Here is a 115,343-nt window from a genome sequence, read left to right on the forward strand (position 1 = left end):
GGGATTTCGGGGTGTAGCCGTTGACGTTGGGAAGACGTTGCTCACGATTGGTGGCGTGGGCGGCCAGTGGCAATAATAGGCAGATGGTCAGCCATGTCTTGAAAAATGGACGCATTAGGCAAGGCTCATAAAGGTTAGCGCGCAACTTTATAACAGCTTTTTTCGCCGTTTCGAGGCCGTTTGTCGATCCGGAACCCAGCCTGAACCCTGCACAATTGCGACAATTGATCCAATTGTCCGACAAGACCCCCATAGCACGGGCGTTTCACAGGTCCGAGTCGCTCAGGACCGCTTGTCGGCGAGACACAAAAAAGTCACAAAAAGTCCGAACAAATTTTTCTATCGAGGCAAAAGAGGCCATTCATGAACAGCTATCAGCAGGACGCAACCCGTGACACCCATAGCAAAGTGATCGGGTATCTGCTCTGGATTTTCGGCTTCACCGGTGCGCACCGTTTCTATTACGGCAAGCCGGTGACTGGCACGATCTGGTTCTTCACCTTCGGCCTGCTGGGCATCGGTTGGTTGATCGACCTGTTCCTGATCCCGGCCATGGACCGCGAAGCGGATCTGCGTTTCACCCCGGGACCTATCGAATACACCGTGGCGTGGATTCTGCTGACCTTCCTCGGCGTCTTGGGCGTGCATCGCATGTATCAGGGGAAGTGGCTCAGCGGGATTATCTATCTGCTGACCGGCGGGGTGTTTTTCCTGGGTGTGCTGTATGACTTCTGGACGCTGAACGACCAGGTGTCGATTCGTAATGCGCAGAAGCGTGGGGCTTTTCACTAAGACCGAGTTGCCTGCATCGCGAGCAAGCTCGCTCCCACACTGGATCGGAGGTGTTCACATATCCTGTGTTCACCGAGATCCCTGTGGGAGCGAGCTTGCTCGCGATAGGAGCGACGCGGTTTTTCAGGCCTGGTGGGTAATCCGCCCATCCATCAGCGTATAGCGCACCACCCCCGGCAGGCTGTGACCGAGGAACGGGCAGTTGTCGCCCTTGGAGCGCCAGGCTTCGCCAGCCACGGTGGACGCGGCGGGGTCGAACAGCACCAGGTCCGCCGCCGCACCCACGGCCAGTTTCCCGACCGGCAATTGCAGGGCCTGGGCCGGGCCGGCGCTCAGGCGCGCCAGCAAGGTTGGCAAGTCCAGCAAGCCGTCCTCCACCAGCGTCATGGCCAGCGGCAACAGCAGTTCAACGCTGCTGATGCCCGGTTCGGTGGCGCCGAAGGGTGCCAGCTTGGCGTCGCGCTCGTGGGGCTGGTGATGGCTGGAAATGGCCGAGATCACCCCGGACTTCACCGCCTCGCGCAAGCCTTCGCGGTCGGCGCGGGTGCGCAGCGGCGGCTGGACGTGATAGACGCTGTTGAAATCGATCAGCGCCTCATCGGTCAGGATCAACTGATACAGCGCCACGTCGGCGGTCACCGGCAAGCCGCGGGCCTGGGCCTGGGCGATCAGCGCCGCGCCACGGGCGCTGGTCAGTTGGCTGAAGTGGGCGCGCACGCCGCTTTGTTCCACCAGCAGCAGGTCCCGGGCCAGGGCCACGGTCTCGGCCGTTTCCGGAATGCCCGGCAGGCCGAGGAAGCTGGCGGTCGGGCCTTCATGGGCGAGACCGCCTTCGGCCAGGTCGTGATCCTGGGAATTGAAGATGACGGTCAGGCCGAAAGTCGCCGCATATTCCAGTGCGCGACACAGCGTACGGGTGTTGCGGAAGCTGTTCAGGCCATTGCCGAACGCCACGCACCCGGCATCACGCAGGGCGATCAGCTCGGCCAATTGCTCGCCATCGAGGCCTTTGCTCAGTGCGCCAATCGGGAAAACCTTGGTGTTGCCGGCTTCGCGGGCGCGGTCGAGGATCAGTTCGGCCACGGCCGATGTGTCCAGCACCGGTTTGGTCTGCGGTGGGCAGCACAGGCTGGTCACGCCACCGGCGGCGGCGGCGCGGGTTTCGCTGACGATGCTGCCTTTGCGGCTGTAGCCCGGCTCGCGCAGGGCGACGTTGAGGTCCACCAGGCCAGGGGCGGCGACCAGGCCTTGGGCGTCGAGGGTCTCGACCGCCGCGAAGCCTGCCGGCGCCGCGCCAAGGGCGACGACCTTGCAGGCATCGATATGAATGTCGGTCACTTGATCCAGGCCGCTGGCCGGATCGATCACGCGTGCGCCGAGAATGCTGAGCTTCACTGGGCGTTCTCCTGGTCAAATTGGCGCTGGGCCGTTTGCCCGCTCATGGCCATGGACAGCACGGCCATGCGGATGGCGATGCCGTAGGTCACTTGGTTGAGGATCACCGAATGCGGCCCGTCGGCCACCGCCGACTCGATCTCCACGCCGCGGTTGATCGGCCCCGGGTGCATGACGATGGCATCCGGCTTGGCCCCGGCCAGGCGCGCGGTGGTCAAGCCGAACAAGCGGTAGAACTCGCCTTCGCTGGGCAGCAGGCCGCCGGTCATGCGTTCGCGTTGCAGGCGCAGCATGATCACCACGTCCACATCCTTCAGGCCTTCGGTCATGTCGGTGTAGACCTTCACACCGTATTGCTCGACGCCGATGGGCAGCAGGGTTTTCGGCGCGATCACGCGGATGTCCGGGCAGCCGAGGGTCTTGAGGGCCAGCATGTTCGAGCGGGCCACCCGCGAGTGCAGGATGTCGCCGACGATGGCCACCGACAGGTTCTCGAAGCTGCCCTTGTGCCGGCGGATGGTCAGCATGTCCAGCATACCCTGGGTCGGGTGGGCGTGACGGCCGTCGCCGCCGTTGATGATCGCCACTTGCGGGCACACGTGTTCGGCAATGAAGTGCGCTGCACCGGAATCACCGTGGCGCACGACGAACATGTCGGCGGCCATAGCTTCGAGGTTACGCAGGGTGTCGAGCAGGGTTTCACCCTTGCTCGCCGAGGACGTGGAGACGTTGAGGGTGATCACGTCCGCCGACAGCCGCTGGGCCGCCAGTTCGAAGGTGGTACGGGTGCGGGTGGAGTTTTCGAAGAACACGTTGCACACGGTCTTGCCGCGCAGCAACGGGACTTTCTTCACCGCACGGGCGCCAACTTCGAGGAACGAGTCGGCGGTGTCGAGGATTTCTGTCAGCAGCTCGCGGCGCAGGCCGTCGAGGGACAGGAAGTGCCGCAGCTGGCCCTGATCGTTGAGCTGCAGCGGGCGCTTGGTTTCGAGAGGCGTCATCGCGATGGACTCTTACAAGGGCAGTTAAAGGGCAAGGTCTTGCAGTTCGAGTTGCAGCGGCGACGGCCCGGAGAGCTTGACCCGCTCATGGGCGGCCAGCGTCAGTGTCGCGCCGACCACGTTCGGCCGGATCGGCAGCTCGGCGGCGTCCAGGTCCAGCAGGCACACCAGCGTCACGCTGGCCGGGCGGCCGTAATCGAACAGTTCGTTCATGGCGGCGCGGATGGTCCGGCCGCTCATCAGGACGTCGTCGATCAGCACCAGGTGCTGGCCTTCGATCTCGAATGGCAGGGCCGAGGGGCGCACTTGCGGGTGCAGGCCGTTCTGGCTGAAGTCGTCGCGGTAGAAGGACACGTCCAGGGTGCCCAGCGGCGAATCGCTGCCCAGCTCATCGAGCAAGGCCTGGGCAACCCAGACGCCGCCAGTGCGGATGCCGATGTAGCGCGGTTCGCTGATGCCGCGTTGTTCCAGGTGCGCCGTAAGACGGATCGCCATCTGGCTGATCAGCTCGGCGGGATTGGGCAGGCTCATGCTGGCTCCTTCAGGTTTCCGGGTCGGTGCTCGTGACTCGGTTTATCGCTAAAAGAAAGCGCCTTGGCGGCGCTTTCAAAAAATCAGGTTTCGAACAGGGCGGTATTGGCATCGAGCCAGCCCTGCAACAGCAGGGCGGCGGCGATGGCGTCCACCGGGTTGTCGCGGTAACTGCCTTTCTGCCCGCCGCGCACCAGGCGTTCGCCCTTGGCCTCGAAGGTCGTCAGGCGCTCATCATGGGTATAGAAGGGCAGGTTGAAGCGGCCGTTGAGCCGGCGGGCGAACTTTTCGGCGCGCAGGCACATGTCGCTGGGCGTGCCGTCCATGTTCAGCGGCAGGCCGACCACCACGGCGTCGGGTTTCCATTCCTTGATCAGCGCTTCGACCTGGTTCCAGTCCGGAACGCCATTCTGCGCCTTCAAGGTGCACAGCTCACGGGCCTGGCCGGTAATGACCTGGCCGACCGCAACGCCGATCTGTTTGGTGCCGTAATCGAAGCCCAGCAGCAAGCGCAAGGCCATCAGGCGTGTCCCGCCTGGCTGGTGAGCAGGCTGAGGTTGACACCCAACCGGCTGGCCGCCGCTTCCAGGCGCAGTTCGCTGCTGGTATTGAAGAGGATGTCGGCGTCGAACGGGCAGGTCAGCCAGGCGTTATCCGCCAGCTCGGCTTCCAGTTGCCCGGGTTCCCAACCGGCATAGCCGAGGGCAATCAGGCTTTTTTGCGGGCCGACGCCGTCGGCGATGGCGAACAGCACGTCCTGGGAGGTGGACAGCGACACACCGTCCAGGTCCACCGTGGCCTGGAATTTGGGGCCCGACGGATGGAGCACGAAACCGCGATCGGTCTGCACCGGGCCACCCATAAAAATCGGCACATGCTGGCACAGCAGTGGCGGTTCGACCTCGGGGCGCAATTGCTCAAGGATGTCCGCCAGGTTCAGCTCCTGCGGGCGGTTGACCACCAATCCCATGGCCCCGTTCGCCGTGTGCTCGACGATGTAGGTCAAGGTGTGGGCAAAGTTCGGATCGGCCATGTGCGGCATGGCGATCAGGAAATGATGCTTGAGGTAGGTGGGGCTGACGTTTTTCATAGGCGCTAGTGTGGCGGGGCAGGGCCGAACTGACAAGCCAGGAAATGCCTGAGACTGTCACCGATCCCCTGTGGGAGCGAGCTTGCTCGCGATAGCAATTGATCATTCAACACAGAGGTCGACTGACCGTCCGCTATCGCGAGCAAGCTCGCTCCCACAAGGGAATTGGGTGGTTATCAGTTACTGGACAGCCGATCACCGCGGGCAAACTTCCAGGTGCGGATGATTTCCAGGCGGTCGATGTCCGACAGGTCCCCGGTGAACGGCGCGAACGGCGCGGCCAGGCGTACGATCCGCTGGGCGGCCTGGTCCAGCAGGGGTTGGCCGGAGGATTCGAGCACCAGCACCTCGTACAGCGAGCCGTCGCGGTTGATCGAGACCATTAGCCGCAGGTTGCCGTAGATCTGTTTGCGCCGGGCTTCCTCGGGGTAATTGAGGTTGCCGATGCGCTCGACCTTCTTGCGCCACTCATCCTTGTACCAGGCACCCTTGTCGCGCATGGTCGAAGCGGCACTGAGGCGGTGAATGCGCGGACGCTTGGCGTACAGCTGTTGCTCCTGGGCCAGCTCGGCTTCCAGGCTGGCGATGTCGCTGGAAAGCTGCGAGCTGTCGAAGGTCGGCTCCGGTGCCTTGGGCTTCGGATCGGGCTTGACCTCTTCCTTGACCGGGGCCTTTTTCGGCTTCGGCGCCACGGTGGTCACGGCAGCCTTGGGCGCCGTCTCCTGGACCTCCGGCTTGGCGGCCGGCGGTGGGGTTATCTTCTGGACTTTGTTGTCCTGGAACGGCGCGATCTCGGTGGTCTTGGGCGTTGCTTTCTTTTCCAGGGTGCCGCTGCCTTGCTGGTTTTCCTGGGCGAGAAAGTCGGCCTTCCTGGGCTTGGTCTCGCTCTTGAACGTCGCCAGGGTAATTTCCAGGGTCTGGCTGATCTGCTTGGGTTCGACCGTGGCAAACCCGACGCCCAGCAGCACGGCCAGGTGGACCAGCGCCGCCAGGAACAGGGTAAAACCGAGACGATCAGCCGCGCGCACGCCACGATGGGCGAGCTCTAGGGGCAGATCGGACGGGAGTGTCATGGCAAAAAAACCAACATCGCGGGTTTCACAGGCCGGGCATGATAACGCAATGTTGGTTTTTAGCTTCAAGCCTCAAGCTGCAAGCGACAAGCTGCATCAAACTTGTCGCTTGTGACTTGCCGCTTGCAGCTGCTTCTCGATGGCATCCATCAGCATCCCGCCAATGTCGGTGCCGAAGGCATTGTCGATCTCGCGGATGCAGGTCGGGCTGGTGACGTTGATTTCCGTCAGGTGCTCGCCGATCACGTCCAGGCCGACGAACAGCAGGCCTTTTTCCCGCAGCGTCGGGCCGACCTGGGCGGCGATCCAGCGGTCCTTGTCGGTCAGCGGACGGGCTTCGCCACGACCACCGGCCGCCAGGTTGCCACGGGTTTCGCCGGCCGCCGGGATGCGTGCCAGGCAATAATCCACGGGCTCGCCGTCGATCATCAGGATGCGTTTGTCGCCGTCGATGATGGCCGGCAGGTAGCCCTGGATCATGATTTGCTGCTTGCCATGCAAGGTCAGGGTTTCCAGGATCACCGACAGGTTCGGGTGGCCGGCGGTGTGGCGGAAGATCGAAGAACCGCCCATGCCGTCCAGCGGCTTGAGGATCACGTCACCGTGATGATCGGCGAATTCACGCAACACGTCCGGACGACGGCTGACGATGGTCGGCGGCGTGCATTGCGGGAACAGCGTGGCGAACAGCTTTTCGTTGCAGTCGCGCAGGCTCTGCGGCTTGTTGACCACCAGCACGCCGGCGCTTTCTGCCTGTTCAAGGAGATAGGTGGAATACACGAATTCCATGTCGAACGGCGGATCCTTGCGCATCAGGATCACGTCCAGGTCGCTCAGCAGTGCATCGCTTTCCTCGCCCAGTTCGAACCATTTCTCCGGGTTGGCGAAGACTTTCAGCGGTTTCATCCGCGCCCGGGCCTGGCCTTCGGCCTGGTAGAGGTCGCGCTGCTCCATGTAGAACAGTTCCCAGCCGCGCTTCTGAGCGGCCAGCAGCATGGCCAGCGAGCTATCCTTCTTGTAGGAAATGCTGGCGATTGGGTCCATGACAATGCCGACGCGTACGCTCATGGCTTGGTTCCTCATAATTTCGATGGGCACAAATGGCGTGAAAAAGTGGCGTCAGAGTGGCGCCCGGAAGATTGGCGGTCAAGGAAAAACCACCGTGCCGAGCGGCTGATAGATCGGCGATGGAGACTGTGCTAAAAAGGCTGCCATGTGACGTGCGGGCCTTGAACATCAAGGGTTTGCGCTGTCGTTCACACTTATGCGTTAAAAACCGGTTCGCAGTGGCAATGGCAGAGCAATCTACGCAGCAGCAACCCAGCGCCTTGAAGGTCATGGTCATCGACGACTCGAAGACTATCCGCCGCACCGCCGAAACCCTGCTGCGCAACGTCGGTTGCGAGGTAATCACGGCGGTCGACGGCTTCGATGCGCTGGCCAAGATCGTCGACCATCATCCAGGCATTATCTTTGTCGACATCATGATGCCGCGCCTGGACGGTTACCAGACCTGCGCCCTGATCAAGAACAACGGGGCCTTCAAGGCGACGCCAGTGATCATGCTGTCGTCCCGCGATGGCCTGTTCGACAAGGCCAAGGGGCGCATCGTCGGCTCCGATCAGTTTCTGACCAAGCCTTTCAGCAAGGAAGAATTGCTGGGCGCGATACAGGCCCATGTCCCGGGCTTTTCCGCTGTCCAGCCGCACCAGGCAAACTCATGACGCTCGGCCTGCGGGCCCGAGGTCTACAGAAAATGGGGAACACCATGGCACGAGTTCTGATCGTCGATGATTCGCCGACTGAAATGTACAAACTGACCGGCATGCTGGAAAAGCACGGTCATCAGGTTCTCAAGGCTGAGAACGGCGCCGATGGCGTGGCACTGGCCCGCCAGGAAAAACCCGACGCGGTATTGATGGACATCGTCATGCCCGGCCTCAACGGGTTCCAGGCCACTCGCCAACTGACCAAGGACCCGGACACCGGGCACATTCCGGTGATCATCATCACCACCAAGGACCAGGAAACCGACAAGGTCTGGGGCACCCGCCAGGGCGCGAGGGATTACCTGACCAAACCGGTGGATGAAGACACCCTGATCGCAACCCTGAACAAAGTACTGGGTTGAACGCACGGCCATGAGCCAATCCCTGACCGCTTTCGAGCTGTTGCTGCGGATCGATCGGCGCTGTCGGTTGCTGGGCGCGGACCTGCCGTCCCAACCGGTCCACCGCGACACCTGGAGCGGTATCGGCTTTCGCCTGGGCGAACACTGGTTCGTGGCGCCCATTGGTGAAGTCAGCGAAGTGCTGCACGAGCCGCGTCACACGCCGTTGCCCGGGGTCAAGCCATGGGTTCGCGGAGTGGCTAACCTGCGCGGGCGTTTGCTGCCGTTGATGGATCTGTGCGGCTTCTTCGGCCATGAACTGTCCAGCGTGCGCAAGCAGCGGCGGGTGCTGGTGGTGGACCATGACGAGGTGTTCGCCGGTTTGCTGGTGGACGAAGTGCTCGGCCTGCAGCATTTTGCCCGGGACGGCCTGGAGTCGGCCCCGGCGAACGACCTCGATGGCCCGGAGACGGCCTTCGTCCAGGGCCGGTTCGAGGGCGAGCGGCAGTGGCAGGTGTTCAGTCCGTTTGCCCTGGCGCGGTCGTCGGGATTCATGGATGTGGCGGTTTAACAGGCCGCAGCGCGGCCCCTGTGGGAGCGAGCTTGCTCGCGATAGCGCCAGTGCAGTCAACATTGATGCAAGCTGTACCGCCGCTATCGCGAGCAAGCTCGCTCCCACATTTGAATGGCGGTGGTTTGGGGTTTTGGGGACAGGCGAGAACCGATGATCAAAGCAAAAACAGGCAAGCCACTGGAAGCGTCGCGCAGTCGTTCGCAGATCATCGTGCTGTTCGTCGCGTTGATTGTCTTCATCATGCTGTTGTTCGCCAACTTCGCGTACCTCAACATCCAGTCCACCTATGACAAGCAATACATCGGGCACGCCGGTGAGCTGCGGGTGTTGTCCCAGCGCATTGCCAAGAACGCCACCGAGGCCGCCGCCGGCAAGGCCGCCGCGTTCAAATTGCTGAGCGATGCGCGCAATGATTTCGCCCAGCGCTGGGGTTACCTGAAGCAGGGCGACCCGGTCACCGGCCTGCCGCCTGCGCCTGCCACCCTGCGTCCGCAGATGCGCGCCGTGCAGCTGGACTGGGAGCGCCTGCTCAAGAACACCGATGCCATTCTTTCCAGCGAACAAACCGTCTTGTCGCTGCATCAGGTCGCGGCGACGCTGGCCGAAACCGTGCCGCAACTGCAAGTCGAATACGAGAAAGTCGTCGAAATCCTCCTGCAAAGGGGCGCACCGGCCCCCCAGGTGGCCATGGCCCAGCGCCAATCGCTGCTGGCCGAGCGGATTCTCGGCGCGGTGAATACCGTGTTGGCGGGGGACGAAAACGCCAGCCAGGCCGCCGATACGTTCGGTCGTGATGCCGCGCGTTTCGGCCAGGTGCTCAACGGCATGCTGCAAGGCGACCCGACCTTGAAGATTTCCCAGGTGCAGGACCGCGATGCCCGGGCGCGCCTGAGCGAAATCAGTGAGCTGTTCGAGTTCGTCTCGGGCTCGGTGGATGAAATCCTCGAGACCTCCCCGGAACTGTTCAAGGTTCGCGAATCGGCGGGCAACATCTTCAACCTGTCGCAAACCCTGCTGGATGAAGCCTCGCACCTGGCTTCGGCGTTCGAAAACCTGGCGGGCGGGCGCTCCGTCAACACCATTGGCGGTTATGTGCTGGGTCTGCTGGCGCTGATGTCGATCATCCTCATCGGCCTGGTGATGGTTCGCGAAACCAACCGCCAGTTGCGCGAAACGGCGGAAAAGAACGAACGCAACCAGAACGCGATCATGCGCTTGCTGGACGAGATCGAAGACCTGGCCGACGGCGACCTGACCGTCACCGCCTCGGTCACCGAGGATTTCACCGGGACCATCGCCGATTCCATCAATTATTCGGTGGACCAGCTGCGCGATCTGGTGGCGACGATCAACCTCACTGCCGGCCAGGTGGCCGCCGCGGTGCAGGAGACCCAGGCCACGGCGATGCACCTGGCCCAGGCGTCCGAACACCAGGCCCAGCAAATTTCCGAAGCTTCGACTTCAATCAATGAAATGGCCCAATCCATCGACCAGGTGTCGGCCAATGCCGCCGAATCGTCGGCGGTGGCCGAGCGCTCCGTGGAGATCGCCAACAAGGGCAACGAGGTGGTGCACAACACCATTCATGGCATGGACAACATCCGCGAGCAGATCCAGGACACCGCCAAGCGCATCAAGCGCCTGGGCGAGTCGTCCCAGGAAATTGGCGACATTGTCAGCCTGATCGACGACATCGCCGACCAGACCAACATCCTGGCGCTCAACGCCGCGATCCAGGCGTCCATGGCCGGTGATGCCGGGCGCGGCTTTGCGGTGGTGGCCGATGAAGTTCAGCGGCTGGCGGAGCGCTCCTCGGCCGCGACGCGGCAGATCGAAACGCTGGTGCGAGCGATCCAGGCCGATACCAACGAGGCGGTGATTTCCATGGAACAGACCACCACCGAAGTGGTGCGCGGCGCCCGGCTGGCCCAGGATGCCGGCGTGGCCCTGGAAGAAATCGAAGGCGTGTCCAAGACCCTGGCGGCGCTGATCCAGAGTATTTCCAACGCGGCGCAGCAACAGACCACCTCGGCGGGCCAGATATCCTTGACCATGAACGTGATCCAGCAGATCACTTCGCAAACGTCCTCGGGCTCCACGGCCACGGCAGAGAGCATCGGCAACCTGGCGAAAATGGCCAGCCAACTGCGCCGGTCGGTGTCAGGGTTCACCTTGCCGGCGGGGCCGGCTGGCGATGAGGACAAGCAGTAACTGATCAGCCCTGCATATTGAAAAAGGGCATGTGGCGAGGAGGCTTTGTGGCGAGGGAGCTTGCTCCCGCTTGAGTGCGCAGCGCTCACAAAGTTCTTGGGGCCGCTGCGCCCGAAGCGGGAGCAAGCTCCCTCGCCACAAAGGCTGATGTAATCCTGCGGCATACGACTGTTGATTTGGAGTGGTTATGGGTGATCGGCACGACTATGTGGCCCTGGAATGGGTCAAGGGCGAGATTGCCGAAACGCTGAAGCAGGCCCACCTGGCCCTCAACCGCCTGGTGGACGATCCGCAGGCAGTGGATGCCCTCGGCCAGTGCCTGGCCTGCATCCATCAGGTCCATGGCGGCCTGCAGATGGTCGAGTTCTATGGCGCGGCGTTGCTCGCCGAGGAAATGGAACAACTGTGCATCGCCCTGCAGGACAACCGTATCGCCCACCGCGACGAGGCCATCAGCCTGTTGCGCCAGGCGCTTGGCCAACTGCCGACTTACCTTGAGCGCGTCCACGGCGCCCGCCGCGACCTGCCGTTGGTGGTACTGCCGTTGATCAACGACTTGCGCAGTGCCCGGGGTGAAGGCCTGTTGTCCGAAACCCGCCTGTTCAGCCCGGAACTGCCAGACATCGCGCCGCTCGACGATGACGCCTTGAAGCGGCTCGAACCGGCCGACCTGCCGAATATCCTGCGCAAGTTGCGCCAGAGCCTGCAAGTCGCGCTGGCGGGATTGCTGCGTGAGCAGGACGACGTCACGCATCTCGGTTACCTGGCCAAGGTCTTCCACCGTCTCGAAGCCCTGTGCGCCGGAGCGCCGCTCAATGCGTTGTGGCAAGTCGCCTCGGCGCTGGTCGAAGGCATGCGCGACGGGCGTATCGCCAACAGTCCGGCGCTGCGCAGCCTGTTCAAGGACGCCGACAAGGAACTCAAGCGCTTGCTGGAGCAAGGCATATCCGGCATCAATCAGCCGGCCCCGCCACACCTGCTCAAGAGTCTGTTGTTCTATATTGCCAAGGCCGAACATCCCAGCGGGCAGATGCAGATCATGAAAGAACGCTACTCACTGGACGATGCGCTGCCCGACAGCGCCATGGTCGACGAAGAACGCGCGCGCCTGGCCGGACCCGACCGCGATGCCATGCGCTCGGTCCTTGCCGCATTGTGCGAGGAGTTGGTGCGGGTCAAGGAGCGCCTGGACCTGTTCGTGCGCAGCGATCGCCAGCATGCCTCGGAACTGGACAGCCTGCTGGCGCCCTTGCGGCAAATCGCTGACACGTTGGCGGTGCTGGGGTTTGGCCAGCCGCGCAAAGTCATCATCGATCAGTTGGCCGTGGTGCTGAGCCTCGCCCAGGGCCAGCGCGAGCCTGACGATGCGACGCTGATGGACGTCGCCGGCGCCTTGCTCTACGTCGAGGCGACGCTGGCCGGCATGGTCGGCACCGTCGAACCTGAAAGTCGCGAAGACAACCACCTGCCGACGATCGACCTGACCCAGATCCACCAGATCGTCATCAAGGAAGCCCACACCTGCCTGCAACAGGCCAAGGACATGATCGTCGACTACATCGACGCCGACTGGAACAGCGAGCAGCTCACGGAAATGCCCGCGCTGCTGACCCAGGTGCGCGGTGCGCTGGCGATGATCCCGTTGAGCCGTGCCGCCAGGCTGGTGGAGGCGTGCAACGAATTCATCCGCGAGCACCTGCTGCTCGAACATGCCCAGCCAGGGTGGGAGGAGCTCGATCACCTGGCCGATGTGATCAGCGGCCTGGAATATTACCTGGAGCGTTTGGGCGAAGACCCGCTGAAGCCCGCCGAGAGCCTGTTGGACGGCGTCGAGCGCAGCCTGGGCGTCCTCGGTTATTTCCCTGACGAAGCTCGCGTCCCCTTGCTCGATGATGTACTGAGCCCCAACGAAGCCCAGGTCATGCAGGATTTGCAGGAACTGGACGATCCGCAGACCGTGCAGTCATTGGCCGAAGTGCTGGCCAACCCGGTCTCGGCGGTCAACCCGCCGGCGAGGAACATGCCGGGTAGCCTGCTGCCGCCCCCCGTGGATGAAAGCCCGGTGGACGATGAACTGCGCGAGGTGTTCCTCGAGGAGACCGACGAGGTACTGGATGTCTTGCATGAATACCTGCCGCGCTGGACGGCCGACCCCGACGACCACGGTGCCCTGACAGAACTGCGGCGGGCTTTCCATACCCTCAAGGGCAGCGGCCGGATGGTCCGGGCGCTGGTGTTGGGAGAATTGGCCTGGGCGGTGGAAAACCTGCTCAACCGCGTGCTGGAACGCAGTGTCGAGCCGGGCGCTTCGGTCCGGCAGTTGGTTGACGAGACGGTGCAATTGCTGCCGAGGCTGGTCGCTGAGTTTGCGGCTCATCACCAGCGCCAGCGTGATGATGTCGACCGCCTGGCTGCTCGCGCCCACGGGCTCGCCAAGGGCGGCGATGTCGAAGAGGACGATGAACAGGACGTGGCGGCGCTTGACCCGCTGTTGCTGAAGATCTTCGACAACGAAGCCCAGGGGCACCTCGCCGCGCTCAATCGCTTCCTCGACCAGGCCGCCGAACACCTTCCACTGCAGGCCAACGACGAACTGCAACGTGCCCTGCACACGCTCAAGGGCAGCGCTTCCATGGCTGGCGTGCTGCCCATTGCCGAGCTCGCCGGGGCGCTGGACGAACTGGCCCGGGAATACAAGGCGCACTTGATCGCCCTGGACCTGGATGAGGTGGAGCTGCTGCTCGAAGGCGAAGGTCTGTTACGACGAGGGCTGCGTCAACTGCACAGCGAGCCGCTGGCGTCGATCCCCGGTGCCGCCGACCTGATCCAGCGCGCCCAGGCACTGATGACCGAGCGCTTGCAAGCGGTCCTCGGCACACCGGACCAAGGTGCGCGGACCAAGCGTGATCCGCAGTTGATCAACAACTTCCTCGCCCAGGGCATGGACATCCTGCTGGATGCTGAAAACCTGCTGCAGCGCTGGCAACAGCATCCTGGCGAAGGCCAGGAGCTCAGCGCGTTGCTCGACGAGTTGACCACCCTGGGCGAAGGCGCGCACCTGGCCGACCTGCACCCGGTGGATGAACTTTGCGAAGCCTTGCTCGACCTTTACGGCGCGGTCGAAGAGAGCAGCCTGGCGGTCAGCGACGCATTCTTCCAGGAAGCGCAACGCGCCCATGAAGCGTTGATCGACATGCTCGACGAACTGGCGGCCGGGCAGGAAGTGCATTCGCAACCCGAGCGGGTGCAGGCTCTTCGCACGCTGCTCCAGGAAAGTCTCGACCCGGCCGCCACGGGGCTGATTCGCAGCGACGGCAGTCGCACCCTGAGCATTCGCGAGCTGGGCCAGGCGACGGCCGAAATGGAACACGGCGCGAGCGCCGATACGTCCGTGGACGATGACATCGCGTCGATCTTCCTCGAAGAAGCGCAGGACATCCTTGAAAGCGCCGCCCAGGCCTTGCAGCGCTGGCTGGCGGACCCGGACAACGGCGCGCCACTGTCATCCCTGCAGCGAGACTTGCATACCCTCAAGGGCGGCGCGCGCATGGCCGATATCCGGCCGGTGAGTGATCTGGCCCAGGAACTGGAAAATCTCTATGAGGGGTTGGTGGACCGCCGCTACAGCTACAGCGAGGCGCTGGCGCAGTTGCTCAACAACAGTCACGAGCGTCTCGACCTGCTGCTGGGGCAGTTGCAGCAAGGACAACCGCTGGGTGACCCCGTTGCGCTGATCGATGCCCTGCACCGGTTCCGCCAGGACAAGCCGAATACCATCGAGCTGCCGCCGTCCCATCAAGGTGACGCCGCGGGCCATGACCCCGAACTCCTGGAAATATTCCTCGAAGAGGGCTTCGACATCCTCGACAGTTCCGGCGCGGCGTTGCTGCGCTGGCAGGAGGATCCGGCGAACCGCCAGGCCGTGGAAACCCTGTTGCGCGACCTGCATACCCTCAAGGGCGGCGCGCGAATGGTCGAAATCGCGCCCATCGGCGACCTCGCCCATGAGCTGGAAAACCTTTATGAAGGGTTGTCGACAGGACTGCTGCAGCCGAGCCCGGCGCTGTTTACGCTGGTGCAGGGAGGCCATGATCGCCTGGCGCAAATGCTCGACGCCGTTCGCGCCGGCCAGCCGTGCCCGCCCGGTGACCGGCTGATTGCGCGGATCCAGGCGGTCAACCATCCGCAGGTGAGCGAGGCGTCAGAAGACGCTGCCGCGCCGCCAATCGCCCCATCGCCAACGCTGCCTGCGCGAGCCGAACCCGCTACGCCGAGCGACGGCGCTGACATGGTCAAGGTGTCCGCCGAATTGCTCGACGACCTGGTGAACCTGGCCGGCGAGACCTCGATTTTCCGAGGGCGCATCGAACAGCAGGTCAACGACGCGCGCGTGGCGCTGGGCGAGATGGAAACCACCATCGAGCGCATGCGCGATCAGTTGCGGCGCCTGGACACCGAAACCCAGGGACGGATCCTCAGTCGTCAACAAGTGGATGCCGAGCGCCTGGGCTACGAAGAGTTCGATCCGCTGGAAATGGATCGCCATTCGCAACTGCAGCAATTGTCCCGGGCATTGTTCGAGTCGGCCTCGGATTTGCTCGACCTCAAGGAAACCCTCGACCGCAGCAATCACGACGCGGAAAACCTGCTGCAACAGCAAGGGCGCATCAACACCGAGCTGCAGGAAGGCCTGGTGCGTACGCGCATGGTGCCGTTCGAGCGTATGTTGCCGCGCCTCAAGCGCATCGTCCGGCAAGTCGCGCAGGAGCTGGGCAAGGACGTCGAGTTCGTGGTCGATAATGCCGAGGGCGAGATGGACCGCAACGTGCTTGAACGCATGGCCGCGCCTCTGGAACACATGCTGCGCAACGCCGTCGACCATGGCCTGGAGCCGGCTGACGTGCGCATCGCCGCCGGCAAGCCGGCCCGTGGGCGCATCAGTCTCGATTTGTCGCGAGAGGGCGGCGACATCATTTTCGACATCCGTGACGATGGCGCCGGGGTGCCGTTGGACGCGGTGCGGCGCAAGGCAATCAAACGGGGCCTGCTGGCGCCCGACAGCGACATCAGCGACCGTGACGTGCTGCAATTCATCCTCCAGCCGGGCTTTTCCACGGCGGAAAAGATCACCCAGATTTCCGGACGTGGTGTCGGCATGGACGTGGTCCACGAAGAGGTGCGGCAACTGGGTGGCACCATGTCCATCGACTCCACGCCTGGGCAGGGTGTGCATTTTCGCATCCGCCTGCCGTTCACCGTGGCGGTCAACCGCGCGCTGATGGTGCAGTGCCACGAAGACCAATACGCCATTCCGCTGAACACCATCGAGAGCATCGTCCGGGTGTTGCCCGCCGAACTGGATGGCTATTACCAGCTCGATCCGCCGACTTACACCTACGCCGGGCAGCGCTACGAGCTGTGTTACCTGGGTGAGCTGCTGAAAACCGGCGCCCGCCCGAAACTGCTGGGCCAGAGCCAACCCTTGCCGGTGTTGCTGGTGCAGTGCAACGAACGGCATGTCGCGGTTCAGGTCGACGCCACCACCGGCACCCGGGAGATCGTGGTCAAGAGCCTTGGCCCGCAATTTTCGGCGGTGCGGGGCCTGTCCGGGGCGACGATCCTGGGGGATGGGCGAGTGGTGCTGATTCTCGACCTGTTGGCACCGATCCGCGCCTTGCCCCACCAGGTACCGCGTCGCGAAGTGCCGACTGAAGGCGATGGCGAACCGCAACGGCCGCTGCTGGTGCTGGTGGTGGACGACTCCGTGACGGTGCGCAAGGTCACCAGCCGGCTGCTGGAGCGCCATGGCATGCACGTCCTCACCGCCAAGGATGGCGTGGACGCCATGGCCCTGTTGGCCGAACACTCGCCGGACCTGATGCTGCTCGACATCGAGATGCCGCGCATGGACGGCTTCGAAGTCGCCACGCAGGTGCGCAACGACCCGCGCCTGGCGCACCTGCCGATCATCATGATCACCTCCCGCACCGGCCAGAAACACCGCGACCGCGCCATGGCCATCGGCGTCAATGACTACCTGGGCAAGCCGTACCAGGAATCGGTGCTGCTCGACAGCATCGCCTACTGGAGCAAGACCCATGCATGACTTTCACCCTCGTACCAGCCACCTCACCGGGCTGTTGCTGCCATTGGCCGATCGTCATCTGATCTTGCCCAACGTGGCGGTGGCCGAGCTGATCGACTACCAGCGCAGCGCCTTCGATATGGACACGCCACCGTGGTTCCTGGGCTGGGTAAGCTGGCGCGAGCGACAAATCCCGTTGCTGAGCTTCGAGTCGGCCTGCGGCCAGAAAACCGTCATCGGCGAGCGCGCCCGCATCGTCGTGCTCAACGCCCTGGGCGGGCGCCCGGAACTGCGCTTCATCGCTTTGCTGGTCCAAGGTATTCCACGTTCCTGCAAGCTCGACAGCCAGTTGAGCTACGTCGACGTGCCGCTGTGCGGGCTGGAGCAGGCGGCGGTGCAGGTCGGGGAACATGTGGCGAAGGTGCCGGATTTACTGGCGATGGAAGAGTTGGTGGTTGCTGCGGGGCTGGTAAGAAAATAGACCTGACACTGTAACTGTGGGAGCGGGCTTGCTCGCGAAAGCGGAGTGTCAGACACGTCAATGTTGATTGATATACCGCCTTCGCGAGCAAGCCCGCTCCCACAAGGTAATTATTCAACTTGATATATCGGGTTACCAAAAACCGCGACGAGGGAACGGGTCCCCCTGGGTAAAAACCTGCAAAGCCAGGCGACCTTTCGTGATTGTCTATTTATCGGGAACCCGCTCGACCTTGATGTCATCGATGTCCAGCTTACGGGACACACCAGACTCCCCGAAATCCGTACCGATCACGACATGGGCCCCGGTACCAGAGTAGGAAACCGCAATTAGATCACTCGGGAGCCACGTACCGGTTGGCGTGCTCGGATATATCCAAAAAGCGGAAAAGCCCAGCGATACGTTTGCAGTAACTATGACTCTGATCGTTTCTGCTTCCCCCGCCTCCGGTGGGTGAACGCGGTATCTGAAGGATGTGAGAAGAAAACCTTTGTCTTGCTTTGGTTCTGGAAAGGTAAACATCTTGGCGAGAGATGGCTGAAACGTTGATGGGGGTCTGTATTCCAGCTTGCCGGACCAGAAGGTATTCTTCTTGCCGCCTGGGTCTTGTTCCGACTTGAGCGTCCCATCCAGGGAGCCAATATCATTTTCCCAGCCGTTGCGTTTTCCATCTTCAAAGTCGTGCCCGTATTCGTTGTCGTTCATGGTGTTTCTCTCCAGTCAGCGCTTTTTTGACCTTGCCGAAGAAACCGGACATTAAAGATCGCGGCGCAGCCTATTCGGCGCTGTAACTGGCAGGTTGGCTACTGTCAGGACTGACAGTTTGAAGCCTCAATTCGACCAGCGGCTGTTTATGAAAGGCGTTGGTTTGAGGCTGCTTCGCTAATTCGCTGTAATCACATGGACTCCTGTGGTGCGAGCCTGCTCGTGATGGTGGCAGAACAGTCAGCATGCTTGACCCATCGTCATCGCGAGTAAGCTCGCTTCCACAAGAATTTGTACCCGCTCAGGAATTCGTTACTCCCACCGTAACGATCCGCCGTCGAGCTTGATTGATGCCCTCGCCACAACACTCCTAATGTGACCTCCACGACAGCGAACCCGTGGAGTGGTCATGACAACAACAATATCCCCCGACTCGCGATGGACGCGGCGGCGCAGCGAAAAGCAGCGGCGCCTGGCGTTGGTCAAGGGCCTTGCCGATGGCGTGGTGTTGCCCACCGATAAAATCGTTGCGGCGCTGGAGGCCTTGATCCTGCCCGGCGACCGCGTGGTGTTGGAGGGCAATAACCAGAAGCAGGCGGATTTCCTTTCCCGCTCCCTCGCCAAGGCCGATCCGTCAAAGCTGCACGATCTGCACATGATCATGCCCAGTGTCGGTCGTTCCGAGCACCTGGACCTGTTTGAACGCGGCATCGCCCGCAAGCTCGATTTCTCCTTCGCCGGTACCCAGAGCCTGCGCATCAGCCAATTGCTGGAAGACGGCCTGCTGGAAATCGGTGCGATCCACACCTACATCGAGCTCTATGCGCGGCTGGTGGTGGACCTGATTCCCAACGTCGTGCTCTCGGCCGGTTTCATGGCCGACCGCGCCGGCAATATCTACACCGGCCCGAGTACCGAGGACACGCCCGCGCTGATCGAGCCGGCGGCCTTCAGCGATGGCATCGTCATCGTCCAGGTCAACCAATTGGTGGACGACGTCAGCGAGCTGCCGCGTGTGGATATCCCGGCGTCCTGGGTGGATTTCGTGGTGGTGGCCGACAAGCCGTTCTACATCGAGCCGCTGTTCACCCGCGACCCGCGTCATATCAAGCCTGTACACGTGCTGATGGCGATGATGGCGATCCGCGGGATCTACGAAAAACACAACGTCCAGTCCCTCAACCACGGTATTGGTTTCAATACCGCCGCCATCGAGTTGATCCTGCCGACCTACGGCGAATCCCTCGGCCTGAAAGGCAAGATTTGCCGCAACTGGACGCTCAATCCGCATCCGACGCTGATTCCGGCCATCGAAAGCGGCTGGGTCGAAAGTGTGCATTGCTTCGGCACCGAATTGGGCATGGAAAACTACATCGCCGCCCGGCCCGACGTATTCTTCACCGGCCATGACGGCTCGCTGCGCTCCAACCGCATGGTCTGCCAACTGGCCGGGCAGTACGCGGTGGACCTGTTCATCGGCGCCACCCTGCAAGTGGACGGCGACGGTCATTCCTCCACCGTGACCCGGGGCCGCTTGGCCGGCTTCGGCGGGGCGCCGAACATGGGCCATGATCCGCGCGGTCGTCGTCACGGCACGCCGGCCTGGCTCGATATGCGTCACGGTGACGGTGAAGCGCCGTTGCTCGAACGCGGCAAGAAGCTGGTGGTGCAGATGGTCGAGACGTTCCAGGAGGGCGGCAAGCCGACCTTCGTCGACACCCTCGACGCGGTGGACGTGGCGAAGAAAGCCGGCATGCCGTTGGCGCCGATCATGATCTACGGCGACGACGTTACCCACCTGCTGACCGAGGAAGGCATCGCCTACCTGTACAAGGCCCGCTCTCTCGAAGAGCGCCAGGCAATGATCGCCGCCGTGGCCGGAGTGACGGCCATCGGCTTGCGCCATGATCCGAAAGACACCGCGCGCATGCGCCGCGAAGGGCTGATCGCCTTGCCCGAAGACCTCGGAATCCGCCGCACCGACGCCACCCGCGAATTGCTCGCGGCCAAGAGCGTGGCCGACCTGGTGGAGTGGTCCGGTGGCCTCTACAACCCGCCCGCCAAGTTCAGGAGCTGGTAAATGCGCGCCTTAAATCTGCAACCCAAGCCAATCTCCCTGGCTGAACGTCTGGCCGACCTCGCGGTGGACGCGTTGATCGACGAGGCCGACCTCTCGCCGAAACCGGCGCTGGTGGACCGTCGCGGCAGCGGTGCCCACACCGATTTGCACCTGGGCCTGATGCACGCTTCGGCGTTGTCATTGTGGCCGGCTTTCAAGGAAATGGCCGAGGCCGCCCTCGACTGCGGCGAGATCGGCCTGCCACTGCGCGAAGCCCTCGGCCGGATCGGCCGGGAAGGTGAAGCCGCGATGCTGGTGACCACGGGCGGCGTGAATACCCACCGTGGCGCAATCTGGGCCTTGGGCCTGCTCGTAGCGGCGGCGGCGCTGGAAGCTGAATCCAGTGTTGCCAGTGCCGTCACTTTACGTGCCGCACGCCTGGCCTTGCTCAATGACCGTTATGCACCGCAACCCCTCAGCCATGGCGCCCAGGTCGCCCAACGCTACGGCGTGCGCGGTGCCCGGGAGGAAGCGCAACTGGCATTCCCGGCGGTGACCGGCCTGGGCCTGCCGCAACTCAAGCGCAGTCGCGCGGCGGGTGCGGGCGAACAGAACGCCCGGCTCGATGCTTTGCTGGCAATCATGACCACCCTGGCCGACACCTGCGTGCTCTACCGCGCTGGCGAAGCCGGTTTGCAGGCCATGCAGCACGGCGCCAAAGCGGTGCTCGACGCCGGTGGTAGCGCCAGTCTCGGCGGGCGCCGCCAGTTGCATGCGCTGGACCAACAATTGATTGCCTTGAACGCCTCGCCCGGCGGCGCTGCCGACTTGCTCGCCGCCTGCCTGTTTCTCGACCGTATCGAACGCGGCGATGGCCTCTTCCCAGGAGCTTGCTGATGGAAACCTTATCCTTTGAATTCCCCGCCGGGCAGCCGCCACGGGGCCGGGCGCTGGTGGGTTGCGTCGGTTCGGGCGACCTGGAAGTACTGATCGAACCGGGACTGGCGGGCAAATTGACCATCCACGTGCAGACCTCGGTCAACGGCAGCGAGCAACGCTGGCAGCATTTGTTCACCCGCATGTTCGACGGCCAGACGCCGCCGGCAATGAGCATCGACATCCATGATTTCGGCGCCACCCCCGGCGTGGTGCGTCTGCGCCTGGAGCAAGGTTTCGAGGAGATCGGCCATGACTGACAGCGCAGCGTTGCTCAACAAGCACAGCTTCGTCGAACTCGGTGCCCGGCAACGGGCCAGGGCCTTGCTCGACAAGGGAACGTTCCGTGAACTGCTCGATCCGTTCCAGCGCGTCATGTCGCCGTGGCTGCTACGCCAGGGCGTGGTGCCGCAGAGCGACGACGGCGTAGTGATCGCCAAGGGCAACCTCGACGGTCTGCCGGTTGTCGTGGCTGCCATCGAAGGCGCGTTCCAGGGTGGCAGCCTCGGTGAAGTCGGCGGGGCGAAGATTGCTGGAGCCTTGGAACTGGCGGCCGAAGACAACCGCAAAGGCATTCCGACTCGCGCCGTGCTGCTGCTGGAAACCGGTGGCGTGCGTTTGCAAGAGGCCAACCTCGGGCTGGCGGCGATTGCCGAGATTCACTCAGCGATTGTCGACCTGCGCCAGTTCCAGCCGGTGATCGGCGTGGTGGCCGGCAGCGTCGGCTGCTTTGGCGGCATGTCCATCGCCGCCGGGTTGTGCAGTTATCTGCTGGTGACCCAAGAAGCGCGATTGGGCCTGAACGGCCCTCAGGTGATCGAGCAGGAAGCCGGCCTCGAAGAATACGACTCCCGCGATCGCCCGTTCATCTGGAGCCTGACCGGCGGCGAACAGCGTTACGCCACTGGATTGGTGGACCGATACGCTGCCGACGACGTCGCGCAGATTCGCCAGCAGGTCAAAGAACTATTGCACTTGGGTGTGCCCGACAAACATCGCAGCGGTCAGGCCGAACTGTTCCTGCAACGCCTGGCCCGCTTGGACACCGAAGTGCAAATCGAACCGGCAGCGGTTCGCCAGCTGTATCAGGGAGAACGTCCATGACTTCGTATTCATTGAGAGGCCTGCGCTGGTTTGAGGCCCTGAGCGGTGGTGCCGAGGCGTTGGCCGGCCTGCCGGCTTCGCTGAAAGTCGCCGATGTCCAACTGGGCGAACAAACTGCGCGCCTGTTCGCCGTGGTGGCCGATCCCGCCAACCGTTTTCCTCGAGCACGCAACGGCGAAGTCGGCTTGCTCGAAGGCTGGGGCCTCGCCAAGGCGGTGGACGATGCCATTGAAGCCGACCGCAATGCGCCGCGCAAACGTGCGCTGGTCGCCATAGTCGACGTGCCCAGCCAGGCTTATGGCCGTCGCGAAGAAGCCCTCGGGATTCATCAGGCGCTGGCCGGCGCGGCGGACAGTTATGCCCGCGCCCGATTGGCCGGGCATCCGGTGATTGGCTTGCTGGTGGGCAAGGCGATGTCCGGTGCGTTCCTCGCCCACGGCTACCAGGCCAACCGGTTGATCGCCCTGCGCGACCCGGGCGTGATGGTTCATGCCATGGGCAAGGCCTCGGCGGCGCGAGTGACCCTGCGCAGTGTCGAAGAACTCGAAGCCCTGGCCGCCAGCGTGCCGCCGATGGCCTATGACATCGACAGCTACGCCAGCCTGGGGCTGCTCTGGGAAACCCTGTCGGTGGAACAGATCGAGCAGCCGACGGCGGCGGATCTGGGCCGGGTGATTGATTGCCTGCAACAAGCGATCAATGACCTGGCTGGTGCACCTCGGGATTTGACCAATCGCCTGGGCTCGACCCATCGCGCCGCTTCGAGCACCGTTCGCCAATTGCTGAGGGCGCAGTGGTGAGCACGTTCCTGGCCCATGACCTGCTCTGGGGGATGACTGCCTCGCAGTTGCCTGCGGATGCGCCGGGCTGGGCCGTCGAGTCGCTGGACCTCGGGCAACCGGTAGTGGTGCGCCGTGCGCTTTCCTCGCCTGGGCATGTCGCGGTGGGCGTGCGCGGTCGCTCCCGCGAACAGCGCTACGCCACATCGATGTCTATGGCTGCGATCCAGCACCGAGTGCGCCCGGAAGACCTTTGCCACGTCGAATCCCGTCGTGACCTGCCGGCATTGATAGCCCTGGCGCAGTTGCGACCCTTGCTCGACGCCGGTGGTTGGAGCTGGGGCGTGGGCGGCAGCGCCGGCTTCGAATTGGCCACCGGCGTCGAGGCATTGCATGAACGCAGCGACCTGGATTTGATCCTGCGCACGCCGCGGCGTCTGGGTCGTCTCCAGGCCAAGGAAGTGCTGGCGCTGCTGGATGCCTCGGTCTGCGCCGTGGACATGCAGTTGCAAACGCCTTGCGGCGCCGTGGCCCTGCGCGAGTGGGCGGGTTCATCGCGGCGGGTCTTGCTCAAGGATGATACCCAGGCGCGCCTGGTGAATGACCCTTGGCAATCTTCGCTGGAGCAGGTCGCGTGAGCAGCCTCTTCGTCTTCCCCGGCCAGGGTGCGCAGCGCGTGGGCATGCTCCATGGCTTGGCGCCGCTGATTCTCGACGAGGCGGGGGATGTGCTGGATGAAGACGTCTTGCGATTGGACAGTGCCGAGGCCTTGCAATCGACGCGCGCCGTGCAGCTGTGCCTGCTGATCGCCGGCGTGGCGGCGGCTCGTCGACTGCTGGAGCAGGCCCTCGCACCGGATTACGTCGCGGGACTGTCCATCGGCGCGTATCCGGCAGCGGTCGTGGCCGGTGCGCTGGGTTTCGCCGATGCGCTGCGATTGGTCAGCCTGCGCGGCGAACTGATGCAGCAGGCCTACCCGCAAGGCTACGGCATGACGGCGATCATCGGCCTGGACCTCGCCGCCGTGGAAACCTTGCTGGCCCAGGTGCACAGTGAAACAACGCCGGTGTACCTGGCCAATATCAACGCCGACAACCAGGTGGTCATTGCCGGCAGCGACGAAGCCATGGGCCTCGTCGCCGAGAAGGCCCGGCGGCAAGGCGCCGGCAAGGCCTGCCGATTGGCGGTCAGCGTGCCGTCCCATTGCCCGTTGCTGGAGGCACCGGCGCGGACATTGTCCGAGGCATTCGCCAACGTATCGTTGAAGGCGCCGACCCTGGGCTATCTCAGCGGTAGCCGCGCCCGCCCGGTGATCAAGGCCGATGCGTTGCGCGACGACCTCGCGTTCAACATGTGCCGTGTCGTCGATTGGCGCGGCACGGTGCAGAGCGCCTACGAGCGTGGCGTGCGCCTGCAAATCGAATTGCCGCCCGGCGCGGTGCTCACCGGGCTGGCGCGGCGGGTGTTCGAGCAAGGCACCGTCATGGCATTTGACGGCGCGCGGCTCGACACGCTGCAAGCGCTGCTGCATGAGGAGGGACTCCGCCAACCCTAGACACCGACTCAAGCTGGCGAAGCACAACAACAACAACTTCGACGATGCATTTTGAGGATGACGACAATGATTATTTACGGTGTGGCACTGTTGGCGATCTGTACGCTGACAGGGGTGATCCTGGGCGACATGCTCGGCGTGTTACTGGGCGTCAAGTCCAATGTGGGCGGGGTCGGCATCGCAATGATCCTGCTGATCTGCGCACGCTTGTGGATGCACAAGCGCGGTGGCATGACCAAGGATTGCGAAATGGGCGTTGCCTTCTGGGGCGCCATGTACATTCCCGTGGTGGTGGCGATGGCGGCGCAACAGAACGTCGTCACTGCCCTGCACGGCGGCCCGGTGGCGGTGCTGGCGGCCATAGGTTCTGTGGTCCTCTGCGGTTGCACGATTGCGCTGATCAGCCGGACCCACAAGGGCGATCCCTTGCCCGACGAGCCGGTGGAACTGACGCCGCTTGGCACGCCTGCGGGAGGTCGCTGACATGTGGGATCTCATTGAAAAAGGCTTGGAACATAACGGCTTGATCACGGCCTTTGCGTTTGTCGGCGTGATCATGTGGGTCTCGGTGATACTGTCCAAGCGCCTGACGTATGGCCGCATCCACGGTTCGGCGATTGCCATTGTCATCGGCCTGGTGCTGGCCTGGGTGGGCGGGACGATGACGGGTGGACAGAAAGGCCTGGCCGACCTGTCGCTGTTTTCCGGCATTGGCTTGATGGGCGGGGCCATGCTGCGAGACTTCGCCATCGTGGCCACGGCGTTCGAGGTGCAGGCCACCGAAGCGAAAAAAGCCGGGATGATTGGCGTGATTGCACTGCTCCTGGGCACAGTCTTGCCGTTCATTGTCGGCGCGAGCATCGCTTGGCTGTTCGGCTATCGCGACGCGGTGAGCATGACCACCATCGGCGCGGGCGCGGTGACTTACATCGTCGGGCCAGTGACTGGGGCGGCGATTGGCGCCACGTCCGATGTGATGGCCTTGTCGATTGCCACCGGTTTGATCAAGGCGATCATCGTGATGGTCGGCACGCCCATGGCGGCGCGCTGGATGGGCCTGGACAACCCGCGCTCGGCCATGGTCTTCGGCGGCCTGGCCGGGACCGTGAGTGGCGTGACTGCCGGCCTGGCCGCGACGGATCGGCGGCTGGTGCCGTATGGCGCGTTGACGGCGACGTTCCACACCGGGCTGGGGTGCCTGCTGGGGCCTTCGTTGCTGTACTTCATCGTGCGCGGGATTGTCGGCTAATCGGGAACTGCTTTTGTGGCGAGGGAGCTTGCTCCCGCTCGGTTGCGCAGCGACCGCAAAATCCTGGGGCGCAGCCCAGCGGGAGCAAGCTCCCTCGCCACAACGTCCTATGCCTGGCGATTGGCATACATCCGGCACTCCGCCAACAGCGCCAGCAGGTTCGGGTCGCGTTCCTTGGCCTTGAGGAACACCACGCCGATGTGCTGCTGCAACCGGTACTTTTCCTGCAACGGGATCAGTTTCACCCGGTTTTCGTAGACCGCCGCGATCCTGCCCGGCAGCAGGGCATAACCCACCCCGGAGCTGACCATGCTCAGCAGGGTAAAGATATCGTTGACCTGCATCGCCACCTTCGGCTCGAACCCCGCCTGCTTGAACACCCGATTGCCGTCCTGGTGCGTGGCAAAGCCCTGGGTCAGGGTGATGAAGGTTTCGTCGCGCACTTCGGCCAGGTCGACTTCGCTGCGCTGGGCGAAGGGTGAGTCGGCTGGCGTGGCAAGAAAGATGTCATCGGAAAACAGCTGGATCTGTTCGCAGTCCGGGTCGTTGACGCTGTCGTCCAGCGACACCAGGATCGCATCGACTTCCATGTTCTTGAGCTTGTACAGGAGGTCGATGTTGGAACCCATGATCAGGTCGATATTGAGTTCGCTGCGGCGGATCTTCAGGCCCATGATCAGCTGCGGCACGGTCTTGACCGTCAGCGAGTACAGCGAGCCAAGCTTGAAGCGCTCGGCGGAAAAACCAGCCGCCTCGCGGGTCAGGCGCACGCTTTCGATCACGTCCTGGATGAGTTTCTGCGCTCGCTCTTCCAGCACATAGGCGCTTTCCAAGGGGGTGAGGTTGCGGCCCTCGTGCTTGAACAATGGGCAACGCAAGGCGCTCTCCAGCGAATGAATGGCCCGGTGCACGCTGACGTTGCTGGTCTGCAACTCGGCCGCCGCCCGCGCGAGGTTACCGGTGCGCATGAAGGCCAGGAACACCTCGAGTTTCTTCAGGGTCAATTCTTCGTCGATCAGCATGGGGGGCGGACTCTTATTCGTATGGGCTGATTGTGCCCCAATCGACTCTTTTTAGAGGGTTAATCTGTGGCGAGGGGATTTATCCCCGCTGGGCCGCGAAGCGGCCCCAATACATCTGAATGCCATCGGCCTGACACACCGGGGTGACAGGATTTGGGGCTGCTGCGCAGCCCAGCGGGGATAAATCCCCTCGCCACAAGAGCTGTATCGCAATTTGAAAAAGCAATTTATTGCACTTTGCCGCGCCAAGCCTGAGCCTTGGCGCCAGTTTCGGAATATGGGGTGGGATTGGATGTATCACGGGGAACGACTCAACGCCTGGACGCACCTGGTGGGGGCGGTCGCGGCGTTTATCGGCGCGGTGTGGTTGCTGGTGATTGCCGGGATGGCGGGCGATCCGTGGAAGATCGTCAGCGTGGCGATCTACGGGTTCACCTTGCTGGTGCTGTACAGCGCCTCGACGGTGTACCACAGCGTGCGTGGGCGCAAGAAAGCGATCATGCAAAAGGTCGATCATTTTTCGATCTATCTGCTGATCGCCGGCAGCTACACGCCGTTCTGCCTGGTGACGCTGCGCGGGCCGTGGGGCTGGACCTTGTTCGGGATCGTCTGGGGGCTGGCCGTGATCGGCATCCTCCAGGAAATCAAGCCACGCTCCGAAGCACGGATCCTGTCGATCGTCATTTATGCGGTGATGGGCTGGATCGTCCTGGTGGCGGTCAAGCCGTTGCTGGCGGCGCTGGGCAGCGCCGGGTTCGCCTGGCTGGCTTCGGGCGGCGTGCTTTACACGGTGGGCATCATTTTTTTCGCCCTCGACCAGCGCCTGCGCCATGCCCATGGCATCTGGCACCTGTTTGTCATCGCTGGCAGCCTGCTGCATTTCGTCGCGATCCTGTTCTACGTGCTTTGAGCACCTGCAAACAGACGATCCAGTTGTGCCTGGGCCTGGCTGGCGAAGATCTCCAGCAAGGCGCCCATCGTATGGGCCGGGGCCTCGTTGGCCCGGGTCACCGCGTAGAGGGAAATGGGCAGCGGCGGCGACAAGGGCCGGATGGCCGTGCGGGAGCGCGAAGCGCCTAAAGCCGTGAACGGGTCGATCACCGCCAGCCCGGCGCCGGATTCGACCATGGCCCGGGCCAGTGAATAGGTCTGTACGGAAATGCTGACGCGTGGCGGTGGTTCCACCGACTTGAGGTAGCCGTCCAGCCTGGCTGACAACGGGTCGGTGCTGGACAGGCCGATCAACGGCGCGCCGGCCAGGGCCTGCAACGGCATGGGCGTGCCGATCGCCGCCTCGGGCCAATGGCCGCTGGGGGCCAGGGCAACCAACACGCCGCTGGCCAGGGGCTGGGCCTTGAGGCCGGGGTGATCGGGCGGTTGCAGGGTCAGGGCGACGTCGATTTCGCGCATCAGCAGGTTCTGCGTCAGTTCGCGGCTGTGGGCGCTGGATAACTCGCAGACGATGTCCGGGTAACGTTGGGTCCATTGATGAACCGCCGTCGGCAGCAATGACAGCGCCAAGGCCGGCGTGGCGCCGATCCGCAGGCTGTGCCCCGGCTCGCGGCGCAGGCTCTGGGCCAGGCGCCACACGCCTTGCAGGCTTTCGCTGACCTTGTCTACTTCGCGCTCCAGCTCCAGCGCTTCGGGCGTGGCCTGCAACTTGCCGCGCACCCGCAGGAACAGCGCAAAGCCCAACTGCTGCTCGGCATGCTGCAACACCTTGGTCACCGCCGGCTGGGAGACATGCAACAACTGCGCGGCGCCGCTGATGGAGCCGGTCTGGCGGATGGCCTGGAAAATCTCGATATGACGAAGGCGCATGGCGAGCCCATAACCTTTGTTTATAGGAAGCCCATCTTTATTCATTGTTCGAACGCTGTCATCCGATCCTAACCTTGGGCCATTCGAAACAGGTGCGAGACGGACATGGCTCAGCGGGTTTGCATCATCGGTGGCGGCGTGATCGGGCTGGCGACGGCTTATGCGCTGGTTCGCGAAGGCATCGACGTCACGCTTGTCGAAGCTCGGGACGCGTTGGGCAGCGAAACCAGCTTCGCCAATGGCGGGCAGTTGTCCTATCGCTACGTCACGCCGCTGGCGGATGCCGGGGTGCCGTGGCAAGCCCTGGGCTGGATGTTGCGCGCGGATTCGCCGCTGAAGTTGCGCCCGCGCCTCGACCCGGCCCAATGGCGCTGGATGGCGGCATTCATCGGGGCGTGCCGGACCTCGGTCAACCGCCGCAACGGTGAGCACCTGTTGCGCCTGGCGTTGCTGAGCCAGGCGACATTGCAGACTTGGCGCGAAGAGGATCGCCTCGACGGCTTCGACTGGCGGCGCAACGGCAAGTTGGTGACGTTTCGAAATGCCGGCCATTTCGAACATGCTCGGCGACGGGTGACTGACCTTGATCATCAACAAGTACTGGGCCTCGAGGAGTGCGCGAGCCTGGAGCCGGCACTGGCTGACGTGCCGTTCGTGGGCGGGATCTATACGCCGGACGAGGAGGCCGCCGATTGCCATGCGTTCTGCCTGCAATTGGCGGCGCGGCTCCGGGCTTCGGGGCGCTGCGAGTTTTTGCTAGGGCGTGCGGTGACCGCTCTCCATCATGCCAACGGCACGGTGCAGGCAATCGACCTGGGCGGACATCGCCTGGACGTAGACGCCTTGGTGATCGCCGCGGGTCATCGCAGCGCAGCGCTCGCATTACCCGGGCTGCGATTGTCGCTGTATCCCCTCAAGGGCTACAGCCTGACGGTACCGATCGAGGCGCGGCACCGGGCGCCGGAGCTGAGCATCACCGACTATGACCGCAAGGTGGTCTACGCTCGCATCGGTGAACAATTGAGGGTGGCGGCGATGGTCGACATTGTCGGTTTCGACCCGGCACCGGACCCCAGGCGCCTGGCCCTTATCCGGCGCCAGGCGATGGACACCTTGCCGCTGGCCGGGAATTACGAACGCGCTATCGAGTGGGCGGGCATGCGTCCGGCCACGCCCAGCGGCGTCCCCCTGATTGGTGCCACCGGCTACCGCAACCTGTGGCTCAACCTGGGCCATGGTGCCTTGGGCTTTACCCTGGCCTGCGGCAGCGGCCGCTTGCTCAGTGAGCTGATCCGCCAACGTACACCTTCCATCGACATGCGAGGCCTCACGCCCCGCGCCGCCTGACCCACCCGCAACGGAGAATAACAATGCAAAAAATCACGTTGATCGGCTGTACCCTGAGCCTGCTGCTGAGCGCTGCGGCATTCGCCAATGAAGCGCCGCCGGCCGGCACGCTGGGCAAGATCGCCAGCAGCAAGAGCATCACCCTGGGCTATCGCGACGCTTCGGTGCCGTTTTCCTACGTCGCGGACAACAGCGGCAAGCCGATGGGCTATTCGGTGGAGCTGGCAGGCAAGATTGTCGCGCGCATCCAGCAACAATTGGCATTGCCGCAACTGAACGTGAAGTACAACCTCGTCACGTCCCAGACACGCATCCCGCTGGTGCAGAACGGCACCGTGGACCTGGAGTGCGGTTCCACCGGCGTGACCGCCGAGCGGCAGAAGCAAGTGGCGTTTTCCTACGGTTTCATTTACGTGAAGGGCCAACTGTTGACGGCCAAGGACAGCGGCATCCACAGCTTCGCCGACCTGCGCGGCAAGAATGTGGTGACCACCGCCGGCACGACCAACGAGCGGTTCCTGAAGAGCTACAACCAGGACAACAAGGTCGACATGTTCGTCATCAGTGCCAAGGACCACGGCGAAGCCTTCCAGATGCTCGAGACCGGGCGGGCGGCGGCGTTCTACATGGACGACGCGCTGCTGTACGGCGAGCGGGCCAAGGCGCGCGATCCGCATAAATGGGTCGTGGTCGGGGAAGAGCAGTCGCGGGAAATCTACAGCTGCATGGTGCGCAAGGACGATCCGCAATTCCTCGCGCTGGTCAACGCGACCCTGGCGGACCTGTACAAGTCAGGGGAGATCAACGCGATCTACGAGCGTTGGTTCCAGCAGCCGATCCCGCCCAAGGGCTTGAACCTGGAATTCCCGATGACCAGCGAGTTGAAGGCGATCATTGCCAAGCCGACGAGTGAGCCGGTGCAGTGATCGCGCTGCACCGATGATTCCTGTGGGAGCGAGCTTGCTCGCGATAGCGGTGGGTCAGCCTGTGCAAGTGTCGACTGATTCACCGCAATCGCGAGCAGGCTCGCTCCCACAGTTGATCTTCAGTGGTCGCCGAGGCTCAGAAATCCCCCCACAACTGCTGCGCCACCGCCAACGCCACCACCGGCGCGGTTTCGGTACGCAGCACGCGGGGGCCGAGGCGGGCGGCGTGGTAGCCGGCGGTCTTGGCCTGCTCGACTTCGGCATCCGACAACCCGCCCTCGGGACCGATCAGGAACGCCAGGGTCGAAGGCTTGGCATGGCTGACCAGTGGATCGGCCACCGGGTGCAGCACCAGCTTCAATTCGGCCTCGGCCTGCTTCAACCAGTCGGCCAGCAACAGTGGCGGATGGATCACCGGCACGGTGGAGCGCCCACATTGCTCGCAGGCGCTGATCGCCACCTGGCGCCAATGCAGCAGGCGCTTGTCGGCGCGCTCGTCCTTGAGACGTACTTCGCAGCGCTCGGTGAAGATTGGCGTGATCTCGCTGACCCCCAGCTCGGTAGCCTTCTGGATCGCCCAGTCCATGCGCTCGCCCCGGGACAGACCCTGGCCGAGGTGGATGCGCAGGGGCGACTCGGCCTGTCCGGCAAATTGTTCGTCGAGTTGCACGCGCACACGTTTCTTGCCGACCTCGGCCAGGGTGCCGCGAAACTCTTGGCCTGAGCCGTCGAATACCTGCACCGCATCGCCCTCGGCCATGCGCAGCACACGGCCGATGTAATGGGCCTGGGCTTCGGGCAGCTCGTGGTCGCCGAGGCTCAGGGGGGTGTCGATGAAGAAGCGGGACAGTCTCATTTCGAATCTCTAAATAGTTAAACCTGTGGCGAGGGGATTTATCCCCTCACCACAACAGTGTTTCAACAGAAAGCCGGGATTCAGCCCGGATCGCGATAGCCCGGGTGGAAGTCCTTCGGCACTGCCACGCTGACCTTGTCCCGGGTGGCGATGTCGATGCCTTCACTGGCCACTTCAGCCAGGAAATCAATCTGCTCCGGCGTGATGACATACGGCGGCAGGAAATACACCACGCTGCCCAGCGGCCGCAGCAACGCGCCGCGCTCCAGGGCATGCTGGAACACCGCCAGGCCACGGCGCTCCTGCCACGGATAAGCGGTTTTGCTGGCCTTGTCCTTGACCATCTCGATGGCCAGCACCATGCCGGTCTGGCGCACCTCCGCAACGTTCGGGTGATCGGCCAGGTGCGCGGTGGCGCTCGCCATGCGTTGGGCCAGCGCCTTGTTGGTTTCGATGACGTTGTCTTCTTCGAAAATATCCAACGTCGCCAGGGCAGCGGCGCAGGCCAGCGGGTTGCCGGTGTAGCTGTGGGAATGGAGGAAGGCGCGCAGGGTCGGGTAGTCATCGTAGAACGCGCTGTAGACGTCATCGGTGGTCATGCACGCCGCCAGCGGCAGGTAGCCGCCGGTCAGGGCCTTGGACAGGCAAAGGAAATCCGGTGTGATACCGGCCTGTTCACAGGCAAACATCGTCCCGGTGCGGCCGAAGCCGACGGCGATTTCGTCGTGGATCAGGTGCACGCCATAGCGATCGCAGGCCTCGCGCAGCAGCTTCAGGTACACCGGGTGATACATGCGCATGCCGCCGGCGCCCTGGATCAGCGGCTCGACAATCACCGCCGCCACCGTTTCGTGGTGCTCGGCCAGGGTTTGCTCCATGGCGGCGAACATATTCCGCGAATGCTCCTCCCAACCCATGCCTTCGGGGCGGTGGTAGCAGTCGGGGCTCGGCACTTTGATCGTGTCCAGCAGCAGCGCCTTGTAGGTCTCGGTGAACAACGGCACGTCGCCCACCGACATCGCGGCGATGGTTTCGCCGTGGTAGCTGTTGCTCAGGGTGACGAAGCGTTTCTTGGCGGGCTGGTCGCGATTGATCCAGTAGTGAAAGCTCATCTTCATCGCCACTTCGATGCACGACGAGCCGTTATCGGCGTAGAAGCACCGGGTCAGGCCATCCGGCGTCATCTTCACCAGGCGCTCGGACAGCTCGATCACCGGCTGGTGGCTGAAGCCGGCGAGGATCACATGCTCCAACTGATCGACCTGATCCTTGATGCGTTGGTTGATGCGCGGGTTGGCGTGGCCGAATACGTTGACCCACCACGAACTCACCGCGTCGAGGTAGCGCTTGCCTTCGAAGTCTTCCAGCCACACGCCTTCGCCGCGCTTGATAGGGATCAGCGGCAGCTGTTCGTGATCTTTCATCTGGGTGCAGGGGTGCCACAGTACCGCGAGATCGCGTTGCATCCACTGGTTATTCAGGCCCATGTACAGTCTCCTCGAGGCGGCTCGCGGCGGGCGCGGGCAAAACAATCGCGCAAGCCTATGCAATGGCGGCCCGGCGGACAACCCATTGTGTCGTTGTCGCTACTTTGAGCCAGGCGATAGACGTCGCTGGCGGCCTTTTGATGGCTGACGTATTCTTCGCGGTTCCTGAGCCGACTGGCTCGAAAGACCGAGAGCCGACTGGCTCGAAAAAATCGAAAATTCTTACGCTTTATTCCGGAGTTCGCTGAATGTCTGCTGGTTGGCTGCGCGCCTGTGCGCTGGTGATGATAGGGCTGTTCAGCGTTTCGGCGCTGGCCAAGGACAAGCAACCGACGGCCATCGTCATCGGCGGTGGGCTGGCCGGACTGACGGCGGCCTATGAGCTGCAGAACAAGGGCTGGGCCGTGACCCTGCTGGAAGCCAAGCCGAGCCTGGGCGGCCGTTCGGGCATGGCCACCAGTGAGTGGATCGGCAACGAAAAGACTCAGCCTGTGCTGAATAAATACGTTTCGACGTTCAAGCTGAGCACCACCCCGGCCCCGGAATTCGTGCGTACCCCGAGTTACCTGATCGACGGCACTTATTTCACCGCCGCTGACCTGGCGACCAAGCAACCCGCCACCGCCGAAGCGCTCAAGCGCTACGAGACCACCCTGGACGAATTGGCGCGCTCCATCGACGATCCGCTGAACCCGGCGGCCACCAGCACGCTGCATGCGCTCGACCAGATCACCGTGTCCAACTGGCTCGACCGCCTGCAACTGCCTGCCACCGCGCGGCAATTGGTCAACCAGGAAATTCGTACGCGCTATGACGAACCGTCGCGCCTCTCTCTGCTGTATTTCGCCCAGCAGAACCGCGTCTATCGCGGCGTGTCCGACCGTGACCTGCGCGCCTCGCGCCTGCTCGGGGGCAGCCCGGTGTTGGCCCAGGCATTCGTCAAGCAACTGAAAACAATCAAGACCGGCTCCCCGGTTTCGGCCATTTCCCAGGACAAGGACGGCGTCACCGTCAAGGTCGGCAGCGTCGGCTACCAGGCTGACTACGTCGTACTCGCGGTGCCGCTGCGGGCGTTGAACAAGATCCAATTGACCCCGGCCCTGGACGCCCAGCACCAAGGCGCGATCAAAGGCACCAACTACGGCTGGCGCGACCAGATCATGCTCAAGTTCAAGACCCCGGTCTGGGACAGCAAGGCGCGCATGTCGGGCGAGATCTATAGCAACACCGGCCTGGGCATGATGTGGATCGAGCCGGCCATGAAGGGCGGGGCCAACGTAGTCATCAACCTGTCCGGCGACAACGCCCGGGTGATGCAGGCCTTCGGCGACAAGCAGATGGTCGACCAGGTGCTGATCCGCCTGCACGCGTTTTATCCGCAGGCCCGTGGTGCGTTCACCGGTTATGAAATTCGTCGCTACAGCACCGACCCGTCCATGGGCGGCGCGTACCTGGCGTTTGGTCCGGGCCAGATCAGCAAATACTGGCGCCTGTGGGAAAAGCCCTTGCAGCGCGTAGCCTTTGCCGGTGAACACACCGACGCCATGTACCCAGGCACGCTGGAAGGCGCGCTGCGCAGCGGTCAACGTGCCGCCAGCCAGGTTGAAGACCTGGCTGCAGGCAAATCCTTCGAACCACCGAAGGTCGCCCCGGCCGCGGCGGCGGCGAAGAAGGGCAACTTCTTCAGCAACCTGTTCGGTGGCTCGGATGACGACAAGAAGCCGGAGCCGGTCAAGGCCCCCGAGCCGGTAGCCCCGCCTCCTGCGCCTGCACCTGCTCCAGCGCCGGCCCCGGTAGAACCACCCGCGCCGGCCCCGGCGAAAGTCGAGCCGGCCAAGAAAGCGGCGGCCAAGCCAGCAGCGAAAAAACCGGCCGCCAAGGCACCGGCAAAAAAAGCCCCGGCCAAGGCTCCGGCGAAAAAGGCCGAGCCGGTGAAGAAGCCGGTGGCCAAACCGGCGACGGCTACTGAGACCAAGGCTCAATAACGTTCAGGTGTAAAAAAAACGCGGCCCGTGGGCCGCTTTTTTTATTCGGGTTCATTCAAGAGAAACGATGGCCCCGTGGCGAGGGAGCAAGCTCCCTCGCCACGGGTTTACCGAAGCCCTCAAAATGAACAGCATTCGCGATGAGCCCCTTCCACCCTGCGGGATCCATGCCCGCTTCCCCTCGCCACCACGCAACGCATCCGCTTTAATCTTTCCTTAACGCACCCCTCCCAGACTGATGATCGTATTTCTCGATATTTCAAAGCGAAAATTTCCGCTTTAAATCGATAGATAACTCGCTAGTCTTGGCCGAAGTTTTTACAGGATATGAGCAATGCAGCTACGCAACTCTTCTTCTCGCTATGGCTGGGTCAGCATCGTTTCGCATTGGGCCGTTGCCCTGGCGGTGTACGGGTTGTTTGCGCTGGGCCTGTGGATGGTCGGGCTGGATTACTACAGTTCCTGGCGCAAAGACGCGCCGGAGCTGCACAAGAGCATCGGCCTGGTGCTGTTGGCGGTGATGGTGCTGCGAGTGCTCTGGCGTTTTGTCAGCCCACCGCCACCGACCCTGGAAACCTATGGTCGTCTCACCCGCGTAGGCGCCAAGGTTGGCCATAGCGCACTGTATCTCGGGCTGTTTGCCGTGATGATCGCCGGCTACCTGATTTCCACCGCAGACGGTGTCGGGATCTCGGTGTTTGGTCTGTTTGAAGTGCCCGCGCTGGTGTCCGGACTGCCCGACCAGGCAGACGTCGCCGGCCAGATCCACCTGTACCTCGCATGGGCGCTGGTAATTTTTTCCGGCCTCCATGCGTTGGCAGCATTGAAACACCACTTTATCGACCGTGACGCGACCCTCAAGCGCATGCTGGGGCGCCAAGCCTGATGTTCAACCTCGACTCCAAAGGAATAGAAAGCATGTTGAAAAAGACGCTCGCCGCCCTGGCAATCGGTTCTGCCCTGCTGTCCGCCGGCCAGGCCATGGCTGCCGACTATGTGGTCGACAAGGAAGGCCAGCACGCCTTCGTTGATTTCAAGATCAGCCACCTGGGCTATAGCTACATCACCGGTACCTTCAAGGACATCGACGGCAAGTTCAGCTTCGACGCCGCCAAGCCTGAAGCCAGCAAGATCGAGTTCAACGTTCGTACCGCCAGTGTTTTCACTAACCACGCCGAGCGCGACAAACACATTGCCAGCAAAGACTTCCTGGAAGTGGCCAAATACGCTGACGCCAAATTCGTATCCACCGGCGTCAAGCCCACTGGTAAAAACGCCGACGGCAAGGACACTGCCGACGTGACGGGTGATCTGACCTTGCACGGCGTCACCAAGCCAATCGTGGTGAAAGCGACATTCCTGGGTGAGGGCAAGGATCCATGGGGCGGCTACCGCGCTGGCTTTGAGGGCACCACCACCATCAAGCGTTCCGACTTCGGAAAAATGATGGACCTGGGTCCGCAATCCGACGCCGTTGAGCTGTACATCTCGTTTGAAGGTGTCAAAGCGAAGTAACGTTCGCGCCTGACGAAAAAACGCCCCTGGTCTTGCGGTCAGGGGCGTTTTTTATTGCACCGGGTTCCGGGTGATACAAAGGACCCTGTGGGGGCGAGCTTGCTCGCGATAGCGGTGCATCAGCCAACCTTAATGTGACAGGACTGCCGCCATCGCGAGCAAGCTCGCTCCCACATTTGGAATTGTGTTGGGCCAAAAAAAATGCCCCGGGTCGCGAGACCCGGGGCATTTTTCATGGCTTGGGAAAACTCAGCGATTGCGTGTCAGCAAGGCCGGTTTTTCGCCACGCGGACGGCTTGGCAGTTGATCCAGCTGTTCAGGCGTCGGGAAACGATCGGTTTTCGATTCCTTGTGGATGATTTTCGGCTGGTTGCCACGCGGGTTCTGCACCGCGGGCTCCTGGCGAGCCTGGTCGTCGCCACGGGCTGGACGTCGTGGACGGGAGTCTTCACGACGGGCCTGGCCGTCACGTGGCGCACCGTTGCGCGGGCCGTTGCGCTTGGCCGGTGGGGTGCCGGTGGACGAACCGTTGCTGTTGCGCGGTCCGTTCTGGCGCCCTTGGGGCTGGCCATTGCGCGGTGCTCCTGAACCTGCGCCTTGTGCCGGGGCGCCTGGGCGGCGGCCGCGGCCTGCGGCCGGTTTCTGCTGGGGTACGTAGTCGACGCGGTTGCCGAAATTGTCGATATCGTCGTCCAGGAACTCGTCTGGGGCGCGGTCGGCCGGGCCGCGATCAGCTGCGGCGCGAGGTGCCGGGCGCTGCTGCTCACGGGCTGGGGAGCCCTCGCGGGGTTTCTGCTCGCGGGCCGGGCGTTCGCCGCGACCGTTGCTGGCCGGCTTTTCCTTGCCCTTGTCTTTTCCTTTGTCCTTGCGACCGCCACCGCTGCCATTCGGGCCATCGCCACGCGGGCCTCTTGGGTTACGCGGGTTGCGGACGTCCGGACGCTCGCGCACTTCAGGCTTCTCGGCCTCGATCGTGCTGGCATCGAAGCCCATCAGGTCGCCGTCGGGAATCTTCTGCTTGGTCATGCGCTCAATGCTCTTGAGCAGCTTTTCCTCGTCCGGCGCGACCAGGGAAATCGCTTCGCCCGAACGACCGGCCCGGCCAGTACGGCCGATACGGTGCACATAGTCTTCATCGACGTTGGGCAACTCGAAGTTGACGACGTGAGGCAACTGATCGATGTCCAGGCCGCGTGCGGCGATGTCGGTGGCCACCAGGATGCGCACTTCGCCGGCCTTGAAGTCGGCCAGGGCCTTGGTACGAGCGTTCTGGCTCTTGTTGCCATGGATCGCGACGGCGGGCAGGCCGTGTTTGTCGAGGTATTCGGCCAGGCGATTGGCGCCATGCTTGGTGCGGGTGAAAACCAGGACCTGTTCCCAGGCGCCGGTGGTGATCAGGTGCGCCAGCAGGGCACGCTTGTGGCTGGCTGGAAGGCGGAATACGCGTTGTTCAATGCGCTCGACCGTGGTGTTCGGCGGCGTGACTTCGATGCGTTCCGGGTTGTGCAACAGCTTACCGGCCAGGTCGGTGATGTCCTTGGAGAAGGTCGCCGAAAACAGCAGGTTCTGGCGCTTGGCTGGAAGGCGGGCCAGGACTTTCTTCACATCATGGACAAAACCCATGTCGAGCATACGGTCGGCTTCGTCCAGCACGAGGATTTCCACGTGGGACAGATCGACGCTGCCCTGGCCGGCGAGGTCCAGCAGGCGACCGGGGCAGGCCACCAGCACGTCGACGCCGCGCGCCATGGCCTGGACCTGCGGGTTCATGCCGACACCGCCAAAAATGCAGGCACTGACGAATTTCAGGTCACGAGCGTAGACCTTGAAGCTCTCGTGCACCTGGGCCGCCAGTTCGCGGGTAGGCGTCAGGACCAGTACGCGCGGTTGGCGCGGGCCATGACGCTGGGATTTGTCCGGGTGACCGTTCGGGAACAGCCGTTCCAGGATCGGAAGGGCGAAACCGCCGGTCTTGCCCGTACCTGTCTGTGCGGCGACCATCAGGTCGCGACCTTGCAACACGGCGGGGATGGCCCGCTGTTGCACCGGGGTAGGCTGGGTGTAGCCGGCGGCTTCGATGGCGCCGACTAAAGCCTCGGAGAGACCGAGGGAAGCAAAGGACATGAGTAATCCTGTTTTTAGTGAGGGCCTGGCCCAATGGGATAGTCTTGCCTGGCGCGAATGATGGTCGATCGAAGACCTCATCCCGTCCGGTCCTGCCGGGTCTGGAAGGCGGGTCCGGACAGGGCTCGCGCGGGCTGGAAGCTGCGCTGTAGCGGTGTCGGGATGCCTTTTGCAAGACCGGGCGTCCGGGCGTGAGCCTGGCGGGAAGGCCGGAGTATAACAGAGCAATCGCCGTGCGCCGCTTTCCTGCTGCTCAACGGCGTATTTCAGCGTGGCACGGTGTCGCGCGGCGCAACGTTGGCACTGGAGCCTGCGCCATATCGGGCACTCAGTTCGGCGTAGGCCGGCTCATGCTTGAAACGCTTGAGTTCTGCGCCGAAGCGTTGCACGAGCAAATCCATGCCGGCCTTGCGCCGTACCGCCAGGTATTGGCTTTGTCGGCTGACGACCAAAGGGTTCTCCGTGATCTGGTCGCCTAGTTGCAGCGCCTTGAGCACATGCCGGCCCACCCGGCGGTCGGTAATGAGCAGGTCGATCCGACCCAATTGCAATTTGCCGAAGTTGGCTTCATGAGTCGGCGCAGTCTCCCGTTTGAATCGGGACGATTCCCTGAAAGCCTGGCTATACAGATAACCTGGCGAGGTCCCCACGGTCAGTCCATCGAGTTCATCGAGCGTACGAAATGGATGAGGCCGGGCGTTGGCATAGAACATCACAAACTCGACGTCCGACAGCGGTTCGCTGGGGTAAAGCAGCAGGGCGTCGCGCTCGTCGCTGTGGAAGATGTCCAGCGCACCGTCCGCCAACCCCTGTTCCAGCATCGCCAGGCAGCGCTTCCAGGGCAGCAACTGCCATTCGACGTCGATGCCCAGGCGCTTGAAGACGATGGCTGTTGTTTCATAGTCCAAGCCGAGGATCTTGCCGTTTTCCTCGTAGACATAGGGTGCCCAGGGTTCGGTGACAATGCGCAATTTCTCGGCCTGGGCAGCGAAGCTCAGGCACAAGAGAAGAAGTGTCGTTAAACGGGCGATTACAGGCATGACCGGAGGTTACGACGAGAGCCTGTCAAATAGCTAGAGCGCTCTGGCACGCGGGCTGGGGCTTTGCTTGGACGGGATCAAAAAAGGCCCTGGTTGTGCCAGGGCCTTTGCGTACACATCAAGTTGGCTTTAACGCGGCAGCTTGAGATTGTTCCACACCGCGAGGCTAGGCTCTGCCTGGTTCAGGGTATAGAAGTGCAGCCCCGGTGCGCCGCCCTGTAGCAAGCGTTCACACATCTGCGTGATGACCTCTTCACCGAAGCGCTGGATGCTGGCGGTGTCGTCGCCGTAGGCTTCCAGTTGCTTGCGGATCCATCGGGGGATCTCCGCGCCGCAGGCGTCAGAGAAGCGTGCGAGCTTGCTGTAGTTGGTGATCGGCATGATTCCCGGCACTACCGGAATCTCGACACCCATCTGGCGAACGCGCTCGACGAAATAGAAATAGCTGTCGGCGTTGAAGAAGTACTGGGTGATTGCGCTGCTGGCGCCGGCGTTGGCCTTGCGCACGAAGTTGCGCAAATCGTCTTCGAAATTGCGCGCCTGGGGGTGCATCTCCGGATAGGCGGCGATTTCAATGTGGAAGTGCTCGCCGGTTTCTTCGCGAATGAACTCAACCAGTTCATTGGCGTGGCGCAGCTCGCCGCTGGCCATGCCCATGCCCGAGGGCAGGTCGCCGCGCAGGGCTACGATGCGCTTGATCCCTGCGGCCTTGTATTGGGTCAGCAGGCTGCGCAGGTCGTCCTTGCTGTCACCCACGCAGGACAAGTGCGGTGCGGCCGGGACTTTGACTTCGCTTTCGAGCTGCAGCACGGTATTCAGCGTACGGTCACGGGTCGAACCGCCGGCGCCGTAGGTGCAGGAGAAAAAATCAGGGTTGTAGCTTGCCAACTGGCGAGCAGTGGCGATCAGCTTTTCATGCCCAGCATCGGTCTTCGTCGGGAAGAACTCGAAGCTGTAGCGACGGTCTTGGGACATGGTCATATCCTTGGAAACTCGTGGGCTTGGAGACCTTGCGCAGCACAATGTGGGAGCGGGCTTGCCCGCGAAGGCGGAGTGTCAGGCGCATCAATGTTGAATGATGAACCGATTTCGCGAGCAAGCCCGCTCCCACAAGGAGAGCAGGCAATAGCACCGATCAGTAGCGATAAGCGTGCGGCTTGAACGGGCCTTCGACGGTGACGCCGATGTAGTCAGCCTGTTGCTTGGTCAGCTTGGTGACCACGCCGCCGAAACCGCGGACCATTTCCAGGGCCACTTCTTCGTCGAGTTTCTTCGGCAGTACTTCCACGGTCAGACGCTCGGCTTTCTGGGCTGGCGACAGGTCGGCGTATTTCTGGCCGAACAGGAAGATCTGGGCCAGGACCTGGTTGGCGAACGAACCGTCCATGATGCGGCTTGGGTGACCGGTGGCGTTGCCCAGGTTAACCAGGCGGCCTTCGGCCAGCAGGATCAGGTAGTCATCGTTCTGTGGGTCGAAGCTGCCAGCGCCGGTGCGGTGAACCTTGTGGACCTGTGGCTTCACTTCTTCCCATGCCCAGTTCTTGCGCATGAAAGCGGTGTCGATTTCATTGTCGAAGTGACCAATGTTGCAGACCACGGCGCGCTTTTTCAGGGCCTTGAGCATGTTGGCGTCGCAGACATTGACGTTGCCGGTGGTGGTCACGATCAGGTCGATCTTGCCCAGCAGGGCCTTGTCGATGCTGGCCTCGGTGCCGTCGTTGACCCCGTCGATGAACGGCGAAACCAGCTCGAAACCGTCCATGCAGGCTTGCATGGCGCAGATCGGGTCGACTTCGGACACCTTGACGATCATGCCTTCCTGGCGCAGGGACTGGGCGGAACCCTTGCCCACGTCACCGTAGCCGATCACCAGCGCCTGCTTGCCCGACAACAGGTGGTCGGTGCCGCGCTTGATGGCGTCGTTGAGGCTGTGACGGCAGCCGTATTTGTTGTCGTTCTTGCTCTTGGTCACCGAGTCGTTGACGTTGATGGCCGGGATCTTCAGCTCGCCCTTGGCCAGCATGTCCAGCAGACGGTGTACGCCGGTGGTGGTTTCTTCGGTCACGCCGTGGACCTTGTCCAGTACGGCCGGGTATTTCTTGTGCAGCAGCTCGGTCAGGTCGCCGCCGTCGTCGAGGATCATGTTGGTGTCCCATGGCTGGCCATCCTTGAGGATGGTCTGCTCCAGGCACCACTCGTACTCTTGCTCGGTCTCGCCTTTCCAGGCGAACACCGGGATGCCGGCGGCGGCGATGGCGGCAGCGGCCTGGTCCTGGGTCGAGAAGATGTTGCAGGAAGACCAGCGCACTTCGGCACCCAGGGCAACCAGGGTTTCGATCAGCACGGCGGTCTGGATGGTCATGTGGATGCAGCCGAGGATTTTTGCGCCTTTCAATGGCTGTTCGCCAGAGTATTTGCGACGCAGGCCCATCAGGGCTGGCATTTCGGATTCGGCGATGATGATTTCGCGACGGCCCCAGGCAGCCAGGGACATGTCGGCGACTTTGTAGTCGGTAAAAGCGGCAGGCGTGATAACAGCGCTCATGAAGAGCCTCCATTCGTAATGTATGCGAATGGGCGCCGTTGTGCGTTTAGTGCCTGTACGAGGAGCCCCGTACGGGCAACGCCCCATCCGAGCCTGACAGGTCGAGCCTGCTGCAGCGCCCCTCGGACAGGTGGCGGGAGCGGCCCAAAGCGTGGGCCGATGAAACGGGGGCGATTATAACGGCCTAATCGGATCTTCCAAAGGGTTTCTGTCGGCAAATCGAAATTGCCGATGATCGTTATAGGGGCGGCGACGTAGAGCCGGCGCGCCTCGTCTGCCATGATGCGGGCATTCATCGGCCAGACGTCCAGGAGTGATCATGAATTTCCATACCCGCAAATGGGTCAAGCCCGAAGACCTCAACCCCAATGGCACGCTGTTCGGCGGCAGCTTGTTGCGCTGGATCGACGAAGAGGCGGCCATCTATGCCATCGTCCAGCTGGGTAACCAGCGCGTGGTCACCAAGTACATTTCCGAAATCAATTTTGTCAGTGCTTCGCGCCAGGGCGACATCATCGAACTGGGCATCACCGCCACCGAGTTCGGTCGCACCTCCATCACCCTGACGTGCGAAGTGCGCAACAAGATCACCCGCAAGAGCATCCTGACGGTGGAGAAAATGGTCTTCGTAAATCTCGGCGAAGACGGCCTGCCGGCCCCTCACGGCCGGACCGAGATCAAGTACGTCAAGGATCAGTTCAAGGACGATACCGTCGAGTGAGGTCGGCGGCGCGCCCTTCGCGAGCAGGTTCGCTCCCACATTGGATCCCCTGTGGGAGCGAGCCTGCTCGCGAAGGCAATTCTGCCGGCGCCGGTCATTTCCCGGCATCACTGAACAGCTCCGGATGTCGTGTGTCGTAGGTACATCACGCCACCGGTTCAGGAGCTGTATGGACACTCACGAAGACGGCAAGACCCCTGACCTCTCGGCAGAGGAACAGCACGAGGTCGACCGCAACCAGCCGCCGCGGGCGGCGGTTCTGCACGAGATCATTCGCACCCAGGGCAACCAGGAGCTGGAGCGCAGCGTCGCGGCACTGTGGTGGTCGGCCCTGGCGGCGGGATTGACCATGGGATTGTCGCTGATGGCGATGGGACTGCTCAACTCCAGGCTGCCCGACCACGACGGCTTCAAGGTGATCGCCAGTTTTGGCTACTGCGCGGGCTTCCTGGCGGTGATCCTGGCGCGTCAGCAATTGTTTACCGAAAACACCCTGACCGCTGTGCTGCCCATCATGAGCAAGCCAACCTTGGGCAATTTCGGTCGATTGTTCCGGTTATGGGGCGTGGTGCTGGCGGGCAACCTGTGCGGTACGTTGCTGGTGGCCTACGTGATGCTGCACCTGCCGATTTTCGATCAGCGCACCGACTTGGCGTTCCTGGATATCGGGCGCAAGGTCATGGAGAACGACAGCGGCCAGATGTTCGCCAAGGGCATCATTTCCGGTTGGATGATTGCCACCATGGTGTGGATGATTCCGTCCATGGAAAGCGCCAAGATGTTGATCATCGTGTTGATCACCTACTTGATGGCGCTCGGGGATTTCACCCACATCGTGGTCGGTTCAGCCGAGGTGTCGTATCTGGTATTCGCTGGCCAGTTGTCCTGGGAAGATTTCTGGATGGTGTTCGCCGCGCCCACCCTGGCGGGGAACATCATCGGTGGCAGTTTCATCTTCGCGCTGATCAGCCATGCGCAGGTGCGCAGCGAGACCAATACGCCCCTCAGTCGGCAAAGCCTGCCACGGCGCCCCGACGACGCTGGCGATAAATAAAGTAGAGCGCTGCCAGTACGGTGAGCCCGCCCACCAGCGCGCCGGTCCACGGCAGATCGGCAAGGTTGGCACCGCTGGCGACGACCAGCCCGCCGATCCAGGCGCCGGCGGCATTGCCGAGGTTGAAGGCGCTCTGGTTCAGGGTCGAGCCAAGATTCGGTGCCTCATGGGCCTGGTCAATGATCAGCAGTTGCAGGATCGGGCACAGGGCGAAGGCAAAGATGCCCCACAGCACCAGAGTAATCGCCGCCGGAATCACCGATTGACTGGTCTGGCTGAACGCGGCAAGCACCAGCACCACGGCCAGCGCCATGCCCACCAGGGACGGTAGCAGGCGCCGGTCAGCCAAGCGTCCGCCGAGGAAACTGCCCGCCGTCAGGCCAACGCCGAACAACAGCAGCATGACGGTGACGCCGTGGGGACTGACCCCGGTGATGTCCTGCAGGATCGGCGCGATGTAGGTGAACACGCTGAACAGACTGGTGGAGGCCAGCACGCTCATGCCCAGCGCCAGCAGCACATTGACCTTGCCGAGTACCTTGAATTCGCTGGCAAGGTTGGCCTTGTCCATGGGGATTTCCCTGGGCAGCCAGACCCATTGGGCAACGGCGGCAATGATGCCAATCACCGAAACCGCCCAGAACGTCGCCCGCCAACCCGCGTATTGGCCCAGCGCCGTGCCCAAGGGAACACCCAGGACGTTCGCCAAGGTCAGGCCGGTAAACATCATCGCGATGGCCTGGGCCCGTTTGTTCGGCGCCACCAACCCGGCCGCCACCACCGAGCCGATACCAAAAAAAGCTCCGTGGCACAGAGCGGTAATCACCCGGGCGGCCATCAGCGTGGTGTAGTTCGGGGCCAGGGCACACAGCACATTGCCGAGGATGAACATCAGTGTCATGCCCAGCAACGTGGCCTTGCGCGGCATGTTCGCGGTGCCGATCGCCAGGATCGGTGCGCCAAATACCACCCCCAGGGCATAACCGGTGATCAGCAACCCGGCCTGGGGAATGCTCACGGCCAGGTCACGGGCGACATCGGGCAGCAGCCCCATGATGACGAATTCAGTCGTGCCGATGCCGAAAGCGGCGACGGCCAAAGCAAGCAAAGCAAGTGGCATGCGCAAGGTCTCTGTCTGTAGTCTTGACGCTCGGATCAGGCATACGCATGCCGGCGCCTTGGTTCGATCGAACGGGCGGCAGGCAGAATTATTGGTATTGATCTATGCGCAACTGAAGTGCGGCGTGGTTGCGTGCAGTATAAACAGCTGTTGAAGGATCGCGAGTCAATTCTACGGGCGGAATCAAGGAGCGTGCCGTGCTGGCAACGGTGTTGGTATTGGTCGCGGCGCTGTTGCATGCGGCATGGAATACGCTGATCAAGTTCAGTGGCGAGCGGTTGTTGGTGGTGGCGTGCATGGACACTGTCGCGTTGCTGTTCGGGGCATTGGCGGTGGGCTTCGTGGAATGGCCGCCGCTGGAAATCTGGCCATGGATCCTGGCGTCGGCTGCATTCGAGCTGTTGTATCGCTATTTGCTGATCCAGGCTTATCGGGTCGGTGACCTGGGGCTGGTCTATCCCTTGATGCGCGGCCTCTCTCCGCTCGTGGTGCTGGCCCTGACGCTGATGTTTGCCGGTGAAGTCCTGACGACGCAACAGATCATCGGCATCCTTCTGATACCGTTCGGCATGCTGTGCCTGTTGTGGCAGGGCGGTGGTGGCGAGCGGTTGCCCTGGTCGATGCTGCCGGTGGTCGCGCTGATCGGCCTGTGCATCGGCGGCTACACCTTCATCGATGGCCAGGCCCTGCGCCGCTGGCCTCATCCGCTGGATTACCTGGTCTGGATCACGCTGCTCAGTGCCTGGCCGTTTCCTCTGTTGGCGCTGGTCGGCAAACGACCGGCGTTCATGCTGTTCTGGCGTGAACAATGGCGCTTGGGGCTGGCGGTCGGGTTCTGCGTATTGTTCAGCTACGCTCTGGTGCTATGGGCGATGCAATTGGGCTCGATCGCCGAAGCCGCGGCGCTGCGGGAGATCAGCGTGATCCTGGTGGTGCTCTTCGGCATGCGCTACCTGAAAGAACCTTTCGGCCGGCCGCGACTCTTAGCCTGCGGGCTGGTGCTGGTTGGCATGCTGGTCATGAAATTCTAAACAATGGCCGACTCTCGATTTCCCATAAATTCAAAGAAGGAACTGCGTCATGACGGTTGCGCTGTGGTGTGTGTTGATTGCCTTTCTGCTGCCTTACCTGTGTGTGGCGATCGCCAAGGCGGGCGGGCGGTTCAGGCTACGGGATAACTACGATCCGCGGGATTTCCTGGACTCGCTCGAGGGCGCTCCCCGGCGTGCATACGCCGCGCAACTGAACAGCTTCGAGATCACACCTTTTTTCGCAGCGGCGGTGATCGTCGCGCATCTGGCCGGCAATGCCGAGTTGGTGACTATCAACGTGCTGGCCGTGCTGTTCATCACCAGCCGCCTGCTCTACATCATTTGCTACCTGGCCGACTGGGCGGTCCTGCGTTCGCTGGTGTGGTTCGTGGGGGTGGGGTTGGTGCTGAGTTTCTTCTTTGTTTCGGTCTGAGCCTGGTATTTGAATGAACGCGCCGGTGCTGGCCTCTCCGCGAGCAGGTTAGCTCCCACATTGGATCGAGTGTATGCACAAAAATCTGTATTCATCGAAACCCATTGTGGGAGCGAGCCTGCTCGCGAAATGGCCCGCACAGTCAACACATTCCTAGGGGGCTGCGGTCACCGCATTCGCCACCTGCGGCACCTGGGGCAACGCCATGTCCTTGGGCCAGAGCATCCAGATCTGGCCTTGTTGCTTCATGTCCCCCGCCAGTTGCCCGGCCGTTTCGCCCGTGCCCCAGAACAAGTCGGCCCGCACTTCACCGGCAATGGCCCCGCCCGTATCCTGGGCGGCGACGGGGCGGTTCAAGGCGCTGCCGTCGGGGCGTGTGGTGGACAGCCACAACAGGCTGCCCAACGGAATGACCTTGCGATCTACCGCTACGCTGTAGCCGGCGGTGAGCGGGACGTTCAACGAGCCTCGCGGGCCTTCGTTGCTGTCGGGGTTGCGGTTGAAGAACACATAGCTGGGGTTGCTGCCCAGCAATTCAGGAATGCGGTGGGGGTTGGCCTTGGCCCAGGCGCTGATGGTGCCCATGGTCACGTCTTCCTTTTTCAGCTCTCCCTGCTCAACCAACCAGCGGCCAATGGGTCGATACGGGTGGCCGTTCTGGTCGGCATAGCCGATGCGCACCTGGCGGCCGTCATCAAGCCGAATGCGTCCCGAACCCTGGATCTGCAGGAATTGCAGGTTCATCGGGTCCGTCAGCCAGGCGATAACCGGCGCCTTCACGCCCTTGGTTTCGATGGCGGCGGCATCGTCGTAAGGCTTGAGCACCCGGCCTTCGAGGCGCCCGCGCAGGCGTTTGCCCTTCAGCTCAGGATAAATGCTGTCCAGGGACACGATAATCATGTCGTCCGGTACGCCATAGACCGGAATATTCGCCTTCGCGGTCTGGGTGAGACTGCCAGGGTAGACCGGTTCGTAGTAGCCGGTAATCAGGCCATTGGGGCTGTTATCGCCCGAGCGCAGGCCAAAGACGTCCAGGTTCTGCTTCAAGAAATTGCGCACGGCCTTTGCGGTCTGCGGCACATTGGCGGCAGCCGCGCAGGTTGGGCCCCAGGTTGCGTCCGCCTTGAGTCGGGTGCAAGCGCTGCGCCAGGCACCGAAGCCGGCCAGCAGGTCCTCATCGGATACCGCTGGCAGCGCTTCCCAAGTGGCACTGGCATACGTCGCGACGGCGTGCGTCTGGGGCTCTTCGACCTTTTCGCCGCGATTGCAGCCAGCCAGTAATGCCATCAGCGGTAGGGTCAATGCCAGGCCTTTGTGCCAGGGCTTGATGCGGCTGTTCATGAAATTTCCTTTGCGGTCATCCAGCGTTTTCAGGCGCTCGACAACCCCTATTGTTGATAGGGCCATTGGCCTTTGCCAATGACCCGAGGATACTGACGGCCGTTTCCTGTCCCGAGGCCGAAATGTTCGTAAAACGATTGTCCATGACCGTACTGGCCTGCCTGCTGCTGTCCGCTTGTGGCGGTGTCGATCCCAACTCTCCCCTGGGCCAGCGCAAGGCGATCTTCAAACAGATGCTCAAGACCAACGAAGAGTTGGGCGGCATGCTGCGCGGCCGCGTCCCGTTCGATGGCGCGCGTTTTGCCGAGGGTGTGGTAAAGCTGGATCAGCTGTCCCACGAGCCTTGGAAGCATTTTCCGCCAGTACGTGAGCAGGACCATACCAGCGCCACGGATGAGGTCTGGAAAAAACAGGCGCGCTTCCAGGAGCTTGCCCGCAGCCTTGAAGCCGCCACTGGTGAATTGGCGATTGTCAGCAAGGTCCAGCCCTACCGAGCCAGCAACCTGGGGCCAGCGGTGCAGAAGGTCGAAGATGCGTGCAGTGCCTGCCATAAAGAGTTTCGGGATCATTGATTGTGAAGCAGTTGCAAGCGTCAAGCTGAAAGCTGCAAGTGTGGCGCTTTGAACTTGCAGCTTGCCGCTGGAAACTTGCAGCTAGAACCTACTTATCCAACTCATCCACCGCTTCCTGCAATTCCTTGCGGGACGCTGCCAATTTGTCCTTGCGTTTGTTGATCCTTTCCGCGTCGCCTTTTTTCATGGCCTTGTCCAGATCGGCCTGGCGACGACTGACTTCATGCTTGGCTTCGAGCACTTTGTTCTCCCGCTCCTTGCGCAGGGAGGCATCCGTACAATGGGTCGTGACTTCGTCCAGCGCCGTTTCGAGGCCCGCCTGCTGGTCCTGGTTGCCCCGGGACTTGGCCAGTTCGATCTGATTGATGATGCCTTGGCGTTTGGCTGCGCAACCGGTGAGCTCCGGGGTTTGCTCGTCCGCCGATGAAAAGGTGGCCATGGCGCTGCATAGCACCAGCAGGGCAACAGGAGGCAGGAAATTCATAACAACTCCATAAAAACTCGCGGGCGGTCGGTACAGGTGCGCAGTTGGAACGCGTAGTCGCCCCTTGGGTTCAACCGTGGGGGGCGGATTAAAAACCATCGACCCCGGCGGTGCGTAATATCTCACTCAAGGCCAGCACCTGCGGGTCGCGAAAAAAAGCGCTCAGTTGCGCGGCGCGTCCCGGCCCGATGCCGGCTTCGACTTGCCATTGTTCAGTGCTGCGTTCGGCCAGCGCTTGCCACGGTCCGTCCAGCCGCGCATTTGCAGTGGGCGGCAAGCCAAGGGCCTTGAGCCATTGACGAAAGGGCCGCTGCCGGGCGCTGTCGAGGCTGGCAAGCAGACGGGCACTTTTGCGTTCGCCGAAGCCGGCAATGGTAGCAAGCTCGGCGGCATCGAGGGTCAACCAATCCAGCAATCCGTCGAGTTGACCGGCGGCCAGTAGCTTTTTCCACGTGCCGGGGCCGACGTGGGGCAGGGCGAGGCCATTCTTGCCGCTGAGCCAGTCCAGGCGCGCGAGGAATTGGCTTTCGCAGCCGGGCGTCGGTTGCCAGCAACTCAGGAAATGATGGTCGGCTGCCGCAGGTGGGTTGACTTCCTGGCGTTCGAGGCTGCGAAGCACGACCTCATCGAGGCGCGGAATGGTCAGGCCGGCCAGGCTGATGGCGACCCGATCGCCGGGGCGAATGTCCATCTCTTCCCAGCGCTGGAGGGAGCTGACGCTCACCCGGCGAATCCATCGGTCGTCGAGTCGGATGCGTTCAAGTTCCAGTACGGGGGTGATGCGTCCCGTGCGACCGATCTTGAAGTTGACCTTGCGGACTTCAGCCATGGCTTGGGCGTACGGGTATTTCCAGGCGACGCTCCAGAACGGCGTCCGGGCCTGCCAGCGGTCGGCGGGAGGGCGGCGACTCTGGCGTAGAACGATCCCGTCGCTGGCGAATGGCAGCGGGGTGCGATACCAGTGGTTACGCCACCGTTCGGCATCGGCCAGGTCCCGGACAGGTTGGCTGTAGTCAAGGGAATCAGCGAAGCCCAGCTCACCCAGCGCGGCCATCCGCTCGCTCAGGGTGTCGGGCCCTTCAGGCCATTCCCAGACAAACAGGCCTATATAGATCCCGTCGTGTATCGTCAGGTTGGTGCGTGCCATCAGGCCCGCCATGGTTGCGCGGGCATTCACGCTGCCGCTGTCGGCTTGGACATGAGTCTCCAGGCGCCAGTACAACTCACCCTGGACGACCAGGTCCAGGGGCTGGCGCAGTCGCTGGGGGATGGCGCGGATCTTTCGCGCGTTAACGGTCCAGTCCTGGCCCAGAACGCCATCGCCGCGACTGATCGCCTGATACAGCTGGCCCTTTCGATACACCAGCGTCACCGCCACGCCATCGACTTTCGGTTGGGCCCAGACGTCTTCGCGACCGTGCAGCCAAGCACTGACGGCTTCGGCATCCTTGAGTTTCTCCAGGCCGGTATGGACGACCGGGTGTCGCACCGTCCCGCCCGCTGAGCGCAGGGGATTATCGATTGCCGGAAGACTGAAGCAACTGCGCCACTGGCTCAACTGCGTGCGGGACTGATCGTAGAGTTCGTCGGCCACCTGGGATTGGCCGAGGCGGTGATAGCTGTCGTCCCACGTGTCGATTTGCTTTTGCAGGGCGGCGACCTCGGCGTGGGCACGCTCCGTGGGCCAGTTGGGACAAGGCGTGGCCATTGCGGGTACAGCGATGAATAAAAGACCGGCGATTGCATAAAAAAACGGTGGCATTGAAGCATCCTTGCTTGGTTGAGTTCCTGAAGGCTAGCCACTGTGCGTAAAGTTGCGAGACCCAGAGCGTTACCGCGTTTTGCGAAGCCTGGGGGCAAAGTGCCGAAGGTACAATCCTGACCGATTTGGCTGTGCAACTGTCCCTTGAACCCATCGATGAGTGGTGCAGAATGGACGCTTGATCCGCTCTGCCAGGAGTGCAACCGATGGACCTGACGACCCTCGCTGTCTTCATCCCGGCCTGCTTCGCGCTGAACATGGCGCCGGGCCCGAACAACCTGCTGTCGATCAGCAATGCCTCGCGTTATGGTTTTGTCCAGGCGTGCAGCGGCGGCATCGGTCGTTTGGTGGCGTTTGCCATCATGATTGCCCTGGCGGCGGTGGGGCTGACGGCGGTGCTGCACACCTCGGAGCTATTGTTCCTCGGCATCAAGCTTGTGGGCGCCGGTTATCTTTTCTACCTCGCCGTGCAGTTGTGGCGCGCGCAGCCTGAAGCCAGCGGCGAGGCGACGACCGTTTCCATGAGCATGGCCAGCCTGGCGCGGCAGGAGTTCCTGGTGGCAATCGGCAATCCCAAGGCGATTCTGTTGTTCACCGCTTTCCTGCCGCAGTTCGTTGACCGTACTGGCACTGTCGCTCAGCAGTTCGCCGTATTGGGCGGGCTGTTCCTGGCGTTGGAATGCGTGGCGATCGGCTTGTATTGCTACATGGGCATTTATGCGCGGCGATTGTTTGCCCGGCCGAGCGGCAAGCGCTTGTTCAATCGGATGTGTGCGGGGCTGTTGGCGAGCGCTGCGTCGTTCCTGCTGGTGGCGCGCCGCGCCTGAAGCGGGTATGACCCTCCTCAAAAGCAAAAAAAAGCCCCTGGCGACTCTCGGTCGCCAGGGGCTTTTCATTGCAGCGAGGTATTACAGGCCAGCAGCGGCGCGCAGGGCGTCGGCGCGGTCGGTTTTTTCCCAGGTGAACGTGGTGAAGGTGTCGTCGCCCACGGTCTTGGTCTGCGGCGTGCGACCGAAGTGGCCGTAGGCTGCGGTGTCCTGGTACATCGGGTGCAGCAGGTCGAGCATGGTGGTGATCGCATATGGACGCAGGTCGAACACTTCACGCACCAGCTGGATGATCTTGTCGTCGCCAATCTTGCCGGTGCCGAAGGTGTTCAGCGAAATCGACGTAGGCTGGGCGACGCCGATGGCGTAGGAAACCTGGATCTCGCAACGCTCGGCCAGGCCGGCGGCAACGATGTTCTTGGCGACATACCGACCGGCGTACGCCGCCGAGCGGTCAACCTTGGACGGATCCTTGCCGGAGAACGCGCCGCCGCCGTGACGGGCCATGCCGCCGTAGCTGTCGACGATGATCTTGCGACCGGTCAGGCCGCAGTCGCCCACTGGGCCGCCGATGATGAACTGGCCAGTCGGGTTGATGTGGAACTGGGTGTCCTTGGACAGCAGTTCGGCAGGCAGCACGTGCTTGACGATCAGCTCCATCACGCCTTCGCGCAGGTCCTTGTAGGACACTTCAGGGTTGTGCTGGGTCGACAGCACGACCGCGTCGATGCCGACGACCTTGCCGCCTTCGTAACGGCACGTCACTTGGGACTTGGCGTCCGGGCGCAGCCAAGGCAGCAGGCCGGATTTGCGGGCTTCTGCCTGACGCTGGACCAACTGGTGCGAGAAGGTGATCGGTGCTGGCATCAGCACGTCGGTTTCGTTGCTGGCGTAGCCGAACATCAGGCCTTGGTCGCCAGCGCCCTGATCTTCCGGCTTGGCACGGTCAACGCCCTGGTTGATGTCCGGGGACTGCTTGCCGATGATGTTCATCACGCCGCAGGTCGCGCCGTCGAAGCCGACGTCGGAGCTGTTGTAGCCGATCCCGAGGATCACGTCGCGAACGATCTGTTCCAGGTCGACCCAGGCCGAGGTGGTGACTTCGCCGGCGATGATCGCCACGCCCGTTTTCACCAGAGTCTCGCACGCCACGCGGGCGAACTTGTCTTCAGCAATGATGGCGTCCAGCACCGCATCAGAAATCTGGTCGGCGATTTTGTCCGGATGCCCTTCAGACACGGACTCGGAGGTGAAAAGGGAGTATTCGCTCATCTCGATGTTTTCCTACAAGTTACCGATGGTGAGTGTCGCCAGCCGGCCGCTGAAAATGGCGGACCTGAATCTGGAAACCATTACGTAAGCCTACATAGAGGCTTTCCCCGGGCACGAGGCCCGCAGCGGTGGCCCAACGGGCCAGATCGTCCTGTTCAAACCCCAGCCAGAGATCTCCGCAGGCCTCCTTGGCCCAACTCTGGTTGTGGCTGCATAATTCTGTCACCAACAGGCTACCGCCCGGTTGCAGCAGGTTGGCCATGTGCTTGAGCGCGTCGGCCGGTGCGGCAAAATGGTGAAGCACCATGTTCAATACCACGCAATCGGCCCGCAGGCTGACGCCGTTCAGGGCATCGGCCAGTTGCAGGCTGACATTAGCCAGGGATTCGCGTTCGCACACCTGGCGGGCCAGTTCGAGCATCGCCGGGCTGTTGTCCAGCGCGGTGACCTGATTGAAGCGCCGCGCCAGTTCCGGCAGGAAAGCGCCGTCGCCGGGGCCGACTTCTATCGCCGTGGCAGTCGGTCCGAAACTCAGTTTATCGAGCAGCGCCACCACACTGTCACGGTATTGCGGCAGCCCGGCGATCAGATCCTGCTGGGCGCGAAATTTCTCCGCCACCCGTGCGAAAAAATCCTGGCTGGCGGCGGCGCGTTGCCCGTGGACCTGGGCAATGCGCTCCTGCACATCCATCGGCAGGTCCAGCTCGTCCACTTCTTCGAGCAACGCGGCGTGCAGCTTGCCACCCAGCAGCTCGGTGTGGGGCAGGGCGCGCCGATAGAAAATCGCATTGCCTTCGCGACGTGTCGCCACCAGGTCGGCCTGGGCCAGGACCTTGAGGTGATGACTCATGCCGGATTGGCCGATGCCGAAGATCTGCGCCAGTTCCAGTACGCCGAACGAGTCGTTGGCCAAGGCGCGCAATACATTCAGCCGCAACGGATCGCCGCCGGCCTTGCAAAGGGCCGCCAGCTCATCGCTGTCATCATGGCGAATGGAAGGCACGCGTAAATTCATAGGTCGGCAGTCTAGTGACGGGTCTGGCGCATCGCAAGGGCAATATCAAAAAGTTTTGATATTGCTCGATAAATGGCACTTCCAAGTGCGTGCTGGACTCTACCCACCATCAGCGGAAAGGTTTCACCTGGCCAATGCGACTTTATCCACCGCAAATATCGCCTTTGGACGAGTATCTGATTGCCCCGGGGCGGGTGGGTGAGGGAAAATGCTCGCCTTTTTTCAGTTTCGTTATTCAAAACCCAGGAGATCAGCGATGCCCAGCCGTCGTGAGCGTGCCAATGCCATTCGTGCCCTCAGCATGGATGCCGTGCAAAAAGCCAACAGCGGCCATCCCGGCGCCCCCATGGGTATGGCGGATATCGCCGAGGTGCTGTGGCGCGACTACCTCAAGCACAACCCGAGCAACCCTTCGTTCGCCGACCGTGACCGCTTCGTGCTGTCCAACGGCCACGGCTCGATGTTGATCTATTCGTTGCTGCACCTGACGGGTTATGACCTGTCGATCGATGACCTGAAGAACTTCCGCCAACTGCACAGCCGCACCCCGGGCCACCCGGAATACGGCTACACCCCTGGCGTGGAAACCACCACCGGCCCGCTGGGCCAAGGCCTGGCCAACGCCGTGGGCTTCGCCCTGGCGGAAAAAGTCCTGGCCGCGCAGTTCAATCGCCCGGGCCACAACGTTGTCGACCACCACACCTACGTTTTCCTGGGTGATGGCTGCATGATGGAAGGCATTTCCCATGAAGTCGCGTCTTTGGCCGGTACCCTGGGCCTGGACAAGCTGATCGCTTTCTACGATGACAACGGTATCTCCATCGACGGCGAAGTCGAAGGCTGGTTCACCGACGACACCCCCAAGCGCTTCGAAGCCTACAACTGGCTGGTGATCCGCAACGTCGACGGTCACGACCCGGAAGAAATCAAGATCGCCATCGAGACTGCTCGCAAGAGCGCTCAGCCAACCCTGATCTGCTGCAAGACCACCATCGGTTTTGGTTCGCCGAACAAGCAGGGCAAGGAAGACTGCCACGGCGCGCCATTGGGTGCAGAGGAAATCGCCCTGACCCGTGCCGCGCTGAAGTGGGAGCACGGTCCGTTCGAAATCCCGGCCGACATCTATGCCGAATGGGACGCCAAGGAAAAAGGCCGCGCGGCCGAAGCCGAGTGGGACCAGCGCTTTGCTGTCTACTCCGCTGAATTCCCTGAGCTGGCCAACGAACTGGTCCGTCGCCTCAGCGGCGAGCTGCCGGCCGACTTCGCCGAGAAAGCCTCTGCCTACATCGCCGAGGTTGCCGCCAAGGGCGAAACCATCGCCAGCCGCAAGGCCAGCCAGAACACCCTGAATGCCTTCGGCCCGCTGCTGCCGGAACTGCTGGGCGGTTCGGCCGACCTGGCAGGCTCCAACCTGACCCTGTGGAAAGGTTGCAAAGGCGTCACGGCCGAAGACGCCAGCGGCAACTATATGTACTACGGCGTTCGCGAGTTCGGCATGAGTGCGATCATGAACGGCGTAGCCCTGCACGGCGGTCTGGTGCCTTACGGCGCGACCTTCCTGATGTTCATGGAGTACGCCCGCAACGCCGTGCGCATGTCGGCCCTGATGAAGAAGCGCGTGCTGTACGTGTTCACCCACGACTCCATCGGCCTGGGCGAAGACGGCCCGACTCACCAGCCGATCGAGCAACTGGCGAGCCTGCGCTGCACGCCGAACCTGGACACCTGGCGCCCATGTGACGCCGTGGAGTCGGCAGTGGCCTGGAAATACGCGATTGAGCGTAACGATGGCCCATCGGCGCTGATCTTCTCCCGTCAGAACCTGCAACACCAATCCCGCGATGCCGGCCAGATCGGCGACATCAGCCGTGGCGGCTATGTGCTCAAGGACTGCATCGGCGAGCCTGAACTGATCCTGATCGCCACCGGTTCGGAAGTCGGCCTGGCCGTCCAGGCCTACGACAAGCTGACCGAGCAGGGCCGCAACGTGCGCGTGGTGTCCATGCCATGCACCAGCGTTTTCGACGCCCAGGACGCCGGCTACAAGCAAGCGGTGTTGCCGCTGCAGGTCAGCGCGCGCATCGCCATCGAAGCCGCTCACGCCGATTACTGGTACAAATACGTGGGCCTGGAAGGTCGCGTGATCGGCATGACCACCTACGGCGAATCGGCTCCTGCGCCAGCGTTGTTCGAGGAGTTTGGCTTCACCCTGGAGAACATCCTGGGGCAGGCTGAAGAGCTGCTGGAAGACTGATCTGTAAAAGGTTGTCTGTGCTGACGCCATCGCGAGCGAGCTCGCTCCCACAAGGATCTCCACCGACCCTGTGGGAGCGAGCTTGCTCGCGATAGCGGTGGTGCAGGCAATGCTGGTCTTAACGGATTCACCCGATCAGAGAACCCCCATGCCCCAACCGCGTCCCTACAAAGTTGCACTCAACGGCTACGGCCGCATTGGTCGTTGCGTCTTGCGTGCGTTGTTCGAGCGAGGGGCGAAGGCCGGGTTCGAGATTGTGGCCATCAACGATCTGGCCGACATGGCCAGCATCGAATACCTGACACGCTTTGACTCCACCCATGGCCGGTTCCCCGGCGAAGTGCGGGTCGAGGGCGATTGTCTGCATATCAATGGCGACTGCGTGAAGGTCCTGCGCAGCGCCACCCCTGAAGGCATCGATTGGGCGTCCCTGGGCGTCGACCTGGTGCTTGAATGCTCCGGCGCCTACAACACTCGCGACGATGGCCAGCGGTTCATCGCCGCGGGCGCGCCACGGGTGCTGTTTTCCCAGCCGATGGCCAGCGAGGCGGACGTCGACGCCACCATCGTCTACGGTGTGAACCAGGACTGCCTGACCGGCGAAGAGCTGCTGGTCTCCAACGCGTCCTGCACCACCAACTGCGGCGTGCCGCTGTTGCGCCTGCTGGACCAGGCCATTGGCTTGGAATACGTGTCCATTACCACGATCCACTCGGCAATGAACGACCAACCGGTGATCGACGCCTATCACCATGAGGACCTGCGGCGTACCCGCTCGGCGTTCCAATCGGTGATTCCGGTGTCCACTGGTCTGGCGCGTGGCATTGAACGGCTGTTGCCGGAACTTGCCGGGCGAATTCAGGCCAAAGCCGTGCGGGTGCCGACGGTCAACGTGTCCTGCCTCGATATCACGATGCAGACCGTGAGCGATACCGACGCTACCGAGGTCAACCGGATCCTGCGCGAAGCCGCCACCAGTGGCCCGCTCAAAGGCCTCCTGGCCTACACCGAGTTGCCTCACGCCAGTTGTGATTTCAACCACGACCCGCATTCGGCCATCGTCGATGCCAGCCAGACCCGCGTTTCCGGGCCGAGGCTTGTGAATATCCTGGCCTGGTTCGACAACGAATGGGGTTTTGCCAATCGAATGCTGGACGTTGCCGAGCATTACCTGCAAACAGCTTCCAATAAACCTGCTCTCTAAACAGTTACCCAGGAATTGCGACCCATGACCGTGTTGAAGATGTCCGACCTCGATCTGCAAGGTAAGCGCGTACTGATCCGCGAAGACCTCAACGTCCCCGTCAAGGACGGTGTTGTCACCAGCGACGCGCGCATCCTGGCCTCGCTGCCGACCATCAAGCTGGCCCTGGAAAAAGGCGCGGCCGTGATGGTCTGCTCGCACCTGGGCCGTCCGACCGAAGGCGAGTTTTCGGCGGAAAACAGCCTCAAGCCTGTGGCCGATTACCTGAGCAAGGCCCTGGGCCGTGACGTTCCCCTGGTGGCCGATTACCTGGGCGGTGTCGACGTCAAGGCTGGCGACGTCGTGCTGTTCGAAAACGTGCGTTTCAACAAAGGCGAGAAAAAGAACGCCGACGAACTGGCCCAGCAATACGCCGCCCTGTGCGACGTGTTCGTGATGGACGCCTTCGGCACCGCCCACCGCGCCGAGGGCTCGACCCATGGCGTGGCGAAGTTTGCCAAGGTCGCCGCTGCTGGCCCGCTGCTGGCCGCCGAACTCGATGCGCTGGGCAAGGCTCTGGGTTCTCCGGCCCAGCCGATGGCCGCTATCGTTGCCGGTTCCAAGGTGTCGACCAAGCTCGATGTACTCAACAGCCTGAGCCAAGTCTGCAACCAGTTGATCGTCGGTGGCGGCATCGCCAACACCTTCCTCGCTGCGGCCGGCCATCCGGTTGGCAAGTCGCTGTACGAGCCGGACCTGCTGGACACCGCCCGTGAAATCGCCGCCAAGGTCAGCGTGCCGCTGCCGGTGGACGTGGTGGTCGCCAAGGAATTTGCCGAAAGCGCCACCGCCACCGTGAAGCTGATCGACGACGTGGCCGAAGACGACATGATCCTCGACATTGGCCCGCAAACTGCGGCCAATTTCGCTGAACTGCTGAAATCCTCCCAGACCATCCTGTGGAACGGTCCAGTTGGCGTGTTCGAGTTCGACCAGTTCGGTAACGGCACAAAAGTACTGGCCCAAGCCATCGCTGAAAGCGCCGCGTTTTCCATCGCCGGCGGTGGCGATACCCTGGCGGCCATCGATAAATATGGCGTGGCTGAGCAGATCTCCTACATTTCTACCGGCGGTGGCGCGTTCCTTGAATTCGTCGAGGGCAAAGTGTTGCCAGCCGTGGAAGTCCTGGAAAGCCGGGCCAAGGCCTGAGGCAGCGTTGACCAGGCAAAGGAGTGTTCCAATGGTCAAGACGTTCATGGTGCTGATGGCTGCGACGTTGCTGGCGGCCTGTTCCAGCAGCCCTAAAGCGACGGCGCCGGACAATGCGGCGCCAACGCCCGAGGATGGTTGCTACCAGGCTGACTGGCAGGCCGAGACCAACCCGGTGCTGAACAAGCGTTCCGGGCCGGACGGCCTGGATAAATACGAGACGCAAGCGCCGGTCAAGGAACATGGTTGCCCTTGACGGGTCAGACTCTTTAACTCATGGCGGGCGGCCTGTGCCGCCCGTCGAGGAACACGGATGAAAGGCTTTGTCGCCGTCATGGCGTTGGCATTGTTGGCCGGTTGCTCGCAACTGGGTTTTCTGCAGTCGTCCGAACCCGTTGCAGAGGGCTGGACAAGTTGGACATGTGACAGCGAAGCCAAGGTGCTCTGGCGTTATACCGATGCGGCACGCAAGGCAGTCGATGTCCGCCTCGGCGGCGCCGAGAAGGTTTATCGTCTCAAGCTCGAACCGGGTGTTGAAGGTTCGCTGTACAGCGATGACATGCTGGCGCTGCACGTCCAGGGTGAGGAAGGCCTGGTGTACTGGGTCGCCACCAATGATCTGATCGGGCGTGGTTGCAAGGCTGAGTGACACGATTCATCTGATTCACACAGATCTGAATAGGGAAGCAGATCCCATGTGGGAGCGAGCTTGCTCGCGATAGCGGTCTATCAGGCAACAGAGATGTTGAATGTGCCACCCTCATCGCGAGCAAGCTCGCTCCCACAGGGATCGCGTCAATATTTGGGTTTAGCGATACCGAACACGCGGCTCGGGCCAACCCCCGATCCGCAATGACTTGAATAGCCGCCGCCGCTCCGGCAGGCTGGCACGATTAACGACCCTCGACCGGGAGAGATACACACAATGGCACTTATCAGCATGCGTCAGATGCTGGACCACGCAGCCGAGTTCGGCTACGGCGTCCCAGCCTTTAACGTCAACAACCTTGAGCAGATGCGCGCCATCATGGAAGCCGCTGACAAGACTGACTCCCCGGTGATCGTCCAGGCTTCGGCTGGTGCCCGCAAATACGCCGGCGCGCCGTTCCTGCGCCACCTGATCCTGGCGGCGATCGAAGAATTCCCGCACATCCCGGTGTGCATGCACCAGGACCACGGCACCAGCCCTGACGTCTGCCAGCGCTCGATCCAACTGGGCTTCAGCTCGGTAATGATGGACGGCTCCCTCGGCGAAGACGGCAAGACCCCGACTGACTACGAGTACAACGTGCGCGTCACCCAGCAGACCGTCGCCATGGCCCACGCCTGCGGCGTCTCGGTGGAAGGCGAACTGGGTTGCCTGGGCTCGCTGGAAACCGGCATGGCCGGCGAAGAAGATGGCATCGGCGCCGAAGGCGTGCTGGATCACAGCCAGATGCTGACCGACCCGGAAGAAGCCGCCGACTTCGTCAAGAAAACCCAAGTCGACGCCCTGGCCATCGCCATCGGCACCAGCCACGGCGCCTACAAATTCACCAAACCGCCCACTGGCGACGTGCTGGCCATCGACCGCATCAAGGAAATCCACAAGCGCATCCCCAACACCCACCTGGTGATGCACGGTTCTTCCTCGGTACCGCAGGAGTGGCTGGCGATCATCAACCAGTACGGTGGCGACATCAAGGAAACCTACGGCGTGCCGGTTGAGGAAATCGTCGAAGGCATCAAGTACGGCGTGCGCAAGGTCAACATCGACACTGACCTGCGTCTGGCGTCCACCGGTGCCATGCGTCGTTTGATGGCGACCAACCCTAGCGAGTTTGACCCGCGCAAGTTCTTTGGCGCGACCGTAACGGCGATGCGGGATGTGTGTATTGCACGTTATGAGGCGTTTGGTACGGCGGGTAATGCTTCGAAGATCAAGCCGATCTCGTTGGAAGCCATGTATCAGCGGTATTTGAAGGGTGAGTTGAACGCTAAGGTCAACTAAGGCTTCAGTGTTGTGAGAAAACCCGCAGAGATGCGGGTTTTTTTATGGGTGGGATTTGTGTATATCCGTTTTTTGGATGATGGCCACTTATGGTTCCGCCCGTAAGGGCGAAACCATAAGTGGCCGTTACAAAAAAACGGACATACACACAGATCCTGATAGCGCTGTGTCAGCCGACATCCCTATCACTGACCCAGCGCTATCGCGAGCAAGCTCGCTCCCACAGGGGATCATCTCCCACCGGGAGGGCTTTATTGGTCTTCGAGGCCGCGTTGTTCAATGACGCCGAACACGTCGGTAACATCCTGGACCAGAATCCGGGCGACGTTGGTGAGAGTGTTGAAATCGCTGGCGGCCGAATCGCGCAGGGTGGTGCAGGCCATGAGCGTCAGGTAATCGAGGGTCGCATGCAGGCGTTCGCTGGCGCAGGCGTGGAGCTCGGCCAGTGGGACGGTTTTATCGACGAACAGGACGGGCTGGGTGGTGGCGATCGGGGTGAGCGGAGTGAAGCGGGTGGGAAATTGTTCGGCTTTCATGACAAACCTCTAACTCAAATAGTATTTGCCACCGTTCGCTGCGAAACAAATTGGGTGGCAGCCATGTGCGGGTTCGCAGACCGAGGAGTTAGAGAAACCCGGCAGACCCGAAGATCTCCCACACACAGCCGCCATGAGACGCCGAGGTAGGCAGGATAGGCCTACATCGATTTCTGACGGTCGTGATTCTAACCCACCGGGGCTGCGAAACCCCTGTCCACCGACCAAAGCCAGCAGCCCCCCGAACTATAGAGCAGATTCCCAACGCCAAAATCTCCCCTGTAGGACGCATCGCCCCCCGTGGCGAGGGAGCTTGCTCCCGCTCGGGGGCGCAGCCGCCGTAAAACCGGCAAATGCGGTAGGTCTGGAGGAAAGGGGGGCCGCTTCGCCGCCCAGCGGGAGCAAGCTCCCTCGCCACGGGGCGTAAATTCCTACGAGATTTTCAGAAGGAGCAAATCAGGTGTTGTGATCGATATCCAACACGCTGAACGTCACCTTCCCACCTTCGCTGGTATAGCCCGTGTTGTCCTGCACATACACTCCGGCCTTGAAGTACAACGGCTTGTCGCGCCAGGCCGCGCCGACCGTGGTGTACCAACTGTTGCCGGCAGCAGTAATGCCCAGGTCGCCGGTCCGATCAAGGTGGATTCGGTAAGAGAACGACCGGTTGAGCTTCACTCCCGTGGCAACGGTGATAACCCTGCCTTCGCTGTCATCGGGGCGCATGCGGACCTTGGCAACAATGTTGCCGGTGGAACTGGAGTCGCTGTATTGGTATTCCAGCTTGACCATCGGCTTGCTGCTGTCCTTCGCATGGATCTGGCCAATCACGATCTTGCCGCTGCTGGGCACTTGATTGACGACCAGGGTTGCCCGCAGGAAGTTGTCGGCGTCTGGATAGACCCAGTTGCGCAACCTTCCGTCTCGGTAGGTTTCGCGCAATTCGCTGCGCGGGTAGATCGCGTTTTCAGTCTTGGTGCCGGTAACCGGTGACCAGAAATACACGGTGCTGCCTTCGGAATTGAAATACTTGTCCTGGAACCCGTCTATCAAGCGAGGGGTTTCGATGGTTTTCGGCGGGCTGCCTTCGGGAATGCTCAGGTTCCAGGTTGCCATATCGACCATGTTCGGATCCTTTCTGAGGAGAAGAAATGATTTACGCCACAGCCGGAGGCTCTAAGACGCGCTTTTTCCGACGCCAAGAAGGGGGAAGGACGAAGATTTGACACAGTCGTCCGGCGGAGGGTTGGCGTCAGCAGACCGTCAGAGTGGCGTTTTCCAGTTTTGTGCCTGAAAAAAATGACCATTGGTCGATTATCCGAATTTTCTGGGGAACCTTATGGGGTGGCGATTTGGCACCTAGGCCTGAATCAGGGCTAAAAAAAGCACCCGGAACCGGATGCCTTCTAAAGGGGAGGGCTGATAGCAGCGATCCGTGCTGCTCTTACGGCGGAAGGGTGGGCAGTCAAAGGGTGGCGTGTTTGATTTCCAACAGGCTGAACGTCACTTTTCCGCCTTCGGTGACATAGCCCGTGTTGTCCTGGACATAAACGCCGGCCTTGAAATACAGCGGCTTTACCTTCCAGCTCGGATCTACGGTGGTACGCCAGTTGTAACCCGCCGCGCTGATGCCAAGTGCACCCTTGGGGCTCAGGTGAATCATGTACGAAAAGCTGCGGTTCAGGGTCACGCCGGTGGCAATGGTGATCACCTGGCCCGTCTCGTCATCAGGTCGCATGCGTACCTTGGCGACGATGTTCCCCGTGGAGCTGTAGGTCTTGTATTGGTATTCCAGCTTCACCATCGGGCTGGTGCTGTCCTTGGTGTGAATCTGGCCAATCACGATCTTGCCGGTGCTGGGTACCTGATTGACGGTGATAGTGGCGCGCAGGGTGTTGTCCGCCGCCGGGTAAAGCCAATTGCGCAGGGTGCCGTCGGGATAGGTTTCGCGCAGTTCGCTGCGCGGGTAAATCGCGTTGGCCGTCTTGGTGCCGGTTACCGGGGCCCAGAAGAACACGGTGCCGGTCTCGGCGTTGAAATATTGATCCTTGAACCCTTGCGCCAGGCGAGGGGTTTCGATGGTCATCGCCGGGCTGCCTTCGGGGATGCTCAAGTTCCAGGTGGTGAGATCGATCATGTTCAGGTCCTACGTATCGGGATGTAAAAAAGGGTGCGCCGTGTCGGGAGGCTTTAAACCGCCCTTTTGAAGCGTCTCGAAACGCTGGATAGGGGCTTTTCTTGTTGACCGTTCGGCGGTTGTTTGACGTCAATTGACTGTCAGTGGTGTCGTTGCAGCTTTTGTGCCTGACTGGGGTGACCGTTAGTCGGCTATTTCGGGCTTTGTCTGGATGATGGCGCGATGACACCTACTGCTTTTCAAAATCCCGGTCTAGAGTGAGATCACTGTATGTTGTCCGCCTTGCTCGATAGGGCGGACATGGCGCCCCGATAAGAGAAGCAGCATGGAATGCGCGCAACCCCCGTTTGGCGAAGACAGCTCTGTCCTTTTGATCGTTGATGACTACCCCGAAAACCTGCTCAGCATGCGAGCGTTGCTGCAGCGTCAGGATTGGCAGGTGATGACCGCGTCCTCGGGGATCGAGGCGCTGAATCTGCTGCTCGAACATGACATCGACCTGGTGCTGCTGGATGTGCAGATGCCGGACATGGACGGTTTCGAAGTGGCGCGCCTGATGCGCGGCAGCCAGCGCACGCGGCTCACGCCAATCATTTTCCTCACCGCCAACGAGCAGTCCCAGGACGCCGTCATCAAGGGCTACGCCAGTGGCGCGGTGGATTACCTGTTCAAACCCTTCGATCCGCAGATCCTCAAGCCCAAGGTCCAGGCGTTGCTCGAGCACCAGCGTAACCGCCGCGCCTTGCAGCGCTTGAGCCAGGATCTCGAAGCGGCACGGGCCTTCAATGCCTCGGTGCTGGACAACGCCGCCGAAGGGATCCTGGTGGTGGATGAGGACGGCTGCATCCGTTTCGCCAACCCTTCGACGTGCCGTCTGCTCAATGCCACCGCGGACCAGTTGCAGGGGATGCCTTTACTCGATTTCCTGCAGAAGCCCCATATTCCCGAATGGACGGACTCGGAGATCCATATCGCCTACCAGCGCGGCGAAACCTGGCGCCTGCACGATGCGGTGTTGCGTACCGCACCCGGCCAGCAGGTGTCGGTGGCCCTGTCTTGTGCGCCTCTGCCCTCGGAACAGAAGGCCATGGTGGTGACGCTCCAGGACATGTCGGTGGTTCGCCATCTGCACCAGCAATTGGAATTCCAGGCTGTGACTGACCCGCTGACCGGCTTGCTCAACCGCAGGGGGTTCTATCAGACGGCGGAAAACCTGCTGATGCGCAGCGAACGGCTGGAAAGCAACTGGGTGCTGCTGTACCTGGATCTCGATGGCTTCAAGCGCGTCAACGATTCGCTGGGCCACGATGCCGGCGATCGGGTGCTGCGCTGGGTCTCCGAACAATTGAAGGCGTGCCTGCGACCCTTCGATATTCTTGCGCGGCTCGGCGGTGATGAGTTCACGGCCCTGCTGGACCTTGAAGTACCCGAGCAGGCTGCCAAGATCGCCGAGAAACTTATTGAACGGGTTTCGATCTGCCAGCAGATCGAAGGCATGGACGTGACGCTGGGGGCCAGCATCGGGATCGCGACTTACCCGGATTGCGGCTCCAACCTCGATGGCCTGCTGCGCGCTTCCGACATCGCGATGTACGAGGCCAAGCGCGCCGGCCGCCAGCAATATCGTTTTTATGACCACGAAATGAACGGTCGGGCCCGTTCACGGCTGATGCTCGAGGAAAGCGTGCGCTCGGCCATCGAAAACCGCGACTTCAATATGGTCTACCAGCCGCAGGTCAGTATTCATGATGGACGCATTCGCGGGTTCGAGGCGCTGTTGCGTTGGCAGCACCCAAGCGTCGGCGATGTTCCGCCGGGCTTGTTCCTGCCGCTGTTGGAAGAGGCGCGGCTGATCAGCCGACTGGGCAGTTGGATCTACCACCGCAGCGCGGCCCAGCGCAAAGTCTGGGAGCGCTTGTTCGCCGAGGATCTGGTGTTGGGCGTGAGCTTGAGCAGCACTCAGTTCGGCATGCCCAACCTGGTGACCGAGTTGCGCCAGGTGCTGGAGCGCCACGCCTTGAAGCCTCGGCAACTTGAGGTCGAGGTGACCGAGGATGCGCTGATGCGCAACCCGGACGAGACCCATAAGCAACTGCGATTGCTGCGCCATCTGGGGGTGCGCGTGGCGCTGGATGACTTCGGTTCCGGGCCTTGCTCGTTGGCTCACCTGCGGGATCTGGAGCTCGATACCCTCAAGCTCGACCGGCATTTGATCGCCCGTTTGCCAGGCTCGCCCCGAGATGCCGCATTGGCCGCCTCGGTGATCGACCTGTGTCGGCAACTGGGCTTGCGAGTGATCGCCGAAGGGGTGGAGACCCGCGAACAATATCAGTGGTTGCAGGCCCACGGCTGCGAGTTCGTGCAAGGTTTCCTCGTGGCGCGCCCCTTGATGGCGGAAGACACCAACGCCTTCGCCAAGCCCTTCGACTGGAGCGCGGTCATCGCCTGAATTCGCTACACTGGCGGCCTTTTGTAATGGTGTGGCCGCCCGATGACTGCGCTCAAATACCTCCAGGCGTACCCCGCCGCCTTGCAAGCCCAGGTGCAACAATTGATCGCCGAGGATCGGCTGGGCGATTACCTGCGCCAGCGCTATCCCGACCGGCATCCGATCCAGAGCGATAAGGCGTTGTACGCCTACGCGCTGGAACTCAAGCAGCAATACCTGCGTAACGCGCCGGCCATCGACAAGGTGCTGTTCGACAATCGCCTGGACCTGACGCATCGTGCACTGGGCCTGCATACAGCCGTGTCGCGGGTGCAAGGTGGCAAGCTCAAGGCCAAGAAGGAAATCCGCATCGCATCGTTGTTCAAGGAGGCGGCGCCCGACTTCCTGAAGATGATCGTGGTTCACGAGCTGGCCCACTTCAAGGAATCGGACCACAACAAGGCGTTCTACCAACTTTGCGAGCACATGCTGCCGGGTTATCACCAGTTGGAATTCGACCTGCGGGTGTACCTGACCTGGCGGGACCTGCAACAAGACAAGGAATGATCGGATGGACGTCAGCAAGACCAAGAGCAGCTTCTATCGTCGCTTGTATGTGGCTTACCTGATCGACAGCGGCCTGGCCAGTAACGTCCCGGCCCTCACCGAAGTCACCGGCATGCCCCGGCGTACGGCCCAGGACACCGTGGCGGCGCTGGCGGACCTGGATATCCTGTGTGAGTTCGAACAAGAAGAAGGCGCGCGCAACCATGCCGGGCGATATCGGATTCGCGATTGGGGGGCGATTGATCGGGGGTGGATCGAGCAGAACCTGGAGCGGATCAGGGCGGTGCTCGGCTATCCCTGAATGCTGGTTGTGTCTGGGTTGGCGTCTTCGCGAGCAAGCCCGCTCCCACAGTGGGATCTTTTGTAGGCACAAAAACTTTGTCTACCTCAGAACCCTTGTGGGAGCGGGCTTGCTCGCGAAGAGGACCTTAAGGACGATGCATGCCGATATGCGGAATCCCATCCTCCAGATACTCGACACCCACCGCTTCAAACCCATACCGCCCGTAATACCCCTGCAGATGCGCCTGGGCCGACAACGAAATCGATGTGCCGGGCCAGTGCTTCTGCGCCTGTTCGAGCGCACGCTCCATCAGCGCATGCCCCAGCCCCTGGCCGCGTGCTTCTGGCGCGATGACCACCCGGCCAATCACCACGTCGCTGTTGCGCGAGTGGGGATCGAGCAAACGAAGGTAGGCGATCAGGTGATTGTCCCGCCAAGCCATCAGGTGGCACGTGTCTCCTTCCAGATCGAGTCCATCCACGTCCGGGTAGGCGCAGCTCTGCTCGACCACGAACACGTCGGCGCGCAATTTTAGAATGGCGTACAGCTGCTCCTTGCTCACGTCGCTGTGATGTTTGCAGACCCAGTCGATATCCATTTTTTGAATTTCCTTGAATGCCTGATGCCGATATTAGGCGTCCTCACGTCGGAAGTCTCTTTTCGATTGGTCGGAAAATCTGTGATAAAGACCAAAATGCCATCATGGATGTGTCGCGGTCTTGTCTTCTTTGTGTAATCTTCGATTCAGCCCTGCGCAGCGGTTTCGATGAGCTAACGTTAGGACCGGACGTCTGCGGATGTCCCTTGGATTTCGGCTAAAAACAAACCGGGCTTGAACCCGTCAAGGATGTTTGGCATGCCGCGATTGCATCGAGTTCTTGCTTTGGTCGGACTGCTGTTGCTGAGCCACAGCGTCTGCGCGCAGAAGTTGCGCCTGGTGGCCGATGCCTGGCCCCCTTTCACCGATTCGACCTTGGTCAACGGCGGCCTGGCGACCGATATCGTCACGACGGCCCTGGCGCGGGCGGGCTATGCCAGTGACTTCGAGCAGGTGCCCTGGGCACGGGCGATGCTGGGCATCAGTGAAGGGCGCTACGACGTGCTGGTCAACGCCTGGTACGCCGAAGAACGCACCCATGTGGGTCAGTTCTCGGCCGAGTATTTGCTTAACCGGGTGCGCTTCATCAAGCGCAAGGATGCGGACATCGAGTTCGATAATCTTCAGCAGCTATATGCCTACCCCGTCGCCGTGGTGCGTGGCTACGCCTATGCCAAGGCGTTCGACGAGGACGCGCAGATGCAGAAGATCCCTGTGCACAACTTTGCGATGGCCGTGCGCATGCTGGCTGCCGACCGGGTGAAACTGACCTTGGAAGATGAGTACGTCGCCCGTTACTACCTGGCTCGGGAATCCCCAAAGGTGCGCAACGCCGTGGAGTTCCTGCCCAAGCCCTTGAGCGAAAACAGCCTGCACATATTGGTCAGCCTGAAGAACCCCGAACACGAGCAGATCGTGGCTGGATTCGATCGTGAAATTGCGGCGATGAGGGCGGATGGGAGTTATGAGCGGCTATTGAAGGCGCATGGGATGTAGAGCAAGAGCAGCTTCAAGCTTCAAGCTTCAAGCTTCACGCCCGGCGTCACGAACTTATAGCCTTGACTTGCAGCTTGCAGCTTGCAGCTTGCAGCTTGCAGCCGGCCGTCAGGCCTTCATCAAATGCGCCGCCAACGTGCGCAACGGCCCCAACTGGCGGCAGATCAAGGCCAATTGAGTCTGCACCAGCCGCTGCCCTTCGTCGATTTCGTCGGGCATCTGCTCAAGCTCGCTGGCCAGTGCTTCCTCTTCGTCACTCTGGATGGCAATCGACTGTTTGCTCGCCAGGCCTTGGGCGATTTCATCGATGCTGGACGCCAGTTTTACGCCCGCGCCGTCGATCAGGTATTCGCGCACTTCAGTTGGCAATTCCGTGCCCCGGTGGGCGCCCAGGCCTGACAGGTAGCTGAGCAACGTGTGGGACAACACCAGGAAGCGGAATCCGACGTCGGCCTCCTTACGGAAATGCCCAGGCTCCATCAGCATGTTCGCCAGTGTGGTGGACAGCGCCGCATCGGCGTTATGGGCGTTGCGTCGGGCCAGGCGATAGGCCAGGTCGTCACTTTTTCCGGCCGCGTATTGCTGCATGATCTGGCGCAGGTAGATGCTGTTGCAGGTGAGCGTGTTGGCGAGCACTTTGTTCAGCCGTCGGCCCTGCCAGTCGGGCAGGAACAGGAACACTGCCAGCCCGGCGATCAGGCTGCCTACCAAGGTATCGAATAGCCGTGGCAGCAGCAGGCCGTAGCCGTCGCCGACCTGGTTGAAGCAGAACAGCACCATGATGGTGATTGCCGCGGTCGCCAGGGTGTAGCGGGTGGTGCGGTTGGTAAAGAATATGACTCCGGCGACGATGGCGAAGCACGACTGCACCAGTGGGTTCGGGAACAGATCGAACAATGCCCAGGCCACCGTCAGGCCGATCGCGGTGCCGATGATCCGCTGGCCGAGCTTGCGCCGGGTGGCGCCGTAGTTGGGTTGGCAAACGAACAGTGTGGTAAGGACGATCCAGTAGCCTTGGGACGGGTGGATCAGGTGCACCATGGCGTAGCCCACGGTCAAGGCCAACGGCAATCGCAGCGCGTGACGAAACAGCAGCGAGGTGGGCGTGAGCTGGGTACGCAGGCGTACCCAGACGTCCTTGAGGTTGCGTGGTGAGCGGTCCAGGAGGCTGCTGTCGGTGGCGTCGGCCAACGCGTCGGGATTGCTCGCATCGCTGAGCAGACGGTCCATCGTGCCAAGGTTCACCGACAATGCGCGCAGCGAACGCAGCAAACCGCGCCAGGCCGGGTTGCTCTGGATGCGCAAATGTTCGAGGGACGCGTGCAGGTCGTTCAACGCTTCGGCAAAGCTGTCGTCATAGACGAACGGCTGGCGCAGCTGGATCGACTCCGCCAGAGCCTGGCAGGCCTTGCCCTGCTGGCGCAGCAGGCGCTGGCAGCGGAACAGCACATCGCTGTGAAAGAAGGCTTCGGCCAGCGCGTTATAGGGGTAATGGGAAGAGCTCGCGCGTTCGTGGATGTCCTGGGCGAGAAAATACAGCTTCAGGTAGCGGCTGACTTTCGAGCCGGGTCGGCCGTTGCCGACGCGGTGCAGGATGATTTCCTTGGCGCTGTTGAGCGCGGCGACGACCCGACCGTTCTGCTGGGCCAGTTCCAGGCGTCGCGCCTCGACGTCCAGGTGGCGGATCGGTTCGAGCAACGACGACTTGAGCTTCAGGTAACGCCCCAATTCGCGAAACAGTCGCGCCAGGCTTTGCTGCACGGGCTGGTTGGAAAACAGCGCGTGCCAGAGGACCGAGAGCAGGCCATACCATGCGGCACCGGCGACCAGCAGTGAAGGTTCGTGCCAGAAGTCAGTCACCGCGCCGCCGCGCTGGTCCACGCCGATGACGGTGTAGACCGAGAGAATCAAGGTGGCCGAGGCGATCGCGCCGTAGCGCTCGCCCAAGGCGCCAAGCATGGTCAGGCCAAAGGCAGCCAGGGCCAGGGCGACTATGAACAGGACGGGATAGGGAAACAGCAACTCCACCGACAACGCGGCAACGGTGAAGCACACCAGCGTCACGACCAAGGCGTTGAGGCGGCCTTGCCAACTGTCATCGGTCTCGGCCAGGGCGCTGGCGATGATGCCCAGGAACAGGGGAATCAGCAGCCCCATTTCATCCAGATACCAGCACAGCCCCATGCTGCCGGTCAGGGCGATGAACACCCGCACGCTATAACTGAACTTGTCCAGCGCCCAAAGGCGCCGCAGGGATTGGCTAAACGAGGTCGATGACATGAAGTGCAAGGGCCTGACGGGCAATGACGCTAAATTGAGGCAGTAATGACGCCGATGCAATGGCGGCGATCACATCTGACAGCAAAAAGTGTTCCGGAGGATGAAGGACACTTACACCTCTGTGGCGAGGGGATAAATCCCCTCGCCACAAAAGCAGGCTCAACATGGGGTGGGATCAGACGTACTGCGCCGCCGCATACCCCGAAGCCCAGGCCCACTGAAAGTTGAACCCGCCCAGGTGCCCGGTGACATCCAGCACTTCGCCGATGAAGTACAGCCCGGGGCTTTTCAACGATTCCATGGTCTTGGACGAGACTTCCCGGGTGTCGACGCCACCCAGCGTGACTTCGGCGGTGCGGTAGCCTTCAGTGCCGGCAGGGACGACGTTCCAGCTCGCCAGTTTCTCGGCGATGTCCGCCAGCTCCGCGTGGGTGTATTGCTTCATGGGTTTGGAGGCGAACCAGGTGTCGGCCAGCAGGTTGGCCATTTTCTTGGTGAACAGCTCGCCCAGCAGTGTTTTCAATTCGCTGTTGGGACGTTCGGCCTGTTGCTGCTGCAGCCATTGCGGCACGTCGTGGTCGGGCAAAAGGTTGATCTGCACCGTGTCCCCTGGTTCCCAGAACGAGGAAATCTGTAATATCGCCGGGCCGCTCAGGCCGCGGTGGGTGAACAGGATGTTCTCGCGAAAACTCTGGCCATTGCAGCTCACCAGGCAATCGACCGAGGTGCCCGACAGTTCAGTGCACAGGGTCTTGAGCTGGTCGGTGATGGTGAACGGCACCAGCCCGGCGCGAGTTGGCAGCAACTCATGGCCAAATTGCTTCGCCACCTGATAACCGAAGCCGGTTGCCCCGAGGGTCGGAATCGACAGCCCGCCGGTAGCGATGACCAGGGACTGGCAGGTGAGGGCGCCGAGGGTGGTTTGCAGCAGGTAGCCGCCGTCGGTCTTTTCGATCTGCTCGATCGAGGTGTCCAGGTGCAGGTTGACGCCGGCCTGGTCGCATTCGTCCAGCAGCAGGCCGAGGATGTCGCTGGACTTGTTATCGCAAAACAATTGGCCGAGTTTTTTCTCGTGATAGGGCACGCCGTGCTTGGCCACCAGCGCGATGAAATCCCATTGGGTGTAGCGGGCCAGCGCCGATTTGCAGAAGTGTGGGTTCTGCGAGAGGAAATTGCCCGGCTCGGTGTACATATTGGTGAAATTGCAGCGTCCACCGCCCGACATGAGGATTTTCTTGCCGGCCTTGTTGGCGTGGTCCAGCAGCATCACTTGGCGTCCGCGCGCGGCAGCGGTCAGCGCGCACATCAACCCCGCGGCGCCAGCGCCAATGATCACGACTTCGGTAGAGCGCAAAACGGTGTCCTCTCAGCTTTCCACAATACTGAATGTGGGAGCGAGCTTGCTCGCGATAGCGGTGGTTCAGTCAACATCGAGGTGACAGAACTGACGCCATCGCGAGCAAGCTCGCTCCCACAGTTTGATATCTGTTGGGTTGGCGATCGCTTTACAGGATCCGCACCCGCAACGACCGACCCTTGATCTTGCCATCGTTCAGGCGTTGCAGCGCCTGCTTGGCGATCCCGCGTTCCACGGCCACGTAGGCCTGGAAATCGAAGATCGCGATCTTGCCGACCTGGGCGCCGGGAATGCCGGCCTCGCCGGTCAGGGCACCAAGGATGTCACCGGGGCGGACCTTGTCCTTGCGCCCGGCGCCGATGCACAGGGTGCTCATCGCTGGTAGCAGCGGACCGCCGCCCTGGGGCTTGAGGTTGTCCAGTTGGTCCCAGCTCAGCGGCGACTTCTGCAGTTGCTCGATAGCCTGGGCGCGGTGGGCTTCGGACGGCGCCACCAGGCTGATGGCGATGCCTTTCTCACCGGCGCGGCCGGTGCGGCCGACGCGGTGGATGTGGATTTCCGAATCCCGGGCCAGTTCGACGTTGATCACCATGTCCAGGGCATCGATGTCCAGGCCGCGGGCCGCCACGTCGGTGGCCACCAGCACCGAAGTGCTGCGGTTGGCGAACATCGCCAGCACCTGGTCGCGGTCGCGTTGTTCAAGGTCGCCGTGCAGGCCGACGGCGGAGATGCCCTTGGACGTCAGGTGATCGACGGTTTCCTGGACCTGCTGCTTGGTGAAGCAGAACGCCACGCAAGAAGCCGGACGGAAATGCGCCAGGACCTTGACCACCGCGTCCATGCGCTCCTCGGGCGAAATCTCGTAGAAACGCTGCTCGATCTGCGCGTCGGAGTGGAACGCCTCGGCCTTCACTTGCTGTGGGTCACGCATGAACTTGGAGGCTAGCTGCTTGATGCCCACCGGGTAGGTGGCGGAGAACAGCAGTGTCTGGCGGCGTTCCGGGGTCTGCTGGATGATGTCTTCAATGGCGTCGTAGAAGCCCATGTCGAGCATGCGATCGGCTTCGTCGAGAATCAGCGTATTGAGGCCGTCGAGCACCAGCGAGCCCTTGCGCAGATGCTGCTGGATGCGCCCCGGCGTGCCGACGATGATGTGGGCGCCGTGTTCGAGGGAGGCGATCTGCGGGCCGAACGACACGCCGCCGCACAGGGTCAGGACCTTGATGTTGTCTTCGGCGCGGGCCAGGCGGCGGATTTCCTTGGCAACCTGGTCGGCCAGCTCGCGGGTTGGGCACATCACCAGGGCCTGGCAGCCGAAATAGCGCGGGTTGATCGGGTTCAGCAGGCCGATGCCGAAGGCGGCAGTCTTACCGCTGCCGGTCTTGGCCTGGGCGATCAAGTCCATGCCCTTGAGGATCACCGGCAAGCTTTGCGCCTGGATCGGCGTCATCTGGGCATAACCGAGTGATTCGAGGTTAGCCAGCATGGCGGCGGACAGCGGCAAAGTATTAAAAGCGGTGGCAATGGTGGTCACGGGACTGGCCTGCAAAACAAAATGTCGCGCAGTGTAGCAGCCTCGTGCCACTTTCTTCGAAAGTTCTGGACGAGCTGTGAGGGCCGAACCGCAGAACATGTGGCGGGGATTTATTGTGGCGAGGGGATTTATCCCCGCTGGGCTGCGAAGCAGCCCCTAGGATGGTCACCTTGGTGGATCAGGGAGAGCGCATTCAGCCTTTTTGGGGCTGCTGCGCAACCCAGCGGGGATAAATCCCCTCGCCACAAAAGCTCCCCAATTCCACTGGTCAGTGTTCGATATGCTCATCCGGGCGTTTCACCCGTCGCCCGTCTTCGCGTGACAACTGGGAAAAGATCGTCGCCGCCAGCATCGCCATGATCCCCACCGTGACGAACGTCAGCTGGAACGCCCCCAGTACGGTCTCCACCCCATCGTTACCCACCTGGGCGGTAAAGCCGCCAAGCAAGGCTCCGGCGCAAGCCACGCCGAGGCTCAGGGACAGTTGCGCCACCACCGACAACAGGCTGTTGCCACTGCTGGCGCTGGCATCGTCCAGGTCGATCAGGGTCACGGTGTTCATCGCGGTGAATTGTAGCGAGTTGATCGCCCCCAGCACTGCCAGATGCGCCAGCAACAGCCAGTACGGCGTCTGTTCGCTGACCAGGCCCATGCTCGCCAGCATCACGCCCAGGGCGAGGGTATTGGCGGTAAGGACAATGCGATAGCCGAAGCGCTCGATCAATGGCCGGGCGACCGATTTGGCGACCATCGCCGCGGCCGCCAGGGGCAGCATGCTCATCCCGGCCTGGGAGGGTGAATAACCCAAGGCGACTTGCAACAACAACGGCACCAGGAACGGCAGGGCGCCGCTGCCCAGGCGCGCGAACAGGTTGCCGAGGATGCCCACGGCGAAGGTTCGGGTCTTGAACAGCGACGGTGGGAACAGCGCGTTCTCGACGTGCCCGGCCCGCAACCAGTAGGCCGCCAGGCAGGCCATGCCGCCGAACAGCAGCAACATCACCCGCAGGTGCGGCAGGTGCAATTCACCCAGGCCTTCCATGGCAATGGTGATCAGTACCATCGCCGCGCCAAACAGCAAAAAGCCCAGGCCATCGAAGCGCGTGCGCTCGCTGCCGCGCAGGTCCGGGATGAATTTCCACACGGCATAACAGCCGATCACGCCCACCGGCAGGTTGATGATGAAAATCCAGTGCCAGGTCATGTATTCCACCATCCAGCCGCCCATGGTCGGGCCGATCAGCGGGCCGAGCAGGCCGGGAATGGTGATGAAACCCATGATTCGCACCAGCTCCGAGCGTGGATAGGCCCGCAATACCACCAGCCTGCCCACCGGCAGCATCAACGCACCGCCCAGGCCTTGGACGACACGGGCGCCGACCAGCATGCTCAACGAACTGGACAAGGCGCAGAGCAAGGAGCCGAAGCTGAACAACAGGATCGCGCCGAAGAAAATCTTCTTGGTGCCGAAGCGGTCGGCGATCCAGCCTGACGCCGGGATCAACAGCGCCACGGTGAGCATGTAGGCAATGATCACACCCTGCATGCGCAGCGGGTTTTCCGCCAGGTCACTGGCCATGGCGGGCAGGGCAGTGTTGAGGATGGTCCCGTCGAGGGACTGCATGAAAAAGGCAATCGCCACCACCCACGGGAGCCAGCGGGCGGTGACGGCATCGAGGGGAGCGCGGTTGGGCATGGGACCTCTTGTGTGGACAGTGGACATTGACCTGCAGCGAAAGCGCTTTGTGGCGAGGGGATTTATCCCCGCTGGGCTGCGAAGCAGCCCCCGATCTACCAGCCCAGTAAAACAGGCGGAGCCTATTCAAGCTTCTTGGGGTCGCTTCGCAACCCAGCGGGGATAAATCCCCTCGCCACAGGTTCTGTGTTTGCTAACTACAGGGTCAAGGTCAAGCGCTTCACCAACGCCCCCGGCAACAACATCGAGGCCGTGGCCCGTTGGCTGTAGGTGCTGGCCGAAAGCAGAAGTTCCCGCTCCCGGGTCAGCGCTTCGAGCTGCGACCCCAGCAGGCTGTAGACGCTGTCGTCGAAACGCATGGTGCTGACCGGTGCCTGGATCTGGCCGTTCTCGACCCAGAACGTGGCGAAGCGGGTCATGCCGGTCAGGCGCGCCGCCGGTTGGTCCGAGTAGTTCAGGTACCAGAGGTTGCTGATGTACAGCCCGGTGCCGAGTTCTTCGAGGATGTATTTCTGCTCCAGTTGCCCGCCCTGCATGTCCAGCGCCGTAGGGTATTCATAGCTGCTGGCGCCATTGGCAGTGAGACCATATTCGGCGGCGCTGCGGGAGTTGACCAGTCGCGCGTTGGCCGTGCCCTTGGCAATCAGCGTCAGGTCGTCGCGGGGATAACCTTCGTCGGAAAACGCCGGGCTCAAGGAGCCGCTGACCTGCTCGGTCAACCACACGTTGGGACTGAAGTGGGCCTCGCCAGCGTAGAACTTCTGCAGCGGGCTCTGCTTGCTGGCAATCGCCCGGGCGGAAAAACCGCCCCAACTGAGCATGCCCATGATCTCTTCCAGGGCGGCCGGCGCCAGATAAGCGCGGTATTCGCCGGGCGGCAGCGTGCGCAGCGGGCGGCCGAGAAACTCCAGTTGCTCGCGAGCCTGTTCGAAGCGCCGGGCGAATCCCTCGCGGCTCCATTCATGCCCGGCGTAGCTGGCTTTCACTGCCTGGCCGTTCTCATGGAACAGGCTGAAGTCGAAGTTGAAACTGTTGGCCTGGTGCCAGCCGAATGCGCCTGAAGAACTGGCGAAACCGCGGCTGATGGGCCCCGCAGCATAGAACCCGACCAGATCCAGGCCTTCGGCGGCGCGGGTGATTTCAGCGACGGCCTGCTCCGTTTCGGGCAGTGGATGGGCCTGCACGTTGTCGCTGCGCCAGTGATTCTGGTTGAGCAGCAGGTAGGGATCGGCAGGCAACAGCGGCAAGGTTTCGCGCAGTTGCCGTAGCCCTTCGGCCAAGCGTTGCAGGTCGGTCTCGGTGTCACCGGACAAGGTGATCTGCAAATCGGCATGATGGCCGTCGTTGATCAATTTGAAACTGACATTCGCCTGCTGCACCTGGCCGGCCTGGCGGACCTTGCCGTGGTTGAAGCGTACGAAGGCCGAAGACTCGGCGGCGTAGCCGAGGGTGAATTGTTCAGGTTCGCGCAGCGCATCGCGTAGCCAATCGACCAACGCCTTGAACGCCCCCGCTTGATTATTGACAGTGCTCATCAGGCGTCTCCCCCAAACACATCGACATTGCTGAACACACAGGCCGGCGACGCATGGCCGACGCGGATGACCTGGTTCGGTTCGCCCTTGCCGCAGTTCGGCGTGCCCAGAACCTGGGACGTGCTCGCATCGCCCACCGCTCTCAGGCTCTTCCAGAATTGCGCGGAGATGCCCCGGTAGTTGGGGTTCTTCACCACATCCTTGAGCTCACCGTTTTCGATCAACTGGCCCCATTCGCAACCGAACTGGAACTTGTTGCGGGCGTCGTCGATGGACCAGGACCGGTTAGTGCGCATCAACACGCCGTGCTCGATGCCCTGGATCAGTTGCTCCAGGGATTGGTCGCCGGGTTCGATGTTCAGGTTCGCCATGCGATCGATGGGGGGGCGGTTCCAACCGCAGGCGCGGCTGTTGGCGACACCGTCGAGGCCAGCGCGGAACTGCGACAGCGCGCCGCCCAATGGACGCAACAGCAGCCCTTCACGAATCAGGAACTGCTTGCTCGCGGCGCTGCCGTCGTCGTCATGGCTGTAGCTCGCCAGTTCCTCGGGAATATCCGGGTCGAAGGTCACGTTCAACAGGCTGGAGCCATATTGCAAGTGGCCGAAATCGCTGGTCTTGACGAAGCTGGTACCGGCGTAATTGCGCTCATCCCCGAGGATGCGGTCCAGTTCCAGCGGATGGCCGATGGACTCGTGGATCTGCAGCATCATCTGGTCGGGCATCAGCAGCAGGTCACGCGGGCCTGCTGGGGTATTCGGCGCCATGAGCAACTGCAGGGCCTGGTCGGCGATTCTCGGGCCGGCGCCGATCAGGCCGCAACGGCTGATCACATCGAAGCCGCCTTGCTGGCCGAAATTTTCCCGGCCCAGGGTGCGGGTCTGGCTGTCGTGGCCGTCGAAGGCGGTGACGTCCAGGGCCGGGTAGATGAAGCGTTGGGCCTGGCGCAACTCAGCGCCGGCACTGTTGAGGTAGATCTGCTCGACCTGGGTCAGGCCGATGCTGGCCTGCCAGTTCACCAGACGCTCGTCTGCGGGCACTGCGGCCGATTCATCGCCGAGCAATTGGTAGCAATCGCTCAAGGGCGGGAAGACCTGGTCGAAATGCGGCGAGAAATAATCGGCGCGGTCGCTGGACACCGCTTGCTCGCGCAGATCGAGCAAGGCATGGGGCTTGAGCCGGCGAGCGTGTTGCTCGGCGCGCTCCAATGCCGCTTGCAGGCCGGCCTGGGACAGATCGTTGGTGGCCGCGTAGGTCTCGACACCGTTGACCCGCACGGTGAGCATCGCCCCTTCGTCGCGGTCCAAGCTCGGTGGTTCGGCGACGTTCTTGCGCACCGACAGGTGCTGGCCGGACTCACGGACATAACGCAGGGAAAAGAATTCAGCACCCGTGCGCAAGGCAGCAAACCGCTGCTTGAGCTGGGGATGGAAGTCGAACATGAAACCTCCTTGTCTGGAGTGGCGATGCAGCGAGGTGCGGCGCATTGACGCGGTGGCTCTAGAGTAGGCCTGGGGCGGGGGAGGGATCAAGGCAGATGGGAATTTTGCGGTGTCAGGTTGGACGCCTTCGTCGGATCGCCGCCCGGAGCAGGCTCGCTCCCACATTGGATATTTGGTGGTCACGAAATCTTTGCCCACCTCAGAATCCCTGTGGGAGCGAGCTTGCTCACGATGGCGGAGTGGCAGTCAACGAAGATATTGAATGGGCCGGCCCCATCGCGAGCAAGCTCGCTCCCACAATGGGATCTTCAGCGGTCACGAAATCCGTGTCCACCACCGAACCCCTGTGGGAGCGAGCTTGCTCCGGGCGGCGATCCGACGAAGGCCGCGCCGCGGTCTTGAGTCTTACTGTGCAGCCGTCGCCACTTCACGCACCGGCTTGCCGCGCACCGGCGCATCGCCGGCCACATAGTACGGTGCGGTCGAGCGCGGCAGCGGCTTGCGACCACGGATCTTGTCGGCGATTTTCTCGGCCATCATGATCGTCGGCGCATTGAGGTTGCCGGTGGTGATGATCGGCATGATCGAGGCGTCGACCACGCGCAACCCTACCATGCCATGCACGCGGCCTTCGCCGTCTACCACGGCCATGTCGTCGGTGCCCATCTTGCACGAGCAAGACGGGTGGAACGCGGTTTCGGCATGCTCGCGGATGAACTGGTCCAGTTGTTCGTCCGTCTGCACCTCGATGCCCGGGCTGATCTCGCGGCCACGGAAGGCGTCGAGCGCCGGTTGTTGCATGATCTCGCGGGTCAGGCGGATGCCGTCGCGAAACTCCTGCCAGTCCTGCTCAGTGGCCATGTAGTTGAACAAGATGCTCGGGTGCTGGCGCGGGTCTTTGGACTTGGCCTGGATCCGCCCACGGCTCGGCGAGCGCATGGAGCCCATGTGCGCCTGGAAGCCATGTTCCTTCACGCCGTTGCTGCCGTTGTAGTTAATCGCCACCGGCAGGAAGTGGTACTGGATGTTCGGCCATTCGAAATCCGGGCGAGTACGGATGAAGCCGCCGGCCTCGAACTGGTTGCTGGCGCCGATGCCGGTGCCGTTGAACAGCCACTCGGCACCGATGGCCGGCTGGTTGTACCAGAGCAGCGACGGGTACAGCGAGACCGGTTGGGTGCAAGCGTATTGCAGGTACAACTCCAGGTGATCCTGCAGGTTTTCGCCGACGCCCGGCAGGTCGTGGACCACCGGGATGTCGAGATTCTTCAGCAGCTTGGCCGGGCCAACGCCGGAGCGCTGGAGGATCTGCGGCGAGGCAATGGCGCCGGAGCACAGCAGCACTTCCTTGCGTGCCCGAGCTTCGACGCGCTCTTCAGCGGCGCCCACCAGGTAGCGCACGCCGACCGCACGCTTGCCTTCGAACAGGATCTTGTCGGTCAGGGCATGGGTAACGATGGTCAGTGTCGAACGCTTCTTGGCGATGTCCAGGTAACCACGGGCGGTACTGGCGCGACGGCCGTTGGGCGTGACGGTACGGTCCATCGGGCCGAAACCTTCCTGCTGATAACCGTTGAGGTCGTCGGTACGCGGGTAACCGGCCTGCACGCCGGCTTCGACCATGGCGTGGAACAACGGGTTGTTACCGGCCTTGGGCGTGGTCACGCTGACCGGGCCGTCGCCGCCGTGGTAGTCGTTCGGGCCGATGTCACGGGTTTCGGCCTTGCGGAAATACGGCAGGCAATCGAGGTAGGTCCAGTCTTCCAGGCCCGGCAGCTTGGCCCAGTTGTCATAGTCCAGGGCGTTGCCGCGGATGTAGCACATGCCGTTGATCAGCGAAGAACCGCCCAGGCCCTTGCCGCGTCCGCACTCCATGCGACGGCCGTTCATGTGCGGCTCCGGGTCGGTTTCATAGGCCCAGTTGTAGCGACGGCCCTGGAGAGGAAATGCCAGGGCGGCGGGCATTTGCGTACGGAAGTCGAGGCGATAGTCCGGGCCGCCGGCTTCGAGCAGCAGGACGGTGACGCCTTCGTCTTCGGTCAGGCGGGTGGCTAATGTGTTGCCTGCTGAACCGGCACCCACAATGATGTAGTCGTATTCTGTAGTCATAGGTTCTCCGTGGGAGCTGCAAGCCCCAAGCTTCAAGCTGCAAGAAAGAGCAGCGAGCGGTGTTTATAGGAGGGCGGCAGCCTCGAACTGCTTTTTACTTGCAGCTCCAAGCTTGCCGCTCGAAGCTCCTCAGAACACTGAGGCGTAATCGCCCATCTCGACCTGCACCGACTTGATGCGGGTGAAGTTGTTCAGCGAGCTGATCCCGTTCTCCCGGCCCACGCCCGATTGCTTGTAGCCACCGACCGGCATTTCCGCCGCCGATTCGCCCCAGGCGTTGATCCAGCAGATGCCGGCTTCGAGCTGATGGATCACGCGGTGGGCGCGGTTGAGGTCGCGGGTCACGACGCCGGCGGCCAGGCCGAAGTCGGTGTCGTTGGCGCGGCGGATCACTTCTTCTTCGGTGTCATAGGTGAGGATGCTCATCACCGGGCCGAAGATTTCTTCGCGAACGATGGTCATGTCATCGGTGCAATCGGTGAACACGGTCGGCGCGACGAACGCGCCCTTGGCGAATTCGCCTTCGGTCAGGCGACCGCCGCCGCACAGCAAGCGCGCGCCTTCGGCTTTGCCTTTCTCGATGTAGCCCAGCACGCTTTCCATGTGGGCGAAGCTCACCAGCGGGCCGAAGTTAGTGTTTTCGTCTTCAGGGTTACCGACGCGGATGCGCGCCACGCGCTCGACAATCTTGGCTTCGAACGCCGCTTTGAGATGGCTCGGCACGAACACGCGGGTGCCGTTGGTGCAGACCTGGCCGGAGCTGTAGAAGTTGGCCATCATCGCGGTGTCGGCGGCGCGGTCCAGGTCAGCGTCGTCGAAGATGATCAGCGGCGACTTGCCGCCCAGTTCCATGGTCACGTCCTTGAGCGACGAGCTCGAGGCGCTGGCCATGACTTTCTTGCCGGTGTCGGTGCCGCCGGTGAAGGAGATTTTCTCGATGCGCGGGTGCTCGGTCAGCCAGGTGCCGACTTCGCGACCGCTGCCGGTCAGCACGTTGAACACGCCCGCTGGAACGCCGGCCTCGGTGTAGATCTCGGCCAGTTTCAAGGTGGTCAGCGAGGTGACTTCGCTTGGCTTGAAGATCATCGCGTTACCGGCGGCCAGGGCCGGGGCGGATTTCCACAGGGCGATCTGGATCGGGTAGTTCCACGCGCCGATACCGGCGACCACGCCCAGGGGCTCGCGACGGGTGTAGATGAAGGAAGTGGTGCGTAGCGGAACCTGCTCGCCTTCGATGGCGGGCACGAGGCCGGCATAGTATTCCAGCACGTCGGCGCCGGTGACGATGTCGACGTATTTGGTTTCGGAGAATGATTTGCCGGTGTCCAGGGTTTCCAGGGCGGCCAGCTCATCGTTGCGCTCGCGCAGGATGTCCACGGCGCGGCGCAGGATGCGCGAGCGTTGCATGGCGGTCATGGCGGCCCAGACTTTCTGGCCTTTTTCGGCGCTGGCCACGGCACGCTCGACGTCCTCGAACGTTGCGCGCTGCACCAAGGCGAGCACTTCACCGTTGGCCGGGTTGATGGCTTCGAAGGTGGCGTCGCCGCTGGCATCGCTGTACGCGCCATCGATGTAGAGTTTTTGCAGTTCGAAACGGGCCATAAAGTCCTCGCAAGTGCATAAGTGGTTGGCTGAGCACCGAGCGTGTCGTTCATAGCTGACTACGCGCTGCGGTGGCGGTTCAGGTGGCGAGCGATTCTGTGTGCTCTGGCATTCCTGACTTGGCCAGTTGGAAATCCATGTATTCGTAAGCGATCTGGTGTGCCTGGGCGGTATCGAATGCGTCTCCCGACAGTGCCCCGCGCAGCCACAAACCGTCAATCAGCGCGGCCAGGCCCCGTGCCGCGCTGCGCGCCTGGTCAACAGGCAACACGCGGCGGAACTGGCAACACAGGTTGGAATACAGACGGTGATCGTTGATCCGCTGCAACCTGTGCAATGACGGGTGATGCATGCTGGTGGCCCAGAAGGCCAACCAGGTTTTCATCGCCGGACCGTTGACCTGGCTGGCGTCGAAGTTGCCTTCGATGATCACCTTCAGGTGAGCTCGCGGGCTCGAATCCGTCAGCGCTTGGCGACGCGCGGTGACGTTCTCGCTCAGGACACTCATCAGGTACTGGGCCGTCGCCGCGATCAGGCCATTCTTGTCCTGAAAGTAGTGACTGATGATGCCGTTCGAAACACCGGCCAAACGGGCGATCAGCGCAATGCTGGCGTCCCCCATTCCGACCTGATCGACCGCCTGCAAGGTGGCTTCGATCAATTGCTGGCGGCGGATGGGTTGCATACCGACCTTGGGCATCTGCAAATCTCCTTGGGCCATCGGGCGGACGAGTTCGGTCCGCCTTCATGAGGGCCAGTCTATTTTGTTTTGATTGAACGTTCAATCAACAAAGAATAAGCTCTGCGACAATTCGTCGCGATTTACCGAAATTTCCTACGCGTAAATGGCGCGGAAGCGAGACATCAAGGACCCAAGACCCGCGCATGACGGGGGCGAGGGCTCCAAGGGTGTCTTTATAACACCCGCCGGTCGGCTGCCCACTCACCGATTGGTCGGGTATCGCGTTGCCTTGTCCTTCTCTCGCACTGCCTGGAGCATCCGTGCAATGAGTTCTGCCTTGCTAATAAAGACCCCACCGCAAAAGGTGACGGTCAACGGTTGGGTGTTCTACACCTCCACCGCGCTGATCCTGCTGCTCACCGCCATATTGATCATTGCGCCACAGGAGGCCGGCCGGTTGCTCGGCATTGCCCAGGCGTGGCTGTCCCGCAGCTTCGGCTGGTACTACATGGTGGTGATCGCCGCCTACCTGGTGTTCGTGGTGGGCCTGGCGCTTTCCTCCTACGGCAAACTCAAGCTGGGCAGCAAGCACGACACGCCGGACTTCAGCTACGGCGCCTGGGCCGGGATGCTGTTTTCGTCGGGCATTGGCATTTCCTTGTTGTACTTTGGTGCGTCCGAGCCGCTGGATCATTTCTTCAACCCGCCCGAAGGCGTGGCCGGCAGCCAGATGGCCGCGCGCCAGGCCGTGCAGTTGACGTTCTTGCACTGGGGCCTGCATGGCTGGGCGATCTATGCCCTGGTGGGCCTGGCCGTGGCGTATTTCGCCTACCGGCACAACCAACCGCTGGCGCTGCGCTCGGCCTTGTATCCATTGGTGGGCGAGCGCTGGGTCAAGGGCGCGGCGGGTCATGCCGTAGACGGTTTCGGCATGTTCGTCACGTTGCTGGGGCTGGTGACCAACCTGGGGATCGGTTCGCTGCAAGTCGCGTCCGGGCTGGAAAACCTGTTCGGCATCGAGCACAGCAACACCAACCTGCTGATCGTGATCATTGTGATGAGCACCGTGGCGACCATCGCCGCTGTCTCGGGCGTGGAAAACGGCATTCGCCGGCTGTCCAACCTGAACATCGTGTTGTTCAGCGGCTTGCTGATCTTCGTGTTGTTGTTCGGTCCGACCCTGCACCTGCTCAACGGTTTCGTGCAGAACGTCGGTGACTACCTCAACGGCGTGATTCTCAAGACGTTCGACCTGTATGTGTATGTCGACGACAGCGCCAAGTCCGACCGCTGGCTGGGTCTGTGGACCCTGTTCTACTGGGCCTGGTGGATTTCCTGGGCGCCTTTCGTCGGCATGTTCATCGCGCGGATTTCCCGTGGGCGTACCGTGCGCGAACTGGTGGCGGGCGTGTTGCTGATTCCCCTGGGCTTTACATTGGCGTGGCTGTCGATCTTCGGTAACTCGGCCCTGGACCTGGTGATGAATCAAGGGGCGGTGGAACTGGGCAAGACGGCGCTGACGCAGCCGTCCATGTCGATCTATCAGTTGCTGGAGTTTTACCCGGCCTCGAAAGTCGTGATCGGCGTGTCGATCTTCGTCGGTTTCGTGTTGTTCCTGACCCCGGCCGACTCCGGCGCGGTGATGATGGCGAACCTTTCGTGCAAGGGCGGCAGTGTCGATGAGGATGCACCGCACTGGTTGCGGATTTTCTGGTCGGTGGTGATCACACTGGTGACCGTTGGCCTGTTGTTCGCCGGTAACTTCGAGGCGATGCAGACCATGGTGGTGCTGGCTGGGCTGCCGTTCTCGGTGGTGCTGGTGGTCTTCATGTTCGGGCTGCACAAGGCCATGCGCCAGGATGTGCAGGCTGAGCAGGAGCGGGCGGAGTTGGCGGCGCTGGGCCGGGTCTTTAGCTGACCCGTTCGATAGTTGTGAACACTGTTGTGGCGAGGGGATTTATCCCCGCTGGAGTGCGCAGCGCTCCCAAAGCCATTGGGGCTGCTGCGCAACCCAGCGGGGATAAATCCCCTCGCCACAAGAGCATTCCAATTCTTGTTTCTGCACAGACAAAAACGCCGCGATCATCTCGCGGCGTTTTTGTCTGCGTGGGGCTTAGCCCAGGTTCTTGCCGAGCAGCGCGTGGTACAGCTCGCTGTCACCGAGGATGCCGACGACTTTCTGGTTGTCATGCAGCACCAGCTTGTTGCCGGTCTGGTAGCGGATCTGCAAGGCATCGCGCATGCCGATGTTCGAATCCACCAGCGTCGGGCGGCGGCCCAGGCCTTCGACGGCTTGGCCCGGCGCCCAGTTCTGCAAGTCCAGCGCGGCGCCGTTCTGCCGGGCGCCCTTGATAGTATTGCCTTCGGCCAGGTCGAGCCAGGAGTCACCGCCCGGGTCCAGGCATACCGAACCGTTGATGCGCTTGCAGTTGTCCAGGGTGCGCATCAGGCTGCGACCGCAGAGCACGTTGAGCGGGTTGGTATGGGCGACGAATGTACGCACGTAATCGTCCGCCGGGTTGAGCACAATCTCTTCTGGCTTGCTGTACTGGATGATCCGGCCGTCTTTCATGATCGCGATACGGCTGCCCAGCTTCAGGGCTTCGTCGAGGTCGTGGCTGACGAACACGATGGTCTTGCTCAGCTTGCGTTGCAGCTCCAGCAGTTCGTCCTGCAAGCCCTGGCGGATCAGCGGGTCGAGTGCCGAGAATGGTTCGTCCATCAACAGGATATCGGCGTCCATCGCCAGGGCGCGGGCCAGGCCGACCCGTTGCTGCATGCCGCCGGACAATTCGTCAGGCTTCTTGTTGCGCCACTGGGTCAGGCCCACCAGCTCAAGCTTCTCATCCACCAGCTTCTTGCGTTCCTTCTCCGGTCGGCCCTGCATTTCCAGGCCGAAGCTGATGTTCTCGCGCACCGTCAGCCAAGGCATCAGGGCGAATTTCTGGAACACCATGGCGATGCGTTTGGTGCGCATCATCTTCAGTTCGGCGGGGGTGCAGGAGGCGATGTCGATCTGCCGGCCTTCGTGCTCGACGAACAATTTGCCGCGACTCACCGTGTTCAAGCCGTTGATGCAACGCAGCAGGCTGGATTTGCCGGAGCCGGACAGGCCCATCAGCACACAGATCTCGCCTTTTTCGATGTCGAGGCTGGCCTTTTCCACACCGACGATCTGCCCGGTCTTCTTCAGGATTTCGTTGCGGGTCATGCCCTTGTCGAGCAGCTTGAGGGCTTCGCGTGGATCTTTGGCAAAGATCACGTCGACCTCTTCGAAGCGGATTATGCTCATGCGTCACCCCCTACTTTGGCGTCGGGTTGTTTGCAGATTCGGTCGAGCATGATCGCCAGCAATACGATCGCCAGGCCGGCTTCGAAGCCCAGGGCGATATCAGCGGTGTTCAGTGCGTTGACCACAGGTTTGCCCAGGCCGTCGGCACCCACCAGTGCCGCGATTACCACCATCGACAACGACAGCATGATGCACTGGGTGATACCGGCCGCGATGCTTGGCATTGCGTGGGGCAGTTCGATGCGCGACAGCAGTTGGCGACGGGAACAGCCGAAGGCTTTGCCGGCGTCCATCAGTTCTTCCGGAACGTCGCGGATGCCCAGGTAGGTCAGGCGGATGGGGGCGGCAATCGCGAACACCACCGTGGAGATCAAGCCTGGGACCACACCCAGACCGAAGAGAGTCAGGGTAGGAATGAGGTAGACGAAGGTCGGTACGGTCTGCATCAGATCGAGTACGGGACGCATCAGGGTGTAGAACATCGGCTTGTGCGCGGCAACAATGCCCAGCGGCACGCCGATCAGCACGCAGACCAGGGTCGCGAACAGCACCTGGGCGAGGGTTTCCATGGTCTCTTGCCAGTAACCCAGGTTGAGGATCAGCAAGAAGGACGCGATGACGAAAACGGTCAGGCCCCATTTGCGCTGGATGAAGTGCGCCAGTAGCGCAATGAGGCCGATCAGGGCCAGGGGGTTGAACCAGGTCAGCGCAAACGTCACGCCGTGAATCATCGTTTCCAGGAACAGCGCGATTGCGTCGAAAGTGTTGGCGCCGTTTTGCGTCAACCATTCGACAAAGCCCGCGATGTACTGGCCCAAGGGTATTTTCTGATCAATAAGCATGGTAGTGAACGTCCGCATGCAAGGAATAAACAGCCCGGGCGAGCGAACCCGCCCGGCATAAACAAGTTACAGACCGAGCTTGCCTTTCACGGCCTCCAGGCCAGGTTTACCGTCAATGGTGGTGACGCCAGCGAGCCAGGTATCGAGCACCTGTGGATTTTTCTTCAGCCAGGCCTTGGCGGCGGCCTCGGGTTTCATCTTGTCGTCGAGCACGTTGCCCATCAGCGTGCTTTCCATGTCGACGGTGAACTCCAGGTTTTTCAACAGCTGGCCAACGTTGCTGCATTCCTGGCTGTAGCCTTTGCGGGTGTTGGTCGCCACGGTAGCGGCACCGAAGTCGGGGCCGAAGAAGTCGTCGCCGCCGGTCAGGTACTGGATTTTGAAGCGGGTATTCATCGGATGCGGCGCCCAGCCGAGGAACACCACGTCAGTCCCGCGCTTGGAGGCGCGGTCGACCTGGGAGAGCATGCCGGCCTCACTGGACTCGACGACCTTGAAGCCCGCGTCCTTCAGACCGAAGGCGTTCTTCTCGATCATGCTCTGGATCAGGCGGTTGCCGTCGTTGCCCGGTTCGATCCCGTAGATCTTGCCGTCGAGCTCTTTCTTGAATTTAGGGATGTCGGCGAAATCGTGCAGGCCTTTGTCATACAGGGCCTGGGGAACGGCGAGGGTGTATTTGGCACCCTTGAGGTTGGTGCGCACGGTTTCCACGGTGCCGGCTTCGCGATAGGCCTTGATGTCGTTTTCCATGGTCGGCATCCAGTTGCCGAGGAACACGTCCATGTTCTTGCCATCGGCCAGGGACTTGTAGGTCACCGGCACCGAAATCATCGTGGTCTTGGTCTTGTAGCCGAGGGCATCGAGCACCACGCTGGTGGTGGCGGTGGTTACGGTGATGTCGGTCCAGCCGACATCGGAGAAGTTGACGGTGCTGCATTGAGCGGGCTCTGCAGCGTTGGCCAGCATTGGAAGACTCAGCATGGCGGCCAACAACAACGGCTTGGAACCTTTCATGGGTGGACTCCTGGTGTTTTATTGGCAGTGTCCGGTCGGGACAACCGCGCTTTTTTGCTTTTTTTAAGTTGCGGTTGGTGGCGCGTGAGCACGCTTTGTGACACGCGGCCTTGCAAACGAGCCGTAACCGATCATGTACCAGTGCAAATCCGACGCCTACAGGGTGAGTCGTATCCAGTACAGGGAGGGTCGCATCCAGTGTTGGTGACGTCGTTTACAGATTTTTTCGGCCCTCGGCTGGCTTCTGACACGCAAAAAAACGTCGTAAAACCTGGGCGACAAGGACGCGGCGCTGGTGGGCATGATTGCGTCGGTGTCAGACGTCGAAAGCCCATTCAAAAGCCGGATGATGCGGCCATCCCGGCGTTGAGCGTAGCAGCTCCGCCACCGGGCGCTCCTGCGCCCGGATGTGACCGTTCTGGAGATTCAAGGCAATGGCAATCAGCGTATTCGACCTGTTCAAGATTGGTATCGGCCCATCCAGTTCCCACACCGTGGGGCCGATGCGCGCCGCGGCGCTGTTTCTTGAAGCGTTGCGCGCGAAGTCGCTGCTGCACGAGGTGCGCCGGGTCGAGGTGCAGCTGTTCGGTTCGCTGTCGGCCACCGGCATTGGCCACGGCAGCGATACCGCCACGATCATGGGCTTGATGGGCGAATGGCCCGACTCGATCGACCCGTCGCAGATCGGCACGCGCATCGAGCTGCTGCGCGAGACCGAGACCCTGTTGCTCGATGGTCGCCTGCCGGTGCCTTTCGTCTGGTCCCGGGACATGCGCCTGCTCGACGAAAACCTGCCGTTCCACCCCAACGCGATGACGCTGGTAGCCGAGGGCGACAACGGCGAGCTGCACCGCGATACCTATTATTCGGTCGGCGGCGGATTCGTCGTCGACCAGGCCCAGGCTTCCAGCGGCGTGATGGACCTGGACACCACCGAGTTGCCCTACGACTTTTCCAGCGCCGAGGAGTTGCTCGGGCTGTGCCGCACGCACAATTTGCGGGTGGCTGAATTGATGATGGCCAACGAGAAAGTCTGGCGTTCGGAAGAGGAGATTCGCAGCGGCCTGATGAAACTCTGGCGGGCCATGCAGAGCTGCGTGGAGCAGGGCCTCAAGCATGAAGGCATCTTGCCGGGCGGCTTGAATGTACGTCGGCGGGCGGCCAAATTGCACCGCAGCCTGCAAGAATTGAACAAACCAAACGTGATCGGCTCGACCCTGAGCGCCATGGAGTGGGTCAACCTGTTCGCCCTGGCAGTCAACGAGGAAAACGCCGCCGGTGGGCGCATGGTCACGGCGCCGACCAATGGCGCGGCGGGAATCATTCCGGCGGTGCTGCATTACTTCATGAAGTTCAGCGAGGCGGTCACCGACGCCAACGTCGTGGATTATTTCCTCGGCGCGGCGGCGGTTGGGATCCTGTGCAAGAAAAACGCCTCGATCTCGGGCGCCGAAGTGGGCTGCCAGGGTGAGGTCGGCTCGGCCTGCGCCATGGCGGCGGCGGGCCTGGCGGAAATCCTCGGGGCCTCGCCGGAGCAACTGTGCAACGCGGCGGAAATCGGCCTGGAACACAACCTCGGCCTGACCTGCGATCCGGTGGGCGGCCTGGTCCAGGTGCCGTGCATCGAGCGCAACGCGATCGCTGCGGTAAAAGCCATCAACGCAGCACAAATGGCCTTGCGCGGTGACGGCCAGCATTTCATTTCCCTGGACCGAGTGATCCGCACCATGCGCGATACCGGCGCCGACATGCACGACAAATATAAAGAGACATCGCGGGGCGGGCTGGCGGTCAGTGCGGTGGAGTGTTGATTCGAAATCTCCACCGGACTCTGTGGCGAGGGAGCTTGCTCCCGCTGGGGCGCGAAGCGCCCCCGAGGCGACGTCATGATCTCCCAAGAATAGTTCGCAAGCCGAATTTGCGACCGCTTCGCGGTCGAGCGGGAGCAAGCTCCCTCGCCACCGATGAATGTAAAAACCGCTCGTAAAATGAACACCCGCTCGCAAATGCGCCACCTTTTAGCGCGTCGCAAACAGATAAGGCGTGACTTGTCGGTCACGCCCTCGGACGCCGCGCTACCGTCCGTCCCCGCGCTTGCGGTGACAACCATCGCGCAAACGGCGCAGCCCAGTTACCACAAGTGCTACCGATCTGCTCACAGCCCGCTGTGGCAGGCGCCTGCGGCCCTTGATGGCACTTATAACCCAGCCTCGACAGGCCCCTTATATAGACAGGCCGGCATGTCGTTTTCAGGAGTTATTGAACGCGTATTCAAATTTAGGCATGGCAATTGCTCTATCCCGATAAAGCCCCGTCTCACGCAAGAGAACGGTGGGCAATAACAAGAGCCTCCGCCTGAGGCCATCACCCGCTTTGTGTGAGGAGATACCGCGATGACGACGTCCAACTCCGGGGCCCAACCCCAGAACCGTGCGCCTCAATCCATCGGCTTTCTGCTGCTGGACAATTTCACGCTGATTTCCCTGGCGTCCGCGGTGGAACCGCTACGCATGGCCAACCAACTGTCCGGTCGCGAGCTGTATCGCTGGACTACCCTGACCGTCGATGGCGGCCAGGTCTGGGCCAGTGACGGTTTGCAGATCACGCCGGACGCCTCCATGCACAAGGCGCCGTCCCTGGACACCGTCATCGTCTGCGGCGGCATCGGCATTCAACGCACGGTTACCCGCGAACATGTCTCATGGCTGCAAGGCCAGGCCCGTCAGTCCCGTCGCCTTGGCGCGGTCTGCACCGGCAGTTGGGCCCTGGCCTGCGCCGGCCTGCTGGACGGTTTCGATTGCAGCGTGCACTGGGAATGCCTGGCGGCGATGCAGGAAGCCTTTCCACGGGTGTCGATGAGCACGCGCCTGTTCACCCTCGACCGCAACCGTTTCACCAGCTCCGGTGGCACCGCGCCGCTGGACATGATGCTGCACCTGATCAGTCGCGATCACGGTCGCGAGCTGTCGGCGGCAATCTCCGAAATGTTTGTCTACGAGCGTATTCGCAACGAGCAGGACCATCAGCGCGTGCCGCTCAAGCACATGCTTGGTACCAACCAGCCGAAGCTGCAGGAAATCGTCGCGCTGATGGAGGCCAATCTCGAAGAGCCGATCGACTTGGACGAACTGGCGGTGTACGTCGCCGTGTCCCGGCGCCAGCTGGAGCGCCTGTTCCAGAAGTACCTGCATTGCTCGCCGTCGCGCTATTACCTCAAGCTGCGACTGATTCGGGCGCGACAACTGCTCAAGCAGACACCGATGTCGATCATCGAAGTGGCCTCGGTGTGCGGCTTCGTCTCCACCCCGCACTTCTCCAAGTGCTACCGCGAGTACTTCGGCATTCCGCCACGGGATGAGCGCGTCGGTTCCAACACCACGCAACAGGTGGCGATGATGCCGTTGCCGCAGGCGCTGGTGTTGTCGCCGCTGTCCGGCCCGCTGTCGGCGCTGAGCCAGGCGCGCAACGAGTCGACGTTTGCCAGCGTGAGGCTGTAAGACCTCAGCACCTTCATCGCGAGCAAGCTCGCTCCCACAGATTTTGTGTCGTTCACGAATCCTGTGGGAGCGAGCTTGCTCGCGATTGGTTTTCTCAGGCGCTATGGTTCTGCTGGTATTGCGTCAACGCTGGCAGCAGTTGCTTGTCGATCGCCTGGCGCACGGCCGGAAGGATGGTCGCGCTGCTGGTATACATCTCCTTGACCATCCGCCGCAGTTCATTGGCGCGAGCCCTGTCCAAGCCGCGCACGGCACACTCACAGGCCTGCTCGGCCGTCGAGCCGCTGGGAATCTGCAACCCCAGGGCCTTGAGATGGCCCAACAGGTCTTCCTGGTCGATCAAATCGGCGTACATCATGACGCTTTTCCTTGTTCAGGGATTGGGGTCGTGTCTCGATTCTGGTAGCCACCCGAAGCGGCGGCAAGGGCAAATCGTCGTTCTGTCATGAATGACTATGAACGCGTCGTTTTCGGCTAACTCGCCGGGTCCTGGACTGGGCACACTGGCCCCAAGCTGAATCACGATGGTTTGGTCACCCTCGCGCAACAGCTCCTCCAGTAACGCTCCTGCCCCGATCCTGTCACGGCTTGATCGGGGATTTTTTTTGCCTGTGAAAATCAGGGCGTGATGGGTTGTTTGACAGGGCGCTATCGCGAGCAAGCTCGCTCCCACAGGGGTTCTGTGTCGTTCACAAAATCTAATGTGGGAGCGAGCTTGCTCGCGATGAACGATGACGCGGTTTACCTTTGCAACACCAGAATCCGCGACAACAACTCATCCCGATCCACATAACACCCCTGGAAATGCCGCGCCCCGGTCGCCGGGTCGAAGGCGTTGCGCGCGTGGAGGGTGCGGCGGTTGTCGAAGCACCACAGTTGCCCGGGTTCGAGCCGCTGCATCAGGCGAAAGCGTGGTTCGCGGGTCAGCGCGATGAAGCGGCGGTAGGCGCGATAGAGCCTGGGCATCTGCTCGACCGAGGTGTCGAACGGCCCGCGCAGGAAGTTCGCCATGCGGATCTCCGAGACCTGTCCCAGTGTGTCCAGCGCGATGATCGGTGCCAGGCAGCGGTAGTCGCTGTGGCGGTCCTTGTTGCGGAACTCCACCGGGATCTGGCACAGCGCATCGAAGGCTTCGGGATCTTCCTGGCGCAGCGCTTCGGCAATGGCGAAGCCGTCGACGAAAATACTTTCGCCACCCATGGCGTCATTCACCAGGCAATGCAGGAATTGCAGGCCCGGCTGCAACTCTCGTGTCGGCAGGTCGCTGTGCAATGGCAGGTTGAAAGCGGTGTAGGCGTTGCTGTCGGCGTCGGCCTTGGATTGCACGTTGAACAGCACACCGAAATTGCTCTCGCGAATGAAGGAAATGCGTTGGGCGATCTGTTTCAGCGAGCCGGGTTCGGTGGGCACGCCTCGTACCTGGGTCAGGCCGATGTCGCGTACCGCCAGCAGCCATTGCAGCAGCGCGCCGGTGTCCTCCATCAGTGCCTGGTAGTCGAACACCGGCAGTTGCAAGTCGTGCTGCCAGAGGTGTCGTTGCGGCTTGCTCGCCAGGCGCTCGGCCCTGGATTGCTCGTCATAGGCGTGGGCGCGCAGCCAGCCCGGGTCGAATTGGCTCTGGTGGCCGTCCTGCCAGGCCACCCACAGGCGCCCTTGATCATCGACGCGGATTTCACCGGGCGCCAAGTCTTCGGGCACATCGACGATTTCCAGGACTTGCTCACGGGTGACGCTGTAGACGCATTGCTGACAAGGGCAGTTGTCACGCAGCCACTGGAGATGAAAGGGGCTGAGGCGACCATCGGCCCAAGTGACGTGAACCCGATCGGCCAACGGTGTCGCAGCGGTCAATGCGTGGACCAGAGGATAGCTGCGGAAGTCGGCAATTGCGGCGGCGGTGTGCATGGCGATCTCCTCGGGATTTTATCGGGCGGGGGGCAGCGCGATGACTCGACCGATATAGGCCGGCGTCGGCAAATCGGATTGGCTGTCGAGCAGGGCTTTGAGTGTGCCCAGGGTCTGTTCGGTGAACGGCGCGGAGCGTGGCCCAGCCAGATCGACGTGAAGCAGCATCTGCTCGTTGCCGGCCAACTCTTTGTCGCCGCCCGCCAGGTGCAGGCTGTGATAGAGATGCAGGCGCTTGGCGTCGTGGCCAATGATGTGCGTGTGCACCTCGACATCGGCGCCGAGCTTCACTTCGTGCAGGTAGTTCAGGTGCAGCTCAAGGGTGAACAGGGAATGGCCGCTGGCTTCGCGACTTTGGCTGTCCAGGCCGAGGCGGTCCATCAGCGCGTCGGTGGCATAGCTGAAGATCAGCAAGTAGAACGCGTCGCGCAAATGGCCGTTGTAGTCGACCCATTCGGGGATAATTCGGGTTTGGTAGGTGGTGAGGGTGGGCATGACTCTGGTTCCGACAGTTGTGGTGACTGGGAGGCCGCTATCGCGAGCAAGCTCGCTCCCACAGGTTTCGTGAACGACACAGCACCAATGTGGGAGCGAGCTTGCTCGCGATGGGGCCAGACTTGCTGGCCCAAAAAACCAAGGTTTACTCGGCGAAGGCCATACCATGCTTTTCCTTGGTGGCCTTCACCGCCTCCAGCACCGCCATCAGGCAATCATCACGATAGCGCTCCAGCGCCGAAATGCTGTGCTGCCCCAATTGCTCGCTCGTCCCGTCCACCACGTCGTCGATCAGTTTTTCGGTCAGCTCCGGTGCCGGCAGGTAGGTCCAGGGCAGTTGCAGCGCCGGGCCGAACTGGGCCATGAAATGGCGCATCCCTGCGTCGCCGCCGGCCAGGGTGTAGGTCAGGAACGTGCCCATGAACGACCAGCGCAACCCGGCGCCAAAACGGATGGCGTCGTCGATTTCACCCGTGGTTGCCACGCCGTCATTGACCAGGTGCAGCGCCTCGCGCCAGAGCGCTTCGAGCAAACGGTCGGCGATGAAACCGGGCACTTCCTTGCGCACGTGCAGCGGCCGCATGCCGAGGGACTCATAGACTTGCATCGCTGCTTGGACGGCTTCGGGCGCGGTGTTCTTGCCACCGACCACTTCCACCAGTGGCAACAGGTAGACCGGGTTGAACGGGTGCCCGACCACGCAGCGTTCCGGATGGGTCGAGCTTTCATAGAATTCACTCGGCAGCAGCCCCGAGGTGCTCGAGCCGATCAATGCGTTCGGCTTGGCGGCGGCGCTGATCTGGCTGTGCAGCTGGAGTTTGAGTTCCAGGCGCTCGGGGGCGCTTTCCTGGATGAAATCGGCGTCGCGCACGCATTCTTCGATGGTCGCGACAAAGCGCAGCCGATCCTGGGAGGCGCCAGGGGCCAGGCCTTGTTTCTCCAGGGCGCCCCAGGCATTGGCGACGCGTTTGCGCAGCGCGGCTTCCGCGCCGGGCGCAGGGTCCCAGGCGACCACGTCGAGGCCATGGGCGAGGGCGCGGCTGACCCAGCCGCTGCCGATGACGCCGCTGCCCAGGGCGGCGAAGGTCTTGATGTCGGTGATGAAGCGCATGGTGGTTTCCTGAAAAGAGTGAAGATCACCTGTGGGAGCGAGCTTGCTCGCGATGGCGACGGCGCATCTGACGCATCTGACGCATCTTTGAAGGCCGGACTATCGTTATCGCGAGCAAGCTCGCTCCCACAGGGGGACGGTGGAGATTCGGCTCAGCCGCGCTGGACCAGGCCCATTTTCTTGCGACCTTCAGCTGGGGTGAGCACGCGGGCGCCAAGGCGGCTGAGGATTTCGCCGGCGCGCTCCACCAGTTGGCCGTTGGTGGCGAGCACGCCTTTGTCCAGCCAGAGGTTGTCTTCCAGCCCGACCCGGACGTTGCCCCCCAGCAGCACCGCCTGGGCCGCCATCGGCATTTGCATGCGACCGATGCCGAAGCCGGCCCACACCGCGTCCGCGGGCAGGTTGTCGACCATGGCTTTCATGGTGGTGGTGTCGGCCGGTGCGCCCCATGGGATACCCAGGCAGAGTTGGAACAGCGGGTTGTCCAGCAGGCCTTCCTTGATCAACTGCTTGGCGAACCACAGGTGCCCGGTGTCGAAGATTTCCAGCTCGGCCTTCACGCCCAACTCAGTGATGCGCTTGGCCCCGGCGCGCAATTGCGCCGGGGTGGAGACGTAAATGGTGTCGCCGTCGCCGAAGTTCAGGGTGCCGCAATCCAACGTGCAGATTTCCGGCAGCAATTCTTCGACGTGGGCCAGGCGGGTCAGCGGCCCCACAAGGTCGGTGTTGGGGCCAAACTCCATTGGGTTTTCGCCACCACCGATTTCCAGGTCGCCGCCCATGCCGGCGGTGAGGTTGACGATGATGTCCACGTCCGCCTCACGGATGCGCTCCATCACTTCGCGGTACAACGCCACGTCGCGGCTGAACTTGCCGGTCTGCGGGTCGCGGACGTGGCAGTGGACCACCGTGGCCCCGGCCTTTGCCGCCTCGACGGCAGCCGCCGCGATCTGTTTCGGGGTGACCGGCACGTGGGGGCTCTTGGCGGTCGTGTCGCCAGCACCGGTAAGTGCGCAGGTGATGATGACGTCGTGGTTCATGGTGCGGATTCCTTCAGGCGTGGTGGGTCACCGCGCAGCCGATTGATGCTGCGCAGATGGATAGCGTTGGGTCAGTTGCTGGTGAGTTTCAGGTTGTCGGCGGCGGGCTTGCCGTCGAAGGTGGTCACGCCTTCGAGCCAGCGCTGCTTGTCCTGCGGATGATCCTTGAGCCACTGCCGGGCCGATTCGAGTGGATCCTTGTGATCGAGCAGCGGCTGCATCATCCGGCTCTCGTCTTCGGCGGTGAAGGTCAGGTTGCTCAGCAGGCGACTGACGTTCGGGCACTGCTCGGCGTAGTTCGGCGCGGTGACGGTCCAGACAGTGGCCATGCCTTCGTTCGGGCCGAGGGCGTCTTCGCTGCCCGTGAGGTAGGTCATCTGCACGTTGACGTTCATCGGGTGCGGCGCCCAGCCGAAGAACACCACGGCTTCCTTGCGCCGCACGGCGCGGTCCACGGCGGCGAGCATGCCGGCCTCGCTGGACTCCACCAACTGGAACTTGCCCAGGCCGAACTGGTTCTTGGCGATCATCGCCTTGATCTGGGTGTTGGCGCCGGAGCCGGGCTCGATGCCATAGATCTTGCCGCCCAGCTCCTTCTCGAACTTGGCGATGTCGGCGAAGGTCTTCAGGCCCTTGTCGGCCAGGTACGTCGGCACGGCAAGGGTGGCGCGGGCGTCCTGGAGGCTGGGCTGCTCCAGCACCTTGACCTGCTTGGCCTGGACGAACGGCGTGATGGTCTGGGTCATCAACGGGTTCCAATAGCCCAGGAACAAATCCAGGCGCTGGTCGCGGATGCCGGCGAAGATGATTTGCTGGGACGCGCTGGTCTGTTTGGTCTTGTAGCCGAGGCCGTCGAGCATCACTTGGGTCAGGGCGCTGGTGGCGATGACGTCGGTCCAGTTGACCACGCCCAGGCGCACGTCCCGGCAGGCGGCGGGTTCGGCCGCCTGGGTAGCCGAGGTCAGGAAAGCGGTACCGGTGAGTGCAAGAACGCAGGAGCTGATCAGTCTTTTCATGTCGGGTTCCTCGGCAGCTTGTTGTTATGGGTTCCGGCATCTGCGCGCCGGTGATGCCAAAGTACGCAGCCGTGGCTTGTTCAAAACGCACAGCGGCGACGTGGTCTTGCACTACAGCGACTCTTGCACTTGAACACCCCTTCCAACTGGCGTATCAAAGTCCGCACGCTGCCCGCCAACCGAGTGCGTTCCATGTCCCAGGATTTCTATTTCTTGTTGATGCCGGGTTTCTCGGCCATCGGTTTCATTTCGGCCATCGAGCCGCTACGGGTCGCCAATCGCTTCCGTGGCGAGCTGTATCGCTGGCATGTGTTGAGCGCCGATGGCGGGGCGGTGTTGGCGAGCAACGGCATGTCGGTCAACGCCGATGCCGCGCTGGAACCGCTGAAAAAAGGCGCGACGTTATGGGTGGTGGCTGGGTTCGAGCCGTTGAAATTCGTCACTCCGGTGTTGGAGCGCTGGCTGCACCGACTGGACAATGACGGCGTTATCCTGGGCGGGATCGATACCGGCAGCGTCGTCCTCGCGGATGCGGAATTACTGGACGGGCATCGCGTCACCTTGCATTGGGAAGCGATCGAGGCGTTCAAGGAATCCTATCCACAGCTCAGCGTGACCCAGGAACTCTTCGAGATCGACCGCCGCCGCATTACCTGCGCCGGCGGCACCGCATCCATCGACCTGATGCTCGACCTCATCGGCCAGGCCCACGGTTCGGAATTGGCGATCCAGGTCAGCGAACAATTCGTGCTCGGTCGCATTCGTCCGCGCAAAGATCACCAGCGCATGGAAATCGCCAACCGCTATGGCATTCGCAACAAGAAACTGGTGCATGTGATTGGCGAGATGGAAGCCCACAGCGAGCCACCCCTGACGACCTTGGCGCTGGCCGAATCGATCAATGTCACCCGCCGGCAGCTCGAACGCCTGTTCCGCCTGCACCTGAACGACACCCCCAGCGGCTTCTACCTGCGCCTGCGCCTGGAAAAGGCCCGGCAACTGCTGCGCCAGACCGACATGAGTGTGCTGGAAGTGAGCATTGCCTGCGGCTTTGAGTCACCGTCGTACTTCACCCGCAGCTACCGGGCTCGGTTTGCCCGGTGTCCGAGGGAGGATCGACGACGGCAGGGGGACGAGCGGGAGGTGGTTTGACGGGCTTATATCCGATCGGCGTGTTTGGCGCTGGAGGACAAGGCTTTACTGATTGGTCGAAGGGGTATCGCAAGCAATAGTGAGCCTGGAAAATTTCCCGTGGCGAGGGAGCTTGCTCCCGCTTGGGGCGCAGCCGCCCTGAAACCGGATACCGCAGTGCAGCAGGTGAACCCTGCAGGCCGGTTTTACGACTGCTGCGCAGCCGAGCGGGAGCAAGCTCCCTCGCCACAGGTACGGTGTTTGTCTTAGGAGATCTATTTCTTCATCAGCGCCGAGCAGGCTGCTTTATAGGCCTCGTGCTGATATTTGTTCAGCGTCGCCGGCAGGGCGAAATCATGTTTCTTGCTCTGGGCGTTGATGGTCTGTGGCGACAGCAGCGTCACCTCGCAACCTTCCAGCAACTGGAACACCCCTTCGATCTTGAACGTGGTCGGCCCACCGGCGAACTCGCCTTTCTTGCTGCGCTTCTTGATGGCGATGCGCTCGATGCCATTGTCCGTCACGAACGCCCGTACCTGGGCGGCGAAGGCCTTGACGTTCGCGGCTTGATCGTCATCGTCCAGAGCGATCTTCTTGATGTTCAATGCGACGTGGCTCAACGCCTGCTGGTCCAGCGAGGCAACGGCGATGATCGCTTCGCTGCCTTTGATTTCAATGCCGCACGTTTTCATGTGAATTCCTTTGCTGGATGGAGGCGGGCAGCTCTTATAGCTCCAACTGATCAGCATGGATGCCAAAGGCCGCAGCAATTTTCTCGCGGGTGGCCCGGCGAGGCTTGGCGACAGATTCTTGCTGAGCAAACGCGGGTTGAGAAATACCGAGGCGCCTGGCGACCTCATCCTGAGTCAGGTTCAAATGTTCACGCCAGGCGCGTATTGGCGTGGCGCCGTCGACGATACGGCTGACAACCTCATGCGGGATCAGGTCGGGCTCCAGCTTTTGCGCAACGTACTGCGCATACGGAATGACCACGAATGCCGGATTTCCGTCTGCGTCGTTGATGATCTGAATATCAGTAGGTTCGTTCATCGCGTTTCTTGACCTCTTGAATGCTGACGACCTTGATCGCCCCGTCCCAATCGAACATGACTCGATAGCTACCTATCCGCAGGCGGTACGCATAGCCATGGCCAACAAGTGCTTTGACATTCACCACGTCAGGCATCTGGGCGAGCGTCGTAACGGCGTCCCGAACCTGAACCTGATGGACGGAGTGCAATTTCAAAAGCTGCTTAACGGCTTTTCTGGTCCAGTGAATAGTGTTCATGGAAGGATATAAGTCTTTTATAAGATTTGCGAATCCTGACTTATATCCCGTCCAGAGCCAACGCGTGAAAGATGTCTGAATATTGCCCTCACTCCTGCCCAATCGACTCCAAAAACTCCGACCGGTCATCACTCACCTGGGCCATGCAGTCGTTTTCGGCGATTTTGTAGGCGTCGCTGCCGGGCTTGGCCGGGAAGGCGGCGATGGCGCAGTCGGCTTCGCGCTGTTTTTGCCAGAGTTGCTGGGCGGCCTTGATCTTGGCGGTGATGTCGTTGAGCTGGGCCTTGTCGCTGGCGTAGCGGGTCTGCAGCCGCTCATTGAGGCTTTGCAGGTTTTCGTTGAGCAACTGCTCGGCAGCCTTTTTTCCATACGCCGAGCAGGCCAGGGTCTGGACGTCGTTTTCAACTTCGTCGCAGGGGTTGGGCTCGGTGTCTTCGGTCGCATGGGCGACGGTGCTGATCAATGCCAGGGCAAGAAGAATCGATTTCATCGGGTTGTCGCTCAAATCCAGTGAAAGCCAGTGGTGACGCGGATTCTGGCGCAAGCGCCGGGTAAATAACAGATGGTCGGAGGGGGGGCGTTGCAGCCCATTGTCGCGGATTGACGCTTTCGGCAATTCCCCTGTCGTTTTTGCACCCGGTCGCCACCGCCCTCCGGCATATGCTGGCCCCAAAGCGCCGGCACACGATTCGGCGCATGAATCGCCAACAAGGGGACTGCCTGATGAGCCCAGCCGAATTGCACGCCGACAGCATCGTTATCGACGGGCTGATCATTGCCAAGTGGAACCGCGACCTGTTCGAAGACATGCGCAAGGGCGGCCTGACCGCAGCCAACTGCACCGTGTCGGTGTGGGAAGGTTTCCAGGCCACCATCAACAACATCGTTGCCAGCCAGAAACTGATCCGCGAGAACAGCGACCTGGTGATCCCGGTGAAAACCACCGCTGATATCCGTCGTGCCAAGGAGCAGGGCAAGACCGGCATCATCTTCGGCTTCCAGAACGCCCACGCCTTCGAAGACCAGCTCGGCTATGTCGAGATCTTCAAGCAGCTCGGCGTGGGCGTGGTGCAGATGTGCTACAACACCCAGAACCTGGTAGGCACCGGTTGCTACGAGCGCGACGGCGGCCTGTCGGGCTTCGGCCGCGAAATCGTCGCCGAGATGAACCGCGTCGGCATCATGTGCGACCTGTCCCACGTCGGTTCCAAGACCTCCGAAGAAGTCATCCTCGAATCGAAGAAACCGGTCTGCTACTCCCACTGCCTGCCGTCCGGCCTGAAGGAGCACCCGCGCAACAAATCCGATGAAGAGCTGAAGTTCATTGCCGACCACGGCGGTTTCGTCGGAGTGACCATGTTCGCGCCGTTCCTGGCCAAGGGCATCGATTCGACCATCGACGACTACGCCGAAGCCATCGAATACACCATGAACATCGTCGGCGAGGACGCCATCGGCATCGGCACCGACTTCACCCAGGGCCACGGCCAGGACTTCTTCGAAATGCTGACCCACGACAAGGGCTACGCCCGTCGTCTGACCAGCTTCGGCAAGATCATCAACCCCCTGGGCATCCGCACCGTGGGCGAATTCCCGAACCTCACCGAGACGCTGCTCAAGCGCGGCCACCCGGAGCGGGTGGTGCGCAAGATCATGGGTGAAAACTGGGTCAACGTTCTTAAAGACGTCTGGGGCGAATAACCCGCTGCGTCGCTGAATCCTTTACCTGCGGCCACTCGCGCCGCAGGCACATCACGAATTTCCGGAGTCAAGTTTTCATGGCCAAGATCGCCCCGCAACTGCCTATTGAAGTCGACAGCGAAACCGGTGTCTGGACCTCCGACGCCCTGCCGATGCTGTACGTGCCGCGTCACTTTTTCGTCAACAACCACATGGGCATCGAGGAAGTGCTGGGCGCCGACGCCTACGCCGAGATTCTCTACAAGGCCGGCTACAAATCCGCCTGGCACTGGTGTGAAAAAGAAGCCGAATGCCACGGCCTGGAAGGCGTCGCGGTGTTCGAGCACTACATGAAGCGCCTGTCGCAGCGGGGCTGGGGCCTGTTCAAGATCCAGGACATCGACCTGGACAAAGGCACCGCCAGCGTCAAGCTCGAGCACTCGGCGTTCGTCTATGTGTACGGCAAGGTCGGGCGCAAGGTCGACTACATGTTCACCGGCTGGTTCGCCGGTGCCATGGACCAGATCCTGGCCGCGCGCGGCAGTTCGATCCGCACCGTGGCCGAGCAGGTCTACGGCGGTTCCGAAGAAGGCCACGACGACGGCCTGTTCATCGTCAAGCCGTTGTAAGTCGAGGATCGCGCCATGGCTTTTGAAGCAATGTTCCAGCCGATCCAGATCGGCAAGCTGACCATCCGCAACCGCGTGCTCAGCACCGCGCACGCCGAGGTCTACGCCACCGACGGCGGTATGACCACCGATCGGTACGTGAAGTATTACGAAGAGAAGGCCAAGGGCGGCATCGGCCTGGCGATCTGCGGCGGCTCTTCGGTGGTCGCCATCGACAGCCCGCAGGAATGGTGGAGCTCGGTGAACCTGTCCACCGACCGCATCATCCCGCACTTCCAGAACCTGGCCGACGCCATGCACAAGCATGGCGCCAAGATCATGATCCAGATTACCCACATGGGCCGTCGCTCGCGCTGGGACGGCTTCAACTGGCCGACCCTGATGTCGCCGTCCGGCGTGCGTGAGCCGGTGCACCGTGCCACCTGCAAGACCATCGAGCCGGAAGAAATCTGGCGGGTGATCGGCAACTACGCCCAGGCGGCGCGACGCGCGAAGGCCGGCGGCCTGGACGGCGTCGAGCTGTCGGCCGTGCACCAGCACATGATCGACCAGTTCTGGAGCCCGCGGGTCAACAAGCGGACCGACGAATGGGGCGGCAGCTTCGAAGGCCGCATGAAGTTCGGCCTGGAAGTGTTGAAGGCCGTGCGCGCCGAAGTGGGCGATGATTTCTGCGTGGGCATGCGTCTGTGCGGTGACGAGTTCCACCCGGACGGCTTGTCCCACGAGGACATGAAGCAGATCGCCAAGTATTACGATGACACCGGCATGCTCGATTTCATCGGTGTGGTGGGTTCGGGTTGCGACACCCACAACACCCTGGCCAACGTCATCCCGAACATGAGTTATCCACCGGAGCCGTTCCTGCACCTGGCCGCCGGTATCAAGGAAGTGGTCAAGGTCCCGGTGCTGCACGCGCAGAACATCAAGGACCCGAACCAGGCCACGCGGATCCTGGAGGGCGGTTACGTCGACATGGTCGGCATGACCCGCGCCCACATCGCCGACCCGCACCTGATCGCCAAGATCAAGATGGGCCAGATCGACCAGATCAAGCAGTGCGTCGGCGCCAACTATTGCATCGACCGCCAGTACCAAGGGCTGGACGTGCTGTGCATCCAGAACGCCGCGACATCCCGTGAATACATGGGCGTGCCGCACATCATCGAGAAATCCACCGGGCCCAAGCGCAAAGTCGTTGTCGTCGGTGCCGGCCCGGCCGGGATGGAAGCGGCGCGGGTGGCCGCCGAACGTGGCCACGACGTGACCCTGTTCGAGAAGAAGGAATTCATCGGCGGGCAGATCACCACCGCCTCGAAAGCCCCGCAACGGGACCAGATCGCTGGTATCACCCGCTGGTTCCAGCTGGAACTGGCGCGGCTGAAAGTCGACCTGCGCCTGGGCGTGGCGGCTGACGCGCCGACCATCATGGACCTGCGTCCGGACGTGGTGGTGCTGGCCGTCGGCGGGCATCCGAACCTGGAGCAGAACGAACACTGGGGCGCCGCCGAAGGGCTGGTGGTCAGCAGTTGGGACGTGCTCGACGGCAAGGTCGCGCCAGGCAAGAACGTGCTGGTCTACGACACCATTTGCGAGTTCACCGGCATGTCGGTGGCCGACTTCCTCGCCGACAAGGGCAGCCAGGTCGAGATCGTCACCGACGACATCAAGCCGGGCGTGGCCATTGGCGGGACGTCGTTCCCGACCTACTACCGCAGCATGTACCCCAAGGAAGTGATCATGACCGGGGACATGATGCTGGAGAAGGTCTACCGCGAAGGCGACAAGCTGGTGGCGGTGCTGGAGAACGAATACACCGGCGCCAAGGAAGAGCGTGTGGTGGACCAGGTGGTGGTGGAAAACGGCGTGCGGCCGGACGAAGAAATCTACTACGCGCTCAAGGAAGGTTCGCGCAACAAGGGCCAGATCGACGTCGAAGCCCTGTTCGCGATCAAGCCCCAGCCGTGCCTGGAGCAGAGCGGCGATGGCTACCTGCTGTTCCGCATCGGCGATTGCGTGGCCCAGCGTAATACTCACGCCGCCATCTATGACGCCCTGCGGTTGTGCAAGGATTTCTAACGGCTTGCACATGATCCTGTGGGAGCGAGCTTGCTCGCGAAAGCGGTGGGTCAGTCAATGCAAATGTGACTGACAGAATGCAATCGCGAGCAAGCTCGCTCCCACAGTGACCGAGTAAGGCATCTCGACCTGCAAGACCCTGAGGTCTTTGGGAGCAACACCTATGTTGAACACCCTTCTTCCAATCCTGCTGTTCGCAGCCCTGGGCCTCGCGGCCCTCGGCGCCCTGCGGCGGGTGAACATGTGGCGCCGGGGACGACCGTCGAAAGTCGATCTGATCGGCGGTCTCTTTGCCATGCCCAAGCGCTACATGGTGGATCTGCACCACGTGGTGGCGCGGGACAAGTACATTGCCAACACCCACGTCGCCACGGCGGGTGGTGCGGTGGCATCGATTGTGTTGGCGATCCTCGTCCACGGTTTTGGCCTGCACAACCGTATCCTCGGCTATGCGTTGCTGCTGATGTCGGCGGTGATGTTCGTGGGGGCGATCTTCATGTACCTGCGGCGGCGCAACCCGCCAGCGCGTTTATCGAAAGGCCCGTGGATGCGCCTGCCGAAAAGCCTGCTGGCCTTCTCGGCGTCGTTCTTCCTGGTGACCCTGCCGGTGGCGGGCATCCTTCCGGAAAACTTCGGTGGCTGGCTGGTGGCGGCGATCCTGGGTGTCGGCGTGCTGTGGGGTGTGTCGGAATTGTTTTTCGGCATGACCTGGGGCGGGCCGATGAAGCACGCCTTCGCCGGTGCCTTGCACCTGGCCTGGCACCGCCGCGCCGAACGCTTTGGTGGTGGCCGCTCCACGGGCTTGAAGCCGCTGGACCTGAACGACCCCGCCGCACCGCTGGGTGTGGAAAAACCCAAGGATTTCACCTGGAACCAATTGCTCGGTTTCGACGCTTGCGTGCAGTGCGGCAAGTGCGAAGCAGCCTGCCCGGCGTTCGCCGCCGGCCAGCCGCTGAACCCGAAAAAACTCATCCAGGACATGGTCGTCGGCCTGGCCGGCGGCACCGATGCGAAATTCGCCGGCAGTCCGTATCCGGGTAAACCGGTGGGCGAGCACAGCGGTAATCCGCACCAGCCGATCGTCAACGGCCTGGTGGATGCCGAGACCCTTTGGTCCTGCACCACCTGCCGGGCGTGCGTCGAGGAATGCCCGATGATGATCGAGCACGTCGACGCCATCGTCGACATGCGCCGCCACCTGACCCTGGAAAAAGGCGCGACGCCGAACAAGGGTGCCGAGGTGCTGGAAAACCTCATCGCCACCGACAACCCGGGCGGCTTCGCCCCCGGCGGGCGGATGAACTGGGCGGCGGACTTGAACCTGAACCTGCTCAGCGAGAAGAAATCCACCGACGTGCTGTTCTGGGTCGGCGACGGCGCTTTCGACATGCGCAACCAGCGCACCCTGCGGGCGTTCGTCAAAGTCCTGAAGGCGGCGAAAATCGACTTCGCCGTGCTCGGCCTCGAAGAACGCGACAGTGGCGACGTGGCCCGGCGCCTGGGCGATGAAGCGACGTTCCAGCTGTTGGCCAAGCGCAACATCCAGACCCTGGCCAAATACAGCTTCAACCGCATCGTCACCTGCGACCCCCACAGCTTCCACGTGCTGAAAAACGAATACGGCGCCTTCGATGGCAACTACCTGGTGCAGCACCACAGCACCTACCTGGCGGAAATCATCGACGCCGGCGCGCTGAACCTTGGCCAGCACAAGGGCGACAGCGTGACCTATCACGACCCGTGCTACCTGGGCCGCTACAACGGCGAATACGAGGCGCCGCGCCAGGTGCTGCGTGCGCTGGGCATCGAGGTCAAGGAAATGCAGCGTTCCGGTTTCCGTTCGCGTTGCTGCGGCGGTGGCGGCGGCGCGCCGATCACGGACATCCCGGGCAAGCAGCGCATCCCGGACATGCGCATGGACGACATCCGCGAAACCGGCGCCGAGCTGGTGGCGGTGGGTTGTCCACAATGCACCGCGATGCTCGAAGGCGTGGTCGAACCACGGCCGATGATCAAGGACATTGCCGAACTGGTGGCCGACGCGCTGCTTGAAGACGCGGCGCCGAGCAAGCCCGCGGCCCCGGCCAAACGTGAACCTGCGGAGGTGCATTAATGAGCGACATCATCCGCCGCGACCCTCGCGCCGAGTGGATCGCCCGCAACCGCCTGCACCCGCTGCACGCTGCCATGCAACCGGTGCAGCACAGCTGGATGGGGCCCAACGGCGTCATTCGCAAGAATGTCCATGGTGTCGGTTTCATCGGTCCCAACGGCATCAAGCGCATTGACCGCAGCGGCGCCCAGCAGGGCGGCGCAACCAAGCGTACCGCGGCGACGGAAGTGCAACTGCCGCTGCATCAAGTCGTGCAACCGGCGTTCTACATCAGCGTTGTGCCGGACATGGTCGGTGGCCGCCTCAGCAGTCACGACCGTGACCTGCTGGGCCTGGCCCATCAACTCGCGGGTACCGACGGTGCAGTGCTGGCCGTGGTCTTCGGCGAGCACAAGGAAAGCGCTTTCGCCACCGCAGGCGTTGACCGCCTGCTGGTGCTCGAGGGCGAAGAGTTCAGCGGTTATGCACCGGAGCAACGGGTACAAGGCCTGCGGGCTGTGGATAACCAGTTCAATCCGCGTCATTGGCTGCTGCCTGACAGTCGCAGCGGCGGCGGTGAACTGGGTCGCCGCTTCGCCGCGGCCTTGGGCGAACGCCCGGCCACACGGGTCTGGCAGGTCAAGGGCGAGGCGTGCATCGGCCGCGCCGGTGCGGGGCTGCAAGACCTCGCACGGCCATTGGCGCGGTTGATCCTGGCCGCTGCCGAATGCGCCGAGCCGGTCAGCGAAACCCGTCACGAAGCCTTGCCGGTGGAGTTATCCACAAGCGTGGCCCGCAGCTTGTCACGCATCGAAGACCTCGGCGCGGTGGCGGTGGACCCCGGCGCGATTCCGATGGCCGAGGCCGAATTCATTTTCTCCGGCGGCAATGGCGTCAAGGACTGGGCACTTTTCCACAGGACGGCGGCGGCCTTGGGCGCTACCGAAGGCGCTTCGCGGGTGGCGGTGGACGACGGTTTCATGGCTCGCGATCGCCAGGTCGGTGCGTCCGGTACCTGGGTCACGGCACGGGTTTATGTAGCCGTGGGGATCTCCGGGGCGATCCAGCACCTGCAAGGTATCGGTGCCTGCGACAAGGTGGTGGCGATCAACCTCGATCCGGGCTGCGACATGATCAAGCGTGCGGACCTGTCGGTGATTGGTGACAGCGCGGCGATTCTCCAGGCCCTGATCGCGGCGGTAGAGGCTTACCGCAACGAAGCCAGGCGCGATGCGGCTTAAGCTAAGGAAACGTTCATGAGTACCCAAGTGATCAGCCTCGTCTCCATCGGCGCCCACCCGACCTCTGGTCGACCCCGGCGCGCCGAGCAAGACGCCCGCGCCGTGGAGCTGGGCCTGCAATTGGCCGGCAATGACCTGCAAGTGCTGCACGCCGGCGATGTGGCCGAACCGGCCCTGCGCGCTTACCTGGGCATGGGGCTGGATGAACTGCACGTGTTGGAAAACCCGAACGGGGCCGATGCGTTGCCGGCTCTGACCGACTATCTGCGTGACGCTGGCGCCCAAGTGGTGCTGACCGGGAGCCAGGCGGAAACCGGCGAAGGCTCGGGCATGCTGCCGTTCCTGCTGGCCGAGAGTCTCGGTTGGCCGCTGGTGGTGGGGTTGGCTCAGGTCGAATCCATCGAAAACGGCGCGGCCCTGGTGTTGCAAGCCTTGCCCCGTGGCCAGCGGCGACGGCTCAAGGTGCGCCTGCCATTTCTCGCCACTGTGGATAACGCTGCGCCCAAACCTCGGCAAAGCGCCTACGGCCCGGCGCGGCGTGGGGCGTTGCACGCTGAGGAAGTCGAGATCATCGACGATGCGTTGCTGGCGGTGGCGACCCTGCAGCCGGCCAAGCCACGACCCAAGCGTCTGAAAGTGATCAAGGCCAAGAGCGGTGCCGACCGCATGAAAGCCGCCACGGCCAAGGCCAGCGGCGGAGGCGGACAAGTGCTCAAGGGCGTGAGCCCGGAGGCGGGGGCCGAGGCGATTCTCAAGCTGTTGGTGGAAGAAGGGGTGGTTCGCTGAACCCGAATCACCGCCAATCCCTGTGGGAGCGAGCTTGCTCGCGATAGCGGTGGGTCAGTCAAAATTATATGGCTGGCAGAATGCAATCGCGAGCAAGCTCGCTCCCACAGGGGATTGGCGGTGCGCCTGTATGTTGTGCTAACCCATTAAGCGTTACTCACAATCCCTGTGCGTCCCTCTGTGGATAACCTGTTGGCCCCTCGCTACGGCCCATGCCAATCAGGCTCTCCAGCCCATCGATTAATAAATAGCCAACCTAACCATCGGTTTTTATTGGTTTTTCTCTGTGAATAAACCCCCGGTGCGAGGAAAACTTGCCCCCAATCTCTGTTGGCGCTTCTGTGGATAAGATGTTCGCTTTCCGCTGCAAGCCAAGCGCTACGGTGCCTGCAAGGTATTGGTTAAATAATAGCCAAATTCGCCCCGGCCTCTTGAAAACGTCCGGAAAACACCGATTTGGAAGGCGTTCGATAGGTTTTCCACAGAACCGTCAAATTTACCCCCAAACACTGTTGGCGCTTCTGTGGATAAGGTGTTCGCTCTGCTCTGTAGCCCTTGATATTCAGGCTTCTCAGCGGTCTGATCAAAAAACAGTCAATCCGTCAGGAAACCGTTGCCGACGGGTAAGTCACGGATTTTATTCACATCGGCGCTCAAAAAATTTCTGACGCGAGCCTGGTTGTCCCCATTTGCTGTGGGTGTCCATGTGGATAACTTGTTCGCGGAACCCTGTAGGCCACGGCGGGCTTAGCGCCAAACGCGATAGATCAAATTTCATACAGTTCTAAGGAACTGCCTTGACGTACAGGTGTCGCCTGTCTTCACTCAGGGCACAAGGACAGCGCGACTTTATCCATATCTGGTTCAGGGAGAACGCACGATGGATAGCAAGGCCCCCACCTCGTTACTCGCTTCAGCCCCGACGTGCATCCCGACGCCTCCCACCGCGCTGCCTAGACGTGTTCATCGTCGCGCAGCCAATCAGCGTGCGCGCCTATAACACCTGAGCTTTTCCCACCGACACCGTTGACTGCCGCTCCAACCCATACGGGATAGCGGCCAGGCGCTTGTGCGCCTGTGGATTTGCAGGCAACCGCAGAGTTGCCCCTTCTGCCTGAGAGGACTTGAACATGACACGGATCTCGACCCCCATCAGTGAAATAAAGGAACACTACGACGTTATCGTCATTGGTTCCGGCTACGGCGGCGGCATCGCCGCGTCGCGCTTGTCCCGGGCCGGGCGCACGGTCTGTCTACTGGAGCGGGGCCGGGAGATCCAGCCCGGTGAGTACCCCAACACGTTGCTCGCCGCCACCGAGGAGTTGCAGGTGCATGATCCGGACGGTCACATCGGTTCGCGCACCGGGTTGTTCGACCTGCACGTCAACGCCCAGCAGAACGTGGTGGTCGGTTGTGGCCTGGGCGGCACATCGCTGATCAATGCCAACGTCGCGTTGGAAGCCGAACCCGGGGTCTTCGAGGACCCGCGTTGGCCGCTGGCGATGCGCGAGCACAGCGACACGCTGCTCAAGGACGGTTATGCGCGGGCCCGGGAGATGCTCAAGCCCAATCCCTATCCGGCGTCCTCGCCGAACCTGCCCAAGCTCGACGCCCACAAGAAATCGGCGGATTACCTCAAGCAGGGCGCGCATTTCTACAAGCCGCCGATCAACGTGACCTTCGACAAACTGCCCAACAACCTCAACCACGTCGGCGTCGAACAACTGCCGTGCAACGGCTGTGGCGACTGCGTCTCGGGCTGTAACAACAAGGCCAAGAACACCACGCTGATGAACTACCTGCCGGACGCCTGGAACCACGGCGCGGAGATTTTCTGCCAGGCCGAGGTGCGGCACCTGGAGCGCGACGGCGATGGTTGGATCGTGCATTTCCAGTACCTGGACAGCGGTCGCGAGATGTTTTCGGCGCCGACGCTTTTTGTCCGCGCAGACATCGTGGTGGTGTCCGCCGGCACCTTGGGCTCCACCGAAATCATGCTGCGCTCGAGGGACAAGGGCTTGTCGATGTCCGCCCAGTTGGGCGAGAACATGAGCGGCAACGGTGACATCCTCGGCTTCGGCCACAACTGCGACCAGGTCATCAACGGCATCGGCTTTGGCGCCCATTCGGCCAAGGAACTCGAGCCGGTGGGGCCGTGCATCACGTCGGTGATCGACATGCGCACCGAGGGTGACTGGCGCAGCCGGATGGTGATCGAGGAGGGCTCGATCCCCGGAGCCCTAGGCCGGGCCATGGTGCCGAGCATGGCGACGTTCGCTGAAATGATCGGCGTGCCGACCGACACTGGCTTCGGTGCCAGCCTCAAGTACAAGGGCCGCGAGGCCGAGAGCTTTCTGCGCGGGCCGTATTACGGCGCACTGCACAACATGCAGACCTACTTGATCATGAGCCATGACAACGGCAAGGGCCGCATGGTCCTCGACAACAAGGATCAGCTACGCATCGACTGGCCGGGTGTCGGCGAGCAGGAAAACGTCACCCTCGGCAACGAACGGCTGCACCAGAGCACCAAGGCCCTGGGCGGGATCTGGGTCGAGAACCCGATCTGGACCAAACTGCTCAAGCACAGCATCGTCTCGGTCCATCCGCTGGGCGGCTGTGTGATGGGCGAAGACGCGGTCCAGGGCGTGGTCAACCACAAGGGCCAGGTGTTCAGCGGTGCCAGCGGCACCGACGTCTACCCAGGCTTGTACGTGGCGGACGGCTCGGTGATCCCGACGTCCCTGGCGGTCAACCCGTTGCTGACCATTTCGGCGGTCAGTGAGCGCAACATGGGGTTGCTGGCGGCGGATCGCGGCTGGCTGATCGACTACACGCTGCCGTCGGCCCCGCGCAAACCGGTGGCGGCGCCGACCCTTGGCGTGCAGTTCACCGAAACCATGAAGGGGTATTTCTCCACGGCGTTCACCCAGCCCCAAGGCACCGACCTCAATCTTTACGAAGCGGCGGCCAAGCGCGGCAAGGCCGATAACTCACCGATCGAATTCACCCTGACCATCACCGCCGCCGACCTTGATCGCTTGATCAAGGAACCGGAGCACGCCGCGACCCTGGTGGGCACCCTCGATGCGCCTCTGCTGTCGGCCAAGCCGCTGGTTGCCAGCAACGGCGTGTTCAACCTGTTCGAGCAATACCAGGAGCAGGTCGGCGTGCGCCATATGAACTACGACATGAAGCTGACCGCCGAAGACGGCAGCGACTACTTTTTCAGCGCCTTCAAGACCGTGCCCGAGGACAACGGCGTGTTGAACATCTGGCACGACACCAGCACGCTCTACGTCACGCTCTATCGCGGACCGGACAAGACCGGCGCAGTGCTCGGCTCCGGGGTGATGCATATCCTGCCGGCCGATTTTGCCAAGCAGATGACCACGATGAAGGTACTCAACGCCCGCAATGAGCGCGAGCGGGTGGAGGCGCTGGCGCGGTTCGGCAAGTTCTTCGCCGGGATCCTGTGGGAGAGCTACGGCGGTGTCTTCGCTGGCGACGTCTACTTCAACCCGGACGCACCACCCCGCTTGAAAAGGCCACTGGATGCGCCGGCCCCCGTGGTGCATTTCTTCCAGACCGAGGACAACGTCGAGTTGCGCCTGACCCGCTACCAGGCCGGCAGCAAAGGTCCGGTGATGCTGGTCCATGGCCTGGGCGTGGGTTCGAATATCTTCTCCACCGACACCATCCACACCAACCTGCTGGAGTACCTCTGCAAACACGAATACGACGTCTGGCTGTTGGATCTTCGGGTGAGCATCCTGCTGCCGGCCAGCAAAAATGAATGGAACGGCGATCAGGTCGCCCAGTACGATTTCAAGGCCGCCATCGAACAGATCCAGCAGGCGACCCAGGCCCGAGACGTGCAATGCGTGGTGCATTGCTACGGTGCGACGACCTTCTTCATGTCGATGCTCGCGGGATTGCAGGGCGTGCGCTCGGTGGTCTGCTCGCAGATCGCCGCCGACACGGTGGTCGCCACCGCCACCGGTCTGAAGGCCGGTTTGCATCTGCCGGGAATGCTCGATGCCATCGGCATCAAATCCATGACCGCCTACGCCGACACCAAGGAAAGCTGGTTCAACAAACTCTACGACAAGGCCCTCAACGGCTATGCCCGGATCGAGGCCCAAGGCTATTGCACCAACCCGGTCTGCCATCGCATCACGTTCATGTACGCCTCGCTGTACCGCCACGACACCCTCAATGAAACCCTGCACGACAACCTGCATGAATTGTTCGGCGAGTCGAACATCCAGACTTTCGAGCACCTGGCGCTGATCGTGCGCAAGGGGCACCTGGTGGACTTCAAGGGCAACGACGTCTACATGCCGCATTTCGACCGGTTGAAGTTACCGATCTGCTTCATCAGCGGCGCCGACAACCAGTGCTACCTGCCGCAAAGCACCCTCAAGACCTACGAACGGCTGTGCGACATGCATGGTCCGCAACTGTTCAGCCGCCACGAAATACCGGGGTACGGCCACATCGACTGCATGTTCGGCAAGGACGCGGTGGTGGATGTGTATCCGATCATCCTTGAGCACCTGGAGAAGACGGCGCTCGGTTGACTCAAGACCGAGTCGACTGCATCGCGAGCAAGCTCGCTCCCACAGGGGGGCTATGTACCGCTGATCCAGTGTGGGAGCGAGCTTGCTCGCGATGGCGATCACCAGAGCGCCGCATCTCGTGAGTCAGGAATAAGGAAAAGGATGCCATGAACACTTACATCCGCTGGTTCCAACGCATCATCTGGGTCGGGATTGTCATGAACATGTTCTTCGCGATCCCGGCGCTGTTTGCGCCGGCCTTGCTGACGTCCATGCTCGGCCTGCCGCCCGTGCTGTCCGATCCCTGGCTGGAAAACGCCGGCATGTTGCTAGTGGGGATCAGCCTTTTCTACATGCCCTCGGGCTTCAACGCACCGCGTTTCGTGGTGCATTCGTGGTTGTGCGTGCTGTCGCGCCTGGTGGCGGTGGTGTTCTGGATCTACCTGATCAACACCAACAACCAGGGCTCGCTGTTCGTGCCGATGTTGATGGGCGACCTGACCATGTTCCTGGTCCTGGGCGTGCTGCTGTACCTCGGCAGCCCGGTGGCCAATCGTCCGCTGGCGTTGCTCTGTGCCGGTTGGCGGGAATGGCGCGCCGGTTGGGCGCTGCGCTGGCAGAGCCACGGGTTCAAGGTCGGCACGTTGGTGGTGGTCTTGCTGTTGGGTTTCATCGGCTACCAGACCTGGTACCAGATGATCCGGGAAGTGCCGCAACCGGACTTCGCTTCCGACGAAGACCATTACAAATACGCCGCCATCGGCCTGGGCATCGAGGCGCGAATTCCGTATTACCTGTTCGCCGTGCTGCCGCAGATGTGCCCGGAAAAACTGCCCAAGCCGGGTGGCTACGAGGTGTTCGGTTTCCTCTATGAAAACGGCAAGGACTTGCCCATCGGCATGGCCAAGCGGCAGCTCGGCTACCCCACCGTGGAGCCGAACTGCGCCCTGTGCCACACCGGTTCCTACCGGGCCAATGCCTCTGACGTCGCGGTGCCCGTCGCCGCCGCGCCGGCCAATACCTTGCAACTGCAAGCCTTCCAATGGTTCGCCTATGAATGCGCCAGCGACCCGAAATTCACCCCCGACGCGGTGATGGCGGCCATCAACGGCAAGTTCCAGCTGGGCTTTTTTGAAAAGCTCTACAACCGCTACCTGATCATCCCGATGGCCAAGAGCGCGTTGCTCAAACAGAAACAGGCCTACGCCTGGCAGAAGCTGCGTCCGGCCCAAGGGCCTGGGCGGACCGACACCTTCAACCCGACCAAGATGGTGGTGTTCGGCTTCCCGGATGACTCGACCATCGGCACCGTGGACCTGCCCCAGGTGTGGAACCAGAAACCTCGCGAATCCATGTACCTGCATTGGGACGGCAATAACAACAAGATCCACGAACGCAACTACGCAGCGGCCATGGCCGTGGGCGCGACGCCGGAGTCGGTGCTGCCGCCGAGTTTCAACCGGGTGACCAACTGGCTGCTGGGCCACAAGGCACCGGCCTGGCCGTTCGCCCTGGACCAAGGGAAAGTCGCCCAGGGCAAACCGATCTGGGAGCAAAACTGCGCCGCTTGCCATGATTTCGGCCGTAGCGACACCGGCCAGGTCACCACCAACATCGACCAGTTGGGCACCGATCCCCATCGGCTCAACTCGTTCACGACTGGCCTGGTGACGGCGTTCCATGGCTTCAAGAAACCACCGTTCGACTTTGGCGCCTACCGCAAGACCCAGAGCTACAGCAACACGCCCACCGACGGCATCTGGTTGCGCGCGCCGTACCTGCACAACGGCTCGGTGCCGACCCTGTGGGATCTGTTGCAAGCGCCGGAGCAACGTCCGCAAGTGTTCTACACGGGTTCCGATATCTACGACCCGCAGAAGGTCGGTTTCGTCACCAGCGGCGCGCAGATGAAGGCGTCGGCGGATTTCAAATACGACACCCGCCTGGAAGGCAACCACAACGGCGGTCACCTGTACGGCACGCAGCTGTCGGACGTCGACAAGCGGGCCCTGATTGAATTCATGAAGACCCTGTAGCCCGGGGCAAAACGAAGGAGCGTTCACATGTCATTACTGCACCATTGGGAACATGAGTTCGACAAAGTCAAGGTCCGCCTGCACGGGTTGGTCACGCGGCTGGAAATGTCCTGGAAGAAACTCGTCAACGACCTGGAGCCCGAGGAGTTCCAGGCCATCGTCAAATTGCTGGAGCGAGGCCACGACCAGGCCCGTCACGTGATCGACCACGGTGATCTGCCGGACGATGAACCGGCGGTGCCGTGGGAGTTGGCGCACGGCCTGTCGATCCTGAAGATCGGCAACGCCACACCGCTGCCGCAAAGCGAAGACGAGTTGCCGACCCGGGTGCTCAAGGACGGCACGTTATTGGGTTGTCGCAAGTGGGAACTGTTGGACCTGCTGTGGAGCGAGGCGCTACTCAAGTGGATCGAAAACCTGCGCCACCATGCGACGTTCGCCACGACCCCGGCGCTGGTGAAAATGGACAACGACGTGGTGCTCGCCATCGCCGGTGACTGGGGCACGGGGCCGTTCGACAGCCACGCGCCCGCCGTGGCCGTCGCCAACCAGATGCAACTGGCCCTGGCCGATTTCACCATCCACCTGGGCGACGTGTATTACGCCGGCACCCACTCCCAGGAAGACGTCGACATGGTCGGCTGGCCCCAAGGCAAGCACGGCTCGTTCACCCTCAACTCCAATCATGAGATGTACAGCGGCGCACATGGTTATTTCAAGGAACTGGCCAAGCGGTTCCCGGTGCAGCAAGGCACCAGTTACTTTGCGCTGTACAACGACGATTGGCTGGTGGTTGGGCTGGACAGCGCCTACGCCTCGGACGCCATGAACCTGTACATGGACGGCACCCTCAACACCCAGCAGATCGAGTGGATGAAAACCCTGCCCAAGCGCAAGAAGCTCATGGTCCTCAGTCATCACCAGGGCTTCGATATCTCCGGGCACCACAAGACTGCGCTCTACCAACCGGTCTGTGACGCCCTGGGGCGTGAGCCGGATTATTGGTATTGGGGCCATCTGCACAACGGCATCTGCTATGCGGCGCAAGGCGGCTTGCATGCGCGCTGCGCCGGGCATGGAGCGATTCCCTATGGCACCACCAGCGAGTTGAATGGGCATGCGCGGGTGCTGTGGTCGGAAACTGAGCTGGCGGGGGACGAGG

99 protein-coding genes, 1 pseudogene and 1 riboswitch (2 of these 101 cut by a window edge) are annotated in these 115,343 nt (G+C 62.1%); of the genes and pseudogenes, 51 read left to right on the plus strand and 49 right to left on the minus strand.

Going from position 1 to position 115,343, the window contains the following annotated elements; translation table 11 throughout:
* On the minus strand, positions 1-115 hold the start of the coding sequence (locus Q7C33_RS05700; protein ID WP_030137908.1) for a C40 family peptidase. The gene continues 497 nt to the left of window position 1, outside the view; only the first 115 of its 612 coding nucleotides appear in the window; the start codon lies at positions 113-115; its stop codon lies off the left edge, out of view.
* 248 nt (positions 116-363) lie between these two features.
* Between Q7C33_RS05700 and Q7C33_RS05705 the strand changes: the two genes are divergently transcribed.
* Entirely contained in the window at positions 364-792 is a 429-nt protein-coding gene (locus Q7C33_RS05705) for an NINE protein (protein ID WP_030137907.1), read from the plus strand.
* A 123-nt stretch (positions 793-915) separates the two neighbouring features.
* Here Q7C33_RS05705 and Q7C33_RS05710 read toward each other — a convergent pair whose 3' ends face one another.
* The 7 genes from Q7C33_RS05710 to gshB all read right to left on the minus strand — a co-directional run bounded on the left by Q7C33_RS05710 (position 916) and on the right by gshB (position 6,950).
* Positions 916-2,187 (minus strand): dihydroorotase, encoded by a 1,272-nt coding sequence (locus Q7C33_RS05710; protein ID WP_217860556.1) that lies wholly within the window; start codon positions 2,185-2,187, stop codon positions 916-918.
* On the minus strand, positions 2,184-3,188 hold the full coding sequence (locus Q7C33_RS05715; protein WP_003177495.1) for an aspartate carbamoyltransferase catalytic subunit: 1,005 nt from the start codon (positions 3,186-3,188) through the stop codon (positions 2,184-2,186). Before Q7C33_RS05715 ends, Q7C33_RS05710 begins: the two co-directional genes overlap by 4 nt.
* Positions 3,189-3,212: 24 nt before the next feature.
* Positions 3,213-3,719: a bifunctional pyr operon transcriptional regulator/uracil phosphoribosyltransferase PyrR gene (pyrR, locus tag Q7C33_RS05720; protein ID WP_030137905.1), complete on the minus strand. Its 507-nt coding sequence runs from the start codon at positions 3,717-3,719 to the stop codon at positions 3,213-3,215.
* Positions 3,720-3,802: 83 nt separating this feature from the next.
* Positions 3,803-4,240: a Holliday junction resolvase RuvX gene (gene ruvX, locus Q7C33_RS05725; protein ID WP_030137904.1), complete on the minus strand. Its 438-nt coding sequence runs from the start codon at positions 4,238-4,240 to the stop codon at positions 3,803-3,805.
* On the minus strand, positions 4,240-4,809 hold the full coding sequence (locus tag Q7C33_RS05730; RefSeq protein WP_030137903.1) for a YqgE/AlgH family protein: 570 nt from the start codon (positions 4,807-4,809) through the stop codon (positions 4,240-4,242). The genes ruvX and Q7C33_RS05730 overlap by 1 nt, the downstream gene beginning before the upstream one ends.
* Positions 4,810-4,985: 176 nt before the next feature.
* Positions 4,986-5,882 carry an energy transducer TonB gene (locus Q7C33_RS05735; protein WP_030137902.1) on the minus strand — a complete coding sequence of 299 codons (897 nt, stop codon included), beginning with the start codon at positions 5,880-5,882 and terminating at the stop codon, positions 4,986-4,988.
* A 96-nt stretch (positions 5,883-5,978) separates the two neighbouring features.
* Positions 5,979-6,950, minus strand: a complete 972-nt coding sequence (gene gshB, locus Q7C33_RS05740; RefSeq protein WP_258648461.1) for a glutathione synthase — start codon at positions 6,948-6,950, stop codon at positions 5,979-5,981.
* A 224-nt stretch (positions 6,951-7,174) separates the two neighbouring features.
* Between gshB and Q7C33_RS05745 the strand changes: the two genes are divergently transcribed.
* From Q7C33_RS05745 to Q7C33_RS05770, 6 genes are all read left to right on the plus strand, one after another.
* Positions 7,175-7,606, plus strand: a complete 432-nt coding sequence (locus tag Q7C33_RS05745) for a response regulator (protein ID WP_030137900.1) — start codon at positions 7,175-7,177, stop codon at positions 7,604-7,606.
* A gap of 44 nt (positions 7,607-7,650) precedes the next feature.
* Positions 7,651-8,013, plus strand: coding sequence for a twitching motility response regulator PilH (pilH, locus tag Q7C33_RS05750; protein ID WP_030137899.1), 363 nt, complete (start codon positions 7,651-7,653; stop codon positions 8,011-8,013).
* Positions 8,014-8,023: 10 nt separating this feature from the next.
* Positions 8,024-8,563, plus strand: coding sequence for a chemotaxis protein CheW (locus tag Q7C33_RS05755; RefSeq protein ID WP_407682977.1), 540 nt, complete (start codon positions 8,024-8,026; stop codon positions 8,561-8,563).
* A 153-nt stretch (positions 8,564-8,716) separates the two neighbouring features.
* Positions 8,717-10,777, plus strand: a complete 2,061-nt coding sequence (locus tag Q7C33_RS05760) for a methyl-accepting chemotaxis protein (protein ID WP_030137897.1) — start codon at positions 8,717-8,719, stop codon at positions 10,775-10,777.
* Between the two features lie 187 nt (positions 10,778-10,964).
* Positions 10,965-16,883, plus strand: a complete 5,919-nt coding sequence (locus Q7C33_RS05765) for an Hpt domain-containing protein (RefSeq protein ID WP_407682978.1) — start codon at positions 10,965-10,967, stop codon at positions 16,881-16,883.
* Complete coding sequence (locus tag Q7C33_RS05770) at positions 16,876-17,343, plus strand: chemotaxis protein CheW (protein WP_030137895.1); 468 nt, start codon at positions 16,876-16,878, stop codon at positions 17,341-17,343. The genes Q7C33_RS05765 and Q7C33_RS05770 overlap by 8 nt, the downstream gene beginning before the upstream one ends.
* 207 nt (positions 17,344-17,550) lie before the next feature.
* On the opposite strand, the gene Q7C33_RS05775 is transcribed toward Q7C33_RS05770, so the two are convergent.
* Positions 17,551-18,048, minus strand: coding sequence for a hypothetical protein (locus Q7C33_RS05775; RefSeq protein WP_198796872.1), 498 nt, complete (start codon positions 18,046-18,048; stop codon positions 17,551-17,553).
* 409 nt (positions 18,049-18,457) lie between these two features.
* Between Q7C33_RS05775 and mdcA the strand changes: the two genes are divergently transcribed.
* From mdcA to madM, 9 genes are all read left to right on the plus strand, one after another.
* On the plus strand, positions 18,458-20,128 hold the full coding sequence (gene mdcA / locus Q7C33_RS05780; protein ID WP_198796871.1) for a malonate decarboxylase subunit alpha: 1,671 nt from the start codon (positions 18,458-18,460) through the stop codon (positions 20,126-20,128).
* Complete coding sequence (locus Q7C33_RS05785; protein WP_030137892.1) at positions 20,129-21,004, plus strand: triphosphoribosyl-dephospho-CoA synthase; 876 nt, start codon at positions 20,129-20,131, stop codon at positions 21,002-21,004.
* Entirely contained in the window at positions 21,004-21,303 is a 300-nt protein-coding gene (locus tag Q7C33_RS05790; protein ID WP_030137891.1) for a malonate decarboxylase subunit delta, read from the plus strand. Before Q7C33_RS05785 ends, Q7C33_RS05790 begins: the two co-directional genes overlap by 1 nt.
* The gene (locus Q7C33_RS05795) at positions 21,296-22,147 is read left to right on the plus strand and encodes a biotin-independent malonate decarboxylase subunit beta (RefSeq protein WP_407682979.1); all 852 of its coding nucleotides are present in this window, start codon (positions 21,296-21,298) and stop codon (positions 22,145-22,147) included. The genes Q7C33_RS05790 and Q7C33_RS05795 overlap by 8 nt, the downstream gene beginning before the upstream one ends.
* Positions 22,144-22,947 carry a biotin-independent malonate decarboxylase subunit gamma gene (mdcE, locus tag Q7C33_RS05800; protein ID WP_258648458.1) on the plus strand — a complete coding sequence of 268 codons (804 nt, stop codon included), beginning with the start codon at positions 22,144-22,146 and terminating at the stop codon, positions 22,945-22,947. The genes Q7C33_RS05795 and mdcE overlap by 4 nt, the downstream gene beginning before the upstream one ends.
* Complete coding sequence (locus tag Q7C33_RS05805) at positions 22,941-23,564, plus strand: malonate decarboxylase holo-ACP synthase (RefSeq protein ID WP_407682980.1); 624 nt, start codon at positions 22,941-22,943, stop codon at positions 23,562-23,564. Before mdcE ends, Q7C33_RS05805 begins: the two co-directional genes overlap by 7 nt.
* Positions 23,561-24,481 carry a malonate decarboxylase subunit epsilon gene (gene mdcH, locus Q7C33_RS05810; RefSeq protein ID WP_407682981.1) on the plus strand — a complete coding sequence of 307 codons (921 nt, stop codon included), beginning with the start codon at positions 23,561-23,563 and terminating at the stop codon, positions 24,479-24,481. The genes Q7C33_RS05805 and mdcH overlap by 4 nt, the downstream gene beginning before the upstream one ends.
* Positions 24,482-24,547: 66 nt before the next feature.
* On the plus strand, positions 24,548-24,964 hold the full coding sequence (gene madL, locus Q7C33_RS05815; RefSeq protein WP_407682982.1) for a malonate transporter subunit MadL: 417 nt from the start codon (positions 24,548-24,550) through the stop codon (positions 24,962-24,964).
* A gap of 1 nt (position 24,965) precedes the next feature.
* Positions 24,966-25,730 (plus strand): malonate transporter subunit MadM, encoded by a 765-nt coding sequence (madM, locus tag Q7C33_RS05820; protein WP_407682983.1) that lies wholly within the window; start codon positions 24,966-24,968, stop codon positions 25,728-25,730.
* Positions 25,731-25,837: 107 nt separating this feature from the next.
* Here madM and Q7C33_RS05825 read toward each other — a convergent pair whose 3' ends face one another.
* Positions 25,838-26,752: a LysR family transcriptional regulator gene (locus Q7C33_RS05825; RefSeq protein WP_258648456.1), complete on the minus strand. Its 915-nt coding sequence runs from the start codon at positions 26,750-26,752 to the stop codon at positions 25,838-25,840.
* 292 nt (positions 26,753-27,044) lie between these two features.
* On the opposite strand from Q7C33_RS05825, the gene trhA reads away from it, so the two are divergent.
* On the plus strand, positions 27,045-27,662 hold the full coding sequence (trhA, locus tag Q7C33_RS05830; RefSeq protein ID WP_030137883.1) for a PAQR family membrane homeostasis protein TrhA: 618 nt from the start codon (positions 27,045-27,047) through the stop codon (positions 27,660-27,662).
* Here the strand turns inward: trhA and Q7C33_RS05835 are convergent.
* Complete coding sequence (locus Q7C33_RS05835; RefSeq protein WP_407682984.1) at positions 27,650-28,573, minus strand: LysR family transcriptional regulator; 924 nt, start codon at positions 28,571-28,573, stop codon at positions 27,650-27,652. The genes trhA and Q7C33_RS05835 overlap by 13 nt on opposite strands.
* Positions 28,574-28,678: 105 nt before the next feature.
* Between Q7C33_RS05835 and Q7C33_RS05840 the strand changes: the two genes are divergently transcribed.
* Together Q7C33_RS05840 and Q7C33_RS05845 are read left to right on the plus strand one after the other, a co-directional pair.
* Entirely contained in the window at positions 28,679-29,920 is a 1,242-nt protein-coding gene (locus Q7C33_RS05840; protein WP_407682985.1) for a D-amino acid dehydrogenase, read from the plus strand.
* Positions 29,921-29,943: 23 nt separating this feature from the next.
* Complete coding sequence (locus Q7C33_RS05845) at positions 29,944-30,846, plus strand: transporter substrate-binding domain-containing protein (protein ID WP_030137880.1); 903 nt, start codon at positions 29,944-29,946, stop codon at positions 30,844-30,846.
* A 136-nt stretch (positions 30,847-30,982) separates the two neighbouring features.
* On the opposite strand, the gene Q7C33_RS05850 is transcribed toward Q7C33_RS05845, so the two are convergent.
* Together Q7C33_RS05850 and Q7C33_RS05855 are read right to left on the minus strand one after the other, a co-directional pair.
* Positions 30,983-31,702 (minus strand): 16S rRNA (uracil(1498)-N(3))-methyltransferase, encoded by a 720-nt coding sequence (locus Q7C33_RS05850; protein WP_407682986.1) that lies wholly within the window; start codon positions 31,700-31,702, stop codon positions 30,983-30,985.
* 80 nt (positions 31,703-31,782) lie between these two features.
* Positions 31,783-33,189 carry an adenosylmethionine--8-amino-7-oxononanoate transaminase gene (locus tag Q7C33_RS05855; RefSeq protein WP_407682987.1) on the minus strand — a complete coding sequence of 469 codons (1,407 nt, stop codon included), beginning with the start codon at positions 33,187-33,189 and terminating at the stop codon, positions 31,783-31,785.
* A 248-nt stretch (positions 33,190-33,437) separates the two neighbouring features.
* Here Q7C33_RS05855 and Q7C33_RS05860 point away from each other — a divergent pair, with 248 nt between their 5' ends.
* The 3 genes from Q7C33_RS05860 (at position 33,438) to Q7C33_RS05870 (ending at position 36,689) form a co-directional block, all read left to right on the plus strand.
* Entirely contained in the window at positions 33,438-35,174 is a 1,737-nt protein-coding gene (locus tag Q7C33_RS05860) for a flavin monoamine oxidase family protein (RefSeq protein ID WP_407682988.1), read from the plus strand.
* Between the two features lie 334 nt (positions 35,175-35,508).
* Complete coding sequence (locus Q7C33_RS05865) at positions 35,509-36,060, plus strand: cytochrome b (protein ID WP_030137876.1); 552 nt, start codon at positions 35,509-35,511, stop codon at positions 36,058-36,060.
* Positions 36,061-36,092: 32 nt separating this feature from the next.
* Complete coding sequence (locus tag Q7C33_RS05870) at positions 36,093-36,689, plus strand: YceI family protein (RefSeq protein ID WP_030137875.1); 597 nt, start codon at positions 36,093-36,095, stop codon at positions 36,687-36,689.
* A gap of 249 nt (positions 36,690-36,938) precedes the next feature.
* On the opposite strand, the gene Q7C33_RS05875 is transcribed toward Q7C33_RS05870, so the two are convergent.
* The 4 genes and pseudogenes from Q7C33_RS05875 to ahcY form a co-directional block, all read right to left on the minus strand.
* The gene (locus Q7C33_RS05875; RefSeq protein ID WP_407683038.1) at positions 36,939-38,813 is read right to left on the minus strand and encodes a DEAD/DEAH box helicase; all 1,875 of its coding nucleotides are present in this window, start codon (positions 38,811-38,813) and stop codon (positions 36,939-36,941) included.
* Positions 38,814-39,044: 231 nt separating this feature from the next.
* Positions 39,045-39,853: pseudogene (locus Q7C33_RS05880) on the minus strand (substrate-binding periplasmic protein); the annotation flags it as partial.
* 129 nt (positions 39,854-39,982) lie between these two features.
* Positions 39,983-40,828: a methylenetetrahydrofolate reductase [NAD(P)H] gene (gene metF, locus Q7C33_RS05885; RefSeq protein ID WP_030137872.1), complete on the minus strand. Its 846-nt coding sequence runs from the start codon at positions 40,826-40,828 to the stop codon at positions 39,983-39,985.
* 160 nt (positions 40,829-40,988) lie between these two features.
* On the minus strand, positions 40,989-42,398 hold the full coding sequence (gene ahcY / locus Q7C33_RS05890) for an adenosylhomocysteinase (RefSeq protein ID WP_407682989.1): 1,410 nt from the start codon (positions 42,396-42,398) through the stop codon (positions 40,989-40,991).
* Between the two features lie 23 nt (positions 42,399-42,421).
* Positions 42,422-42,528, minus strand: a riboswitch (S-adenosyl-L-homocysteine riboswitch).
* A 189-nt stretch (positions 42,529-42,717) separates the two neighbouring features.
* Here ahcY and Q7C33_RS05895 point away from each other — a divergent pair.
* Positions 42,718-43,119: an acyl-CoA thioesterase gene (locus tag Q7C33_RS05895; protein ID WP_030137870.1), complete on the plus strand. Its 402-nt coding sequence runs from the start codon at positions 42,718-42,720 to the stop codon at positions 43,117-43,119.
* Between the two features lie 169 nt (positions 43,120-43,288).
* On the plus strand, positions 43,289-44,173 hold the full coding sequence (locus Q7C33_RS05900; RefSeq protein ID WP_407682990.1) for a formate/nitrite transporter family protein: 885 nt from the start codon (positions 43,289-43,291) through the stop codon (positions 44,171-44,173).
* Here Q7C33_RS05900 and Q7C33_RS05905 read toward each other — a convergent pair.
* Positions 44,124-45,293 (minus strand): MFS transporter, encoded by a 1,170-nt coding sequence (locus tag Q7C33_RS05905; protein WP_407682991.1) that lies wholly within the window; start codon positions 45,291-45,293, stop codon positions 44,124-44,126. The genes Q7C33_RS05900 and Q7C33_RS05905 overlap by 50 nt on opposite strands.
* Positions 45,294-45,490: 197 nt before the next feature.
* Between Q7C33_RS05905 and Q7C33_RS05910 the strand changes: the two genes are divergently transcribed.
* Together Q7C33_RS05910 and Q7C33_RS05915 are read left to right on the plus strand one after the other, a co-directional pair.
* On the plus strand, positions 45,491-46,324 hold the full coding sequence (locus Q7C33_RS05910) for an EamA family transporter (protein ID WP_030137867.1): 834 nt from the start codon (positions 45,491-45,493) through the stop codon (positions 46,322-46,324).
* A 49-nt stretch (positions 46,325-46,373) separates the two neighbouring features.
* Positions 46,374-46,757 (plus strand): MAPEG family protein, encoded by a 384-nt coding sequence (locus Q7C33_RS05915; protein ID WP_030137866.1) that lies wholly within the window; start codon positions 46,374-46,376, stop codon positions 46,755-46,757.
* Between the two features lie 153 nt (positions 46,758-46,910).
* Here Q7C33_RS05915 and mltA read toward each other — a convergent pair whose 3' ends face one another.
* A complete protein-coding gene (mltA, locus tag Q7C33_RS05920; protein WP_407682992.1) occupies positions 46,911-48,098 on the minus strand; it encodes a murein transglycosylase A in 1,188 nt (395 codons plus the stop codon).
* A gap of 122 nt (positions 48,099-48,220) precedes the next feature.
* On the opposite strand from mltA, the gene Q7C33_RS05925 reads away from it, so the two are divergent.
* Positions 48,221-48,670, plus strand: a complete 450-nt coding sequence (locus Q7C33_RS05925; protein ID WP_407682993.1) for a c-type cytochrome — start codon at positions 48,221-48,223, stop codon at positions 48,668-48,670.
* A gap of 88 nt (positions 48,671-48,758) precedes the next feature.
* Here the strand turns inward: Q7C33_RS05925 and Q7C33_RS05930 are convergent, their stop codons facing one another.
* Positions 48,759-49,154 (minus strand): DUF1090 domain-containing protein, encoded by a 396-nt coding sequence (locus tag Q7C33_RS05930; protein ID WP_264429362.1) that lies wholly within the window; start codon positions 49,152-49,154, stop codon positions 48,759-48,761.
* 88 nt (positions 49,155-49,242) lie between these two features.
* Entirely contained in the window at positions 49,243-50,916 is a 1,674-nt protein-coding gene (gene ligB, locus Q7C33_RS05935) for an NAD-dependent DNA ligase LigB (protein ID WP_407682994.1), read from the minus strand.
* Between the two features lie 206 nt (positions 50,917-51,122).
* Here ligB and Q7C33_RS05940 point away from each other — a divergent pair, with 206 nt between their 5' ends.
* Positions 51,123-51,743, plus strand: coding sequence for a LysE family translocator (locus Q7C33_RS05940; protein WP_258648450.1), 621 nt, complete (start codon positions 51,123-51,125; stop codon positions 51,741-51,743).
* Positions 51,744-51,824: 81 nt separating this feature from the next.
* Here the strand turns inward: Q7C33_RS05940 and metK are convergent, their stop codons facing one another.
* The gene (metK, locus tag Q7C33_RS05945) at positions 51,825-53,015 is read right to left on the minus strand and encodes a methionine adenosyltransferase (protein ID WP_030137860.1); all 1,191 of its coding nucleotides are present in this window, start codon (positions 53,013-53,015) and stop codon (positions 51,825-51,827) included.
* Between the two features lie 19 nt (positions 53,016-53,034).
* On the minus strand, positions 53,035-54,030 hold the full coding sequence (locus Q7C33_RS05950; RefSeq protein ID WP_407682995.1) for an ArsR/SmtB family transcription factor: 996 nt from the start codon (positions 54,028-54,030) through the stop codon (positions 53,035-53,037).
* A gap of 256 nt (positions 54,031-54,286) precedes the next feature.
* Here Q7C33_RS05950 and tkt point away from each other — a divergent pair, with 256 nt between their 5' ends.
* From tkt to fba, 6 genes are all read left to right on the plus strand, one after another.
* Positions 54,287-56,284: a transketolase gene (gene tkt, locus Q7C33_RS05955; RefSeq protein ID WP_407682996.1), complete on the plus strand. Its 1,998-nt coding sequence runs from the start codon at positions 54,287-54,289 to the stop codon at positions 56,282-56,284.
* A 148-nt stretch (positions 56,285-56,432) separates the two neighbouring features.
* A complete protein-coding gene (gene epd, locus Q7C33_RS05960) occupies positions 56,433-57,488 on the plus strand; it encodes an erythrose-4-phosphate dehydrogenase (protein WP_030137857.1) in 1,056 nt (351 codons plus the stop codon).
* A gap of 24 nt (positions 57,489-57,512) precedes the next feature.
* A complete protein-coding gene (locus tag Q7C33_RS05965) occupies positions 57,513-58,676 on the plus strand; it encodes a phosphoglycerate kinase (RefSeq protein ID WP_198796856.1) in 1,164 nt (387 codons plus the stop codon).
* A gap of 31 nt (positions 58,677-58,707) precedes the next feature.
* Positions 58,708-58,932, plus strand: coding sequence for a hypothetical protein (locus tag Q7C33_RS05970; RefSeq protein WP_030137855.1), 225 nt, complete (start codon positions 58,708-58,710; stop codon positions 58,930-58,932).
* A gap of 57 nt (positions 58,933-58,989) precedes the next feature.
* The gene (locus Q7C33_RS05975) at positions 58,990-59,325 is read left to right on the plus strand and encodes an MliC family protein (RefSeq protein ID WP_030137854.1); all 336 of its coding nucleotides are present in this window, start codon (positions 58,990-58,992) and stop codon (positions 59,323-59,325) included.
* 276 nt (positions 59,326-59,601) lie between these two features.
* Entirely contained in the window at positions 59,602-60,666 is a 1,065-nt protein-coding gene (gene fba, locus Q7C33_RS05980) for a class II fructose-bisphosphate aldolase (RefSeq protein ID WP_003177554.1), read from the plus strand.
* Positions 60,667-60,917: 251 nt separating this feature from the next.
* Here the strand turns inward: fba and Q7C33_RS05985 are convergent, their stop codons facing one another.
* The 3 genes from Q7C33_RS05985 to Q7C33_RS05995 form a co-directional block, all read right to left on the minus strand.
* The gene (locus tag Q7C33_RS05985; RefSeq protein ID WP_407682997.1) at positions 60,918-61,202 is read right to left on the minus strand and encodes a fructose-bisphosphate aldolase; all 285 of its coding nucleotides are present in this window, start codon (positions 61,200-61,202) and stop codon (positions 60,918-60,920) included.
* A gap of 456 nt (positions 61,203-61,658) precedes the next feature.
* Complete coding sequence (locus tag Q7C33_RS05990; RefSeq protein ID WP_198796853.1) at positions 61,659-62,327, minus strand: polysaccharide lyase family 7 protein; 669 nt, start codon at positions 62,325-62,327, stop codon at positions 61,659-61,661.
* Positions 62,328-62,667: 340 nt separating this feature from the next.
* Complete coding sequence (locus Q7C33_RS05995; RefSeq protein WP_258648447.1) at positions 62,668-63,339, minus strand: polysaccharide lyase family 7 protein; 672 nt, start codon at positions 63,337-63,339, stop codon at positions 62,668-62,670.
* A gap of 325 nt (positions 63,340-63,664) precedes the next feature.
* On the opposite strand from Q7C33_RS05995, the gene Q7C33_RS06000 reads away from it, so the two are divergent.
* Genes Q7C33_RS06000 through Q7C33_RS06010 form a run of 3 tightly spaced genes read left to right on the plus strand, consistent with a single transcriptional unit; the run spans position 63,665 to position 66,635 of the window.
* Complete coding sequence (locus tag Q7C33_RS06000) at positions 63,665-65,788, plus strand: putative bifunctional diguanylate cyclase/phosphodiesterase (protein ID WP_030137849.1); 2,124 nt, start codon at positions 63,665-63,667, stop codon at positions 65,786-65,788.
* Between the two features lie 42 nt (positions 65,789-65,830).
* The gene (locus Q7C33_RS06005; protein WP_030137848.1) at positions 65,831-66,334 is read left to right on the plus strand and encodes a M48 metallopeptidase family protein; all 504 of its coding nucleotides are present in this window, start codon (positions 65,831-65,833) and stop codon (positions 66,332-66,334) included.
* Between the two features lie 4 nt (positions 66,335-66,338).
* Positions 66,339-66,635, plus strand: coding sequence for a winged helix-turn-helix domain-containing protein (locus tag Q7C33_RS06010; protein ID WP_030137847.1), 297 nt, complete (start codon positions 66,339-66,341; stop codon positions 66,633-66,635).
* A gap of 127 nt (positions 66,636-66,762) precedes the next feature.
* Here the strand turns inward: Q7C33_RS06010 and Q7C33_RS06015 are convergent, their stop codons facing one another.
* Positions 66,763-67,215, minus strand: a complete 453-nt coding sequence (locus tag Q7C33_RS06015) for a GNAT family N-acetyltransferase (RefSeq protein ID WP_030137846.1) — start codon at positions 67,213-67,215, stop codon at positions 66,763-66,765.
* A 258-nt stretch (positions 67,216-67,473) separates the two neighbouring features.
* Between Q7C33_RS06015 and Q7C33_RS06020 the strand changes: the two genes are divergently transcribed.
* On the plus strand, positions 67,474-68,211 hold the full coding sequence (locus tag Q7C33_RS06020) for a substrate-binding periplasmic protein (RefSeq protein ID WP_198796851.1): 738 nt from the start codon (positions 67,474-67,476) through the stop codon (positions 68,209-68,211).
* 108 nt (positions 68,212-68,319) lie between these two features.
* Here Q7C33_RS06020 and yccS read toward each other — a convergent pair whose 3' ends face one another.
* From yccS to betI, 9 genes are all read right to left on the minus strand, one after another.
* Positions 68,320-70,491, minus strand: coding sequence for a YccS family putative transporter (yccS, locus tag Q7C33_RS06025; protein WP_407682998.1), 2,172 nt, complete (start codon positions 70,489-70,491; stop codon positions 68,320-68,322).
* A 175-nt stretch (positions 70,492-70,666) separates the two neighbouring features.
* Positions 70,667-71,845 carry an NAD(P)/FAD-dependent oxidoreductase gene (locus tag Q7C33_RS06030; protein ID WP_407682999.1) on the minus strand — a complete coding sequence of 393 codons (1,179 nt, stop codon included), beginning with the start codon at positions 71,843-71,845 and terminating at the stop codon, positions 70,667-70,669.
* A gap of 151 nt (positions 71,846-71,996) precedes the next feature.
* Positions 71,997-73,334 carry an ATP-dependent RNA helicase DbpA gene (dbpA, locus tag Q7C33_RS06035; RefSeq protein ID WP_258651024.1) on the minus strand — a complete coding sequence of 446 codons (1,338 nt, stop codon included), beginning with the start codon at positions 73,332-73,334 and terminating at the stop codon, positions 71,997-71,999.
* Between the two features lie 316 nt (positions 73,335-73,650).
* Positions 73,651-75,078 carry a multidrug transporter subunit MdtD gene (mdtD, locus tag Q7C33_RS06040; RefSeq protein WP_258648444.1) on the minus strand — a complete coding sequence of 476 codons (1,428 nt, stop codon included), beginning with the start codon at positions 75,076-75,078 and terminating at the stop codon, positions 73,651-73,653.
* A 197-nt stretch (positions 75,079-75,275) separates the two neighbouring features.
* A complete protein-coding gene (locus Q7C33_RS06045; protein WP_407683000.1) occupies positions 75,276-76,613 on the minus strand; it encodes a TldD/PmbA family protein in 1,338 nt (445 codons plus the stop codon).
* Entirely contained in the window at positions 76,613-78,055 is a 1,443-nt protein-coding gene (locus Q7C33_RS06050) for a TldD/PmbA family protein (RefSeq protein ID WP_407683001.1), read from the minus strand. Before Q7C33_RS06050 ends, Q7C33_RS06045 begins: the two co-directional genes overlap by 1 nt.
* Before the next feature lie 405 nt (positions 78,056-78,460).
* On the minus strand, positions 78,461-80,164 hold the full coding sequence (betA, locus tag Q7C33_RS06055) for a choline dehydrogenase (protein ID WP_407683002.1): 1,704 nt from the start codon (positions 80,162-80,164) through the stop codon (positions 78,461-78,463).
* A 129-nt stretch (positions 80,165-80,293) separates the two neighbouring features.
* Complete coding sequence (gene betB / locus Q7C33_RS06060; RefSeq protein ID WP_407683003.1) at positions 80,294-81,766, minus strand: betaine-aldehyde dehydrogenase; 1,473 nt, start codon at positions 81,764-81,766, stop codon at positions 80,294-80,296.
* A 79-nt stretch (positions 81,767-81,845) separates the two neighbouring features.
* Positions 81,846-82,466, minus strand: coding sequence for a transcriptional regulator BetI (gene betI, locus Q7C33_RS06065; protein ID WP_030137836.1), 621 nt, complete (start codon positions 82,464-82,466; stop codon positions 81,846-81,848).
* Between the two features lie 364 nt (positions 82,467-82,830).
* Here betI and Q7C33_RS06070 point away from each other — a divergent pair, with 364 nt between their 5' ends.
* Positions 82,831-84,366, plus strand: a complete 1,536-nt coding sequence (locus tag Q7C33_RS06070; protein ID WP_187293291.1) for a BCCT family transporter — start codon at positions 82,831-82,833, stop codon at positions 84,364-84,366.
* Between the two features lie 195 nt (positions 84,367-84,561).
* Here the strand turns inward: Q7C33_RS06070 and choV are convergent, their stop codons facing one another.
* From choV to Q7C33_RS06085, 3 genes are all read right to left on the minus strand, one after another.
* Entirely contained in the window at positions 84,562-85,740 is a 1,179-nt protein-coding gene (choV, locus tag Q7C33_RS06075) for a choline ABC transporter ATP-binding protein (protein WP_030137834.1), read from the minus strand.
* The gene (choW, locus tag Q7C33_RS06080) at positions 85,737-86,582 is read right to left on the minus strand and encodes a choline ABC transporter permease subunit (protein WP_030137833.1); all 846 of its coding nucleotides are present in this window, start codon (positions 86,580-86,582) and stop codon (positions 85,737-85,739) included. The genes choV and choW overlap by 4 nt, the downstream gene beginning before the upstream one ends.
* 66 nt (positions 86,583-86,648) lie before the next feature.
* Complete coding sequence (locus tag Q7C33_RS06085) at positions 86,649-87,596, minus strand: choline ABC transporter substrate-binding protein (RefSeq protein ID WP_030137832.1); 948 nt, start codon at positions 87,594-87,596, stop codon at positions 86,649-86,651.
* A gap of 434 nt (positions 87,597-88,030) precedes the next feature.
* On the opposite strand from Q7C33_RS06085, the gene Q7C33_RS06090 reads away from it, so the two are divergent.
* Complete coding sequence (locus Q7C33_RS06090) at positions 88,031-89,407, plus strand: L-serine ammonia-lyase (protein WP_030137831.1); 1,377 nt, start codon at positions 88,031-88,033, stop codon at positions 89,405-89,407.
* Positions 89,408-89,989: 582 nt separating this feature from the next.
* Positions 89,990-91,093 (plus strand): GlxA family transcriptional regulator, encoded by a 1,104-nt coding sequence (locus tag Q7C33_RS06095; RefSeq protein ID WP_030137830.1) that lies wholly within the window; start codon positions 89,990-89,992, stop codon positions 91,091-91,093.
* Positions 91,094-91,187: 94 nt separating this feature from the next.
* On the opposite strand, the gene Q7C33_RS06100 is transcribed toward Q7C33_RS06095, so the two are convergent.
* From Q7C33_RS06100 to Q7C33_RS06125, 6 genes are all read right to left on the minus strand, one after another.
* Entirely contained in the window at positions 91,188-91,451 is a 264-nt protein-coding gene (locus Q7C33_RS06100; protein ID WP_030137829.1) for a hypothetical protein, read from the minus strand.
* Between the two features lie 383 nt (positions 91,452-91,834).
* A complete protein-coding gene (locus Q7C33_RS06105; protein ID WP_407683004.1) occupies positions 91,835-92,998 on the minus strand; it encodes a gamma-butyrobetaine dioxygenase in 1,164 nt (387 codons plus the stop codon).
* An 18-nt stretch (positions 92,999-93,016) separates the two neighbouring features.
* Positions 93,017-93,493 carry a thioesterase family protein gene (locus tag Q7C33_RS06110; RefSeq protein ID WP_030137827.1) on the minus strand — a complete coding sequence of 159 codons (477 nt, stop codon included), beginning with the start codon at positions 93,491-93,493 and terminating at the stop codon, positions 93,017-93,019.
* 145 nt (positions 93,494-93,638) lie between these two features.
* Positions 93,639-94,604 carry an L-carnitine dehydrogenase gene (locus Q7C33_RS06115; protein ID WP_407683005.1) on the minus strand — a complete coding sequence of 322 codons (966 nt, stop codon included), beginning with the start codon at positions 94,602-94,604 and terminating at the stop codon, positions 93,639-93,641.
* A gap of 152 nt (positions 94,605-94,756) precedes the next feature.
* Entirely contained in the window at positions 94,757-95,644 is an 888-nt protein-coding gene (locus Q7C33_RS06120) for a 3-keto-5-aminohexanoate cleavage protein (protein ID WP_030139300.1), read from the minus strand.
* Positions 95,645-95,715: 71 nt separating this feature from the next.
* Positions 95,716-96,660 carry a choline ABC transporter substrate-binding protein gene (locus Q7C33_RS06125; RefSeq protein ID WP_030139301.1) on the minus strand — a complete coding sequence of 315 codons (945 nt, stop codon included), beginning with the start codon at positions 96,658-96,660 and terminating at the stop codon, positions 95,716-95,718.
* A 192-nt stretch (positions 96,661-96,852) separates the two neighbouring features.
* Between Q7C33_RS06125 and Q7C33_RS06130 the strand changes: the two genes are divergently transcribed.
* A complete protein-coding gene (locus Q7C33_RS06130; RefSeq protein ID WP_030139302.1) occupies positions 96,853-97,812 on the plus strand; it encodes a GlxA family transcriptional regulator in 960 nt (319 codons plus the stop codon).
* Positions 97,813-98,066: 254 nt separating this feature from the next.
* On the opposite strand, the gene Q7C33_RS06135 is transcribed toward Q7C33_RS06130, so the two are convergent.
* The 4 genes from Q7C33_RS06135 to Q7C33_RS06150 form a co-directional block, all read right to left on the minus strand.
* Entirely contained in the window at positions 98,067-98,483 is a 417-nt protein-coding gene (locus Q7C33_RS06135) for a DUF3010 family protein (protein ID WP_198796841.1), read from the minus strand.
* Positions 98,484-98,517: 34 nt separating this feature from the next.
* The gene (locus Q7C33_RS06140) at positions 98,518-98,841 is read right to left on the minus strand and encodes a helix-turn-helix domain-containing protein (RefSeq protein WP_030139304.1); all 324 of its coding nucleotides are present in this window, start codon (positions 98,839-98,841) and stop codon (positions 98,518-98,520) included.
* Positions 98,825-99,079 (minus strand): type II toxin-antitoxin system RelE family toxin, encoded by a 255-nt coding sequence (locus tag Q7C33_RS06145; protein ID WP_217860518.1) that lies wholly within the window; start codon positions 99,077-99,079, stop codon positions 98,825-98,827. Before Q7C33_RS06145 ends, Q7C33_RS06140 begins: the two co-directional genes overlap by 17 nt.
* Positions 99,080-99,167: 88 nt before the next feature.
* Positions 99,168-99,569 carry a lysozyme inhibitor LprI family protein gene (locus tag Q7C33_RS06150; protein ID WP_030139306.1) on the minus strand — a complete coding sequence of 134 codons (402 nt, stop codon included), beginning with the start codon at positions 99,567-99,569 and terminating at the stop codon, positions 99,168-99,170.
* A 233-nt stretch (positions 99,570-99,802) separates the two neighbouring features.
* On the opposite strand from Q7C33_RS06150, the gene Q7C33_RS06155 reads away from it, so the two are divergent.
* The 9 genes from Q7C33_RS06155 to Q7C33_RS06195 form a co-directional block, all read left to right on the plus strand.
* Entirely contained in the window at positions 99,803-100,780 is a 978-nt protein-coding gene (locus tag Q7C33_RS06155) for a dipeptidase (RefSeq protein WP_030139307.1), read from the plus strand.
* Positions 100,781-100,857: 77 nt separating this feature from the next.
* On the plus strand, positions 100,858-101,388 hold the full coding sequence (locus tag Q7C33_RS06160; RefSeq protein ID WP_030139308.1) for a DUF5943 domain-containing protein: 531 nt from the start codon (positions 100,858-100,860) through the stop codon (positions 101,386-101,388).
* A 15-nt stretch (positions 101,389-101,403) separates the two neighbouring features.
* Complete coding sequence (dgcA, locus tag Q7C33_RS06165) at positions 101,404-103,464, plus strand: dimethylglycine demethylation protein DgcA (protein WP_030139309.1); 2,061 nt, start codon at positions 101,404-101,406, stop codon at positions 103,462-103,464.
* A 163-nt stretch (positions 103,465-103,627) separates the two neighbouring features.
* Positions 103,628-105,577, plus strand: a complete 1,950-nt coding sequence (gene dgcB, locus Q7C33_RS06170; RefSeq protein WP_407683006.1) for a dimethylglycine demethylation protein DgcB — start codon at positions 103,628-103,630, stop codon at positions 105,575-105,577.
* Positions 105,577-106,797: an electron transfer flavoprotein subunit alpha gene (gene etfA, locus Q7C33_RS06175; RefSeq protein WP_217860516.1), complete on the plus strand. Its 1,221-nt coding sequence runs from the start codon at positions 105,577-105,579 to the stop codon at positions 106,795-106,797. Before dgcB ends, etfA begins: the two co-directional genes overlap by 1 nt.
* 15 nt (positions 106,798-106,812) lie before the next feature.
* Positions 106,813-107,583, plus strand: coding sequence for an electron transfer flavoprotein subunit beta (gene etfB / locus Q7C33_RS06180; RefSeq protein ID WP_030139312.1), 771 nt, complete (start codon positions 106,813-106,815; stop codon positions 107,581-107,583).
* A 1,130-nt stretch (positions 107,584-108,713) separates the two neighbouring features.
* Positions 108,714-112,166: an alpha/beta fold hydrolase gene (locus Q7C33_RS06185; RefSeq protein ID WP_407683007.1), complete on the plus strand. Its 3,453-nt coding sequence runs from the start codon at positions 108,714-108,716 to the stop codon at positions 112,164-112,166.
* Positions 112,167-112,312: 146 nt separating this feature from the next.
* Positions 112,313-114,181: a hypothetical protein gene (locus Q7C33_RS06190; protein ID WP_407683008.1), complete on the plus strand. Its 1,869-nt coding sequence runs from the start codon at positions 112,313-112,315 to the stop codon at positions 114,179-114,181.
* 27 nt (positions 114,182-114,208) lie between these two features.
* A protein-coding gene (locus Q7C33_RS06195; RefSeq protein WP_407683009.1) for a metallophosphoesterase crosses the window boundary here: on the plus strand, positions 114,209-115,343 show its 5' portion. The gene runs 110 nt beyond the window's last position; 1,135 of the gene's 1,245 nt are visible here — the first part of the coding sequence; it begins with the start codon at positions 114,209-114,211; its stop codon lies beyond the right edge, outside the window.

The organism is Pseudomonas sp. BP11-1-1 (assembly GCF_052112105.1).
Classification (GTDB): Bacteria; Pseudomonadota; Gammaproteobacteria; order Pseudomonadales; family Pseudomonadaceae; genus Aquipseudomonas; species Aquipseudomonas alvandae.

Coding starts and splice junctions, on each gene's coding strand:
- Q7C33_RS05705 (WP_030137907.1), top strand. CDS start 364: ATGAACAGCTATCAGCAGGACGCAACCCGTGACACCCATAGCAAAGTG.
- Q7C33_RS05715 (WP_003177495.1), bottom strand. CDS start 3,188: ATGACGCCTCTCGAAACCAAGCGCCCGCTGCAGCTCAACGATCAGGGC.
- pyrR (WP_030137905.1), bottom strand. CDS start 3,719: ATGAGCCTGCCCAATCCCGCCGAGCTGATCAGCCAGATGGCGATCCGT.
- ruvX (WP_030137904.1), bottom strand. CDS start 4,240: ATGGCCTTGCGCTTGCTGCTGGGCTTCGATTACGGCACCAAACAGATC.
- Q7C33_RS05730 (WP_030137903.1), bottom strand. CDS start 4,809: ATGAAAAACGTCAGCCCCACCTACCTCAAGCATCATTTCCTGATCGCC.
- Q7C33_RS05735 (WP_030137902.1), bottom strand. CDS start 5,882: ATGACACTCCCGTCCGATCTGCCCCTAGAGCTCGCCCATCGTGGCGTG.
- gshB (WP_258648461.1), bottom strand. CDS start 6,950: ATGAGCGTACGCGTCGGCATTGTCATGGACCCAATCGCCAGCATTTCC.
- Q7C33_RS05745 (WP_030137900.1), top strand. CDS start 7,175: ATGGCAGAGCAATCTACGCAGCAGCAACCCAGCGCCTTGAAGGTCATG.
- pilH (WP_030137899.1), top strand. CDS start 7,651: ATGGCACGAGTTCTGATCGTCGATGATTCGCCGACTGAAATGTACAAA.
- Q7C33_RS05755 (WP_407682977.1), top strand. CDS start 8,024: ATGAGCCAATCCCTGACCGCTTTCGAGCTGTTGCTGCGGATCGATCGG.
- Q7C33_RS05760 (WP_030137897.1), top strand. CDS start 8,717: ATGATCAAAGCAAAAACAGGCAAGCCACTGGAAGCGTCGCGCAGTCGT.
- Q7C33_RS05765 (WP_407682978.1), top strand. CDS start 10,965: ATGGGTGATCGGCACGACTATGTGGCCCTGGAATGGGTCAAGGGCGAG.
- Q7C33_RS05770 (WP_030137895.1), top strand. CDS start 16,876: ATGCATGACTTTCACCCTCGTACCAGCCACCTCACCGGGCTGTTGCTG.
- Q7C33_RS05775 (WP_198796872.1), bottom strand. CDS start 18,048: ATGAACGACAACGAATACGGGCACGACTTTGAAGATGGAAAACGCAAC.
- mdcA (WP_198796871.1), top strand. CDS start 18,458: ATGACAACAACAATATCCCCCGACTCGCGATGGACGCGGCGGCGCAGC.
- Q7C33_RS05785 (WP_030137892.1), top strand. CDS start 20,129: ATGCGCGCCTTAAATCTGCAACCCAAGCCAATCTCCCTGGCTGAACGT.
- Q7C33_RS05790 (WP_030137891.1), top strand. CDS start 21,004: ATGGAAACCTTATCCTTTGAATTCCCCGCCGGGCAGCCGCCACGGGGC.
- Q7C33_RS05795 (WP_407682979.1), top strand. CDS start 21,296: ATGACTGACAGCGCAGCGTTGCTCAACAAGCACAGCTTCGTCGAACTC.
- mdcE (WP_258648458.1), top strand. CDS start 22,144: ATGACTTCGTATTCATTGAGAGGCCTGCGCTGGTTTGAGGCCCTGAGC.
- madL (WP_407682982.1), top strand. CDS start 24,548: ATGATTATTTACGGTGTGGCACTGTTGGCGATCTGTACGCTGACAGGG.
- madM (WP_407682983.1), top strand. CDS start 24,966: ATGTGGGATCTCATTGAAAAAGGCTTGGAACATAACGGCTTGATCACG.
- Q7C33_RS05825 (WP_258648456.1), bottom strand. CDS start 26,752: ATGCTGATCGACGAAGAATTGACCCTGAAGAAACTCGAGGTGTTCCTG.
- trhA (WP_030137883.1), top strand. CDS start 27,045: ATGTATCACGGGGAACGACTCAACGCCTGGACGCACCTGGTGGGGGCG.
- Q7C33_RS05835 (WP_407682984.1), bottom strand. CDS start 28,573: ATGCGCCTTCGTCATATCGAGATTTTCCAGGCCATCCGCCAGACCGGC.
- Q7C33_RS05840 (WP_407682985.1), top strand. CDS start 28,679: ATGGCTCAGCGGGTTTGCATCATCGGTGGCGGCGTGATCGGGCTGGCG.
- Q7C33_RS05845 (WP_030137880.1), top strand. CDS start 29,944: ATGCAAAAAATCACGTTGATCGGCTGTACCCTGAGCCTGCTGCTGAGC.
- Q7C33_RS05850 (WP_407682986.1), bottom strand. CDS start 31,702: ATGAGACTGTCCCGCTTCTTCATCGACACCCCCCTGAGCCTCGGCGAC.
- Q7C33_RS05855 (WP_407682987.1), bottom strand. CDS start 33,189: ATGGGCCTGAATAACCAGTGGATGCAACGCGATCTCGCGGTACTGTGG.
- Q7C33_RS05860 (WP_407682988.1), top strand. CDS start 33,438: ATGTCTGCTGGTTGGCTGCGCGCCTGTGCGCTGGTGATGATAGGGCTG.
- Q7C33_RS05865 (WP_030137876.1), top strand. CDS start 35,509: ATGCAGCTACGCAACTCTTCTTCTCGCTATGGCTGGGTCAGCATCGTT.
- Q7C33_RS05870 (WP_030137875.1), top strand. CDS start 36,093: ATGTTGAAAAAGACGCTCGCCGCCCTGGCAATCGGTTCTGCCCTGCTG.
- Q7C33_RS05875 (WP_407683038.1), bottom strand. CDS start 38,813: ATGTCCTTTGCTTCCCTCGGTCTCTCCGAGGCTTTAGTCGGCGCCATC.
- metF (WP_030137872.1), bottom strand. CDS start 40,828: ATGTCCCAAGACCGTCGCTACAGCTTCGAGTTCTTCCCGACGAAGACC.
- ahcY (WP_407682989.1), bottom strand. CDS start 42,398: ATGAGCGCTGTTATCACGCCTGCCGCTTTTACCGACTACAAAGTCGCC.
- Q7C33_RS05895 (WP_030137870.1), top strand. CDS start 42,718: ATGAATTTCCATACCCGCAAATGGGTCAAGCCCGAAGACCTCAACCCC.
- Q7C33_RS05900 (WP_407682990.1), top strand. CDS start 43,289: ATGGACACTCACGAAGACGGCAAGACCCCTGACCTCTCGGCAGAGGAA.
- Q7C33_RS05905 (WP_407682991.1), bottom strand. CDS start 45,293: ATGCCACTTGCTTTGCTTGCTTTGGCCGTCGCCGCTTTCGGCATCGGC.
- Q7C33_RS05915 (WP_030137866.1), top strand. CDS start 46,374: ATGACGGTTGCGCTGTGGTGTGTGTTGATTGCCTTTCTGCTGCCTTAC.
- mltA (WP_407682992.1), bottom strand. CDS start 48,098: ATGAACAGCCGCATCAAGCCCTGGCACAAAGGCCTGGCATTGACCCTA.
- Q7C33_RS05925 (WP_407682993.1), top strand. CDS start 48,221: ATGTTCGTAAAACGATTGTCCATGACCGTACTGGCCTGCCTGCTGCTG.
- Q7C33_RS05930 (WP_264429362.1), bottom strand. CDS start 49,154: ATGAATTTCCTGCCTCCTGTTGCCCTGCTGGTGCTATGCAGCGCCATG.
- ligB (WP_407682994.1), bottom strand. CDS start 50,916: ATGCCACCGTTTTTTTATGCAATCGCCGGTCTTTTATTCATCGCTGTA.
- Q7C33_RS05940 (WP_258648450.1), top strand. CDS start 51,123: ATGGACCTGACGACCCTCGCTGTCTTCATCCCGGCCTGCTTCGCGCTG.
- metK (WP_030137860.1), bottom strand. CDS start 53,015: ATGAGCGAATACTCCCTTTTCACCTCCGAGTCCGTGTCTGAAGGGCAT.
- Q7C33_RS05950 (WP_407682995.1), bottom strand. CDS start 54,030: ATGAATTTACGCGTGCCTTCCATTCGCCATGATGACAGCGATGAGCTG.
- tkt (WP_407682996.1), top strand. CDS start 54,287: ATGCCCAGCCGTCGTGAGCGTGCCAATGCCATTCGTGCCCTCAGCATG.
- epd (WP_030137857.1), top strand. CDS start 56,433: ATGCCCCAACCGCGTCCCTACAAAGTTGCACTCAACGGCTACGGCCGC.
- Q7C33_RS05965 (WP_198796856.1), top strand. CDS start 57,513: ATGACCGTGTTGAAGATGTCCGACCTCGATCTGCAAGGTAAGCGCGTA.
- Q7C33_RS05970 (WP_030137855.1), top strand. CDS start 58,708: ATGGTCAAGACGTTCATGGTGCTGATGGCTGCGACGTTGCTGGCGGCC.
- Q7C33_RS05975 (WP_030137854.1), top strand. CDS start 58,990: ATGAAAGGCTTTGTCGCCGTCATGGCGTTGGCATTGTTGGCCGGTTGC.
- fba (WP_003177554.1), top strand. CDS start 59,602: ATGGCACTTATCAGCATGCGTCAGATGCTGGACCACGCAGCCGAGTTC.
- Q7C33_RS05985 (WP_407682997.1), bottom strand. CDS start 61,202: ATGAAAGCCGAACAATTTCCCACCCGCTTCACTCCGCTCACCCCGATC.
- Q7C33_RS05990 (WP_198796853.1), bottom strand. CDS start 62,327: ATGGTCGATATGGCAACCTGGAACCTGAGCATTCCCGAAGGCAGCCCG.
- Q7C33_RS05995 (WP_258648447.1), bottom strand. CDS start 63,339: ATGATCGATCTCACCACCTGGAACTTGAGCATCCCCGAAGGCAGCCCG.
- Q7C33_RS06000 (WP_030137849.1), top strand. CDS start 63,665: ATGGAATGCGCGCAACCCCCGTTTGGCGAAGACAGCTCTGTCCTTTTG.
- Q7C33_RS06005 (WP_030137848.1), top strand. CDS start 65,831: ATGACTGCGCTCAAATACCTCCAGGCGTACCCCGCCGCCTTGCAAGCC.
- Q7C33_RS06010 (WP_030137847.1), top strand. CDS start 66,339: ATGGACGTCAGCAAGACCAAGAGCAGCTTCTATCGTCGCTTGTATGTG.
- Q7C33_RS06015 (WP_030137846.1), bottom strand. CDS start 67,215: ATGGATATCGACTGGGTCTGCAAACATCACAGCGACGTGAGCAAGGAG.
- Q7C33_RS06020 (WP_198796851.1), top strand. CDS start 67,474: ATGCCGCGATTGCATCGAGTTCTTGCTTTGGTCGGACTGCTGTTGCTG.
- yccS (WP_407682998.1), bottom strand. CDS start 70,491: ATGTCATCGACCTCGTTTAGCCAATCCCTGCGGCGCCTTTGGGCGCTG.
- dbpA (WP_258651024.1), bottom strand. CDS start 73,334: ATGCTGGCTAACCTCGAATCACTCGGTTATGCCCAGATGACGCCGATC.
- mdtD (WP_258648444.1), bottom strand. CDS start 75,078: ATGCCCAACCGCGCTCCCCTCGATGCCGTCACCGCCCGCTGGCTCCCG.
- Q7C33_RS06045 (WP_407683000.1), bottom strand. CDS start 76,613: ATGAGCACTGTCAATAATCAAGCGGGGGCGTTCAAGGCGTTGGTCGAT.
- Q7C33_RS06050 (WP_407683001.1), bottom strand. CDS start 78,055: ATGTTCGACTTCCATCCCCAGCTCAAGCAGCGGTTTGCTGCCTTGCGC.
- betA (WP_407683002.1), bottom strand. CDS start 80,164: ATGACTACAGAATACGACTACATCATTGTGGGTGCCGGTTCAGCAGGC.
- betB (WP_407683003.1), bottom strand. CDS start 81,766: ATGGCCCGTTTCGAACTGCAAAAACTCTACATCGATGGCGCGTACAGC.
- betI (WP_030137836.1), bottom strand. CDS start 82,466: ATGCCCAAGGTCGGTATGCAACCCATCCGCCGCCAGCAATTGATCGAA.
- choV (WP_030137834.1), bottom strand. CDS start 85,740: ATGAGCATAATCCGCTTCGAAGAGGTCGACGTGATCTTTGCCAAAGAT.
- choW (WP_030137833.1), bottom strand. CDS start 86,582: ATGCTTATTGATCAGAAAATACCCTTGGGCCAGTACATCGCGGGCTTT.
- Q7C33_RS06085 (WP_030137832.1), bottom strand. CDS start 87,596: ATGAAAGGTTCCAAGCCGTTGTTGTTGGCCGCCATGCTGAGTCTTCCA.
- Q7C33_RS06090 (WP_030137831.1), top strand. CDS start 88,031: ATGGCAATCAGCGTATTCGACCTGTTCAAGATTGGTATCGGCCCATCC.
- Q7C33_RS06095 (WP_030137830.1), top strand. CDS start 89,990: ATGACGACGTCCAACTCCGGGGCCCAACCCCAGAACCGTGCGCCTCAA.
- Q7C33_RS06100 (WP_030137829.1), bottom strand. CDS start 91,451: ATGATGTACGCCGATTTGATCGACCAGGAAGACCTGTTGGGCCATCTC.
- Q7C33_RS06105 (WP_407683004.1), bottom strand. CDS start 92,998: ATGCACACCGCCGCCGCAATTGCCGACTTCCGCAGCTATCCTCTGGTC.
- Q7C33_RS06110 (WP_030137827.1), bottom strand. CDS start 93,493: ATGCCCACCCTCACCACCTACCAAACCCGAATTATCCCCGAATGGGTC.
- Q7C33_RS06115 (WP_407683005.1), bottom strand. CDS start 94,604: ATGCGCTTCATCACCGACATCAAGACCTTCGCCGCCCTGGGCAGCGGC.
- Q7C33_RS06120 (WP_030139300.1), bottom strand. CDS start 95,644: ATGAACCACGACGTCATCATCACCTGCGCACTTACCGGTGCTGGCGAC.
- Q7C33_RS06125 (WP_030139301.1), bottom strand. CDS start 96,660: ATGAAAAGACTGATCAGCTCCTGCGTTCTTGCACTCACCGGTACCGCT.
- Q7C33_RS06130 (WP_030139302.1), top strand. CDS start 96,853: ATGTCCCAGGATTTCTATTTCTTGTTGATGCCGGGTTTCTCGGCCATC.
- Q7C33_RS06135 (WP_198796841.1), bottom strand. CDS start 98,483: ATGAAAACGTGCGGCATTGAAATCAAAGGCAGCGAAGCGATCATCGCC.
- Q7C33_RS06140 (WP_030139304.1), bottom strand. CDS start 98,841: ATGAACGAACCTACTGATATTCAGATCATCAACGACGCAGACGGAAAT.
- Q7C33_RS06145 (WP_217860518.1), bottom strand. CDS start 99,079: ATGAACACTATTCACTGGACCAGAAAAGCCGTTAAGCAGCTTTTGAAA.
- Q7C33_RS06150 (WP_030139306.1), bottom strand. CDS start 99,569: ATGAAATCGATTCTTCTTGCCCTGGCATTGATCAGCACCGTCGCCCAT.
- Q7C33_RS06155 (WP_030139307.1), top strand. CDS start 99,803: ATGAGCCCAGCCGAATTGCACGCCGACAGCATCGTTATCGACGGGCTG.
- Q7C33_RS06160 (WP_030139308.1), top strand. CDS start 100,858: ATGGCCAAGATCGCCCCGCAACTGCCTATTGAAGTCGACAGCGAAACC.
- dgcA (WP_030139309.1), top strand. CDS start 101,404: ATGGCTTTTGAAGCAATGTTCCAGCCGATCCAGATCGGCAAGCTGACC.
- dgcB (WP_407683006.1), top strand. CDS start 103,628: ATGTTGAACACCCTTCTTCCAATCCTGCTGTTCGCAGCCCTGGGCCTC.
- etfA (WP_217860516.1), top strand. CDS start 105,577: ATGAGCGACATCATCCGCCGCGACCCTCGCGCCGAGTGGATCGCCCGC.
- etfB (WP_030139312.1), top strand. CDS start 106,813: ATGAGTACCCAAGTGATCAGCCTCGTCTCCATCGGCGCCCACCCGACC.
- Q7C33_RS06185 (WP_407683007.1), top strand. CDS start 108,714: ATGACACGGATCTCGACCCCCATCAGTGAAATAAAGGAACACTACGAC.
- Q7C33_RS06190 (WP_407683008.1), top strand. CDS start 112,313: ATGAACACTTACATCCGCTGGTTCCAACGCATCATCTGGGTCGGGATT.